Below are 106,105 nucleotides of genomic sequence, written 5' to 3' on the forward strand. Positions count from 1 at the left end.
AGCGGAGGCGATTCGGGCGATGTCGCCGGTGCGCAGGAACACGCCCGTCGCCGAGGTGACCGCGAGGGTCTTACGGGAGCGCGGGCGCAGCGCGGCGGCGATCAGCCACACTCCGATCAGTGCGACGGCCAGACCGGCCGGGATCATCCACCATTCGGCGGTCAGACCGTCGAGGCCGTCGAAGAACGCGGCGAGCCAGGTGCGGCCCGGGCGCGAGTCGACTCGCGCGACAGCGTCGTGCAGCAGGACGACCCCGATGGCGGTGAGCAGGACTGCCATCAGCGGTCCAACGACACCGACGCGGCCCGCACCGGACTTCTGCCGGGCAGCTTGCATCGCCGGTCCGGCATGAACCGGCCGTGATGGCGAGGTGTCGAAAGCACTCGTGGTGGTGGTCATTGCACTCTCCTGCGCGGTGCGGCCTGCACCCGGATGATCTTTGCGATGGTGACGTCGACCGCGTCGACTTTCAACCCGGCCAATTGCCGTAGTTGTTCGGTGACCGCGTCGCGGACCTGACCAGCGAGCAGCGGTGCCGGGGTCGGCCAGACGCCGACGATCTCCACCTCGGCGCGTACGCGGCCGCCGGCGACGTCGCAGTCCACCCGCGGGTACGCGCGTCCCAGCACCGAGTTGAAGGCGTTGGTGGTCTTCTCGGCCGGGGCTACCCCGATCACGCTGAGCGCGGCTGCCTCGGCGATGCGCTGCACCGCGCGATCTTTGATCAACAGGCCGCCCCGCCGGCCGGGCTCGTCGGAATCGGTGCTCAGGTCGTCACCATCAAGGGCGCCGTTGAGCACGGGGGCGGTGTCCAGGACCGCGGGATGGTCAGCCACGGCTGCGGCCCGGGATCAGGCCGGCGAGGTTGACGCGGCCTTCCAGGTGGGCGCCGATGACGTAGCCGACTGCGGCGAACAGGATCGCCAGGACGAACCAGCCGAATCCGGCGGTTGCGGCGATCAGCGCGAGGATCAGTCCGGCGAACAGGCCGGTCGTGGAGGAAGACACAGGGCGACTCCTGACATGGGATCCGGCAGGCGAGGAACTCGGCACCGGCAACACGAAATCTGCGAGGAAATGAGGGGTGGACACGTCGGCGACCCTGCGGTTCACAAGGCCGCCGACACCATGCCGTGACGTCATGCGACGGCGATGTCCTCGACGAACACGTGCACCGGCGTCGCCACCAGAGTCGCGACTGCCTGATGGATCGACTGCGCGGTCTGCCGCACCGGCATCTGTCCGGCGACCACCACATGCACCTCAATAAGGTCGTCGCTGAGCTTGACGCCGGTGACCCGCCGACCCGGGAGATACGTAGCCACCTCACCGAATCTGCCCGCGTGCAACCGAGTCACGTCCGGAACCGCCAACACCAGAGCAGCGATCTCATCCGCGGTCGTCGGGACCGCGTCGATGACGGTGCCGGTCCATGGCTGACCTGCCTCGACCGGAACCGGCACTTCCACCGGTTGCGGAACCTCCGCCGCCACGACCACCACGTCGACGTACTCGTCGTCGTGGCCGGTCGGCGGCGGCGTCGTCAAATCCGGCGCTTGTTCGGCAGCCAGGCCCGTGCCGGGATCCTGGAGGTCGTCGCGCCGGCCGGGAGTCGGTGTAGTCACTGCACCCGTGGCGCGCTGTCGGCGGCGTCGTCGTGCTCGTCTTCCGGCAGGTGGATGTCGGCCACCGCGATGTTGACCTCGGTGACCTGCAGGCCGGTCATCCGCTCGATCGAGTCGATCACGTTGCGCCGCACCGAGGAAGCCAGATCCGCGATCGCGACGCCGTACTCGGCGATCATGTCGATGTCCACCGCAGCCTGTGTCTCGCCGACCTCGACCGACACGCCCTGGGAGTGGTTGACCCGGCCGCCCGGGATCCGCTCACGGACCGCACCCAGCGCTCGCGAGGCTCCGCCGCCGAGTGCGTAGACACCGGAGACGTCCTTCGCAGCGATCCCGGCGATCTTCGACACCACCGTGTCCGCGATCGACGTGGTGCCCTGCGTGCTCTGCAAACCCCGTTCCCGCGTCGGCAGGCCGCCGACACGGTTGCCCGGCTTCGGCGCCGTGGTCGTGGCGATCGAGTCAGTCATGAAATCTCCTCAAGATGGGCCGGCGACGACGACGCGTCACCGGCAGCGACCCCGCCCGGACTACGCAGACCGCAGCGGTGTGTCAGCTGGTTAGTGGGCCGAAATCGAGAAACGTCATGCTCATCAGCTAGTGATCTGGGTCACATGGAGGGCTGAATTTGTGAGCCGTCGAATCAGGCGGGCAGTCACGTCACGGTCAGGGGGTGAACATGCCAAGCCAGTCACAAGGCGGTGTCACGGCACCAGATTCGTCGCCAGAGCTGAGTGACGAAGTACTGGCACGACGCGCCGGACTCGGTGACCGGGATGCATTCGCCCGCATCGTGAATCGGCACGGCCCGGCGCTGTACCGCTACGCCGCACGGCTGCTGGACAACCCGGCCGACGTCCAAGACGCTGTGCAGGACGCGTTCATCGGCGCCTGGAGAGGCCTGGGCGGCTACCGCGGTGACGCCGGCCTGCGGACCTGGCTGTTCACCCTTGTGAGGCGAAAGGCGTACCCCCGCCTCATTCGTTTCCCGGCCTCAGGCAGCCGACCACATGTCTCCACCAATGTCGCAGAAGTCGCCGACCACCACGCTGACCCCGCTGGACTCCACTCGGGCACAGCGCTACTGGCCGCCCTGGATGCCGCCTTGCGTACCTTGCCCGAACGCCAGCGCTCAGCCTGGATCCTCCGACAGGTCGAAGATCTGACCTACGCTCAGATAGCCGGCATCCTCGGCGTCAGCTCCGACGCCGTCCGTGGGCTGCTGGAGCGAGCCCGCACCAATTTGGCGATTACCATGAAGGAGTGGCGGTGACCAACGACCCGCACGGCGACGACGCCGTCCTGACTCAGGCCACCGAACTGCTACGCCAACACACCGACGCGGGGTGGACCGCCATCAGTGCCACCATCCTGCAACGCGCAATCGCCGCGTTCCGAGCCTCCGATCCGGTCCGCGGCCGCCACGATCTCGGAGACTTCTTCATCGCCAGCACCGTCCTCGTGGCCGAGATACGCCAAGCCGTCGACAAGATTCCCCACGCGGCCGCTACCCGGATCACCTGCACCACCGACGACCAGCAGTACCTGGCTGACGTCACCATCGAGATCATCGCCGCCTACGGCACCCACCTGTTGACCCTCGCCGAAAACGTCCATCGCGCTGCCGCTGTCACACTCGGCGAAATCCTCGGTGATCTCGCACCCCCTGGTGGCTCCATCCACGTCCACGTCCACATCGGCGACATCACCGACGACCCTCGCGACGTGCTTTAGCAGTCCTCGCCCGCGCGTCTGCGCCATGCCGACTATTTCCAACACCCGGCGGACAGGTGGTTGAACGTCGACGAGGCGCAGCACGACTCCCGTTCCGCGAACCTGATTGCCGGTCTGATCATCGCCCTGAACGTCTTCCTCATCCTCCGCACCTTGACGGCATGATCGTCCGTGCCGAGTCAGAAGAGCCCGGCGCTGCCGGCCGACGCCGCGGCCTCGGTCCTGCTGGCCACGCGCAGCTTACGCAGCAAGGTCGCCGTGAGCCGTTGACCGTCCGCTCCGAAACGTGCAACTCGACACCGACCGCGATGTTGGTCGCCTCCGCCGCGATGAGCCGCAGCAGCCGCCGCTCGGCGTCGTCGAGGTTCGCCCGCGGTTACCGGGTGCCACGACCGGGCAGGAGCAGCGCACCGAGCAGTCCGCCCGGAAGCACCACCCAGTTTGCATGCGTCGCGAATGCCCCGGTTCGGCGGCATCACGCGCTTCCGCCGGGACGACCGTGCAACAGCGCCATCGTCAAGGTCAGCGCCGCCGGCACCCTGCTCATCGGCGCCACTCGCGCGGGGAAGCTCGCCGGATCCCATCCCGGCCCCGCGGGAATCACCGCGGGACCCGGGCGGGCCGCAAGCACCGACGAGACCTGGCCTGGGCCGGCCGTGTCCTTGGTCTGTGACCAGATGATCACGACGGTCGGGCGCAGGCGTTCGGCCGCCCCAGCCAATGCCTGCGGCGGGACCCGTGCTCCCAGCACACACCCGTTCACCCCGGACTCGATCAACGCGGCGGCCAGGGCGTCCAAGGGCAACGACTGGCCTTCTTCTTCCGCACACGCCAACAGCACCTGCGGTCGGCCGCGTGGACGCCGGCCCATGGCCAGCGTCACAGACATGGAACGGGTGAATAGGCGCTCGGCCAGGACCAGCGTGCCGGTGTCGGCGCCCCGGCAGCACAGGCCGGTCCACACGGGCCGGATGAGCTGCTCCCACGTCCACACCACGCCATGATCGGCGATCGATGCCCGCACCACGGCCGCAGCATCGTCACCATCGAGGCGAATCGCGGCTCCGATCAACCTGCCGACGGCAGGCCCGGACCGGCAGCCAGCGACCTCCGACAAGAGCCGGTCGGTCCGCGACGAGGCAGGTGCGGTCATCAGGCTCCCCGGACGAAGCAACAGAGCACGCGATGGTGCCGCCGGGGACTGGGACGACCACTTACCACCACTCTGCGACTGCAGGTCAGCACCGTCGAGGAACGACCCAGCGACCTTGGGACCACGGTCATTTCGTGGCGGCGGCCTGTCTGACATTCTTCGCCGCCTCCGCGGCAGCGCCCGCATCACGGGCAAGATCAACATCACCTTCAGGCTGGGGTACGCACAGCAGCAGCGCACGGGGCCGCACGGTGACCAGCAACTGCTTGCCGGGCTCGATGAGATCCCCGTCGAGCTGGCGTGGCTGGATCCGGTTGCTCCGGATGTCAACCCGCGACGCGGTGAACGCCTCCATTCTCGGCACCGCCTCCTTGCGCCGCAGCACCGCCCAGCCGAGCGACGCCCAGTGCAGCAACGTTCTCGGACTGAGCACGGCCACATCCAGCAGACCATCGTCGGGCACCGCGTCGTTGAGCAGCCGCATCCCACCCTGCAACCGCCCGACGTTGCCCACGATCACCGTCTTCGGGCGCCGGGTCATGGTTCGCCGGTCATCGAGGGTAAGGCGGATCCGCATCGGACGGTCGCGGAGGTGCTTTGCCGCTCCGACGACGTACGCGAGCCACCCGATGTGCTTCTTCGCCGTGTCGTTGGTCGCGTCAAGCATGTGGCCGTCGAAACCCATCCCGGCCATCACGGCGAAGCTCTGCTCGCCGACGGAGCCGACGTCGATGCGGCGTCGTCCGCCCTGCAGCACCACCTCGACACCGGTGGCGGCGTCTCCGGTGAGACCGAGGTTGGTGGCCAGCAGGTTGCCGGTGCCGGCGGGCAGGATGGCCAAGGCGACGTCGCTACCCGCGAGGGCGGTGACGCAGGCCATCACGGTGCCGTCACCGCCACAGGCGAACACGAGCTCGGCACCGCGTCGTACGGCTTCAGCTGCCTGGCCCGCGCCCGGGTCGCCGACAGTCGTCTCCAGCCACATCGGCTCCGGCCATCCGGCGTCCGCAAGCCCGCCGGCGATGGTCCGGCGCAGCAAATCGAGGTCAGAGACCTTCACGGGGTTCACGACGACAGCCGAGCGCAGGGCGCCGGCCCGGAGTTTGTTCATGGCGGAAATCCTCACCGTCTTGGCCGCCGAATCGAGCGGCGGCACGCGGACACGGAAAGCGCCGCCGGCCCGGGCTTCCCGGGCCGGCGGCGGTCATCTTCAGTCGTCAGTGGTCGACAGCGTCGCGGCTGCCGGACTTCGCCAGCCCGCGGCTGACCAGGTATCCGATGGTCAGCAGGACCACGAAGAACCAGGCCCGGTCGGCGCGGAAGAAGTCACCGGCAGCGCCGTTGTCACCGTTGCCGTTGCCGTCGACCACCACGGACGCGATCAGCACGCCCAGGGTGACCACCACGTACGCGATGAACTCCGTGGTCTTGAACGCGGCCTTGGTCTCGGCGAGCCGGCGGCTGCGAACCCCATCGACCGAAGCGGCGTCATGCCGGGAAATGCCAGCAGTCGAGCTTGTCATGTTGTCTCCTGTACGACTTACTTTCGTGGAACCACACGCCAAATCGACGGTGGTGCAGTTCGATGGATGACGTGACCTGCTACCCGTCGGCTTGGTCGGGAACCCCAAGCGGTGCAACCGGTCCACGTTCGTCCTATGTAGACTGCCCCGGGTAGGGACAGCCAAACGCGATTCGATGACCCGCTGTGGTGCTTGAAGTCTCATTCGCTGAGTGCGGCCATCGTGCTGTGCGCAGCGCCGCCCAGGCTGTGGCCGACGACGGGTGCCCGAGCACGACCAGTAGGTCGCGAAGCGATGCGGCGAATGCCGAGCGAGTAGTCGCCGGCCGGTGCGTCCGAGTCGTAGCGCGGTCCGAAGTGGGTGTTGGTGATGTGGAATCTCCAGAGAAATACGGAAAGGGACGACGTCGGGGCTTCAACGCGGTGCGGATGCCCTCAGCCGCGCGCTGCAAACCGATTGTGACCAGTGCGGCAATGACATACACCACGTCGGCACCTTTGCTCCGGGATCAGGCTTCTCGTGGGGTGGGCGATGAGGGCAGCACGTGAGCCGGTTCAGATGGGTCAACTGCGTCGCCGGATCGTTGATGCCGATGGACAACCAGGCGATCAAGGCGAACCTCAGATGCGCCATCCCGTTTGCCGCGCCGAGCCCGTGTCCGGCAACTTGGATCTTCAGCGGCGCGCTGCCGGAGCCCCACGCGACTTCATGGCCCCAAAGACGTGCGGCGAATTGTTGTGCCACGTAAGCCCTGAACCAGCCTCGACCCACCTGCATGCCCTGCCTAACGTCGTGCGGTCTTACATCGTGCGGTGACCACATTTCCACCGCTGTGCCGAGCGAGCCACGGAATGGTCCGGGCCTGCTCAAGGCTCGACCTGCTTCGTCAGCGTCTCGATTGTCTCTGATGTCAACGAGAAGAACCTGGAATGTCGCGGCAGGAACGCCCCGCCGGTGGACGCACTCGACGCGGTCACCAGTGAGCTCGCCGCGGCCCTGAGCGCCCGTAGCGTTTCCTTTTTGATCGCGGACCTCAGCGGCCGGGCCTTGGTCCGGCTGGCACACGCGCCCTTCGACGGCTCCGACGCGGCACGCCATCGCGGTGATGAGGCGGCCACCGTTCTGCCCTTCGACGGCGGCCCCGCCGAGCAGGCGCTGCGCACCCAGACGGTGCAGACTCTCGCGCTGCCCGACGGGTGGACAGTGCTGGCGCCGGTGACCGATCGCGGCGAGGTGATCGGTCTGCTGGAGATGATCCTGCCGGACGAGCCGGTTCCGCAGGTGCTGCGGGAGATCGCCCGCACGGCGCACGCACTGGCGTTCGTGGTGATCGCCAACCGGCGGCACACCGACCTGTTCGAGTGGGGCCAGCGCACGACCCCGTTCACCCTCTCCGCGGAGATCCAACGCCGCCTGCTTCCCGCCTCCTTCACGTGCGAAGCCAGCGCGTTCACCCTGTCGGCCTGGCTCGAGCCGGCCGCGAGTATCGGCGGGGACACTTTCGACTACAGCCTGGGCCGCGACGTGCTGCACTTCAGCGTCACCGACGCGATGGGTCACGGCGTGGCAAGCGCGCTGACGGCCACCCTCGGCGTGGGCAGTCTGCGCAACAGCCGCCGCCGTGAGGCCGATCTGGTCGAGCAGGCCGTCGCGGCGAATGCCGCCCTGATCGAGAACGCCGTCGTGCCCGGCGGCTACCTGACCGCGGTGCTCGGCCGCCTTGACCTGCGCACCGGTAGCTGCTCGATGCTCAATGCCGGGCACGTGCCACCGCTGCTGGTGCGCGACGGCGACACCCGGGAGCTGCGACCACCCGGCAATGTCGGCCTCGGCATGTTCGCCAGGTCCAGCTTCCACGCCGGCGAGATCCCGCTTCGACCGGGCGACCGCCTGGTAGTGCTCACTGACGGCATGCACGAACGCAAGGCCGCCCACCTCGACCTGCCGGCACGGTTACGCGAACTGGCTCCCCTGCATCCGCGCGAAGCCGTACGGTCGCTCGCCGACGCGAACGGAGCACCAGCGCCGGCGCGGACCCGGCCCGAACCAGCGACGCGCTGCCGGACTGAGTCATCGCCTGTCACCCCGTCGCGCTGGTGGCGAGCGCCACCACGGACATCCGGCCCTGAGCTCGCGCACTCAAGAGGCATCGGCGGGAAGCCGATGCACGCCCCGTGGCGTGGCACTCGACAGCGCCCTGACGCGCTGCTCCAATTCCTCGTCGGCGCCGGTCATCCGGTCGCTGTGCTGGCGCAGATTCTCCGCGACCAGTCTTTGACCGCCAGAATGAGTCGGCCTGAGGCACGGTGCTGGTGTTGCCACCGGTCCGTTCCCTGGACCGCTCGCGGTGACAAAGCGGGTCACGGCAGGAGCGCGAGCAGGGAAGTCGCGACCAGCAGGGCAGCGAGTGCGATGTTCACTGCTCGGGAGAGCCGGGGTCTGCTCATGACCGGCACAATCAGCCGACCAGCGAGCAGCCAGATCACATGAATTCCCACCACCACGGCCGCGAGCAGCGGGATCTTCAATGCGGCGTCAAGGAGTGCAGTGTCTGCCAGCCGGGCGCTGGCCACGACCGCCGTGATCGCGATCCATGCCTTGGGGTTGATGAGGCCGAGGATCAGCCCGTCGAGGAGTCTGGGGTGGTGCTCGGCCTGGGCCCGTTTGTTCAGCGGCGGCGCGGTCGCGATGTGGTAGGCCAGCCACAGAATGTATGCGGTGCCGACGATGAGCAGCGCCCAGCGCAACGCCGGCACGGTCAGCAGAACCGCGGTGATCCCGGTCGTGGCGGCAAGGAGTACGACGATCGTGCCGGCGATCAGGCCGAGACAGTACGCCGCGCTACGCCGGACGCCGTACGCGACAGACGCGCCGACCAGGCTGATGGTCGAGGGGCCGGGACTGCCCATGATCGTCAATGCCGAGAAGATCAGCGTGCCGGCCGCGCCGATCGGCACCTCTGGCAGCGCGGTCGACGAGGGCAGACCGTAGGGTTGGGTCATGGCCGGAAAGTTAACGGCGGCGGACCGGCAGGGTCTTGAACGATCCTGCACGTGGTCCGAGTCGATCCGGTTCGGCGCGGGTGCGCCGGGCCTGGACCGTGCCTCGGTGACGCTGTCGCGCACTGCCTTTGCGCCGCACCGGCACGACGCCTACGCAGTCGGCGTCACCACCGGCGGCGTGCAGATCTTCCGCTACCGCGGTGCCCGTCGGATATGTCTTCCAGGTCAACTACATGTGCTGTACCCGGACGAGCTACATGACGGTGCGCCCGGAACCGCTGACGGGTTCTCGTACCGGATCGTCTATCTGGCTCCGGAACTGATCCGCGAGGCTTCGTCCGGCAATCCGCTGCCGTTCGTCGCCGACCCCGTCCAGCCCGTACGTCGGTCGGTGGCCCCGCTGGCCGACGCACTCACCTCGTTATTGGCCGACCTGGCCGAGCCGATCGGCCGGCTGCGCGCGGTGGAGGCCGCGGTGGCGGTCGCCGACGGCCTCGCTCATCTAGCCGAACGTGTGCCACGCCGACCGGCGATGCTCGACGCGCGGGCGGTCGGGCTGGTGCGCGACTATCTGGTCGCGCACGCGTGCGAGCCGATCAGCGCGGACACGCTCGAACGGGTGGCCGGCACCGATAGATACACGATCGTGCGTCATTTCAAGGCCGCCTATGGCACGACGCCTGACCGGTACCGTGTGCTGCGCCGGCTCGACCTTGCGCGGGCGGCGATCGGTGCCGGACGGTCGTTGGCGAGGGCTGCCGCCGACGCCGGCTTCGCCGATCAGAGCCACCTCACGAGGCAGTTCAAGCGGGCCTACGGCATGACACCGGGCCACTGGCGGCGCCTCACCGGCGCGGCTGCGCCTGATGCGGCCGTGGGAGGAGACGGACATCATCGTTGAGCACGCCAGGATCAGGCTTACGGTCGGGGAGCCACCGCTGCAGCCCGAATGCCGGGCTCGGCTGGTCTACGTGCCCGTCGAACCTGACCTGGTCGCCGAAGGGGAAGCCGATACAGCCCTCGACGGCATTTCGGGAGAGCCCGCCACGTACGGCTCCGCCTCGATCTGCACCCGCACGACGTGATGCTGGTCGCCGACCTCGCATATCAATGACGACGCGCGAGGCCAAGGCCGATCAGCGCTTGAGCGCCAGACCGCCAAAGACCGAAACCTGCTCTGGGGGCGGCGCGTCGTCGCTATCGCGCCGCCATTGGCTGACGACCTCGATACCAGGTGCCTGCAGCTGGAGACCGTCGAAGAAGTGCCGAAACTGCTCGCGGCTACGCGCGGTGAATCCGTGCCCGCCTGGGATATCCCTCGCGGCGAACGCTTCGGCGATTCCGGCGGGCAGAAGGTCGTCTGTCGCGTGCGACGCGGCGAGGTAGCTGCCGGTCGGGAGCGCGTCCATCAACGTCTTGGTGGCGGCGTAAGCCTGTTCCGTGTCGGGCAGGAAGTGCAAGACGGCGACGAGTAGCAGCGCGATGGGCTGGTCCAAGTCGAACGTCGCGGCCAGCGCCGAATCGGTGAGGACCTGCCCGGGCTGGCGAAGGTCCGCATCAACGTACGCGGTCCTGCCTTGTGGACCACTCGTGAGAAGAGCGCGTGCGTGCGCAAGTACCAACGGATCGTTGTCGACGTACACGACGCGGGCGCGTGCGTCGATGGCTTGGGCGACCTCGTGGGTGTTGTCCGCGGTAGGCAGACCGGTGCCGATGTCGAGGAATTGGCGGATTCCGGCTCCAGCGGCCAGGTAGCGCACGACGCGACGCAGGAATCGGCGGTTCTCTAAGGCAGCGGTGCGGATGTGTGGGTAGACCGCTTCGATCGCGTCACCTGACTCCCGGTCGGCTGCGAAGTTGTCTTTGCCGCCGAGCCAGTAGTTGTAGCGCCGTGCAGGGTGGGCGACTGTGGTATCGATCGTCCGCGCTGGCTGGTCGAAGTTCATCGGTGTCTGCCTCGTGGTAGAAGGTCGCGCCGTTGGGATTGACGGCGGCGGGGCGGTAGCCGGCCCGGTGGGGGGCATCCGGGCCGGCCGGCTCAACGGCGTCTTACGGGGCGGTCGCGGACGGGACGGCCGGCAGTCGCCATGCCGGGTACAGCAGCAACCCGTCGCGAGTGATGCGGTAAGCGGGCCGGGGACGGTAGCCGTACCGGGCGTAGAAACGGAGGTTGCGGGAGCCAGTCGCCTCGAGGTAGGCGGATTCGCCAGCGGCATCGAGGCGGGCGTGGTGGTGGTCGAGCAGAGTGCCACCCAGACCGCGGCTTTGGTGGTCTGGGTGTACGGCTAGAAATGCAAGGTAGTGATGGGGCCGGTCGTACGGATGGTGGTTGTGCATCGCCAGATCAAGCGCCTCAAAGCGCGGGTGAAACTGTGCGGTGATCTTCGCGAGACGACTGTCGTAGTGCGGCAGCTCAGGTAGTGGGTGGCCATCAATCGAATACCAGACCGCTACGGCTGTACCGTCCTCTGTCATCTCCACCTGCCCATGGGTGAAGGCATGTTCGACCATCAGGGCGAAGTAGGGCGGATAGAGGCGGGCTCGGGTGTTCAGGTGTGGGATGAGCCAAGAGGCGAGATCACCGTGCAGGAACGCCTCGGCCAACAGCTCGCTGACCGCGTCTGCGTCGCGCACGACGGCAGGCCGGATGTTCCCGGGATGGTGGGTGTCAGTCATCGCATCTCACCGCCCTCGGCCCGCAAGGAGAGGGTCGGCGACAGCGCTCGCCGCGCCGTTGCCGATATTTGCGTACACGCCGGGCCTGCGGGCCTTGAGGAAGAGCGCCCAACCGGTGCCCGCTACGGCGGCGACGGCATAGACGGCCGGGAGTTGCCAACGCAACGGCGAGGCGGGATCGATGCCGAGCAGGACGGCGGACTGCAATAGGGTCACGACGAGAACCGCACCCAGTCCGAGCGTGGCGACGGCTGGAGCGATGATGCCACGACCGGTTCCGACGTGCCGCCGTTGGTAAGAGTCGGAGAAGTATGCAACGACCGCGGCGGAGGTCACGGTCATGAGAATCAGCACGCCGAGCCCGCCAAGGACGGTGAGCCAGAAGAACATCCGAGTGAAGGGATCCCAGGCGGCCAGAACGTATGTGGCGATGACCGCGACCGCGATCGAAGTCTGGGTGAGAGAGCCGGCAATCGGGGCGCGTGTGGACGGGCTGGTCCGACCCAGGAATCGCGGGAGGACGCCTTCGCGGCCAAGCGCGAAGAGGTAGCGCGCCGCGGTGTTGTGGAAGGCGAGCAGGGCGGCGAACAGGCTGGTGACAAACAGGAGCCGGCCGAGGGTGATCACGATCGCAGGCAGGTACGGGCCACTGAGATTAAAGATCAGTTCGGAGCCTTCAGCTGTGGCCCGTTGCACGATGGCCGCTTCGCCGGTGGCGACAGGCATCGCCCAGGCGCAAAAGGCATACAGCAGCCCGATGATCGCCAGAGCGAGGTAAGTGGCTCGGGCGACCGTCTTGTGGGGATCCCGAGACTCCTCACTGAATACGGCCGTGCCTTCAAAGCCCACGTAGCCGGCGATTGCCGTCGCCAGAGCCGCACCCAGCCCTCCAATGAACAGATTGGAGGGTGACAGAGTGGTGAAAGAGACGTGCCCGCCAGCCGGGTGCGCCACCTGAACGATGGCGAGGACGACCGCTACGGCGATCTCTGCGATCAGCAAAATCGCCAGCACGCGGCTGTTCAGGTCGATACGGCGACCGCCGAGCACCGCGATCAGACACCACGCGACCAACGCCCACATCCACCACGGAGCCGACAGCCCGGCCTCGGCCCGCATGAAGCCGCTCATCACAACGCCGAACCCGCCATACAGCCCGGTCTGCATCAAGTTGTAGGCCACCACGGCGACGAACGCCGCGGCGACACCGGCCGGTCTGCCGAGGCCGTGCGTGACATAGGTATAGAACGCACCGGCATTGACCACGCGCCGAGACATCGCGACATATCCGATGGAGAACACGGCCAGGAGCAGCGCAACAACGACGTATCCCAGCGGGATGCCAGTGATTCCGGTGACTGCGAATCCCGCTGTGGCGCCACCGGCGACCACGGTCAGCGGCGCTGCAGCGGCCATCACGGTGAACACCAGCGACCAAACGCCCAGTCGTGATCGGGCGAGTGCGAGTGTCACATTTGTGTCCAGTCGATGGGTTGGAGTGGTCGACGGGGAAGACAAGGTGATCGGCTCCTGAGAAGGGTTGGTGGTCGGTCCTGAGCTAGGCGATCGTGGCGACTGCAGCGCCGACAGCAGCCTCCGTATGAGTCAATAGCGCGTTGACAGCCGGTGGCGCGCCATCGATCTCCCGACGCAGTCCGGCCGTGAGCTCCGCTGCCGTGCCGGTCAGCACAACCCGATGTAGGTCCGTGGCCAAGATGAGTCCGCCGAGGACTACATCGACGGCATCCAGACGCCGACCCGTACGCAGCAGAGTGGACAGCCGCGCCCACGGCCAAGCCGCCTCGTTGATGTCCAGTGGCACGTATCGGGTCGTGCGGCGCAGGAGAACCCGGCGACGCTCTTCCCGAACGTGGCCGGAGCGGACCATCCTTGCCGCAACCCCGCCGTAGGCGCTCCGCGCCAAGAACGCCAGCCACGTGCGCACCGGATGGTTGACCGGCTCCTTGGCGAGTTGGTCCAAGACGGTATGTGCCAGCGCGTCGCGCGGCGCCACGATCCCCCGGACGATCACCATGCCGTCGCAAACATTCAGGTGACCGGCCAGCACGAGTTCTCCCAGCAACGCTGCAGCCAACCCCAGGGCCGCCACGTCCGAGTGAAGAATCAGGGTGCCGTCGGCATCACGATGCACGACGCGAAACATGTCGTCGGCCAGCAATGGCCAGCGCGCGAAGACGGGAGCCGACGAACGAGGGAGTGGGACTGCCGTCATTCCGTCAGCCGCATGGCGGGCGCGAGACGACCTAGGCGGCTGCCAGGATCTGTGACCTTGTTGCGGCTCGCCGTTTACGAACGACATTCGTAGCTCACCTCGTCCGCCTCTACCGGCGCCGCTCCGGCCGGCCATCGCGGACGCCGGTCAAACCGTCCGGGCCGCGAGGCTTGCGGCATCGGATCTGTCCCTGGAGGGTCAGATGTCAACGCAGTCATCAATGGCTGCCCTCCCCATGCGAAGGATGAATGGATGTGTTTCGACTACCCCGCCGCACAACGCGTGGGTCGATGCATAAAGGATCACTTTGGACACTGCCGCCAGGGAATACCGAGATCTGGTCTGACCTGACGCTCCGACGGCCGGACCTATACATCCATCTCACTCAGCGGGCAGCCGCAGATCCGCTACGAGGGCGTTCACGTGGCCGAAGAACTTGACGTCGCGCTGTCCGCGGCCCGCGCTGCAGGCGTTTGACTGGGTCAGGTTCAAGTCGGTACCGAAGGTCGGACGCAAAGTGAGCATTCCTCCGGGACACTCCCAGGCCAATCATGGGTACGCATGCCGCCTTCAATCGGAAGGCACAGATCACCTCGACCAGCCCAATGCGAGTCGATTCAAGCAACCGAGGAACGCGATGATTGCATCCGCCAAGCCCGTCGCATGGGGGCGTGTGGCCGCGGCACCGGACGGCGTGAACCCCGCTCGGGCGCGGCACGCCGTGCGCGAACTGATGTACCGGCCGAGTTTGAACGTGCGAGACCTTATGGCACCGCTACTGGTCCTCCCGGAGGACCTCGACGGCGCCGGTCTTCCCGGAGCGGTGCCACTTTCTGGGGTGGCATCGACCGTGCGCCGATGGGCCCAGCTCGGCATCCGAGGCGTGAAGATCTTCGCCTATGGCGATCGTCGCGACCCAGGCGCATCAGCCGCCCTCGAGCCGGGCAACAGAATGCTGGCCGCGATCGCGGCCGTGAAGGCCGCTGCACCCGAGATCGTCGTCACCACGGAGGTGTGCGGCTGCGCCTGGACCATCCACGGTGAATGCGGATTGCTCACCCGCGCCGGCACGTTCGATCGCGCCGCGACCTATGCGCTGATGGCTTCCATGGCCGTCGCTCACGCCCGCGAAGGCGTCGACGTGGTATCGCCGACCGCCATGATCGACGGCTCGGTGCGTGCCGTCCGGGACGCGCTGACGGGCGAAGGGTGGCCAGAGGTCGGCGTGTGCCCCAGCTTGGCGGTTCACACCACCCTCTACGGACCGTTCAAGGAACTCATGGGCACCAACCCGGCCCGCGGGAACCGACGAGGGCTCCAACTCGAACCCGGAAGGGCAGACCGCGACATCGTCATGCAAGCCGAACGATGGCTCGCCGAAGGCGCCGACTCGCTCACTCTGCAGCCGGTCATGACATGCGTAGATCTTCTCGTACGGCTGCGTGCACAGGTGCGAGTGCCGCTAATCGCCTACTCGACATCAGGGGAACACAACGTCCTGCGCGCACTGGGCGACGACGGTTCGCTCGAGTACCACGCCAGTCTCGCCCGAGCAGGCGCTGATCTGATCCTCACCTACGCCGCCGAACAACTGGCGCGAAGGTTGCAAGGAGACACCCGATGACTCGGGCACCACTGACCGACCGGCCATGGCGACGACCTGGCGAACTGGACGAGATCCTCCGCGACGCCGAGGGCATCAATTTCACGATGTCGTGTGAGGAACGCACCGGTGCCTTCCTCGCTGTCCTCGCCGCCAGCAAAGCCGGCGGCCGGCTTCTCGAACTCGGCACTGGCGTCGGCGCCGGGACTGCGTGGCTGCTCGATGCGATGACTGACGATTCGACCCTGATCTCCGTCGAAAGGGATCCCGTCGCTCAGGCCGTTGCAGTCACTCGTCTGGGTGACGATCCACGCCTGCAACTCGTCGAGCAAGACGCCGCGGAGTGGCTGGACACCTATGGAGGTCCCGACTTCGATCTCGCCTACGTCGACTGCCGACCTGGCAAGTTCACCCACCTCGATCGCTTGATCCAGATTCTCAGGCCTGGGGCGCTGTATCTCGGCGACGATCTGCTTCCCCAACCCACCTGGCCAGAGGACCATCAGGAGCGCGTCACCGCCTTCCTCGACCAGCTCCCTCACCAGCAGATGCTGCGGCCTGTCGTCATGCGCTGGGCGTCAGGTCTCGTCGTCGCCGCCCGCACGTGACGACTACCCTCAGCGACATGTCAGCCCCACGCGCCGTGCGTATTGGCACTCGCTCTTCTCCCATGGCGCTCGCCCAGGTCGAGCGCGTCCGTCAGATGATCGCCGAGCTTCACCCGGACACGATCGTCGACGTCATGTCGATGTCGACCAGCGGGGACCGATGGCAGGGGTCGCTCGCCTCTCTCGGCGGCAAGGGCGCTTTCACCAAGGAGATCGACCAGGTGCTGTGCGACGGGCGCGTCGACCTCGTCGTCCACTGCGTCAAGGACGTGCCAGGTGACCGTCCGGCCCCGGCCGGCACCACCATGGCTGCCTACCTGGCCCGTGACGATGTCCGCGACTGCCTCGTGCACCCAGCCGGCATTCACATGGACGACCTGCCCGCCGGAACGCGCATCGGTACCTCCGCTGTCCGGCGGACTGCGCAGCTCGCCCTGCACTGGCCCCACCTGACACCCGTACCGATCCGCGGCAACGCCAACTCCCGGCTCGCGAAACTCGACAACGGCGATGAGTACGACGCCTTGTTGCTGGCCGTCTCCGGCCTCCATCGGATCGGCTCGGCCGATCGCATCACCCACTCGATCGGCGTCGATACCTTCGTTCCGGCCGTCGGCTCTGGCACCCTTGTCCTGCAGTGCCGCGACGACGACACTTCGACGCGCGAACTCGCCGCCGCTCTCGGCGACGCCGACGCGTACCGAGAAACCATCGCCGAGCGGACGATGCTGCACATCCTCCAAGGCAACTGCCACTCACCTATCGCCGGTCTGGCCCGCACGGAGCCCGACGGCCGGCTGAACCTCCGCGCCCGAGTCATCAGCCTGGATGGCAAACACGTCCTCGACGTCCACGAGTGGGCCGATGACCCGATCACCCTCGGAACGTCAGTCGCCGCAGCTTTGCTGCGACAAGGAGCTCGGGAGATTCTTCAATAGATTGGAACATCGGATAGTGCCTCAATCGCTGCAAGTAATGATTAAACATCGAGACCGCATTAGTCAGCAGTTCGCCGAAAGTATCGACGCTGCGATCTAGCAAAGCCGAGGTGTCAGGGTCATGCTAGGTGTACGAGCAACGACCGACCCTGAGCAAGCGGTTCGACCACTGGGGGACTATTGCCTCGCCACATGGACGCGATAATCACACCCAACACATTGCTGAGCGCGGCCCGCAGGCGGTTAACGTCGCCGACACGGCCCAAGGTGGCCATGTCGCGAGCCGAACTGGCGGACGCGGTCAACGCCGCGTTAGACCGCACCTACCCCGGGCGCAGTCTCGCGTCTGTCTACGTCGACGCGCGGTGGGTCGGCAAGCTCGAACGCGGAGAGCACCGCTGGCCGAGCGTCGAACGGCGTACCGCTTTGCGCGCGGTTTTCCACGCTCCCGCAGACGCGGATCTCGGCCTGTACAACCCGCGCCGGAGTCTGGCAGACCGTGCCTGCGGCGAAGGAGTCACTCCAGCATCGGCGGAACTCGCCTCACTTGCCAGCTCTCCCCCGCCGCATCCCGCCTCGAGTTCGCACCCAACCAACCAATCGGACAACGTCGTCGACGAAGAATTGGTAGGACTCGTCTCGGCTTTAGGTGAGAAGGGTATCGACAGCGCGACGTTGACCGCGGCCGAACTCACCGGCGATTGGCTCGACCAGAACTTCGCCCGGCTCGGACCCGGCGACTCGTTGACACGGGTGCGGAATATGTTGAGGGCAGTAACCGAGCAGCTCCACCAGCCACAGTCCATAGACCGTCAACGCAGGCTCGTGGCATTGGCCGGCAGGCTCGCCGGACTTCGGGCATGGGGATGCTTCGACGTCGACCAGCACAGCTCGGCCGAGCATTGGTATGGCGCAGCGGTGACCGCCGCGGAGAGCGCCGAGGCGTGGAGCCTTGGCGCCTGGCTGCTTGGGGCCCAGAGCCTTGTCCCTTGGCATCGACGCGATCATCGACGAACCGAAGAGCTGATCAGGCGTGGCATCTACTTCGCCGGCAATGGCGCAGACAGCACAACGGTCGCCTGGCTGCACGCCCTCCTCGCTCGAGCTCGCGCGAAGCTCGGAGACGTGACCGGCTTCGAGGCTGCTTACGGCCTAGCAGAGGAGGCGGCCGACTTCTCCAATGAGCGCGACCGCCGACACGGCATGGACTTCAGCGGTGGTCTGCTCGACCTGCGGTACTACGCCGGCACCAGCAGACTCCTGCTCCGCCAGCCCGCAAAGGCGGTGGCCTCGCTGGAAGGATCGTTGGGTTCGCTCCCGGATTCCCATGCGAAAGCTCGTGCCGTTCTCACGCTGACGATCGCCGACGCGGCCGTGCAGACCGACGACGTGGATCAAGCGGTCGAACTCACCCGTTACGCCTTATCATCCGCCGGGCACCAGCCGATCCTGCCGATCCTGCAACAGGCTCGCGGGATTCGCCGCAGGGTGTCGCAGCGCGACCCGCGCCTGGTCAGCGAACTCGATCAGGACCTAGCGTCGTTCGCCCGGTCCTTGGAACAAGCATCCGCCGGGGTCGAATCGTGAACCTGACGGGCCTGGGGATCTGGACCGCGCAGTTCGACTTTCACCCGGCTGCAACGGTCCGAGAAACCGTCGAAGAGCTTGAGGACCTGGGCTACGGGTCGATCTGGGTGGGCGAGAACCGGGGTCGTGAGCCCATCAGCCAGTCCGCGCTGTTGCTCGGCGCGACGAGCCACATGGTGGTCGCGACGGCCGTGGCGAACATCTGGGCCCGCGACCCGCTGTCGCTGCTAGCCGCCCAGCAAACCTTGAGCGAGGCGTACCCGGATCGCTTCGTCCTGGGTATTGGCGTCAGCCACGCCAAGCTCGTCAACGACGTCCGCGGTCTCCAATACAGCCGGCCACTTCAGGCCATGACGGACTATCTCGACGCGATGGCCGACCTCTCCGATCAATACCGCGCAGTGCGAGCGACGAACACCACGCGGATCCTCGGCGCACTCGGACCTCGCATGATGGAGCTCGCGACAACGAAAGCCGACGGCGCCCACACCTACCTCGTCACACCCGAACACACGAGCAATGCCAGGCAGATCCTCGGGCCCACGAAGCTGCTCATCCCTGAGCAAGCCGTCGTGCTCGAACGTGACCCCACCCTCGCCCGCGAAATCGCACGCGGCCACGTCCGACGCTACCTACGCCTTCGCAGCTACACCGAGAACCTCCGGCGAGCCGGATTCGACGCGTCGGATTTCGAGCACGACGGTAGTGACCGCTTGGTCGACGCACTGGTTGCCTGGGGCGACGAGGAAGCAGTTGCGGCAAGGGTCGAACAGCACCGGAAAGCCGGCGCCGACCACGTCTGCCTTCAAGTACTCGACAAAGACCCGCACGCTCTGCCTCGAACGCAGTGGCGGCGCCTCGCCGGGATCGCCCGTCCCTAGACGCAGGAAGCCATTCACGGCGACCCTCATCACTTCCGAAGCCGACAGATCCGTCCCTCGGAGGACAGGGCACCCTGGAGGACCAGGCGCAGGGGCTCTTCGTTGGGATCCATTGAAGTCTTAGTACGCGTGTTTGATGATGGCGGCGTGATCACCGACCCGTCGGCGGCTCAGCCAGAGGCAACGGCTCGCCCTCGCCGAGGTCAGCGGCGCCGGGCAGCGGTGCTGCTTCGGCAATGGCGCAGACCTGTCGCGGGAGGTAGCGCTCGCCGAGCTGCGCGAGTCGACCACCGACCCGGTGGAAGCCAACGGGGCGAGCGCTTACCCTCGTGCCGAGCTGACAGAGGTCGCGGTCTGGAGAGCGGCTCGATTGAGTCCCATGGTCTTCCGAGGTAGCGGCGGTGTGCTCACGACGGGAGCTCGGCCGGTCGGACGAGGTTGCGCTGGTAGGCGATGACGACCAGTTGTGCGCGGTCGCGTGCGTCGAGCTTGGCCATCGTGCGGTTCAGGTGGGACTTCACGGTCAAGGGAGAGAGGTGCAGCCGGGCGGCGATGTCCTGGTTGGACAGGCCGTACGCCACCAGGGTCAGGACCTCGCGCTCGCGGTCGGTGAGGACGTTCAGGTTCGGTGCGGCGGGGAGGGTGCCGGCGACCGGCTGGCTGAGGAAGTGGTCGATGAGGTCTTTGGTCGCCGCGGGAGAGAGCAGTGCTTCGCCGCGGGCGACCACGCGGATCGCGTGCAGCAGGTCGGCCGGTTCGACATGTTTGCCGAGGAATCCGCTGGCTCCGGCGCGCAGGGCGAGGACGACGTTCTCCTCGCCTTCGAAGGTGGTCAGCACCAGCACGCGTACGCCGGAAAGGTCTTCTGCCTCGGCGATGTGCCGGGTCGCGTCGAGGCCGTCCATCCCCGGCATGCGGAGGTCCATGAGGACGACGTCGGCCCGGCAGGAGCGGGCCAGGTCCACGGCCTGAAGCCCGTCGCTGGCCTCGCCGACGACCTCGATGTCGGGCTCGGCCTCGACGAACATGCGGAATCCGGCGCGGATCAGCGGCTGGTCGTCGGCCAGCAGCACCCGGATCGTCATCGTGCGGCCCGGTCCGCGGGGACGGGAAGGTCGACGTGGACGGCGAAGCGGTCGGGGCCGGACCGGCCGGCCGCGAAGCTTCCGCCGTTCGCGGTGGCCCGTTCGCGCATGCCGACGATGCCGTAGCCGGCGCCCTGGTCGCGGTCGCCGATGGTGTTGGTGACGTCGACGGTGACCGTTTCCGGGCCGTAGGTGACGGCGAGCCGGGCGGTGCCGTCGCCGTATTTGTGGGCGTTGGTGAGGGCTTCCCGGGTGATCAGGTACGCGGCCAGGTCGGTGATCAGCGGCAGGTCCCGGGCCGCGCCGACCTGGCGGTGTTCGATGCGCAGGCCGGCCGAGGTGAGGGCGGCGATAAGTTCGGGGAGTCGTGCGAGGCCGCGCGGCGGTTCGATGCTCGCGGTGGCGTCCGGCCGTTGGGGCGAGCCGCGTAGCAGCCCGACGACCGAGGTCATCTCCCGGAGCGCCGAGTCGGAGGCGCGGATGATGTTGTCGAGCGCCGGGGCGACCGCCTCCGGGCGGCGGGCCAGCACGTGTTTCGCCCCGCTCGCCTGGACGCGGACGACTGCGATGTGGTGGGCGACGACGTCGTGCAGGTCGCGGGCGATGCGCATCCGTTCCTGCGCCACCCGGAGCCGGGCCTCGTCGTCGCGGGACTGCTCGGCCCGGCGGGCGCGTTCCTCGACCTCGGCGACATAGGCCCGCTGGATCCGGCGCGCGTCGCCGACCGCGGTTCCCAGGCCGACCCACGCGAGCATCCCTAGGTTGTCCCCGCCGGCGACGCCCGCCAGGCATCCGGCGAGCACCAGCGGGGTGGCGACCGCGCCGGCGGTGAGCCAGGCCGAGCGGCGCTCGGCCCGGGTCGCGTACGTGTAGAGCAGCACTGTCGTCGCGGCGGTCAGCATCGGTTGCTGCTGGTGGGCAACCACAAGGAACGCGACATCCGCCGCCGTGCAAACGACCAGCGCGATCCGGTTGCACTGTCGCCGGAGGGTGGTGGCGAGCAACGACACCGCCAACGCGAGGACGTCGGAGGCGGTCGGTTGCCGCGCGGTGCGATCGATCAGCAGCATCCCGAGCGACACGGTTGCCAGGCCCAGGGCCAGGACGGCATCGCCGAGCATCCGACGCCGCCGCACCGCCTCCGCCACTCCGGTCCGGAGCCGATCCAGGAGCATGGCGCGACTATAGGAACGCACCGGGGGCGGACACATCGTCCAGCCGCAGCAGCGAACGCGGTCCTCCTGCTCCTGCGGGAGGAGCGGAAAGTGCCAACCACGGGAGGTAGCAAAGACGGTTCACGAGTGTCAATGTATACGACCATGGTCGCAACGACCACGGTCGTACTCGTATCCAGCAACTCTTCTCGACAAGGAGGTCGCATGACGACAAGGACAGGACGCCGACGACGCCTCGCCCTGGTGCCGGCCGCGTTGGGGGCGGTGCTCATGGTTGCCGGATGTTCGCCGGGCTCCACCGGATCCACCGGGACGGTCGCCTCACCGGCCACAAGCTCTCACGCAGGCCACAGCAGCGGCCCGGCCGCGCCGGTCGTACCGCTGCGGTCCGGCGAGCGGTTCGTCGATCTGGTGATGCCGCAGCCGTATACGCCGGCCCCGCCGAACGGCGGCACGGACGAGTACCGGTGCATCCTGGTCGACCCGGGCCTGACCGCGCCCGGCTTCCTGACCGGTTCCCAGTTCGCGCCGCAGAACGTGCCGATCGTCCACCACGCCCTGGTGAACCTGGTCAACCCCAAGGATGTCGCGGCCGCCCGGGCCAAGGACGCGGCGACGCCCGGCGAGGGCTGGACCTGCTTCGGCACCGACGACCTCGGGCCCGACCACCAGACCGAGTGGGTCGACACCTGGACCCCGAACGGCGCCGAGACCGTCCTGCGGCAGGACGTCGGCTTCCCTGTGCAGCCGGGCAGCCTGGTGCTGCTCCAGATCCACTACAACCTGCTGGCCGCGTCCGGTGACCGGGCGGACCGGTCCGGCGTACGGCTGCGGCTCACCAGCGGCACCCCGGCCACCAAGCCGCTCAACACGCTGCCGTTGCAGGCCCCGATCGAGTTGCCCTGCGCCCCCGGAGAAGCCGGTCCGTTGTGCGACCGGGCCACCGCGGTCGCCGACGTGACCAAGCGATTCGGCGCGGAGGTCGGCGAGACGGAGGGGCAACTGCTCCAGCAGTGCGGCAACGGCAAGCCGGCGCCCGGGGCCACCCAGCACTGCGACTACCCGGTGCCGCAGCCCATGCGGGTCTACGCCGCACTCGGTCACATGCACCTGCTCGGCCGCGCGATCAAGGTGGAGGTGAACCCGGGCAAGGCGACCGCGCGCACCGTGCTCGACGTGCCGGCATTCAACTTCGACGACCAGAAGTACGAGCAGCTGTCCGCCCCCATCGACCTCGAGCCCGGCGACAACGTGCGGGTCACCTGCACCCACGACGCGACCCTGCGCAAGCTCCTGCCACAGCTCAGCACCCTCCCGCCGCGATACGTGGTCTGGGGCGACGGCACGAGCGACGAGATGTGCATCGGGCTGCTCATCGCCTCACCCAGCACATGAAGCCACAGGTCAGACGCCACGACCATGGTCGCTACGACCATGGTCGTGGTACGGTTCCCCCATGACGTCGCATACTCCGGGACCCGCCGCTCGAAGCCGCCGGGAGCGCCCGGCGAAAGCCGCCCTGACCAGGCAGGGGATCATCGATGCCGCGCTCGGCATCCTCTCCCAGGAAGGCCTGGCCAAGGTCACCATGCGGCGGATCGCCGGGGTGCTCGACACCGGGCATGCATCTCTTTACGTGTACGTGCGGGACACCGAGGACCTGCACGCCCAGATCCTCGACGCGATGCTGGCGACGGTGGATCTCACCGGCGGCGGGACCTGGCGGGACCGGCTCAAGGGCTTGCTGGCCCGCTATGGCGAAGTGCTGCGCCGGCACCCCGAGCTTGCCCGCATGGCGCTGTCCACCCGGCCGAACGGCCCGCATTTCACCGCGATCGTCGAGCAGGTCCTCGCGCTGCTGCACGAGGGCGGCGCCGACGACCGTTCGGCGGCCTGGGGCGTCGATCTGCTCCTGCTGCTGCCCACGGCGCTGGCCGTCGAGCACAGCGCCGAGGTCACGCCGAAGCGCCAGGAGATGCGGATCTCCGACGTGGAGGCCCGCATCAAGGCCGCCGACCCGCAGCAATATCCGAACATCACCCGGCTCGGCGCCGAACTGGTCTCGGGCGACGGCCTGGCCCGCGGCCTCTGGTCCATGGATGTGGTGCTCGATGGCATTCTCGCGCGCACCGCCATTAATCGCACGCAATAGTCCGACCGCGAATCAATAGCTGAAACCCGCGGCGAAATCGCCTTGCCGCGGCGCTTCACCCTGCCCACATTCGGCGTACGAGAATTGTTGTTGGGGGTTTCCATGTCCAAAATTGCCCGTTGGTGTTTCCGGCATCGGCGCTCGGTGCTCGGATTGTGGGTGGCTCTGCTGGTCGCCCTCGGCGCTGGTTACGCGGCCGCCGGCAGCAGCTATTCCGCCGATTTCAGCCTGCCCGGAATGGAATCCACCAAAGCCCTGGAACTGCTCGAGGACGCCCTGCCGGCGTCGTCCGGCGACACCGAACAAATTGTGGTCCACGTCGACAACGGCACCGTTCGTGACCCGGCCGTCCGGGCGAAGATCACCGCAATGCTGGCCGAGGTCGAGAAGATCCCGTCGGTCACCTCGGCCTCCAGCATGTACGCCGAGCAAGGCCCCGACCAGATCAGCGCCGACGGCCGCACCGCGTACGCCGAGGTCCAGATGGACAGGCTTCCCGCCGACCTGCCGCCGGCCGACGTCGACAAGGTCATCAACACCGCGCAGGCCGCCCGCGGCCCCGGACTGCAGGTGGAACTGGCCGGGCCGGCGATCAGCAACGCGACCGAGCCGGCCCAGGGCAGCACCGAACTGATCGGCATCCTCGCCGCCGCGCTGGTCCTGTTCCTGTTCTTCCGCTCGGTGGCCGGAATGGTCCTGCCCCTGATCGTCGCGGTGGCGGGACTCGGCGGCGGCCTGATGACCATCGGGCTGCTCTCCCACCCGATCACGTTGAGCGACATCGCCCCGACCCTGGCCACCCTGATCGGACTGGGCGTCGGCATCGACTACGCCCTGTTCATCGTGACCCGGTACCGCAGCGGCCTGCGCGCCGGCCTGCCGCCCGAGGAAGCCACCGTCCGCGCGATCACCACCTCCGGACGTGCCGTGCTCTTCGCCGGCGGCACCGTGATCATCGCCTTGCTCGGGCTGCTGGTGCTCCGGCTCAACTTCCTGACCGGCATGGGCGTCGGAGCGGCCGTGACCGTCACGTTCACCCTGCTGTCGGCGCTGACCCTGCTGCCCGCCATGCTCGGCTTCGCCGGCCCCCGGGTGCTCAGCCGCAAGGAACGCCGCGCCCCCGCTGTCGACCGTCCCCGTACGGGGAAGTGGGCGGCCTTGATCCAGAAGCGCAGGACCGCGCTGGGCGCGGCCGCGCTGGTCGTCGTCGCGGTGCTGGCGATCCCGACCTTCTCGATCCGGCTCGGCGCCTCCGACGACGGCAACGACCAGGCCGGCACCACCACCCGCAGCGCCTACGACCTGCTCGCGGCCGGATTCGGGCCGGGCTTCAACGGGCCGCTGCAACTGGTCGCCGAGCTCGGCTCACCCGCCGACGGCCAGGCCTTGACGCAACTGCTCGACAAGGTGAAGACCGTCGAGGGTGTCGCCGCCGTCGCCGCCTTTCCCGCCGAGCCCGGCGCGAAGGCCGCCATCGCCATGGTGATCCCGACGACGTCCCCGCAGGACGAGGGCACGACCGACCTGATCGACCGGCTCCGCGACGACGTGATCCCGGCCGCCGAGAAAGACAACACCCTGCACGTGTACGTCGGCGGGGCGACCGCGATCTTCCAGGACTTCGCGAGAGTACTGACCGGCAAGCTGCCGCTCTTCCTCGGCGTCGTCATCGTCCTCGGCTTCCTGTTGCTGATGCTCGCCTTCCGCAGCGTTCTGGTGCCGCTCACGGCGGCCGTGATGAACGTCCTCGCGGCCGCCGCATCGTTCGGGGTGATCGTCGCGATCTTCCAGTGGGGCTGGGGCTCGAGCCTGCTCAACCTCGGCGGCGCCGGACCGGTCGAGTCGTTCGTCCCGGTCATCATGCTGGCGATCCTGTTCGGCCTCTCGATGGACTACCAGGTCTTCCTCGTCAGCCGGATGCACGAGGAATGGACCGGCACCCGCGACAACCGGCGGGCGATCACGACCGGGCAGAGCGAAACCGGCCGGGTCATCGTCGCCGCGGCCCTCATCATGGTCTTCGTGTTCGGCGCCTTCGTCCTCGGCGGCGAACGCGTGATCTCCGAATTCGGCATCGGCCTGGCCGCCGCCGTCGCGATCGACGCGTTCCTGATCCGCAGCGTCCTGGTGCCCGCCCTGATGCACCTGTTCGGCCGGGCGAACTGGTGGCTGCCCACCTGGCTGGACCGCATCCTGCCGCACTTCAGCGTCGAAGGCGAGCCGCACATCCCGGCACACGCCGCCGCAACGGTCGCACCCCAGCAGCCCACCCCGACGGCGGCGAACTGAACGGAAGGAAAGTCACCTGCCTCAGATGGAGACCGGGTACCGCATGAACAGGGCGTTGCGCCTCGGCGCCGTGGAACTGGCGGGTCGCCGGCATCGAACGGAGCCTCGACTACTACACCGAAGCCATCGGAATGCGGGTGCTCGCCCGCGACGGCGGACGCGCTCACCTGGGCCTGCGCGGTCGCGGCCGGCAGCACCGCTCCCGGCACAGTCCCCGGCGACCCGCTGGGCGGGACCGTCATAAGGCCACGACGACCTCGGAGGGGTCTAGCGGCCTTGGAAGGTGTTGTGCTGGACGTTGTGGTCGCCGATCTGCACGCCCTTCACGTCAGACATGGTGACTGAGTACCGGCTCGTCGTCGTCTCCCCGGTGTCCGGCGCCGGTTCCGTGAGCCGGTCCAGCAGGGCGTAGAGAACCTCGGCCGACGCTCGTGCGGCGAACTGCTTGTACCGGTCGTCCTTGTGCGGGTCGGCGTGGTCCATGACGCCCTTGACCACCAGCCACCGGGGCACCTGCTGCTTGTGAGCCACGGTGGCCAGGGTCGCGGCTTCCATGTCCAGGCCGGCGACCGTACGCACGCCCATCGCCTTGAGTCTGTCCCAGGCACCGCCGTCCTTCGCCACGTAATTGCCGCTGGCCATCGGCGCCACGGTCACGGCGAACGGAAGCAGTTTCGGACCGTCGACGTCGCTGTAGCGAGTCAGCTCGACGTGGGATCGCCCGTCGCCGGTCAGGGCCCAGCCCGGGTGGGCCCGTGTGATCAGCCCTCGGGACTCGACCGCGGCCACCCGCGGATTCCACGTTCCCGGGGGGAAGTAGCGGCGGAAGGCGGGGTGCCGAGTCGGCTCCTGCCCGAGATACAGCCGCTCCAGTAGCCAGTTGACCGCCTCCGCCTCGGTCGCAGGCCCGTAGCTGGGCAACGTGGTCGGGTCGAGGTCCTGCGCGGCTCGGACCCACACGTCGTCCAGCGGGTACTGGCGGAGATCGCCGACGAACCCGTCCGCGGTGAGCTTTCCCTCGTCGTACTCGTAAGCCGTCTCGGCTACGACGACATCGCCGAGGGCCACCTCGGCAGGGTTGCCCGCGCACACGCCCGGCATCGCCAGGCAGCCCGGTTTGAGCTGAACCGACAGGGCGGTGGCGGTCGGACCGGTGTGCCGGCCGCTCATCCGACTAGGACGGGCCAGGGCAACGGACAACCGGCGGCCGTCGGCGCAGACGTAGGCGCCGCGCAGATACGGGTGCGGGCCGCCGGTGTCGTGCGAAGTCCATTGTCGGATCCCGGCCTTCGCGGCATCGAACTCCTGCACGAGCGCGGCGACGATCAGAACATGTACCTGGTCCATGCCACCTCCGAGATCACTGGCGAATTCGACCATATCCGCTCACAGCCTCGGGCCCGCGACTTGCCCTAAATGCGCGTTTAGGCTGCTGAATCGCACGGGTCACATGATCATTTGTTCGGCCAAGACTTCTTGATCAATACGTCACTCGTTCGCGATGACGACCGAGAGAAGATGCGCGCAGCTGCGGTATTGCGAATATGCGGAAGCCGTGCATCATTCACCCAAACCCCCGCATCACTTAAAGTGATAGCCCGATACCGCAAAGTGACGGCACGCCGGAGGGCTGACGACCCGTGGTTGATATTGGTCTGCTGGTACAGGACATGGCGCCGTACATATCAGCCGCGGCTGTGGCCCACGGTCGTGAAGTCGTGCAGAAGGTGACCAACGCGGCGGAGGATGCGGGCGCGGATGCGGTGGTGGGTTTGGGTCGGCGGTTGCTGCGCCGGCTGTTCATCTCGAGCCACGGGCAGCGGGTGCGGGCGGCGGTGGCCGCGGTCGGTGAGCAACCGAACAACGAGGCGGCGGTCGCGGCGTTGCGAGGTCAGCTTCTGCAGGCGCTGTCCCAAGAACCACGGTTGGTACAAGTCATTTCACAGATGCTGGCGGACTCGGGGATCGGCGGCGGCCGGTACGCGGTCACAATATCGGGCAGCAGCGGTGTTCTGATCGGTTCCGGTGGCACTCAGAACAACATCGTTGTGGACGCGAGCAGTCTGCAACCTCCGCAGGTGGTCACGCCCGGCGTGGCGATCCACAATCTGCCGCGGGCATCGGCGGTCTTCGTCGGCCGCGACCTGTCGTTGCTGGATGATCAGCTCAACCGTCACGATGCGGGTGTCGTCGTGGGCCAAGCCGCCGTGCACGGGCTTGGTGGGATAGGCAAGAGCGAGCTGGTCAACCACTACGCGCGTCGGTACATGTCGCGGTATTCGCTGGTGTGGTGGATCACCGCTGACACCGCCAAGAAAGTAGAGCTAGGGTTGGCGGCGCTAACCAGCAGACTGCACCCGGCCGCGCCCCTGGCCGACGCCGAGGCGTGGGCGATCGGCTGGTTGCAGGCAAATTCCGGTTGGCTCCTGGTGCTGGACAATGTCGAGGAATTCGAAGACATTGCCCGTTTGCTCGGTGCGGTCGACGGGCGTGGGCAGGTGTTGGTAACCACTCGTCGTGATCTCGGCGCGGCTCGGTGGGCAATGTTGGGGCTGACACCATTCCGGCTCGGCGTGCTCAGCCGTCACGCTGCAGTCGACCTCCTGACCCGGCTCACGGGCCGCAGCGATGACGCCGCAGCAGCGCGCCTGCTCGCGGCGGAGTTGGGTGATCTGCCCCTGGCGTTAGAGCAAGCCGCCGCTTACATCGCTCAACACGATCGGATGAGTTTCAAACACTATCGAGAGCTGCGATCCGACCAGTTCGACCGAATCGCGGGCGACGCCGGGCAAGGCGGGACGGCCGGCCGCAACGTGGCAGCGGTATGGACGGTGACCATGCTGGCGATCGCCGGCACCAATCCCATCGGCGCCCAGGTGATGGACGTGCTGGCCTGGTTAGGCCCCGATGGGCTGCCCGACGACGTCCTCATGCCTCTCGGGGACAACCCCGCCGAGACTGATGACGCGCTCGCAGTGCTGGTCTCGTACAGCATGATCAGCCGGGAGGAAGGAATTGTCGGTGTGCATCGCCTGGTACAAGCGGTGACCCGTAATAACCAAGAAGCCGCCGGCACCGCCGCAATCGTACAGGAACGGGCCGTAGAGTTGCTCGCCAACGCGATTCCCGACGATCCGATGAGGAATGTCGCGGGCTGGCCACGGTGGAGTGTCCTGATACCGCATATCGACGCTCTCCTGGCACTTTTGCCGGATAGTCACGGCCATGCCAAAGCGCCTTGGATTGCGGACAGAGCGGCAACCTATCAACAGTTCAACGGCCATGTCTTCGCCTCCATCCCCCGATTCGAATGGGCGCTCGCTGAGCGGCGACGACTTCTGGGGGAAGAAGATCCCGAAACGCTGGTCTCTCGGAATAATCTCGCCTACGCCCTCCTCGACGTCGACCGGGCGGATGAGGCGATCGAGGAGTTCGAGCAGGTGGTGACCGCCCGCCGGCGGGTGCTTGGTGAAGACCACACGAACACGCTGGCGGCTCGCGACAACCTCGCCAGCGCCTACCTCAGCGGCGGTCGCGCTGACGAGGCGATCGAGGAGTTCGAGCGCGTCTTGGTGGACTACCGTCGCGTACTCGGCGAGCAAGATCCAGACACCTTGAATACTCGAATTCACCTCGCCAACGCCTATCTCAAGGCTCGACGAGTGGAAGAGGCGATCGAGGAGTTCGAGCGGCTGTTGTCCGACTGCCGGCGGGTGCTCGGCGAAGACCACACCCACACCCTGGACTCCCGCCACGACTTGGCAACCGCGTATCGGAAAGCTGGGCGAATGCGTGAGGCAGTCGAGGGATTCGAGAGTGTGTTGGCCGACTACCGGCGGGTGCTCAGCAAGGAACATCCGTACGCGCTGGCCACCCATCACGACCTGGCCACCGCCTATCGGGACACCGAGCGGGTGAACGAGGCAATCCAAGAGTTTCAGCAGCTGCTGATCGACTGCCGATTGGTGCTCGGTGAACGCCATTTGAATACGCTGGCGTCCCAGTACGAACTCGCCGTCGCCTACTCGATGGATGGACAGGAGGAGAAGGCGATCGAAGAGTTCAGGCTCGTGTTGTCCGGCTACCAGAAGGAACTTGGCGACGATAATCGGCGCACCCTCAATGCCCGCGACCGTCTCGCCATCGCCTACTGGGAAGCCGACCGAACGGACAATGCAATCGAAGAGCTCGAAGAGGCGCTCGCCGGCTACCGGCGGACACTCGGCGACGACGATCCGCAGACAATGGCCGTCCGTGACCGTCTCGCCGCCGCCTCCCACAGGGCCGACAGGGTCGACGAGACGTCTGAAGACGATGGCGACGCGCAGAGATGAGAAAGGCCGCTGAACCGGGTAAACACCACACCCGGCCCGACCTGCACTTTTCCAATGGTCGGGCTTTATACCGCGTTGGCCTGGGCGGGTCGGCGAAAACCGCCGGGAACCGACCCGTACTCCCGGTTGAATGCGTGGCGAAAGCGAACTCCGAGGTGTAGCCCACATTCCTGGCCACCGTGGCCAACGTAGCGTCACCGTCGCGTAGCAGCCGGGCCGCGAGGGTCATCCGCCACCAGGTCAGGTACGCCTGTGGCGGCTGGCCGACCAGTGCGGCGAACCGTCGGCGAAGGCCGCGCGGGAGAGTCCGGCCCGGGAGGCCAGCTCCGCGACGGTCCCGCCGCCTGGCCGCGGACGGCGCCGAACCAGGAGTGCTCGCCCCGGCACAGGCATACGACCCGACCAGCTTCCTCACCTTCCTCGCCCCACACGGAATCAGCTGGACCATCACCGTCTCCGACACCCCAACTAATGATCGCCGCGAAGATAACGAGTGATCATGTCCACCAGTTCGTTCTCGAACGTCTCGACCGGGATGGCCCGCGGGTCGGCCATCAGCTTGTGCGTGTTGATCTCCACCGTGAAAATGATCAGCTCGGCCGCGGTGGCGAGGTCGCGCACGCCGACGTCCGGGTGCCTGGCGAGGAGGTCGCGCACCTGGGCGACGCGTGTCCTCCCGTGCCGGTCGATCGTCTCGAGCAGTTCCTTCGACTTCGGCGCCTCCTCGATCATGATCCGTAGTAACTGCGGGTCGTCGCCGTGGTTGTCGATCGCATCGCGGACCATTGCCCGCACCGTGGCCTCCAGGCTGCCGGGGGACAGATCGAGCTGGTCGGCCTCCCGCCACGTACCCCGGTCGATGTGCCGCACCAGCAGCTTGGCGAGGATGGCGTCCTTGTTCGGGAAGTACTGGTACAGCGAGCCGATGGAGACGCGGGCGCGTTCGGCGATGCGGTTGGTGGTGCCGGCGGCGTAGCCGTGCTCGGCGAAAACGTGAGCAGCGGCGGCGAGGATGCGCTCGCGGGTGAGCTCGGCGCGCACCTGGCGAGGCGTGCGACGTGGCTGAAGACGGCGATCGGCCGACGGCATGCGAGGCCCTCCTCGAGCGGCGAAAAGCGAGTAGCCAAAGACCTGAGCTATTACTCACAATAGTGAGATGAACTGCGGAGACACAGCCCGCGGCGGAGAGGAATCCTGGTGCAGCAGGCAAGCCGGTCGAGCATTCCTCGCCGACTGACGACGGTGGACGCGGTCGAGGCGATCATCGGCCGCCCGGCGCCGATGGTCATGCTCAAGCAGATCAGCGCCCTCGACGAGGGCTGCCGGACCGTCCTCGCCCGGTGTCCGATCGCGGCCTTCGGCTACCGCAACGGCGGCGGCACCAGCAGGACGACGTTCATCGGCGGCACGCCGGGTTTCGTACGCGTCCATTCGCCCACGCGGATCTCGTTCTCCCTGCCCGAGCCCGGCGACCCGCACGGTCCGGTCTCGTTCCACTTCCTCCTGCCGGGCGTCGGTGAGATCCTGCGCGTCAACGGTTCGATGGCGGCGCGGAAGGGCCCGGAGACGACCGTCGACATCGAGGAAGCGTACGTGCACTGCGCCCAAGCCGTCCTCCGGTCCGGCCTGTGGCAGCCGCCCTCCCCGCCCGAGCCGACCGACGAGATCACGGGTGACGGGCCGCTGTGCCGGCCCGGCGTTGCCGAGTTCCTCGCCGCGGCGCCGTTCCTCGCACTGTCCACCTGGGACTCGTCCGGCGGCAGCGACACGAGCCCGCGCGGGGACCGGCGGACGGTGGCGCGGATCCTGGACAGCCACACGCTCGTCATCCCGGATCGCAAGGGCAACAAACGCGCCGACACGCTCCACAACCTGCTGCAGGACGACCGGCTCTCGTTCGCCGCGCTCGTGCCGGGGCGCAGCGACGTGCTGCACGTCCGCGGCCGCGGCGCGATCACCGACGATCCGGCGCTGCTGGCGACGATGGCCCTTCGCGGGATGCCCCCGCACGCGGCGCTGCTCGTCGATGTCGAGCACGCCGAGGTGACCGGCAACGATGCCGTGGCCCGCGCACGGCTGTGGACCCCCGGCGCGCACCTCGACCGCGGCGCAAAGCCGGACTTGACGATGCTGGCGGGCGAACACCTCGCCGCCGGCTCGGCGAATGCCGAGGGCGGCCCACCAGCGCTCCTCCTGAAGGTCGTCGGGGCGATCCCGGGGATCACCCGGCTGGTGCGGCTGGTGATGGACCGCGCCTACCGTTCTGGGCTGCGAAAAGAGGGCTACGAGGATCTCGCGCCCGGTGCGGGCCGCCGGCGCGCAAAAAGAAAGCCAGCGCGCGATCACTGACCTCACGCAAGCGGTGGAGTGGCGATTTCCGTACGCCGGAGCGCGCGAGCCCCGTCAATCAGCCCAGAGCGTCAGCTTCTCCGGATTGCGCACGACCCACAGGCGGACGATGCGGTCACCGGCGACCTGGAAGGCGTACACGGCGTTGGTGACGCCGTCGAGCTGGGCGATCAGGCCAGGCTGCCCGTTGACCGTGCTCTCCCGGATGACCATGCCGGCCGGGATGCGGCCGGCCAGCCAGGCCAGGTGGCGGGCGATGTTCTCACCGCCCTCGATCGGCTTCAGGAACGCCAGAGCCTGGCCGCCCCCGTCGGCGACGGCCACCGCCTCGGGATCGAGCAGGCCGATCAGCGACTCGATGTCCTGAGCCAACCACGCCTTCCGGAAGTCGCGCACGACCTCGGCCTGCCGGGCCGGTGTCACCGGCGCCGGCGCCTCGCGCACCCGGCGCCGGGCCGAGGAGGCTAGCTGACGGCAGGCCGCCGGGGTACGGCCGACGATGCCGGCCACCTCCTCGAACGAGTACCGGTAGACGTCGTGCAGGATGAACGCGACCCGCTGCGGCGGGGTCATCGACTCGAGCATGATCAGGAACGCGATGGTGATCGACTCGTCGAGCGTGATCCGGTCGGCGGGGTCGGCCGACTCGGGGCGGTCGGGCACCGGCTCCGGGATCCACTCGCCGACGTAGCGCTCGCGCCGTGCCCGGGCTGAGCCGAGAAGGTCGAGGCAGATGCGGCTGGTCGTCGTGGTCAGCCAGGCGCCGGGCGACCGGATGACCTGACGCCGCCCGGGCGCCAGGGCGTACCAGCGGGCGTACGCCTCCTGCACGGCGTCCTCGGCCTCGGCCAGGGAGCCGAGCATCCGGTAGGCGAGATTGAGCAGTTGCGGCCGCTCCCCCATGATTGCGCTCACCTCCTCATGACGACGTAGACCCGGGAACTGTGAGGATGACATTCCGGGCCGGTACGTCGTCGGATCCCTGAGACCTCACCTCAGGGAGTATCGATGACTGATCTGCAAGCTGTCGCCGACCGCGTCGAGATCGAGGCGCTGCGGGGCGAGTTCACCGACGCCGCGATGATGCGCGACCGGGTCCGCATGGCCGCATTGTTCACCCCGGACGGTGCGCTGCGGATGCCCGACATCCCGGTCGAGCTGGTCGGCCGGGAAGCGATCCGGGTGGGCGGCGAGAAGCTGCAGGCCGAGTGGGACTTCTTCGTGCAGACCACGCATCCGGGCACCATCCAGTTGGACGGTGACGTCGCGACCGGCCGGGCGTACATGCAGGAGCTGGCTCGCATGCTGGACGGGCGCCAGGGCCTGAACTTCGCGGTCTATCACGACCGCTACCAGCGCACCGCGCAAGGGTGGCTGTTCGCCGAGCGGGTGTACGAAGTGCGCTACCTCGACGTCACGCCGCTGGGCGGATCCGCGCCCGGTTCCGTGCTCGAGACGCGGGAGGCCGCGCCGGCCGCCCCCACGCCCGGGCCGCGCGTCGACCGGGCCGCTGCCGCGCTGACCGCCCACGGCTTCACGGTCGAGATCCTCGAGGACGCGGCCGCCGCACGTACCCGGGTCGCGGAATTGATCCCGCCGGGAGCCGAAGTCTTCACCGCGGCCAGCGAGACGCTGCGACTGTCCGGCATCGACGAGGACATCAACGCGAGCGGCCGCTATGAGGCGCTCAGGCCGGCCCTGCTCGCGATGGATCGGGTCGCCCGGGCCGACGAGTACCGTGAGATGCTGGCGCGTCCCAGTTTCGTCGTCGGCAGCGTCAACGCGGTCACCGAGACCGGTTCCCTGGTGGTCGCCTCGGGCTCCGGCAGCCAGCTCCCGGCCTACTCCGGCGGCGCCGCCCAGGCGATCTGGGTCGTCGGCGCGCAGAAGGTGGTGCCCGACCTGGACGCCGCCCTGCGGCGCGTCGAGAAGTACGTGCTGCCGCTGGAATCCGTGCGCACGCAGCAGGCCTACGGCCAGCCCAGCGCCGTCAACCGCCTCCTGGTCCTCAACGCCGAGCCCCGCCCCGGCCGCGCCACCGTCCTCCTTCTGCGCGAGGAGATCGGCTTCTAGACGCGCCCGGACGCCTCGTCGGCACCGCCCGCAACACACGGGCCGGCGTCACTCGACGGCGCGGAGATGATCGACGACGCGGGTCAGGATGACCCGCTGACCGGCCACAGTGGGATGGACGCCGTCGGACTCCAGAAGGTCTTCCGTGCCGCCGGCGTGAACGGCCTCGTGCAGGTCGACGGCGCCGGGCGCCGCCTTGTGGACGACTTCCGCGACTTCGGCCACCGCGGCGGCCTGCCAGCCCACCGGGGAGCCACGGAAGAAGGTATCGATGCGGTCCTGGTCGACGGCGGGTGGCGTGATGACCGTGGTCGAGGCGTTCAGGTCGTGGGTGAGGTCGACCAGCGCTCGCAGGTTGCGTTCGGTCTCCTGCGTGCTGGCCATGCGGTAGCGGCCGATGCGGCCGTGTGCGCGGGCGTCGTTGGTGCCGAGCATCAGCAGCACCCGGGTCGGGTGCGCACCTTCCAGCAGGTCGAAGCGTTCCAGCACGTCTGCCGTGGTGTTACCGCTGATGCCGAGATTGATCAGGGTTGCGTTCGGTGCGCCGGCCAGGTCGATCGAGGCGGCGAGCAGTTCGAACCAGCCGAGGCGATCGGCGGTGATCGAGTCGCCGACGGCGACGATCCGGTCGTCCGGCCGGAACGGCAGGGCGGCGACAGCGTCGCGGTACTGGTCGTCGGTCAGCATCTGCGCGGCCGTGGCGCGCGTCTCGTCGCGCAGCGAACCGAGGAGTGAGCGGATGATCTGCGGCGTGCTGGCCAGCATCTGGGCGAGCAACTCGGCGTGCAGGTCGTCGTCGACCGGGAAACGCTGCAGCATCGGCCACGACTGGGTGCGGGTATAGCGCAGGATGTGGCGGCGTTCGTCGTCGGTGTAGCTGCCCGCGGTGGTCACGCGGGCCACCGCTCGCCGCTGCCCGGCAGCGTCCGGACGTCGACGGTGTGCACCATCCCGTCGATCTCGCTGGTGATCCGGCGGGAGAGGTCCCGGAGGTACGCGATCAGTTGTGGTGCGTTCATGTCTCAGCCCTTGATCGAACCCTGCAGCAGCGCGGCGACGAATCGGCGCTGGAACACGAGGAAGATGGCCAGCGTCGGCACCAGGATCAGCAGCGCCCCGGCGCACAGCAGCGGGATGTCCGTACCCCACTGGCCCTGAAACGCGCCGAGCGCACCGGCCATGGTCCGCTTGGCCGGGTCGTCGACGAGCACGATGGCCAGCAGGAACTGGTTCCACGTCCAGAGGAACAGCAGGATCGCCAGCGACGACAGGGCGGGCATGGCCAGCGGCACGTGTACCCGCCAGAAGAGCTGCCAGGTGCCGGCGCCGTCGATGCGCGCGGCCTCGGAGAGATCGCCGGGCATGGTGACGAAGTGAGCCCGCATCCACAACACCGAGAAGGGCATGAACAAGCCGATCAGCGGCAGGATGATCGCCCAGCGGGTGTTCAGCAGCCCCAGGTCGCGGACCTGGTAGTACAGCGGCGTGATGATCCCCTCGAAGGGCAGGGTGAGGCCGAGCAGGAAGATCAGGAAGCCGATCCGGTGGCCGGGCATCCGCAGGTACCCGAAGGCGAAGCCGGCCATGGTGCCGAACAGCAGCGAGATCGGGACGACGCCGATCACGATGAGGCTGCTGGAAAGCAGCAGCTTGTCCATGTTCGCCGCGCGGAACGCGTCGGCGAAGTTGCCCCACTGCGGGCTGTCCGGCCAGGAGAGACCCGACGGGTAGGTGCCGGCGGGGTGCAGGGCGGTGACGAAGAGACTGATGAATGGGACGACGGTGATCGCCATGAGCAGGACGAGCAGGAGCCGCCCGATCAGAGCCTCGCGACGTTTGACGATCATCGGGATCCGTCCCTGGTGAGGCGCTGGACGGGGAGGACGACGGCAAGGACGAGGACCACCAGGGCGACGGCGAGAGCCGAGGCCATGCCGACTTCACGCTCGGAGAAGGCGAGGTAGTAGATCTCCAGGCCGGGGACCATGGTGGCGTTGCCCGGTCCGCCCTGCGTGGCGATGTAGACGATGTCGAAGCTGGCGAGTGCGGCGATCACGGTCACCGTGACGCACACGCCGATCTCCTGGCGCAGGCTGGGCAGGGTGATCGAGAGGAACTCGCGGACCGGGCCGGCGCCGTCCAGCCGGGCCGCCTCGTACAACACGGGATCGATTTTGCTCATGCCGGCGAGCAGCAGCAGCGTGCAGAGACCGACCAGGACCCATGCGCCGATCACGCCGACCGCGGGCAGCGCCGTGTCGAAGTCGCCGAGCCAGGCGCGGGCGATGTCGCCGAACCCGATGGCCGACAGCAGTTCGTTGACCAGGCCGGTCGAGGACAGCAGCCAGCTCCACATGATGCCGGCCGCGACCAGCGGGATGACCTGGGGCAGGAACAGCACCGTGCGCGCCACCGTGGCCAGGCGGCTCGCCGCGATGCCGCGGATGGTGGCCGCCACGAAAAGGCCGAGCAGCACCGGGATTCCGCTGAAGAACACGATGAGTTCGAACGCGTGCAGGATCGAGGCGAACAACTCGGAATCGGTCAGCAGCCGCCGGTAGTTGTCCAGCCCGACCCACGTCGACGCGCCGATGCCGTTCCAGTCGTACAGCGAATACTGCACGGTCAGCAACAGCGGGCGAAGGACGAATGTCGCGTACATGACGATCGCCGGCGCCGCGAAGAGCCAGCCGAGCCAGACCGTCCGGTGGCGGCGCGCGCGCCGCGCGCGCCGCCCCGTGATCGGTGCCGACATCAATTCTTGACCTGGGTTTCGTAGTCCTTCTGCACCGACTTGAGCAGACCGTCCGGTGTCTGCTGGCCGGCCACCATCTTCTGCAACTGCGGCGTCCATCCCTTGGCATAGATGGCGCCGGTCGCGTTGGCGATGAAGTCCATGAGCCCGTTGTCCTTGCCGACGGTCGCGCCGGCGGCGAGAGTGCTCGCCGTGACGGAGCCCTCCTGGACGGCCGGCATGTAGGCGTCCGCCGGGCCCATCGGGTGCGACCCGCCGACCTTCACCGCGATGTCACGCGCCTGCTGGTTGGTGGCGGTCCAGTTGAGGAAGAACGCGGCACAGTCGGCGTTCTTGGCCTTGCTGCTGATGCCGAATGTCAGCGGCGCCGACATCGCGGCCTGCTTACCGCCCGCCTGTGCGGGCGGCATCAGCAGGAAGCCGGCGTTGCCGGCCATCTGCTTGTCGAGATTGCCCGACTCCCAGTCCCCGTCGAAAATGAACAGGGCCTTGCCGCCGATGAACCGGCTCATCATCGTCGCGTAGTCCTGCGAGTTGACGTCGGCGGCGAAGTACCCGGCCTTGATCCACTTTTCCAGGTGCTGTGCGGCCTGCAGGTTGGTCGGCGTGTCGATCGTCGCTCCGGGTTTCTGAAAGATCCAGTCGTTGATCGGTCCGGCGTCGCCGTATGCGGCCATCAGGTTCTGCAGCGGGAACGCGAGACCGCCGGTGGCGCCGCCGTTGAACTGATTGATCGGCGTGATGCCGGCGTCCTTCGCCTTTTGCAGGACGGCGTCGAGCTCGGCCAGCGTGGCCGGCGGCTCCGTCATGCCGATCTGCGCGGCCAGCTTCTTGTTGTAGAACAGGCCGGTCAGGCTGAAGTTCAGGCCCATGGCGTACAGCGGGCCGTCGCCCCGCTCGCCGCTCGCGCCGACCCGCATCTGCTCCAGTTGCGAGGCCGGCCACTTGTCCCAGCCGGACGCCTTCGCGTATCCGTCGAGGTTCATCAGCAGGCCGTCCTTGACCAGCTCGGACACCTGGGGCAGCCGCATCAGGTCAGGCGGATCGTCGGCCAGGACGCGCGGAGCGTTCTGGGTGATCACCGCGAACTGGTCCTCCCGGATGTCCCACTTGACGTTCGGGAACTGCTTGGTGAACTCGTCGGCCAGGTTCTTCGCCAGCGGGAAACCGGTCTCGAAGTATCCCTTCAGGGTGACCGGCTGGGTGCCGCAGGTCGCGGCCGTGACCGCAGGGGCGCTGGCGGTCGCGCCGGAGGTGTCGGAGTCGCTGCCGGGTGCGCTGCACGCGACGGTGGCGGCTAGTGCGGCGAGACTGAGTGCGGCGAGTAGTGGTGGTCGGCTGTTGGGTCCATGAGCCATGTCAGGCCTCCGGGATCGCAGAATGCCGGTGGTGCGGGAGTAACCACCGGTTGAGGGATGTAGCGGGTATCGGTGTGTTCAGGCGTGCGACGGGAAATGTGCTTCGCGCAGGCATCGCAGGAGGTCGTCCTGCCAGGTTCGGGCGGCGGGCCAGGTGCCGGTGAGGGCGAGCGAGCCGTGTACGGCGCCGCGGTAGCAGCTATAGGAGACTGGAACTCCGGCCGCGAGCAGCCGACCCGCGTACCGTTCGCCGTCGTGTCGCAAGGGGTCGAACTGAGCCGTCATGATCTTCGTAGCCGGCAGCCCCGCGAGGTCTTCCACGTGAAGGGGTGACGCGAGCGGGTTCCGGGTGTCCTCGGGCGACGGCAGATAGAGGTCTCGGCAGAGTGCCATCTCGTCGACCGTGATGCCGAAGTCATCGCCTATGCCGGACGCGCGCATACCGTCGAGGGTCAGGTCCAGCGGCGGGACCTCGAGCAGTTGCAGCCGCAGATGCGCGGCACGGCGGTCGCGGGCCAGCACGGCGACCGCCGCAGCCAGCGTCGCACCGGCGGAAACCCCGCCTATCGATACATTCGCCGGATCCCCGCCGATCTCAGCGGCGTGGTCGACGGCCCACCGGAGACCTGCGTAACAGTCCTCGAGCGGGGTCGGGAAGCGGTGCTCCGGCGCCAGCCGGTAATCGACCGCGACGACCACACAGCCGGCGCCGGCGCACCGGCTGCGGCACGTCGCCTGGTTGACGGTTTCGTCGATGGAACCCAGCCAGAAGCCGCCTCCGTGCAGGAAGACATGGATCGGCAGGCCGGCCTCGGCGCTCGGGCGATATACCCGTAGCCGGATCCGGCCGTCGGACACGGCGACGTCGACGTCCCGCTCGCTGGGTGCCGGATCGACGGCTCGGCCGAACGTCGCGAACAGTGCGTCGGTCCCGGCGTGGATGGCTTTCCGCCGCTGGGCGATCGGCGCGTCCGGGTCGCCGGAGTCCGGCTTGGTGGACAGGAACGTTCGCACCGCCTGGTCCAGCCCCATGTCACCTCCCGCGTTCGTGTTACAAGCACGAAACCCCATCGCGAAAGGTGTGTCAAGTGTTTCCATTAAAGCACTTTTATAGTGCTCAGGAGCAGCTCAAGGCGCGACGACGCGCGGTCGGTGTCAGGTGGTGGAACGCTCGACCAGGCACACGTCGAGCATAGTCGTCGAGCGCAGATCCGAGCCGTCGATGCGGCTGAGCAGCACACCGAGCGCGGCGCTCCCGGACTCCTCGAAAGGCTGGCGAACGGTCGTCAGATCGGCCGCCGTCGCCGCCTCGCCATCGTCGAAGCCCATCACCGCGATGTCGTCCGGCACGCGCAGCGCCCGGTCCCGCGCGGCCAGGAGCACACCGACGGCGAGCCCGTCGTGGTGCGCCATCACCGCACTCGGCCGATCCGCCACGTCGAGAAGGAGCGCCGCCGCCCGCCGGGCGTCGGCCACGGAATTGTCGCTCGTCGCAACGACCACCTCGCCGCCGGCCGCCTCGATGACCTGCCGGAATCCGGACAGCCGCTTGATCGCCTGAGATTCGTAGTCGGAGACCTGCCGCTCGAGCAGGTACCCGATCCGGCGGTGTCCCCGGTCCCGCAGGTGGGTGGCGGCCAACCGTCCGCCGTCGTTGTCATCGATCACGACCCGGCTGAACAGCGTGCTGTCGGCGTCGACCGCCACGGTCGGCAGGTTCCGCTCCCGGAGCCGTTCCGCGATGACGTCCTCGATCCGCAGGCCCATCACGATCAATCCGTCCAGCCGGCCGTGGATGGGCATGCTGGCGAGCACCGGCGAAGACGCCAGGGCGGCCGACTCGTGGTCGAAGACCACGACGTCGAGCTCCAGCTCGGTCGCCGCGGTCAGCAGGCCGGACAGCCGGCGCAGGTACGACCCATAGGAGGTGAACGGGGCCATCACACCGATCCGGCCGGTGCCTCGCCGGGCCAGACTGACCGCTTGCACCTTCGGCACGAACCCGAGCTCGTCGGCGGCTGCCAGCACCCGTTGGCGGGTGGCCGGGCTGACCCGGTCGGGCTTGTTCATGACGTTGGACACGGTCGAGATGCTCACCTGGGCGCGGTCGGCGACCTCGTAGATGGTGACTCGATGATCCGACGCCACGTCCGGCCTCGCTTCAACGCCCGCTCCGCCCGCCTCGACCTCAGGGTCGAAGCGCTTTACGAGAAGCATTCTATCGAGTGTCGGCACCGGTATCGCAGTGCTTAGGTATCCCATTCTGCCTGCCCAGCCCGCCAGTTCCGACGGGTGTGCGCTCGAGCATCCGAAATTCGGTGCCGGCGGCGGGCAGGGAGGTCACTTGCCGGTTTCTCTGCTGCGGGGCTGGCTGATCTGCTGCCGGATGCGGCGATGAAGCTCCTCAAGGGCGTCCAGCCGCTCGCCGGGGCGATCCGGTCGTGCCGACTCGTACACGGCCCGGGCTTCACTCGGTCGCCCGGATGCGGTCAGAATGATCGCCAGCGCGTGGGCCAGCACCCTGGTCTGCGGACCGGTCTGGCCCTGCTTCGCGACGACGTCCGACCACGCTGATCGATAGTGGCGTTCGGCGGCGGCGAGGTCATCCGCGGACAACAGGGCCGGGTCCGCCGCGTCCGGCCGCGGGTTCGCGCGGCGCCATCGGTGCCCCCGCGGGCAGGCGCAGTCGTCCATGCCGGGGCCGACAAGGCAGCCGCCCAGTGCGACCTGGCCGGCGCGGACCCGTTCCATCGCCGCTGCGGTCGGGTAGCCATACAGGATCGGCACGCCCGGCAGCCCGCACGACGGGCAGAGTGGCACCGGAGAGGGGTCCGCTGGCGTCTCCGTCGGTGGCATGAAGTCAAAGGTACGTCAGCCGGTCACCTGGACTGGCGGGCCGGTTGAACCACAATGGAGCCCCGCGCCGGCGCGGGGCTCTGCCCTACCGCTGCTCCCGGCCATGGGCTCTGCCATGGCTAGAGCAGTTCCTCCGCCGTTTCTTTCAACGAGGTCAGGACGCGGCGGGTTTGCGGCGTGTCCGGGAGCAACGCGAGGAGCAGCGGAGCGGTCGAGAAGGTCGACTGGTGGACCATGAGGCGGCGAACCCATTCCATGCCCGCCGCCAACTCGGCGAAGGGATCGGTCGCGCCGCCGCCGCGTACCCAGTTTCCGAGCGCTGATCGGTGGATCGAGTCGATGAGTGCCCCGACGGCCATCGACTGGAACGGCGGGGCGTCGGGTGGGAGTCGATCGCGCAGGAACGAACGTGTCAGAGCCACGTACCGCTCGTGTTCGATGACCTCCCGCTTCCGCAACTCGGGCACGATGCGCGTCAGTTTGTATCGCCGGAGGACGAGCTCGGGCCGGCTGAGGAAATCGCGCAGCGACTCCTCCGTGGCCGCGATGACGGCATCCACCGGATCCGTGTCGGGCGCGGACTCGACGAGACACCGCTCGACCAGCCCGAGGCGTTCGGTGTGGTCCGGGAATACGAGTTCGTCTTTGCTTTCGAAGTGTCGGAAAACGGTGCGGCGGGACACGCTGGATGCCTCCGCGACGGCTTCAACCGTAACGTTTGCGTACCCCTCCTTCAGGAACAAGGCCATCGCCGTCTCCGAGATCCGGTACTTGGTCTCGAGTATTTTCCGCGAAGTCACCGACAGGCGCCTCTCCTGACGTGGTGTCGCGCGAACTTCGGTTCCCGCGCATCGTGCGTTTTGCCGAAAACTGTAACCCTGCGCTGCGCTCGCGGCGGCTCACCGCCTCGGCGGGTCAGCACGGGTCGAAATGCGGCGCGACGACGTCCGGCGCAACTGCCGGGCCAGCCAGTGGTGCCGGACGGTACCCCAGATTCCACGGCGGAACAGCAGCACCACGAGGACGAAGACCGAGCCGGTGACCAGGTCGATGCCGTGGAAGCCGGACGAGGCCAGATAGTCGGCGAGCAAGACGGTCAGTAAGGCACCCAGGATTCCTCCCCACAGCGTGCCGATGCCGCCCAGCACCGTCATCAGCACGACTTCGCCCGAGGTGCTCCAGTGCAGCTCGGTCAGCGCGACGAAACCGTGGTTGATGGCGAAGACGCCGCCGGCCAGGCCGGTCAGCCCCGCGGAGAGCACAAAGGCGATGATCTTGTACTTTTCCACTTCGTACCCGAGCGCCCGGGCCCGCTGGGTGTTGTCGCGGATCGACATCAGGACTCGTCCGAACGGCGAGTGCACGATCCGCCAGGCCGCCCACATGCCGAGCAGGAGGATCGGCAGGGCCGCATAGTAGAAGTAGAACGACTCGGTCTCCACCAGCTCGATGCCGAAGAAGGACCGGGGTACGCCTTGCAGCCCGTTTTCGCCGCCCGTCAGGTCGCTCCACCGATAGCCGATGAAGTAGACCATCTGCGCGAAGGCGAGGGTCACCATCGCGAAGTAGATCCCGGACCGGCGCACCGACAGATACCCGAGGGGGACGGCGAGGATCATCGCGAACACCGCGCCGCCGACGACGGCCACCGGAAACGGCACGCCGTAGTGCGTCGCGATCAGGCCGGTCACATACGCCGAGCTGCCCCAGAACGCCGCGTGTCCGAAGGAGAGCAGGCCCGCGTAGCCGAGCAGGATGTCCAGGGCGATCGCGAACAGCGCCATCGCAACGATGTCCATCGCCACCGGCGGATAGACGAACCAGGGCAGCGCCAGCGCCGCCACCAGGCCGGCGGCCAGCAAGACCCATCGCAGCCTCGGATCGCTCCCCGCGACGGGGGCGTCCGCCCCGGTGACCGGGGCCTCGGTGACCGCGGACTGAGTCATGCCGTCGCCTCCTTGCGTCCGAACAGCCCGGCGGGCCGGATCAGGATGATCAGGGCCATCAGGATGAAAATGACGATCTGCGCGAACGTCGGGGCGTACGCCTGCCCGAACGCCTCCACCAGGCCCACCATGAAACCGCCGACCACCGCGCCGACGATCGAACCGAGCCCGCCGATGACCACGACCGCGAACAGAATGATCGCGAAGTTGTTGCCCATGTCGGCCGTGATCGCCCGAAACGGTGCGGCGAGCACGCCGGCCAGGCCGGCGAGCGCGACGCCGAAGCCGAAGACCGGAGTCACCCAGCGGCCCACGTTGATGCCCAGGGCTCGGGCGAGGTCGGGCTTCTCGGTCGACGCCCGGACGATCATGCCGACCCTGGACCGCGTCATCACCAGCCAGACGAGCACGCAGACCGCCACGGAGAACAAGAAGACGAACAGTTGGTAGCCCGGCAGCACCACGCCGGCCACGTCGACGCGTCCCTGTAGCGCGCCCGGGAGCCGGTACGGCAGCCCGGACACGCCGTACCTCTGCTTGACCAACTCGACGAGCACCAGCGTGAGGCCGAAGGTGAGCAGGAAGTTGTAGAGGGGGTCGAGCCGGAGCAGCCACTGCACGAGCAACCGCTCCACCACCACGCCGAAGACGAACATCAGCACCGGCACCACCAGCAGCGACCACCACAGCGAGAGATCGAGGGTGTCGAGCAGGACGGCCGCGGCGACCGCGCCGAGCATGTAGAACGCGCCGTGGGCGAAGTTCACCACGCCCAGGACCCCGAAGATGATCGCCAGTCCCAGGGCGGCCAGCGCGTAGAAGCCACCGGCCGCCAGGCCCTGTACGACGTACTGCAGCACCGCGTTCATGAATCCCCTCCCCCGTGCCGGCTACCGCTCACATCGAGCAGCCGGACGCCTCGGCGGGAGCGAACGCCTTCGCTGCGGGAATCGTGCTCACGATCTCCTCGTAGTCCCACTCCTCCTTCACCTCCGCCGCCTTCTTGACCCGGACGAGGTACGCGTCGTGCACGACGAGGTGGTCCTTGGCGCGGATTTCGCCGTTGCGCAGGAACGCGTCATTGAGCTTCTTGCCCTCGAGCTTGCCGATGACCGCGTCGGCGTCGTCGGTGCCGGCCGCCTGGACCGCCTCCAGGTACTGCAGCGCCGCGGAATAGTTCCCGGCATGTTCGAAGGACGGGCGGGTCCCGGTCTCGGCGCGGAACCGGTCCGCCCAGGCGCGCGCCTCGGCGTCCATGTTCCAGTACCAGGCGTCGGTGAACATCGTGCCGGCGAACTGGTCCACGCCCAGCGAGTGGATGTCGTTGATGAGCATCAGCCCGACGGCCAGCTCGATGCCCTTCTCCTTCAGCCCCGACGCGTTGAACTGCTTGACCAGATTGATCAGGTCACCGCCGGCCTGCATCGTGCCGATCACGTCGGGATTGGTGCTGCTGGCCTTGGTGAGGAAGGTCGCGAAGTTGTCGTTCGGGAATGGCGTCGCGATGGTGCTCTGCACCGTGCCACCCGCGTTCTTGATCGCGTCGGAGAAGGATGTGGTCATGTTCTGACCGAACTCGTAGTCGGGGTAGATGATGCTCCACTTCTTGCCACCCTTCTGGGTGACCGTCGTGCCGGTGCCGTTGGCGAGCATGTAGGTGTTGTACGCCCACTGGAACGTGTACTTGTTGCACTTGGCCCCGGTCAGCGCGGTGGTCGCCGCGCTCACGTCGAGAAACAGCTTCTTGTGGTTCTTCGCCTGAGTGGACACTGCCAGGGCGGCGGACGAGGTCGGCACGTCGAGGATGACGTCCGCTCCCCCGCGCTCGTACAGCTCCGAAGCCTTGGTGTTCGCGATGTCCGGCTTGTTCTGGTGGTCGGCCGACGTCACCTCGATCTTCTTGACGACCGCCGTGTCGCCGTACTTCTTCTGATAGTCGGCCACGGCAATTTCGACCGCTTTGACGGTGTTGGGTCCCGACGCGTCCTTGTAGATCCCGGACTGATCGTTGATCACCGCCAGCACCAGCTTGTCCCCCGTGAAATCACCACCCGACGCGCCCGGGCCGCCACCACCACAGGCGCCGCTTAGCAGTACCGCCGTCAAGGCCGAGGCGCCGGCCCACATTCGCTTGCTCTGCATGGTGACTCTCCTCAGTCGTACCGGTGTGTCGCGTTGTCTGATCGAGTTCTCAGATGCCGAGGTGTTTGAGGAGTTCGCCCTCGCGCCGCCGGAATTCGGAGTTGTCGAGGGTCTCGACGATGCGGCCCTGGCTGAGCAGGTAGTGCCGGTCGGCCACGGTGGCCGCGAACTTGACGTTCTGCTCGATGAGCAGCACGCCGGCGCCGGTGGCCTTGACCTCGCGGATGATCGCCCCGATCCGGGCCACCACCACCGGGGCCAGGCCCTCGGAGGGCTCGTCCATGAGCAGCAGTCGGGCACCGGTCCGCAGCGACCTGGCGATGGCCAGCATCTGCTGCTCTCCGCCCGACAGCGTGGTGCCCGACGCCTTGCGGCGGTCGGCCAGCAGGGGGAACGCCTCGTAGACCCGCTCCAGCGTCCAGGCCCGGTCGGAGACCTTGGGCGGGAGGAGCAGGTTCTCCTCCACCGTGAGGCTGGCGTAGATGCCGCGGTCGTCCTGGACCCAGCCCATGCCGGCCCGGGCCCTCTGGTGCGCCGGCATCCGGGTGACGTCGTGGCCGAGGAAGCTGACGGTGCCGCCGACCTGCCGGTGCAGGCCGATCAGACACCGCACCAGCGTGGTCTTGCCGGCGCCGTTGCGTCCGGCGAGGGAGACGACCTCGCCCTCACCCACGCGTAGGTCGACCCCGTGCAGCGCCTGTGCCTGCCCGTACCACGCCGTCAGATCGGTGACCTCAAGCATGGTCGGCCTCGCCCAGGTAGGCGGTGATCACCCGTTCGTCGTTGCGGACCTCGTCGTAGTCGCCCTCCGCCAGGATCTTGCCCTGCTGGAGCACCGTCACCCGGTCCGCCAGGCTGCCGACGACGTGCATGTTGTGGTCGACGAGCACCACGGTGCGGCCGGCCGCGATGCGACGGACCAGCTCGATGGTGCGGTCGACATCCTCGATCCCCATCCCAGCCGTCGGCTCGTCGAGGAGCATCACCCGTGGGTCCAGCGCCAGCACGAGTGCCAGCTCCAGCGCGCGCTTCTGCCCGTAGGCGAGCAGTCCGACCGGCTTGTCCGCCAGCGGCATCAACCCCACCTGCGCGAGCAGTTCCTCCACGCGGGCCCGATTCCTTCCCAGCAGCTTCTCCGACCGCCAGAACCGGAACCCCTGGCCGGTGAGTCCCTGAAGGGCGAGCTCCACATGCTCGCGGCTCGTCAGGGTCTCGAAGAGGCTGGTGATCTGGAACGACCTGGCCACGCCCCGGCGCGCGACCTGCTCGGGCGGTCGGCCGGTGACGTCCTCGTCGAACACCGTGATCGCCCCGGAGGTCGGCGACACGAAGCCGGTCAGGAGGTTGAACAAGGTGGTCTTCCCCGCACCGTTGGGACCCACGAGCGCGTGCACGCTGCCTTCGCGAACCTCCAGGTCCACCGAGTCGACCGCGCGGAAGCCCCGGAACACCTTGGTAAGCGCCCGCGTGCGCACCGCCATCGGACCGCCCGCCGTCACGCGGCCCCCTTCCGACCGGTCGTGGGGTGAGGTCAAAGCGAACACACGAAGCTCCGAGCGCTGCCGGGATCACCCGAGCGGTACTTCGGCCAGCGCGGGTACTCGCAGAGCGGGCGCGTCCGGCCGGTCCTGCTGTCTGCGACCACCGGCTTGGCCGGCGGTCGTCCATCCTCGACCCAACGTTCCAGGGCGGAGAGCGAGTCCCAGTTGGCGGCGAACGCCGGTGCACCGAAGTTGGCGTGATTCGCACCCGGCACCAGGTAGTACCGCATGAATTCCGTTGTCTGCCGGGCACCCACAGTGTCGAGCACTCGCCGGTAGTAGTCATTCGTCGAGCGGTGGGAGACCAGCTCGTCCGCGGAGCCGTGCAGAAGAAGCAGTCGCCCGCCGGAGCGCGCGAAGGGACCAAGGTCCACATTGTTGCGATCCTGGACGGTGGAAAGGTAACTGATTCGGGAGAGCCACTTCCCCGGTCGCCGAGGGTCGACATCGAGCGAGTTGTAGCCGGGGTCCCTGGTCAGGAAGTACTTCACCCACTGATCCCAGTACTGGAACCCGTACGCACTCGTCACCGGCATGGGGTTGGCGGGCGCGGTGGTGCCGAATCCGAGATATGGCGTCCTCATGTCGGCGCCCGACAGGAAGGGAAAGCCCGGATAGTAGCGCTCGCCACTGGCGATGCGGTACGGCCAACTGAACGGTGTGGACGCGGCGATCACCGATGCGATCTGCGGGTCGGAGAGACATGCCGGCCCGGCATCGGCACCCTTGGGGCAGCGGAGCACCCGGGGGTCGAAGTGGCAGGCGCCGAGATTCGAGATCACCTTGTCTTCGATACCGTCCCGCCCGTCGCATGCCGCGATGACGCTGTTGTAGAGCAGGGTCTGCTTGGCGGGCCCGGGGAACGCGCCGGGACGGGACATCACCTGCGCGAGGTATCCGAGATACAGGCCTTCGGCCGTGTTGTTCCACGCGGGGAAGGCGGAGACGACGCCGTCGAAGGCGTCCGGCCACCGTTGCGCGACGACAAGAGCCTCGCGACCACCCGTCGAGCCGCCCGCGAAGTACGCTCGGCCGGGCCCCGCACCATAGCCGCGACGGACGAGGTACATGGCGGCATCGTGGGTCTTCCTGAGCGCATCACCGGCGGCAAAATTCCGAAGCGCCTCGTCGTTCACGCCGAAGGACCCGTCCAGGGACCCGGCGGGACCTGCCTGGTGCCCGGAGTCACTTGCGTACGTCACAAATCCACGAGCTATGGGCGTCGGTTGATCGGGACGGCCGAACGGCATGTTCTGGGTGATGTTGGGAATGGTTCCGTTGTATCCGCCGCCGCCGAACATCATCGAGTCGCGGTTCCAGCCGACCGGCATACCGATCTGCAGCTTGATGTCCGGAGCGGACCGGTCGAACGGAAAGAGCGCCGCGCGGACGCTGCAGTACTCGATGGTCTGTCCACTCACGACCTGGGTCACCAAGGATGCCGACTCGACGCGGCCGCCCCTGGTCGGCAAGGTGATCGCCGACGCCGGAATCTCTCTCGCCGCCAGCTCCGCGCATCTCGGGACGGTAGTCACCGCGGCGGCGGGCGCCGGCCCGAGGACCACCGTCGCGCTCGCCATCCCGGTGGCGAGCGTCATCCCGGCAAGGAATCGCCTCGATCCTCCACGAACCTGCAGCATTCGACTCATTGCGAATCTCCTGACTAAGCACGCTGTGCCGCCGATCCGCTCAGGGACGGCACCGAGTGCCACTCACTGTGCCATGCGTCACAGGTGCCCGCAAGGGTCACGCAGAGCAAATGTCGCGGTGCGCGCCCGTCCGTCCAGGATCGACAATCTGGTACTCACCGATGTGGACGCGAACACCGACGCATTGACCCTCCCGACGACGTGCCGGTAACGTTCATCATCGATGTTTTTCGATGCGCACCCGCTGCTACTCCGGCGCCGGAACGGAGGAACCACGTGCGGTCACGTTCGAATCGGCTCGTGCTCGCGGGCACCCGGCGGCTTCCGGCCAGTACAGCGCGGCTGAGTCCATTGTGGACGGAGATGATCCATATCCATGGATGAAGACGGTGAAGCCGGCATCCGCCTGGAGGCGCTCGACGACCCCGGCGACGGCATAGGCGCCGGCGTGCGAATGTGGGTCGACATCGGCTCGGTGCCACCCCGCGCCGCGACCGCGGTCTGGTGGAATGTGCCGGCCCAGGGTGACGAGTTGTTCCCCGGGTCGACGTCCCGGTTCCGGTCCGGGTCGCCGGCCGACAACGGCTTCGTGTACGAGACCAGGCTGATCCTGCCGGGCGTGGGACTGCTGGTGCAGGCTGCGCGGTACACCGTCGCGGCGACCGGCGCGGACCGGTACCGCATCACGGTCGACGCCTTCGAGGAGAACGCCTTGTGGACGCGCGGCCGCGGCGTGTACGAGTTCTATCCGGACGGGGCCGGCACCACGCTGCGCATCGACAGCCGGTACCAGGCGAAGGTGCCGGTCGAGATGCTCAACGGGGCCGCACTCGACGCGGCGCGGGCCCACCGACTCCGCTACCTCGGCGGCCGGCTGCCTACACCGGCCGAGAACCGCGACCTCGACGCCGCGCTGGCCACCGCGCCGGCCGAGTAGCGGGGATGTCCGAGGTCCGGGATCACGCGGGCCGCGGCGGTGATCCGGCCCGATCATGGTGCGCCAGTATGCGTGCTTCGATGTCGTCGGCGCTGAGTGGCCGGGCCAGTAGGTAGCCCTGGATTTCGTTGACGTTCTCGGCGCGGAGGTGGTCGATCTGGGTCATGTTCTCCACGCCCTCGGCCAGAATGTTGAGTCCGAGTTGCTTGCCGAGCTGGACCAGGGTGTGGATGAGAGCGGCGGACCCGGGTGAGCGGGTGACGGCGTCGGTGAAGGTCTGGTCGATCTTGAGGCTGTCGACCGGGAGGCGCTGCAGGCTGGCGAGGCTGGAATAGCCGGTGCCGAAGTCGTCGACGGCGACCTGCACGCCGAGCGACTTCAGTTGGTTCAGCCGGTGGATGGCGGCGTCGATGTCGCGCATCAGCGAGGTCTCGGTAATCTCCAGGGTCAGCGCGGCCGGAGCCAGGCCGCTGACGGTCAGGGCTTCGTGGACGTGTTCGACGAGCCTGTCGCGGTCGAATTGGCGGGTTGAAACGTTGACCGAGATGATCAGGTCGTTGCCGCGGGCACGCCATGCCGCCATCTGGGCGCAGGCCTCGACCAGCACCCAGCGGCCCACCTCGACGATCAGCCCGGTTGATTCGAGCAGGGGGATCACCTCGGCCGGCTCGACGATCCCGAGGGTCGGGTGGTCCCAGCGCAGCAGGGCCTCGAATCCGACGATGCCGAGGTCTTCGAGTCCGTAGATCGGCTGGTAGACCAGCCGGAACTGCTCGGCGTGCAGCGCCGAGCGCAGATCCTGTTCCAGTTGGTGGCGCCGATGGACGACCGTCCGAGTCTCGGGCCGGAACACGGCGTAACAGTTCTTGCCGGCGGCCTTTACCTCATACAGCGCGTTGTCAGCGTCGCGTAGCAGCTCGCCGGGCGTGGCGGCCGGTCCAGCCGCGATGCCGATGCTCGTGGTGACCCGGACTGGCGAGGCGCATCCCCCGATGTCGAACGGTTGCCCGATGACCTCCACGATCCGCGCCGCGACCAGTTCCGGGGCGCCTGGCAGGGACATCTCGTCGAGCAGGACGACGAACTCGTCGCCGCCCAGGCGCCCGATCGTGTCCGCGTCGCGCAGGCAGCCCCGCAGTCGCTCCGCCACTGACTGCAGCAGCTTGTCGCCGACCTCGTGGCCCAGTGTGTCGTTGACGTCTTTGAAGCCGTCCAGATCGATGAACATGGCCGCCACGCCGGACGTCTCCTGCCGACGGCCGCGGGCCAGCAGCTGCTCCAGCCGGTCCATGATCAGGGCGCGGTTCGGCAACCCGGTCAGTACGTCGTGCAACGCTTGATGGCGCAGCTCGGCGCTCTTCTCCTCGACGCTGCGCCGGGCGACATCCAGCCGGCGGTTCAGCCGGGCCATCCGCGCCAACACGGCCACGAACGTCAGCGCCGCCAACGCCGCGATCAACACCACGTCGTCCGGCCCGAATCCGAGCAGGATCGGAAAGACCATCAGCGAGGCGCCGAGAAACACAATCCGCGGCACGCCTAGCTGATGCGTCGCCGAGGCGGGCACCCCTGCGGTGAATGTCCGCGCTGTCGGATGAGATGCCGCCGCGACCATGAAGACACAATTCAACAGAAACAGGCAGTTGGGGACGACGCCGAGTTGTGAACTACCGGACGCCAATTGGAGCGCCATCAGAGTGTCGGCCACCGCCATGAGGCCGGTCGCCGTCGCGAGCAGCCGCATCGCCCCGCTGGGCCGCGACCCGACCAGCAGCCGCACCAGCATCGCGAACAGCATCAGATCGGCGAGCGCGTACGACACCGACACGACATGCGCCGGTAGTGGAAGACCCCGCGTGTGCACCGCTGGACCAAGCGCCGAAACCCACACCAGCGCGCCCACACCGGCCACAATGATGACCACATCGAGCAGGTCACCGCGGTGATCCTCGCCCCGGCACAACCTCGCCAGCGCCCACAACGCCACACCCAGGCACGGGTACATCGCCAGGACCAGCGCGTCCGCCGGCGATGGGTACGGAAGCGGATGGCCCGCCACGATCGGGAACGCGTACAGGAGACCGGTACCCATCGTCAGAAACGTGAGTCCCACGGCGTGCCACAGCCACACCACCCGCACCAGACCTCGCGTGCGCACCGTGGCAACGACCGCCGCCGCCGCGGATGCCGCGCATAGGCCCACCTGAATGGCGGCCTGCGCCATGCCCCCGTCAGGTAGGGCAAAATACACCATTATCACGTTCAGGCCTGCCACCAGCTTACATAAGCCGCTGAGCGGTCCGACCGGGCTCTGACGTCGGCGGGGACCGGTACTTCTCCCAGGACTCGGGCAGGCGCGTGTGCGACAGGTCGAGTTCCTCCAGGGTTCCCCGTTCGCCGAGCGCCGCGAACCGGGCGCGGACCGTGGTGCCGTCTCGATGCGGTCCATGATGGACATCGCCTCGTCGAGTTCGCCGCGTCGGATCAGGTGCCGGGCGAGGGCATCGCATGCGGCGACCAGGCACCTGCGCACCTTGCGGTCGGGCGAGTGAAGCACCGGGCGCATCGACTCCGCCGCCCGCCGCCCCATGGCAACTCACCGAGGACGAACCGGTACCGGTCCTCGCCGGCCCCGCGATACCCGGCCTCGCGCCGCGCACGAGCCGACCGCGATCGAAGGGTTGAGTAAGGAATCCCCTGATCGGCGGGACTTCCGCACCGGGTGACCAGGCTCGCGCCGCCGACCAGGTTCACTAGTTTCGCACTTCGCCCATGTCTACCGACGCTGTCGCCGGACAGTCGGATACTGCGTCGACGCGTTTCAAATAACTTGCTCCGGGGGCGATTCCCGTGCGTTATCTCAGGACATTCCGCTGGCATTCGCTGCTTGTGCTCACCCTCGTCGTCGCGGGTCTGTCCGTGCCCGGGGCCGGACCGGCCGCCGCCGCCGACGCGTGCGCGCCGCTCATCAACCCGATCGCGTGTGAGAACAGCAAGCCCGGAACGCCGAAGAGCACTTGGGACATCTCCGGCTACGGAAGCACGGCCGTGCAGGGCTTCGCCACCCAGATCAGCGTCAACGTGGGCGAGGCGATCAATTTCAAGGTCGACTCCTCGGCCGCGTCGTACCGCGTCGATATCTACCGGATGGGTTACTACGGCGGAAACGGCGCACGGCTCATCACGTCGGTCAATCCGGTCGGCCGGCAGACCCAGCCCGGCTGTCTGAGCCAGGCGAGCACCGGCCTGGTCGACTGCGGCAACTGGGCCGTGTCGGCGTCCTGGCCCGTCCCCTCCACCGCGGTATCCGGCATCTACTTCGCCCGGCTCGTCCGGACCGACGGCACGTCCGGCGCCAGCCACATCCCATTCGTGGTGCGCGACGACTCCAGCCACTCGGGCGTCGTCTTCCAGACGTCCGACTCGACCTGGCAGGCCTACAACCAGTACGGCGGCAACAGCCTGTACGCCGGTTCGCCGGCCGGGCGCGCCTACAAGGTGAGCTACAACCGCCCGATCACCACCCGCGGAACCGGCGCGGAGGACTTCGTCTTCAACGCCGAGTACCCGATGGTGCGGTGGCTCGAGGCCAATGGGTACGACGTCAGCTACATAGCGGGCGTCGACGCCGACCGCAACGGCGCGCTGCTGCGGAACCACAAGGCGTTCCTGTCCGTCGGCCACGACGAGTACTGGTCGGGTGCGCAGCGGGCCAACGTGGAGGCGGCCCGGGACGCCGGCGTCAACCTGGCCTTCCTCAGCGGCAACGAGGTGTTCTGGAAGACCCGCTGGGAGAACGCGACCGACGGTTCGAACACGCCGTACCGCACGATGGTCTGCTACAAGGAGACCCACGCGAACGAGAAGATCGACCCGACCACGGCGTGGACCGGCACCTGGCGTGACCCGCGGTTCAGCCCGCCGGCCGACGGTGGCCGCCCGGAGAACGGGCTGACCGGCACGGTTTTCAAGGTCAACGCCGGCACGGTCAGCCTCAAGGTGCCGGCCGCGGACGGCAAGATGCGGTTCTGGCGCGGCACCACGGTCGCCACGCAGGCCGCCGGCGCGACCGCCACGCTGGGCACCGGGACCGTCGGCTACGAGTGGGACGTGGACGCCGACAACGGCGTCCGGCCACGCGGCCTGATCCGGCTGTCCACGACAACCGCCTCCGGCCTCGACCTGCTGCAGGACTACGGCTCGACGTACGCGAGCGGCAGCGCGACCCACAATCTGACGCTGTACCGGGCGCCGAGCGGCGCCCTGGTGTTCGGCGCCGGCACCGTGCAGTGGTCATGGGGGCTGGACAGTAACCACGACCGCGGCTCCGGCGCGGCCAGCACCCCGATGAAGCAGGCCACCGTCAACCTGTTGGCGGACATGGGCGTGCAGCCCGGCACCCTGCAGTCCGGCTTGACGGCGGCCACCGCCTCGACCGACACCGTCGGCCCGGCCGTGGCCATCACCGCGCCGGCGGCCGGCGCGACGGTGCAGACGAGCTCGCCGACGGTCATCTCCGGCACCGCGACCGACGCGGGCGGCGGCGTGGTCGGCGGCGTCGAGGTCTCCACCGACGGGTCCACCTGGCACCCGGCCAGCGGCCGCGCCGACTGGGCCTACACCTGGACCCCGGGCAGCGCGGGGACGGCCACGATCCGCGTGCGGGCAACGGACGACAGCGGCAACGTCGGCACCGAGGCGTCCCGGGCCGTCACGGTCGGCCAGCGCTCATGTCCGTGCACCATCTGGAGCTCGAGCATCACCCCGGCCACGCCGGCCGACCCCGACAATGTCGGGACCGAGGTCGGCACCAAGTTCCGTACCGACGTCGCGGGTCAGGTCAGTGCGATCCGGTTCTACAAGAGCACCACCAACACCGGCACTCACGTCGGGCGGCTCTGGTCCAGCACCGGCACTCAACTGGCCACGGTGACGTTCACCGGTGAATCGGCGTCCGGCTGGCAGCAGGCCAACCTGTCCGCCCCCGTCGCGCTGGCCCCGAACACGACCTACGTGGTTTCGTATTACGCGCCGAACGGCCACTATGCCGGCGACACGGGCTACTTCGCGAACCAGGGCGCCGACAACGCCCCGCTGCACGCGTTGCGGGACGGCACGGACGGCTTCAACGGCGTCTATCGCTACGGGACGGGCTTCCCGACCCTGGCCTGGCTCAGCGCCAACTACTACGTCGACGTGGTCTTCAACCCGGGCGGCGGCACGCCCGACACCACGGCGCCGACGGTGACCACCCGGACCCCCGCATCCGGCGCGACCGGCGTGGCGACCACGACCACCTCCACCGCCGTCTTCAGCGAGCCGGTGCAGAGCGGCACGGTCGTCATGGGGCTCAGAAACGCCGCGGGCACCACGATCGCGGGCAGCACGGCGTTCGACTCGGCCACGAGCACGGCGACGTTCACTCCCACGGCGCCGCTGGCCGCGAACACGGCGTATACGGTGACGGTCAGCGGCGCCCGGGATCTCGCCGGGAACACGATGACCGCGACGTCCTGGTCGTTCACCACCGCCGCGGTCACCACGCCGCCGCCCGGCACCTCGATCTCGATCTGGCCGGCCACCGCCACCCCGGACACGCCGGCCGACTCGGACACCGCGGCGACCGAGCTCGGCATGCGGTTCCGGTCCGATGTCGCCGGTCAGGTCACCGGCATCCGCTTCTACAAGGGCAGCGGCAACACCGGCACCCACGTAGGCCGTCTGTGGAGTACGACCGGCACGAACCTGGGCACCGTCACGTTCACCGGCGAGACCGCCACCGGCTGGCAAACCGCCACCTTGGCGACGCCGGTGACGATCGCCGCGAACACCAACTACATAGTGTCGTACTACGCGCCGGTCGGCCGGTACGCCGGGGACAACGGCTTCTTCGCGGCCGCCGGCGTCGACAACGGTCCGCTGCACGCCTTGCGCGACGGGGCCGACGGCGCCAACGGGCTCTACCGGTACGGATCCGGCGGGGGCTTCCCCACCAACACCTGGCAGTCGAGCAACTACTGGGTCGACGTCGTCTTCACCCCGGCCTCCTGAGGAGAGTGCGCCCGTGAAAGAACTTTCCCACCGGCCCCGGCGGATGATCTCTTCACTGGTGGCCTGCCTGGTTCTCGTGGCCGGCCTGCTCGTCGCCCCGGCGCCGGCCGCCGCCGCCACCTGTCCCTGCACCATCTGGGCCGGCACGGAGGTGCCGGCCAACCCGGCCGACTCGGACACCTCGGCCGTCGAGGTCGGCGTGAAGTTCCGCTCGGACACCGACGGCTTCGTGAGCGGCGTGCGCTTCTACAAGGGCACCGGCAACAGCGGCACGCACGTCGGCCACCTGTGGAGTACGACCGGCACGAACCTCGGCACCGTCACGTTCGCCGGTGAGACCGCGACCGGCTGGCAGACCGCCACGTTCGCCGCTCCGATCGCGATCAGCGCGAACACCACGTACGTCGCGTCGTACTACGCGCCGAACGGCCGATACGCCGGCGACAACGGTGGGTTCGCGGCGGCCGGCGTCGACAACGCGCCCCTGCACGCGCTGCGCGACGGGGTGGACGGCGCCAACGGCGTATACCGGTACGGCACCGGCGGCGGCTTCCCCACCAACACGTGGCAGTCGAGCAATTACTGGGTCGACGTCGTGTTCAACTCCGGCGCGGCCGACACGACGCCGCCCACCGTCACCGGCACCACGCCGGCCCCGGGTGCGGCCGGCGTGGCCACCACGACGGCGGTGAGCGCCACGCTGAACGAGCCGCTGCAGAACGGGACCGCGGCACTCGCGCTGCGGGCCGGCAGCACAACCGTGACCGGCGCGACCGCGTACGACGCGAGCACCCGGACCGTGACGTTCACACCGTCGGCCGCACTTCAACTGTCCACGGTCTACACCGCCACGGTCAGCGGGGCGAAGGACACGGCCGGCAACACCATGACCGCGTACTCCTGGACATTCACGACGGCGAACTCCTCCGGCCCGGTCTGTCCGTGCACGATCTGGCCGTCCACCGCGACCCCGGCCACCGCCGCGGTCGCCGACAACAGCGCCGTCGAGATCGGCGTCAAGTTCCGGGCCACCGCCGCCGGCTACGTCACCGGACTGAAGTTCTACAAGGGCACCGGGAACACCGGGACGCACACCGGCTCCCTGTGGAACACCGCCGGCACCCGCCTGTCCACGGTCACGTTCACCGGCGAGAGCGCCACCGGCTGGCAGACCGCCACCCTGCCCAACCCGGTCGCGGTCACGGCGAACACCACCTATGTGGCGTCGTACCACACCGGCGCGGGCTTCTACTCGGCCACCGCCAACGGCCTGGCCTCGGCGGTGACCCGCGGCCCGCTGACCGCGCTGGCCAGCGCGGCCAACGGCGGCAACGGCGTCTACCGGTACGGCGCGAGCGCGTATCCCAACAGCACCTTCCAGGCGACCAACTACTGGGTCGACGTCGTGTTCGACACCACCGCCACCGACACCACGGCGCCGACCCTGGCCGGGCGCGCCCCGGCGCCCGGCGCCACCGGAGTTGCGGCCACCACCGCCGTGACCGCGACCTTCAGCGAACCGGTCACCGCCGCCGGCGTGGTCATGTCGCTGGCCGGCCCGTCGGGGGCGATCGCCGGCACGACGACGTACGACGCGGGGAGCAGCACGGCCACGTTCACCCTGTCGGCCGCTCTGGCCTACGCCACCACGTACACGGCATCGGTGAGCGGCGCCCGCGACGCCGCCGGCAACCTCATGACGCCGCAGAGCTGGACCTTCACCACCGGCACCGCGCCACCACCGCCGCCCGACCAGGGCCCCGGCGGGCCGGTGCTCGTCATCAAGTCGGCGGCGACCGGCGCCGGCGGTTTCACCCCGTTCCTCGCCGAGGTGCTGCGCACCGAGGGCCTCAACGAGTTCGCCACCGCCGACCTGACCACGGTCACGGCGTCCACGCTGAGCCAGTACGACGTGGTGCTTCTCGGCCAGACCCCGCTCACCGCCGCGCAGGTCAGCATGTTCACGACCTGGGTGACCGGCGGTGGGAACCTGATCGCCTTCCGCCCGGACAAGCAACTGGCCGGTCTGCTCGCCCTCACCGCCACGACCGGCACGCTCGCCGAGGGATACCTCAGGACCGACACGTCCGCGGCGCCGGGCGCCGGCATCACCGATCAGACGATCCAATACCACGGCACCGCCGACCGGTACACGCTGAACGGCGCCCGGGCGGTCGCCACGCTGTACTCGAACGCGACCACGGCCACCACCAATCCGGCGGTGTCGCTGGTCAGCGTGGGCGGCAACGGCGGTCAGGCCGCGGCCTTCAGCTTCGACCTGGCGCAGTCGCTGGTCTACACGCGTCAGGGCAACCCCGCCTGGGACGGCCAGGAACGCGACGGCACGACGCCGAGACGCTCCGACGACCTCTACTTCGGCGGCAGCGGCGCCACCGACTGGGTCAACCTGTCGAAGGCCGCCATCCCGCAGGCCGACGAGCAGCAGCGGCTGCTGGCCAACCTGGTCGGCAACATGAACCTGGACCGTAAGCCGCTGCCGAGGTTCTGGTACTTCCCGCGCAGCCTCAAGGCGGTCGTGATCGCCACCGGTGACGACCACGCCACCGGCGGCACGGCGGGCCGGTTCGACCAGTACACGGCCAACAGCCCGGCGAACTGCTCGGTCGACGACTGGCAGTGCGCCCGGTACACCTCATACGTCTACCCGAGCACTCCGCTGTCCAACGCCCAGGCGACGACCTACCAGTCGCGCGGCTTCGAGGTCGGCCTGCACCTCACCACCAACTGCGCCGACTACACCCAAAGCACGCTGACCGGGTTCTTCACCGATCAGCTCGGCACCTGGCGTTCGAAGTACAACACCGTGCCGTCGCCGGCCACCAACCGGACCCACTGCATCGCCTGGTCGGACTGGTCGAGCCAGGCCGGCATCGAGGCGGCCAACGGGATCCGGCTCGACACCAACTACTACTACTGGCCCGGCTCCTGGGTCGCCGACCGGCCGGGCTTCATGACCGGCTCCGGCATGCCGATGCGCTTCTCCGCCAAGACCGGCGGGCTCATCGACACCTACCAGGCCGCCACCCAGATGACCGATGAGTCCGATCAGAGCTACCCGTTCACCGTCAACACCCTGCTCGATCGGGCGCTCGGCGCCGAGGGCTACTACGGCGCCTTCACCGCGAACATGCACACCGACGCCGCCACCGAGTATCAGAGCGACCAGATGCTCGCCTCGGCGCAGGCCCGCGGGGTGCCGCTGATCACCGCCAGGCAAATGCTCACCTGGCTCGACGGGCGCAACGCGTCGTCGTACACGGGCATCTCGTGGTCCGGCAACAACCTCGCGTTCACGGTGAACGTGGGCACGGGCGGCAACGGGCTGACCGGCATGGTGCCCACGCTCGGCCCGGGCGGCCGGACGTTGACCACGCTGACCCGCGCGGGATCGCCGGTGTCGTTCACCAGGACGACGATCAAGGGCGTCGAGTACGCGATGTTCCCGGCCGCGACCGGCGCGTACGCAGCCGCGTACGAGTCCAGTGCGGCCGCCCCGGCGGTGACCGCGACCGTTCAGCAGGCCGAACCGACGACCGCGACGGTCATGCTGGCCGGCAGCACCGCCAGCCGGACCACCATCGAGTACGGCACGAACGCGGCCCAGCTCGCCACGACGGTGGTGGACAGCACCCAGGCGGCGAACCGGACCGTACGGCTGAGCGGTCTCCGGCCCGGCACCACCTACTGGTACCGGGTGCGAGTGACCACGCCGGGCGGCAGGACCACCGTCTCGCCGCTGCACCAGCTCAGCACCGCCGCCGCGGACAGCAGGGCGCCGGCCACCTCGAAGGTGTCCGTGGTGCCCCGGCCGGACGGGACGGCGACGGTGTCCTGGGGCACGGACGAGTCGGCCGCCGCCACACTGCTGGTGGGCGACAAGGCGACCGCCCTCGCCGCTTGGCCGGGGGACCTGGCGGGCCGGCAGCACCGCGCGGTGGTGACCGGGCTGGAGCCGCGGACCACGTACCACTACCGGGTGCGCAGCGTCGACCGGTCCGGCAACGTGACGGTGTGGCCGGCGCTCGGCAGGCCGGCGGCGACGTTCGTCTCGGCGGCGGCCGGCGTGGCCGACTACACCGTCGCGGGGCTGCGCACCGGAGAGGCGGACCGCACCACGGTCGCTTCCGACGGCGTACGGCTGGCCGGCGGCGCCCGGACCGGAACCATGGTCTCCCGGCTGCTCGACGCGGGTCAGATGGTCACCTGGGACCGGTTGTCGTATCAGGCGTCGGTACCCGCCGGGGCCGGGGTACGACTGTGGGTGCGCACCGGGAGCACCTCGACGCCCGGCGCCGGCTGGACCGGCTGGACGCAGGTGGGCCAGGGTGACCGGGTCGTGGGCGGCTCGCGCTACGCGCAGTACCGGGTGGAGCTGACCGGCGGCAGCGGCGCATCGCCGGTGCTGCACGGGGTCGGCATCACGAGCGACGCGAAGCCGTTGGACACACCGACCGAGACCGGGCACTAGGCAGCACGATGCCGTTCCCGGGGTGTCGCGACGACGCCCCGGGGAACAGCGCAGCGGCCGAACCTCGGTCAGTGTCGAAGGTCTGCTTCTTGACTCGTCGGTTCGCTCGATCAAGTTGGACGTCCGCGGCCGCGCGAGTCCCGCGCCGTCATGCGAACGTTCCCTTCGTCGTGGCGGTGGGAGCTTCGGTGCCGGTCAGTCGGCGATATGGGCGGTGTTGTCGAGCCAATGCTGGGCGAGGTGGGTGTCGCCGTCGATGCTGATGCCGGTGGCTTCGCGGTTGGTGAGAGGCAGTCGTCGGGTCAAGGTCAGCAGCAGCGATTGTGCCGGGCCGGTCACCGTCACATCGGCCTGTTGGGTTCTGGGCTGCCACGTCGCCCCGTCGGGCCGCCGTTCGACGAACCAGGCGCCCGTGTCGTCCGCGGTGTCGGTGGCCAGCCACTGCATGGTCTGCCCGGTGCCGCGGATGGCCTGGGCGGACTCGGACCGAAGCATCTGCCACGTGGGGGAGGTGAGCATCGCGAGGTGGTGGCTGATGAGCGCGGCCGCGATGTCGGCGTCGATGTCGACCGGTTGGTTCGCCGCGTTGGCTGCGTCGAAGCCGTGGATGACCGTCTCGTTGAGGACGTTGGACAGCCAGAAACGCGTTCCGGACCGCCCGTCTCCCGCAGCGTTGAACACCGGCGCGTCGAGCGCGTCATCGGAGAACGCGTTCGCGACCCGCTGCGCGGACTCCGATAGCCACGCCTGCCACTGGCGGGGGTCGGCGGGGAGTACGGCATATTCGGCAGGCAGCTGTGTGGGGTCGGTGATGCGCCGCTCGATGATCTCCGCGGTCCAGTGCTGGGTCTGGCCCACGTGCTCGACCAGGTCGGTGACGGTCCACTTCGGTGTGGTCGGCACGGCGGCGCCAGGTCCGGCCGCGGCGGCTGATTCCGCCAGGCGTCGGGTGTGTTCGACGATCGCTCGTCGGGCATGTTCCGCGTTCAGCTCGGTCATTGGATTGGCCCTTCGGTAGGTTCGTTGTGTTGTGTATGACTCGGCGTGCCGGCAGAACTCACCGGTGACCCGTGGATCGGCGTGTCAGGCGACATGCTGATCACCTCCTGAATCGTCAGGTCGCTCGACGAGTTGGCCTCGCTCGAACTTCGCGCCGACACAGACTAGTAGGGCTTTGTCACCCTTCGGGTGGGTGATGGTGACGGGTACGGGTTGATGTTGGTGTTGTGGAGTGATGGACACCGTTGGGGTGCAGCGTTTTGGTGATGATCTGGTCGAGTACGTCGGTGATGTGTTCGGGTCGTTGACTTATTCGGGGTGGCAGGAGCGGGCCGGGCATTATCTGCGGGGTTTGATGCTGGATGGGCGGCGTAAGTCGATCCAGCCGATGGCTGCCCGGTTGCATGGCCCGCATGAGCAGGCGTTGAACCATTTCGTCACGAACAGCCCGTGGGACGTGGCTCCGGTGCGCCGGCGGATCGCCGAGCGGATCGGTGAGGTGCTGGACGGCCCGGCGTGGGCGATCGATGACACCGGCCTGCTCAAGTACGGCAACGCATCGCCGTGCGTGGCCCGCCAGTACACAGGCACTGCGGGGAAGGTCACGAACTGTCAGGTCGCGGTGTCGGTGAGCCTGGTGACCGAGACCGCGTCGTGTCCGGTGGACTGGCGGCTGTTCCTGCCTCCGGTGTGGGATCCGGTGTCGCCGAAGGCGGCCGAGGACGTGGACCGGCGACGCAGGCGGGCGCAGATCCCGGACAGCGTCGGGCATACCGAGAAGTGGCGGCTCGCTCTCGCGATGATCGACGAGCTGCTCGGCTGGGGTTTACGTCCGAGCGTGCTGGTCGCCGATGCCGGTTACGGCGACGCCGGCGAGTTCCGGCAAGCCCTGGCCGAGCGCGGTATCGGCTACGCGGTGCAGGTCGCCCATACGATCACCGCTTACCCGCTCGCCGTCGAACGCACGACAGTGCCGTACTGCGGCGACGGCCCGTATCCGAAGAAGATCTACCGGCAGCCCGCCAGCCCCGTGCGTGACCTGCTGCTAGCCGCCGGCGCCGACGCGGCACGGCGGGTGACCTGGCGCGACAGCTCCCGCCGCCGCAACGGCCGGCCGGTGCCCATGTCGTCGACGTTCGTGTTCCAGCGAGTCCGGCCGGCCGGTCCGGCCATCCGCTCAGCACACCTCGGCGAAGACCTGCCCGCGGCCTGGCTGATCGCGCAATGGCCGGCTGGTGAGCCCGAGCCGGTCAAGTACTGGCTATCGAACCTGCCCGCCCGCACACCGAAACGCACCCTGATCCGGCTGGCGAAGCTGCGCTGGCGCATCGAGCACGACTACCGCGAAATCAAGACCGGGCTCGGCCTGGACCACTACGAAGGCCGCACCTGGCAAGGCTGGCACCACCACACCACCCTCGTCTCCGCAGCCCACGCGTTTCTGACCCTGCAACGCCTGGACCCAAAAACCCATGCGCCGGAATGACTCTCTACGCCGTACTTCGACGCCTGCAAGCCCTGCTCGCCCGACTGATCGGCACCTGCCCAACCTGCCAAACCCGCTTCCCGCAACGCATCCAGCGCGCAGGACGAGGACCATGACAAAGCCCTACTAGTTGCTGATGTCGCGGGTCATGAAGTTGGCCCAGGCCGCGCCCAGCAGCACCACCAGGAAGACGATCTGGATGCCGGCGCCGCGTTCGATGTCGCGCCACAGCACCGGGTCGCGGAAGAAGTCGATCCAGGCCAGCCAGTAACGCGTCGGCAGGTAGGGGCGGATGGCGGCGGCCGCGTCCAGCGTGACCAGCACCTGGCTGGTCACCAGGACGGCCAGCGCGCCCATCGCCGCGCCCAGCGCCGAGTCGGTGAACGTGCTGAGGAACAGCGCGATCGCCGCCACGCCGAGCATCGAGACCACGATGTAGACGACCGTGGCCAGCAGGCGCATGGCCAGGCCGACCGGGGTGATCGTGACGCCGGACAGCGAGGTGACGTCGGCGGGGAGGGCGACGCCGGCCGAGGGCTCGCCGCCGAAGAGGGTGATGCCGGTGAGGAAGGACGTGATCAGCACCGCGCCGATCGCGAACAGGACGAAGACGCTCAGGCTGATCAGCTTGGCGACCAGCAGGCGGGTGCGGCCGACCGGGCGGATCAGCAGATATCTCAGCGTGCCGGTCTGCGCCTCGCCGGCCACCGCGTCGCCGGCCAGGACCGCCACCGAGACCGGCAGGAAGATCGGCATCACCAGGGCCATCGCGGCGGCCGGATAGAGCGCGCCGTTGCTCAGCACCGCGGACAGGAACGCGCCGCCCTGGCCGGGTGGCGGCGGGATGCGGGTGGTGGCCAGGAAGATCGCGACGATCAACGGCAGTGCGCAGAGCAGGCCGGCGATCACATAGGTGCGCGGGCGGCGGAAGAGTTTGGCCAGTTCGACCCGGATCACGACGCCTCCACGCGGTCGGAACTGGTGGTGGTCGCGTCCAGCACGACCTGCTCGAGAGTGCGCCGCTCGGCGCCGATCTCGGTGACCCGGATGCCGGCCTCGAGCAGTTCGGCGTTCAGGTCGCCGGCGTCGTCGTGGCGCACCGTCAGGCTCGGGCCGTCGCGCTTCTCCACCCGGCCGTCGAGCAGCGCCACCACCCGCTCCGGCTCGGGGGTGCCGACCAGCACCCGGCCGGTCGGGGCCTGCAGCTTGACCAGGTCGTCCTGCAGCACCAGGCGGCCGCGGTCCATCACGCCGACCCGGTCGCAGAGCGCCTCGATCTCGGCGAGCAGGTGGCTGGAGAGGAAGACCGTGGTGCCGTCGCGGTTGAGTTCGGCGAGCAGGTCGCGGATCTCGCGGATGCCGCGCGGGTCGAGGCCGTTGGTCGGCTCGTCCAGGATCAGCAAGCGTGGCTTGCGCAGCAGCGCCGACGCCAGGCCGAGGCGCTGGCGCATGCCCAGGGAGTAGGCCTTGACCGGGCGCCGGTCGATGCCGGCCAGCCCGACCCGCTCCAGGGCCTCGTCGACCCGGCGCTTGCGATCCGAGCGGCCACCGGAACCGGGTCCGGCCGCGTCCAGCAGCATCAAGTTCGCGCGGCCGGGCAGGTGCGGATACATGCCGGGGCCCTCGACCATCGCGCCGATCGACGGCAGCGCCTCGCGGACCCGGCGCGGCACCGGCACGCCGAGCACCTCGATCTCGCCGCGGGTCGCGAAGACCAGCCCGAGCAGCATCCGGACCAGCGTGGTCTTGCCGGAGCCGTTCGGGCCGAGCAGGCCGTAGCGGTCGCCCTCGCGCACGTCGAGATCGACGCCGTCGACGGCGGTGACCTTCCCGTACCGCTTGACGAGTCCCCTGGTGACGATCAACTGGCGCTCCCGGCGAGGTCGGCGGCGACGCTTTCGAGGACGGCGGGCTGCACGAAGCCGGCCACCAGATAGATCCGCTCGCCGCGGACCGCGAGCAGGGTGAGCAGGCCGGTGCCGAGCAGCGCCGCCTCGCCCTGCGGCACCTCGACGTCGGTGCCGAACGTGTCCAGCCGGTCGAACGCCTCGTTGCCGAAGCGGCCGGGCAGGGCCACCACGACGAACTGGGCGAGCCCGGTGCCGTACGTGCCCGCCGCGGTGACCCCGTCCACCGCCTCGTGCCGGGGCATGCCGCCGATCGACTCGGGCAGCACCGCGCGGCGCCGCCGGTTGATGAAGCTCAGGATGTCCGGGGCCGGCGCCACGGCGAAGCCGACGCCCTCCCGCCCGGCCGGCGGAGTGATCGTCGCGTCGTCCGGCGCGCTCTGGCGCAGCTCGAGGAAGCGGGTGCTGAACACCGGCCGCTCGCCGCCCTTCGCGGTCACCTCGGCCTGCACCGGCAGCCCGGTGGACGGGTCGGCCCACAGGTCCACGTGGTCGATGGTGGTGTCCGGGGACGCCGGCACCAGCCGCAGCCCGGCCGCGCTGATGCCGGCCACCCGCTTGCCGGCCAGCGGCTCGACCCGATCGCCCTCGGCGATGGCGAGCAGCCGGCGGATCAGCTCGGGCGGGGTCAGATCGGACGGGCGGGGCAGGCGCACCGGCTGGTCGCCGACCACCTGGGTGATCTGGTTGTCGCCGAAGTCCCAGATCACCTGGCTGCCGGGGGTCTGGTAGAGGTCACGCTCGGTCGCGCCGTCGATCACGTCCACCCGCCAGCGGTCGCGGGCCGCGTACCAGACCCGCATCTCGGTGCGGCCGCTCAGCGGCTTGGTGACCTCGTCGAGGTTGGGCAACGACGGCAGCGGGAGCAGGCCGCTGCTCTGCGCGTATCCCTGGTAGGCCAGATCGGCGGACGCGAGCATCGCCTGCCGCAGAGCCGCGGGGTCCGCGGAGGCGGTCGGGACCGGCCGGGCCCGGATCACGATGGGCACGCTGACCAGCACCGCGACGACGGCGATCACGACGATCCACCGGCGCCACGCCTGCGCGCTCACCACCGTTCCCAGGCCCATAGGCCAGCAACGGTACCCGCGGGTTCAGGCACTATTGGCTGGTGAGCGATATCCAGGCGGACCTGACGCGGGCCCGCGCGGGCGACGACGCGGCCTTCACCCGGCTGGTCGAACCACTGCGCGGCGAGCTGCACGCGCACTGCTACCGGATGCTCGGCTCGAGCCACGACGCGGACGACGCGCTGCAGGACGCGATGGTGCGGGCCTGGCGCGGCATCGGCCGGTTCGAGGGGCGCAGCACCCTGCGGTCCTGGCTCTACACGGTCGCCACCCGCACCTGTCTGGACCTGGTGGAGGGCCGCGGGCGGCGGGCGCTGCCGATCGATCTGGGTCCGGCCAGCGACCACGTGGTGGCGGGCGACCTGCCGGTGACGGAGGTGGCCTGGCTGGGGCCGTACCCGTCGGTCGAGCGCCGTGAGGACGTCGAGCTCGCCTTCGTGGCCGCGTTGCAGCACCTGCCGGGCAACCAGCGAGCGGCGCTGCTCCTCTTCGAGGTGCTGGACTTCAGCGCCGCCGAGATCGCCGCGATGATGGACACCTCGGCGGCCTCGGTCAACAGCGCCCTGCAGCGCGCGCGGGCGACGGTCCAAGACAAAATTCCGCAGGGTACGCGCGACCGCACGCTCCCCGACCCCCGCCTCCGAGCCACCGTGGCCGAGTTCGCCGGCGCCCTGGAACGCGGCGACGCGGACGGGCTGATCGCGCTGCTCACCAAGGACGTGACGTGGTCGATGCCGCCGATGCGGGCCTGGTACAGCGGCCTGGACAGCGTGACCGCCTTCGCGTGCGCGATCCCGCTCTCGTCCTGCGGGGCCTGGCGGCACGTCCCGGTGGACGCGAACGGCCGGCCCGCGGTGGCGGGTTATCTGCGGACCGTCGACGGCGGTCCGCACGAGTTCTGGTCGATCAACGCGTTCGGGTTCGACGGCGACCGGATCTCATCGGTGACCTCGTTCATCGGCCCGGACCACGCGGCTACGTTCGGGCTGCCACCGCGTCTGTGATCGCCGCGACCACGGTCTCGGTGGCGACCGCCCGGATCAGGTCGAGGTCGCCGCGCTCGGTGGCGGTCTCGCCGGTGGCCAGCGCCACCATCGCGTCGCCGTCATAGCGGGAGTGCGCCGGGTGGATGGCGCGGGCGAGGCCGGTGTGGCCGCTCTGCGCGAGCAGGTAGCAGTCGGTCTTGCTCAGCTTCGCGGTGGTCAGCACCACGCCGATCGTGGTGTTCTGCCGCTCGGCGAACGGCGTCGCGACGGTGGCCGGCGCGGCCTCGGTGCCGAGCACGTCACCCCAGGCGTTGACCACGATCAGCGCGGCCACCTCGGCCGCACCGGCCTTGCGGACCGCCCAGCCGACGCCGCCCGGTTCGACCCGGCCGCGCCACTTCCCGGTGGTGGCGCCGGCGCCCGCGCCCACCCGGCCGGACTCCAGCGGGACGCCGCTGAGCGCCGCGAGCGCCGCGGCCCGTCCGGTGGCCGCGTCCGGCGGGACGTCACCGGCCGAGGCGTCGAAGATGGACATGCCGACCACGATCGGCACCGGGCCGGCCGACGTGGGGAAACCGGCGCCCCGCTCGCGCAGCAACGTCATCACACCGTCGGCCGCGGAAAGTCCGAAAGCCGACCCTCCGGACAACACGACCGCGTCGACACGATCCACTAGACGAGTGGGATCGAGCAGAGCGAATTCACGAGTGGCCGGCGCACCGCCCCGGACCTCCCCGGATGCCACCGCGCCAAGCGGGGGCAGGACCACGGTAACGCCCGTGCCCGCGCCGGTAGCATGACCGGCCCACGCCGACAACAGTTGCGGTCCCATGCTCCGAGCTTAGGGACTGTCGCATCGCCGACGTATCAGTCCGGCCACCGAACGCTCGATTCGGTATGGCACAAGTCCGGCCGGCGGCGAGAGCAATCGGGAAGCACCAACTTCCCCCGACGAATCGCGAGGGCTTGATGGATCTACCGGGGCAGACCGGCACCGCGGAGCTGATGGCCCGGGCGGCGGCCGGCGACCAGTCGGCGTGGAACGCGCTGACCGACCGGTACACGAACCTGTTGTGGTCGGTGGCCCGCGCGATGCGGCTCAACGAGGCGGACGCCGCCGACGCGGTGCAGGCGACGTGGCTGCGGCTGGTGGAGAAGCTGGACACCATCCGCGACCCGGACCGGCTGCCCGGCTGGCTGTCCACCACGGTGCGCCGCGAGTGCCTGGCGGTGCTGCGGCAGCGCACCAAGACGGTGCCCACCGACGACTTCGACGACGTGCCCGACGAGGACACCCCGGCGCCGGACCGCGGCCTGCTGCGCGAGGAGCGCGATGCCGCGTTGTGGCAGGCGTTCGAGCAGATCTCGGCCCAGTGCCGGGCGCTGCTGCGGGTGCTGATGGCCGATCCCCCGCCGAGCTACGCGATGGTGGCGGTGGCGCTGGACATGCCGGTCGGCGGCATCGGCCCGACCCGGCAGCGCTGCCTGGCCACGCTGCGCCGGATCATGGCGGTGGCGTCGTGAGCGCGGCCGACGACGACCTGCTCGCCGACCTGCGCCGGGTGGCCGGGCTGGCCGACCCGGTGCCGGAGCACGTGCGGCTCGCGGCCCGCGCGGCGTTCGAGACGCGTGACCTGGACGCGCGGCTGGCTGAGCTGATCGCGGATTCGGCGGTGGAGTCCGGGTTCGAGGCGGTGCGGCAGGTGACCGACGAGCGCCTGTTGTCCTTCGAGGCGGACACCGCGCAGGTCGAGGTGACGGTGCGGGCCGAGGGCGCCGGCTGGACCATGATGGGCCAGATCTTCGGGGTGGGCGCCCGGGCGGCGTCGGTGGAGATCGGTGGGCCCGGCCGCATCCCGATCGAGCTCGACGACCTGGGCCGCTTCCTGATCGCGGACCTGCCCAGCGGGCCGGTGCGGCTGCGGCTGCGGCTGCCGACCGGCGAGAGCGTGCTGACCTCCTGGGTGACTCTGTGACCCCAGGCTTTCTATCGGCCCAAGGCGACGAAGGACCAGGCGGTGGCAAGGGCGATCACGTCGCCGGACTCCATCGCCTCGGCGCGCATGTCGCGCAGCGCGGCGCCGAAGCCGGAGCCGGAGCGCAGCCGCTCGTGGAAGGTGGCCATCAGAGTGCTGGTCACCGCGTCGTTCACCGGCACCACGCTGGCCAGCAGGCTGCGGGTGCCGAGCGGGATCAGGGCGCTGACCATGCCGAGCAGTTCGTCGGTGCTGACCGGCGCGGCGACGCCGGACTCGCAGCTGGAGAGCACCAGCCGGGCCGGCGCCCGGCGCAGCCGGCCGAGGTCATAGACGGTGAGCGGCCCGTCGTCCAGCGCCAGGCTGGAGAAGAGCGGGTTGTCACCGCGGAAGACGCCGTGCGCGGCGATGTGCGCGGTCCAGGCGCCGTCCAGCGCGGCGAGGGTGCCGTCCACGGTGGCCCGGCCGTCCTCGAGCACGGTCGCGCTCGGATAGGTGCGGGTGATGTGCTTGATCTCCAGCCCGGTGCCGTCCAGCTCGGGGCCGCGGATCAGCACCACCCGGCGGCGGCCGCGGTGCCCGGTGCGCCCGGCCCGCAGCCAGGTGGCGAGCGAGGGCGCGACCACGGCGGCGACGTCGCGCAGGGCGGGCAGCATGGCCCAGGGCACGGAGTGCAGCACGGCCGGCGGCACGATCACGATCGGGCCGCCGCGCAGGGTGGCCGCCGCCGGGCCGAGCAGGGCCCGCTGCAGGGCGTCGCCGGCCGCGATCAGGGCCGGCCGGGCGCCGGTCGGCGGGCGGCCCCGGGCCAGCCGGCGCAGGGCGAAACGGGCCAGCTCGACCTCGCGGACGGCGGCCGCGAGCGGGCCGACCACGTGGGTGCGGCAGCGGCCGCCGAGCGCCGTGGTGGCATAGAGCACGCCGTCCAGAGTGGTCAGCGTGATCAGGTCGTGGTCGCCGAGCGCGGCCAGCGGACTGGGCTGGGGAGCGGCGCGAGCCTCGCGCGCCGGCTCGTTGGCGGCGGCCCGGCGGGTGCGCGCCCGGATCGTCCCCTCCAGGGCACGTCGTTCCGACTCGATCGCCCGGATCGGCGCGCCGGAGGACCGGGCCTCGATCAGCCGGCGCTCGATCGCGCGCAGGGCGGCCATCTCGGCGGCCAGCTCCGGGTCGTCCGGCGGGCGGACCGGCGCCGCGGCCAGGGCGCCGGCGCGCCAGCGCTCGCTCCAGCGCAGCAGCATCCGGGCGTCGCCGCGGGCGACCGCCTCGCGCTGGGCCAGCTCGGCCAGCTCGATGCCGTGCACGGTGGCGTGCGCCTGCAGCTCGGGGGCGGCCAGCGTGCGCCGATGGTTCTCCGCGGCGCGCAGCCCGAACCGGCAGGCCGTGAGCATGGCGGCGGTGTCGCCGCGCTGGACGGCCCGCAGCGCGTGCGCCAGCCAGCCGACCGCGTGCCCGAAGCTCGGCCCGCGGTTGCGGAAGTCGGCGGCGCGGGCCAGGTGCCGGTCGGCCTCGGCGCGCCGGCCCTTCTCGGCGGCCAGGCGACCGGCGAGCAGATGCGCGGCGGGGGTCTCGACCGCGTCCAGCGCGTCCAGCCGGTCGGCCAGCTCGCCGGCCCGGGTGACCAGGCGTCCGTCGCGGTGCCCGGCGGCCCAGCGGGACTGCAGCACCACAAAGGACGCGCGGGCGTGCCAGCGGTCGCGGCCCTGCCTGCGGAAGAGGTCGCGGGCGGCCGCGGCGCGCTCGGCGGCGAGGTCGAGGCGGCCCGCCGCATAGGCCGCCTGGCCGCCGGTGAACAGCAGCTCGGCGGTGTGCGAGGCGTCGCCGCCGCGCTCGGCGTGGTCGCTGATCGCCGCCTCGGCGACGCTCACCGCCTCGGTGAACAGCCCGGCCGCGAGCAGCACCGTGCAGCGATCGACGGCCAGCTCGGGCACATAGACGCCGAGGCTCGCATAACGCTCGGTGGCGGCGTCCTGGAAGCCCAGCGCCGCGGCCAGGTCACCGGCCAGATAGGCCAGGTCGGCGCGGTTCTGCACGGCGTGCGCCGACTCCAGCTCCTGGCCGACGACGTGGTAGAGCCGCTCGGCCTCGACCAGCTCACGGTCCGCGCGGGCGGTCTGCCCGACGGCGCTGAACACCAGGAAGCGATGGGTGTGGGCGCGCGCCTCCCAGAGCTGGTCGCCGCCCCGGCGCAGCAGCGTGATCGCCCGGCGCAGGTCGTCGAGCGCCTCGTCGTAACGGCCCAGCACGCGCAGCAGGATGGCGCGCCGGGTCAGGATGCGGCCGGCCGGGATGCCGCGGCTGCCGGCGATCGCCGCGTCCAGCAGGTCCAGGCCGGGGCGTGTCTGCCCGTTCAGCCCGAGGGACAGGCCGAGGGTGGCCTGCACGTCGGCGATCCGGGCCGGCCGGCCGCACGCCACCGCGTCCCGCAACGCACGTCGCAGCTCGGCGATCGCCGCCGAGGTGTGCCCACCGTCGCGCAGCACGATGGCCCGGGCCTGCCGGGCGATCGACGCCGTGCACGGGTCGGGGCGGCCGGCCAGCACCTGGTCGGCCTCCCGCAAGGCCTCGCCCGGGCGCGACAGCGCCAGCGACAACAGCCGCTCCGGCGGTCCGGCATCTGACACGCGCCAAGTCTAGGAGGATTGATGAGCGACGAACGATCGGGCGGATACGAACCGCCACCCACTGAGACGCCCCAGCAGGCGCAGCTGCGTCTGCTGCAGCGCCGGTTCGCGCACCTGAACATCGTGCCCGGCCCGGAGTCGTGGGAGCGCGACGGTGTCGCCTTCCACTACGAGAAGGGCGCGCTGCTGGTCAAGGACGAATACCTGAACCAGGCGCAGGCCCGGCTGGCCGGCGCCGAGATCGAATCCACGCCGGTCGAGGGGCGTGGCGCGGGCGGCTACACGAAGCTGGCGATCGGCGACGACGTGCCACGGGCACTGGGCCTGCTCGAGCAGTCCTTCGGCTACGACGTCGCCGCGCCCAACCACCTGGTGCACATCGCCCCGCCGAAGGGTGTCGGCGGCAACTGCCCGGCGTCCGAGCCGATCCCGGTGCCGGCCGGCACGGCGCCGTTTCCCGGTGTCGAATGTGATCCCGAGGCCGGGCGTGGCGTACGGGTGGTGGTGGCGGACACCGGGCTGGACCTGGAGGCGCCGAACCGCTCGCCGTGGATGGCCGGGGTCACCGGCGACCAGGACGAGGGCGTCCTCGACGAGCCGCTGACGGAGTACGCGGGCCACGGCACCTTCATCGCGGGGGTGGTCAGGTGCCTGGCCCCGGCGGCCGAGGTGCACGTGCGGGCCACCTTCGAGAAGGGCGGCGCGGTCCTCGAGGACAAGCTGGTCGAGGGTCTGATCGACATCCTGGACAACGACTATCCGGACATCATCAGCCTGTCCGCCGGCACCTGGACGCACACCTCGCAGGACCTGCTCAGCCTGCAGCTGTTCGGCCGCCGCCGGCTGCGCCTGCACAAGGGCGTGCTGCTGGTGGCCGCGGCGGGCAACGACAACCAGCGGTGGCCGTTCTGGCCGGCCGCGGCGCCCTACACGGTGTCCGTCGGCGCGCTCGACCCGAAGATGACCGGCAAGGCGGCGTTCAGCAACTTCGGGCACTGGGTGGACACCTATGCGCCTGGTGACGAGCTGATCAACGCGTTCCCGGTGGGCACGTACATCGGCGAGGAGGGCGCGAACAAGGGCGTCAAGATGGTCTACGAGGGCATGGCGAAGTGGAGTGGCACGTCGTTCGCCACGCCGCTGGTGGCCGGTCTGACCGCGGCCCGGATGTCCCGGACCGGGGAGAACGGCGTGACCGCCGCCAAGCGGCTGATCCGCCGGGGGCAGAAGCAGGCGATCCAGGGCCTCGGCGCAGTGCTGCGCCCCGGAGACGCCTGAGCCTGGGAGACGCCTGAGCCCGGGAGACGCCTAGGCCCGGGACAGCGGCAGGGAGATGTGGGAGACGCCCGGCCGGACGCCGACCTCGGTGCCGGCCGGGTAACGCAGCGTGTGGTCGCGCTCGGTCGAGATCAGCACCACGCCGATCCGGTGGCCGGGCGCGAACACGTGGTCGTCGGTCTGCAGCTCCCAGGTGAACGTGTAGGGCTGCCCGGGCGCGACCGGCTCGGTGCGCGATCGCGAGTGCCGGTTACGCACATCGGTCCAGCCGCGGGTGACGATCTCGAACGGGGTGGTCGCGGTCGCGTACCCGATGCGGTTGAAGCAGCCCGGATCCTCCGGGATGCCGGGGCCGATGCAGTCCTGGCCGCCGATCAGGCGCAGGCCCGCGAAGCGGTCCGCGCTGCCGTAGTCGACCAGCAGCGCGGTCAGATAGGGCGATCTGCCGGTCAGGTCGGCGCGCACGGTGATGGTCGGCGTGCCGGAGAGCCGGGTCTCGGTGGTCAGCGGGGCGGACAGGTAGGCCAGCCGGTTCGGGTCGGCCGCCGCCTCGTTCGCGGCCAGTTCCTCGGCGGTGCGGGCCGGCGCGTCCACGAAGGACTCCCGTGTGCCCGGCCGGGGCGCCGACCGGCTCAGCTTGCCGTCGCCGACGAACCAGTCGTTGGTGCGGGTGCCCGGCGGCGGCCAGTCGCGGCTGGTGCGCCACACGGTCGGCGCCACCTCGACGTCGGCCATCGGCTCGGCCATGATGCCGTTGGGGATCCGGTAGAGCCAGTGGTCCATCCAGCGGTGCAGCGTGTCCAGCCACTCCGCGCGGCGCACCGAGAACGGGTCGGTGTGCCCGGCCTGGTGCAGCCAGATCTTGCGCGGCACACCGCGGGCGGCGAGCGCGTCCCACCACTGCCCGGCGTGCAGCGTGCGCACGTTGTCGTCGTGCAGCCCGTGCACCAGCAGCACGCTGGCCCGCACCTTGCCGACGTCGCGGGTGTAGTCGCGCTCGGCCCAGAACGGGCTGTAGTCGCCGGTCTCGCGGTCCTGCTCGAGCTCGATCTCGTCCATCAGATCCGCGCACACCTCGGGGTTCGCCCGGGTGAGCACCGCCCGCGCCAGCACGTCGGTGTCCTCGCCCTGGAAGCCGCCGGGCGCCACCACGCCGCCGTTCGCGCGGTAGTAGTCGTACCAGCTCGAGATGCCGGCGATCGGGACGATGGTCTCCAGCCCCTCGACGCCGGTGGTGGCGACCGCGTTGGGCAGCGTGCCGTTGTAGGACACCCCGATCATCCCGGTGCGACCGGTGGACCAGCCCGCGGTGACCGGCGCGCCGCTCTCGTCCCAGCCGCGGGCCCGGCCGTTGAGCCAGTCGACGACCGCCTTCATGCCGAGCGTCTCGTTGCGCCCGCCGGAGGTCGGACAGCCGTCCGAGCCGCCGGAGCCGAGGCTGTCCGCGAACGCCACCGCGTAGCCACGCGGGACGAAGTAGTTGTCCAGGTAACCACCGAACGTGATCGTCTCGGCCCGGTCGGAGCTGCCCGGCGCGGACCGGCGGGCGAGGCCGTCGCGGTCCACGTCGTCGTGGTTGGGCACGTCGTTGAGGCCGGCGTAATAGGGGCTCGGCTGGAAGACCACCGGCATCCGGTTGGCCGGTCCGGACTCGCGCGGCCGGATGATCCGCACCGCGACCCGGTCGCGCTCGCCGTCGAAGTCGCTGTCCACCGCGGTCTGCACCCACACCCGCTCGCGGATGGCCTGCGCATAGTCGTAGACGGGCTCGGTGCCCTCGGTCGGCGCCGGCGCGGCGGCGGCCGGTGCGGCCGTCGGCAGCAGGAGAACGGCGGTCAATGCGGCGAGAGCAACCCCAGCGGTACGCACGGCGACACCCTATCGCTTCCGATCGATGCGTATATCGGTTTCAACCCGGTGGTTACCACCCGATAGATTGACCGATGGCAAGACAACGGGGGTGAGCTGCGGTGACGGACGGCGATGGAGCGCGAGCACGATTCCGCATCCTCGGCCCCCTGATGGTCGGCGGCGCCGAGGTGACCGCGGGCCGTGAGCGCACCCTGCTCGCCATGCTGCTGCTGCGCCCCGGCGCCCTGGTGCCGGTGAACGATCTGGTGGACGCGCTCTGGGACGACGACCCGCCGGCCACCGCCAAGGCGCAGGTGCAGACCGCGGTGTCCCGGCTGCGCCGGCGGCTGCCGGGCGACCTGATCCACACCGACCCGGCGGGTTACGCGATCCGGGTCGCCCGGCACGACCTCGACGCGCTCCTCTTCGCCGACCACGCCGCGCAGGCCCGGGAGCTGGCCGGCGCCGACCGCGAGCGGGCCGCCACCCTGATGCGCGCCGCGCTCGACCTGTGGCGCGGGCCGGCCCTCGGCGGCATCGACAGCCGCCTGGTGCGGCAGCGCGCGGCCAGCCTCGACGAGCAGCACGGCGTCGCGGTCGAGGAGTGGGCCGACCTGGAGATGGCGCTGGGCCGCGACCGCGCGGTGCTCGGCGAGCTGACCGGCATGGTCGAGCAGTTCCCGCTCCGCGAGCGGCTGCGCGGCCAGCTGATGACCGCGCTGAACAACGCCGGCCGGCAGGCCGACGCGCTGGCCGAGTTCCGCCGGGTGCGCGCGCTGCTGATCGACGAGCTCGGCATCGAGCCCGGCGAGGAGCTGCGCCGCCTGCACGAGCGCATCCTGGCCGGCGAGTCCACCGCGGCGGTCCCGCCGGCGGTCAAGGCCGCCCGGGTGCCGCGCGAGCTGCCGCCCGAGCCGCGTTCGTTCACCGCCCGGGTGCACGAGGTGGCGGTGCTCGACGGCCTGCTGGACGAGGAGGCGCCCACCACGGTGGTGATCTCCGCTGTGTCCGGCACCGCGGGCATCGGCAAGAGCACGCTCGCGCTGCACTGGGGGCACCGGGTCACCGACCGGTTCCCGGACGGTCAGCTCTACATCAATCTGCGCGGCTACGACGTCGACGACGCGGTGATCCGGCCGGACGAGGCGTTGCGCGAGCTGCTGGTCGCGCTGGACATCCCGGCTCGCAAGATCCCGTCCCGGGTGGAGGCGCAGTCCGCGCTCTACCGCAGCACCCTGGCCGGGCGCCGGATGCTGGTGGTGCTCGACAACGTGCGCGACGCCGACCAGGTGCGCCCGCTGCTGCCCGCCTCCCCCGGCTGCATGGCGGTGATCACCAGCCGGGCCCAGCTGACCGGCTTGATCGCCACCGCCGGCGCGCACCTGATCACGCTCGGCCTGCTCACCCTGGACGAGGCGCGGCAGATGCTGGCCGGGCGGCTGGGCGAGCACCGGCTGATGGCGGAGCCGGCCGCGGTGGACCGGATCATCGGGGCCTGCGGCCACCTGCCGCTGGCCCTCGCGATCGCCGCCGCCCGCGCCCAGGCCCGCCCGGACCGGCCGCTGGAGAAGCTGGCCGCGGAGCTGGACGCCGCGCGGCTCGACACGCTCGCCACCGGCGACCCGTCGGCCGACGCCCGGGTGGTGTTCTCCTGGTCCTACCGGGCGCTCAAGCCGCGGGCCCGGCAGCTGTTCAGCCGACTGGGGCTCAGCCCCGGCCCGGACTTCGGCGCGGCCACCGCGGCCGCGCTGCTCGGCGCCGCGCCCGGTGAGACCCGTGAGCTGCTCGACGAACTGGTCGCCGCGCACATGGTCGAGGTGCAGGGCGACGACCGCTGGGCGTTCCACGACCTGCTGCTGGAATACGCGCGAGAGCTGTCGCACGAGCTGGAGGACCGGCTCGACGCGCTCACCCGGCTCTATTCCACGCTGATCGGGACCGGACATCCCGGGTCGATGATGCGCTTCCCGCACCGGCCCACCTTCACCACCCGGCCGCTGCCCGCGGACCTGCCGGTGGTGACGTTCACCGATCGCCGCGACGTGGACGCCTGGTTCGACCGCGAGCGGTCCACCCTGATCGCCGCCGTCCAGCAGGCCGCCGCCGCGGGGCTGGACGAGTTCACCTGGATGCTGGCCGACACCGTCGCGGGTTACCTGGTGCGGCACGCGTACAAGAAGGACTACATCGCGACCGCGCGCACCGGGCTGGCGGCGGCCGACCGGGTCGGCGATCCGGAGGCGGCCGGGCTGATGTCCGGCAACCTGGGCATCGCGCTGGCCGGCACCGGCGATGTCGCCGGGGCCCGCGAGCACATGACCCGGGCGGCGGAGCACTTCACCGCGGCCGGTGAGCAGCGCGGCCTGGCATATGCGCGCCTCGAGCTGGGCCTCTACGCCTCCCGCGAGGACGACGTGCCGGCCGCCGCCGAGCACGCCACCGCCGCGCTGGCCGCGTTCGTCGCGGCCGGCGACGAGCCCGGGCAGGGCAAGGCGCTGAACAACCTGGGCTGGTACCGCTATCGCGCGGGCGACATCGCCGGCGCGGTGGAGTTCGGGCACCGGTCGGTGGAGATCCACCGGCGGCACCAGGAGCACTACGGCGAGGGCGACGCGCTCGACACCATCGGGGTGGCCCACCGGGCGGCCGGCGACCTGGCCCGGGCGATCGAGTTCCTGGACCGGTCGGTGACCGCCTATCTCACCGGCGACCACCTGTGGAACGCCGCGGACAGCCTGATCACGCTGGGCGACGTCCAGCTGGAGAGCGGTGACGTGCCGGCCGCGCGCGCCTCCTACACCCGGGCCCTCACCCTCCTCGTCGAGCTGGACGAACCGGAGGCCGCGGAGGTCCAGCAGAAGCTGGACGACCTGGGGACAGTCCCGGGTCCGCCTCCGCCACCCCCCGTTTGAGTGACGGCCGCGGCCCGGGATCTCCCCGCCCTCGTCCAACACCCATGAGTCTGCCGATCGCCGCTATCATTCCGCTCTCACCGGATAGGCGGCCGTGATGGTCTGCTCCACGGTGTCGCCCGCGGAGTCGGTCACCGAGGCCCGCAGAGACACGCTCCCACCTGCGGGATTGTCGATCGTCACGGTCCGCTGGGCGCCCTTTCCACCCACTCTCGCCGGGGCCCAGGTCACCCCCGCATCGGTGGAGAACTCGACCGCGAAGGCGGTCACCGACGCGTCCGCCGCGCCGGGCGCCCGCTCGACCCGCGCGCCGAAGGTGACCGCGCCGGGTGCCGCCGCGTTGTCCGCGTCCAGCGCGGGCGTGAACCGGACGGCCTGCAAGGGCAAGACCTGCTTTCCTTCGGTACGCCCGGAGCGCACCGACCACCGGATGTCGACCTTGGTGGACATCCGCGTCCAGTCCTCGAGCCGCCGCAGCGTGCTGCGCACCCGGTAACGCCGCTCCCCCGGCGGCAGTTCCGCGTCCACCGCGAAGTCGTCCGCCTCGGCCAGCACCTCGCCGCCGGCCCGGATCTCGGTGTGCACGGCGTCCGCCCAGCCGCTGTAGGTGACGTGGTCGCGGGCGCTGAGCAGCGGGATCCCGACGTGCACGGTGTCGCCGTCGCGCCAGCCGTCCCAGCCCTGCTCGGGCACGAAGCCGGGCCCGAAGACGCCGCGGTTCCACTGCCGCGACGTCCGCACCCCGGCGGTGAACGTCTGATCCGGCACGTATGACTCATAGTCGCCGCTGTTCTCGCCGAACTGATCGGAACCGGACATGAAGATCGAGGTGAAGTCGGTGCCGGGCGCCGTGGTGAAGTGGTCGGCGCGGGTCCGCAGGTCACCCAGCGGCGCCGGCGCGGCATAGGTGTAGCCGAGCCCGGCCGGCGTGTAACCGGCGTGGCCGAGGCTGCGCACCTCGTCCGGCGACTGGCTGCTGATCTTCTGGGCCACCGTGCCGAGCGTGTTCCGGCGCACCGTGAAGGACAGGTCGGCCGGGATCTTCCCGTCGCCGGGCAGCGCGACGGTGTAGGTCCACGGGGTCGGCGTGGTGTCCTTCTTCCCGAGCGGGGCCAGCACGCCGTACCGGAAGCCGTCGATCTCGGGCCCCTTGCCCGGCACCGCGCGGATCTGGCCGGGGCCGCCGGTGAGGGCCAGGCCGTCGTCGCGGTAGGCGCTCTGGAAGACGATCTCCTCGATCGGCACCGCGTCCGGCACCCCGGCGACGGACACCTCCACCGGTTCGGCCAGGCGGGTGTCGAAGGTCATCCCGGTCGGCTTCCGGAGGTCGATCTCCCGGGTCTCGGCGGCCGCGGCGAACCGTCCGTCGGGCATCGCGCGCGCGTCGAAGGTCTGGGTCAGCACGGTGTAGCGGCCGGCGGGCAGGCGCCGCAGCCAGGTGCGCTCGAAGATCCGGGTGTAGGTGACCTTGCCGGTGGCCTGCTCGATCAGCAGCAGCTCGGTCATCGCCTCGTCGGTCGGGCCGAGGCCGGTGAACGACAGCTCGTAGGACTCCGGCTCGCGGTAGGCGCCGACCGCGGTGCGCACGGTCGCGCCGTCCGCGGCGGTGGCGGTCAGCGCGCCCGAATAGAGCCCGGTGGGTCCCGCCGCCGGATCCACGGTGAGGTCCGTCTCGGCGCTGCCGCCCGCGGGCACCACGACCGTCTCCGCGGCGCGGAACATCCCGGCGGGCGCGGGCTCGCCGGTGGCGTCGTCCACCGTGACGGCCAGCCGCAGCGTGACGTCGGCCGGTCCGTCGTTGGCGTAGCGCACCTTCTTCGTGGCCGGCGGGTTCGCCCGGCCGAACGGGAAGTAGCCGAGGCTCACGCTGCCGGCGGCGGTGAGGGTGCCGGCGGTCGCGCGGGCCACGTCGACCCGGCCGCCGCCCTGCTGATAGACGGTCTGCCCGTCGATCACCTTCGCGGTGGACATCAGGGTGTCCTTCAGCCTGGTCGCGGTCCACTCCGGGTGCTGCCCGGCCAGGATCGCGGCCGCGCCGGCCACATGCGGGGTGGCCATCGACGTGCCGGAGTAGGTCACGTACGCGTCGCCGCCCTCGGCCGTGCCGCCCGGGCTGGGCGCGGTGATCTCCTGGCCGGGGGCGGTGATGTCCGGCTTGACCGCGTAGTCGCCGCGGCGGCTCGGCAACACCCGCGGGCCCTCGCTGGAGAAGTCGCTGAGCGCGTCGGTGCGCTTGGCGACGCTGCCCACCGCGAGGGCGGCGTCCGCGGCGCCGGGCGACTCGATGGTCTCCGGGTCGTGCCCGTTGCCGGCCGCGGTCACGAACAGCACACCGGTCTCGGCGGTGAGCCGGTTCAGGGCGTCGATCACCAGGTCGGAGGACTCGGCGACCGGGCCGCCGATGCTCATGTTGACCACCTTGGCGCCGGAGTGCGCGGCCCACTCCATGCCGGCCAGGATCGCGTCCTCCGGGCAGCCACCCCAGTCGCAGATCTTGCCGATCTTGAGCCGGGCGCCCTTGGCCACGCCGACATAGCGTCCGTCCGAGGCGGCGCCGGTGCCCGCGATCGTGCCGGCCACGTGGGTGCCGTGGCTGACGTTGTCCGCCATGCCCTCGCCGAGGAAGTCCTTCGTCTCGTCGATCACGCCGGCCAGGTCGGGGTGGGCGGCGTCGATGCCGGTGTCGAGAACCGCGACGGTGACCCCGGCGCCGGTGTGCCCGGCCGCCCAGGCCTGCGGGGCGCCGATCTGCGGCACGCTGACGTCCAGGCTCGGCCGCATCTTGCCGACCAGCCAGAGCTTGCTCTTGGTTCCCGACCGGTCCGGCCGGCTCGTCCAGGACTTCCAGAACCCGGCGGTGTCCCGCTTGGCGGTCCGCATGGAGCTCACCCGGGCCGCCGGGGCGCCGCTCACCATCAGCGGGACCTCGCCACTGCGGGCGTCGTCGTAGCCGAGCCGGTGCAGCAGCGACACGTCGAAGAGACGCTGGTCGAGGCGGCCGTCGGCGATCCGGCGGGCGGCGTCGGCGGGCACCACGGACAAACCGGCCTTGGTGGTGACGGTGCTGAACGGGATGCCCGCCCGGCCCGCGGCACGGGCGATCCGGACGACCTGCCGGCCGCCGCCGTCCGGGGTCACGGTCACCTTGTCGCCGGTGACCAGGGTGACCGTCCACCCGGGGGTGCGCGGGGTCGCGGCGGCGGCCTCCTCGGCGCCCGCGTCGAACGGCACCAGCGCGACGATCGCGCCCGCGGTGAGCAGCAACGCGGCTGCCGCCGCGCGCAGAGGCCTGCGGACCATGGCTGACTCCCCCGTGGATCGACGAACGTGCCCGGGAATTGAAGCAGCCCGGCGCCCGAGCGCGCTGCGCAGGGCTTAACTGCGTCAAACCGTTGACGAACCAGTGACATATCTGAAACCTTGGATGCCCCGGCCCGCAAGAAGTTGACAGTAGTCGCGAAATTTTCACGACTCAGGTCGCAACTTCGGGGTTAGCGCAGCCCCGAGCGCTTCCCCACGCGTCCGCCCGTCCAAAACAGAACAGAGGGCTCCATGATTCGGAAGTTGCGCCGCCGGCGACTGGCCGGAGGCATCCTCAGCCTCGTCCTCACCGCGTCCGCCGTCCTGGTCGCGTCGTCGCCGGCCGCGGCCGCCGGCCCCAACCTCGCGCCCGGCAAGACCGTCACCGCCAGCGGCGCCAACGCCGGATACGCGGCCGGCAACGTCAACGACTCCAACGCGAGCTCCTACTGGGAGAGCCCGAACGGCGCCTTCCCGCAGTGGGTGCAGATCGACCTCGGCGCCAACACGTCCGTCGACCAGGTCACCCTCAAGCTGCCGCCGCCGTCCGCGTGGGCCGCCCGCACCCAGACCATCGGCGTGCAGGGCAGCACCAACGGCACCAGCTTCACGACCCTGTCGGCGCCGGCCGGGCGGCTCTTCGACCCGGCCACCGGCAACGCCGTGACCATCACGTTCACCGCGGCGACCGTACGGTTCGTGCGACTGAACGTCACCTCGAACACCGGCTGGCCGGCCGCCCAGCTCAGCGAGTTCGAGATCTACGGGCCGGTGAGCGGGCCGGACCCCGATCCCGACCCACCGGTCGGTGGCACCGAACTGGCCGTGGGCAAGCCGATCGAGGCGTCCTCGTTCACCCAGTCCTACGTGGCCGGCAACGCCAACGACGGGAACGTGGCCAGCTACTGGGAGGCGGCCGGGCAGCAGGCGACGCTGACCGTCAAGCTCGGTGCGGGCGCGGACCTCACCGGCGTGGCGGTGAAGCTGAACCCGGATTCCGCGTGGGGTCCGCGTACCCAAGGGATCGAGGTCTTGGGTCGCGCACCCGGCGCGACCGCGTTCACCTCGCTCAAGCCGCGGGCGGACTACAACTTCAGCCCGTCCGGCAACCAGAACACGGTGACCATCGCGGTCAGCGGGCGCTACGCGGACGTGCGGCTGCAGTTCTTCAGCAACAGCGGCGCGCCCGGCGGGCAGGTCGCCGAGTTCCAGGTGCTGGGCGCCTGGGCGCCGAACCCGGACCTGACCGTCAACGCGGTCACCTGGACCCCGGCCGCGCCCTCCGAGGCGGACGCGATCACGGTCAGCGCGACGGTGCGCAACGCCGGCACCGCCGCCGCACCGGCGACCACGGTCGACGTCAAGCTGGGCGGCGTCGTGGTCGGCAGCGCACCGGTCGGCGCGCTGGCCGCGGGGGCCTCCACCACGGTGAGTGTCGCCGCCGGACGGCGCGGGCAGGGCAGCTACACCGTCGCCGCGACGGTCGACCCGGCCGACACCGTGCCGGAGCAGAACAACGACAACAACACCTTCACCGCGGCGTCCCCGCTGGTCGTCGGGCAGGCGCCGGGGCCGGACCTGGAGGTCGTCTCGGTGGCGCCGAACCCGTCGAACCCGTCGGTCGGCCAGGCGGTCACCTTCACCGTCGTGCTCCGCAACCGCGGCACCAGCTCGGCGGCGGCCTCGGTGGCCCGGGTGACCATCGGCGGCAGCACGCTCAACGGCAACGCCCCGGCGATCGCGGCCGGCGCCACCGCCACCGTCACCATCTCCGGCTCGTGGACCGCCACCACCGGCGGCGGCACGGCGACCGCGACCGCGGACGCGACCGGCGTGGTGGCCGAGACGAACGAGAACAACAACACCGCGACCGTGTCCATCGTGGTCGGCCGGGGCGCCGCGGTGCCCTACACCACCTACGAGGCCGAGGCCGCGAACTACCAGGGCCAGCTGCTGACCCCGGACCCGCTGCGCACCTTCGGGCACACCAACTTCGCCACCGAGTCCTCGGGGCGGCAGTCGGTGCGGCTGAACAGCGGCGGCCAGTTCGTGGAGATCACCTCGACCGGGGCGTCGAACTCCATCGTGGTGCGCAACTCGATCCCGGACGCGCCCTCGGGCGGCGGCCAGGAGAAGACCATCAGCCTCTACGTCAACGGCCAGTTCAACCGCAAGCTCACACTGTCCTCGCGGAACAGCTGGCTCTACGGCACCACGGACGACACCGAGAGCCTGTCCAACTCGCCGTCGGCCAACGCGCGCCGGCTGTTCGACGAGTCGCACGCGCTGCTCGGCACCTCGTATCCGGCCGGCACCCGCTTCAAGCTGCAGCGCGACGCGGGCGACGACGCGGCGTTCTACATCATCGACCTGATCGACCTCGAGCAGGTCGCGCCGGCGGCGTCCCAGCCGACCGGCTGCACCTCGATCACCCAGTACGGCGCGGTGCCCAACGACGGCAACGACGACACCGCGGCGATCCAGCGGGCGGTCACCGACGACGAGAACGGCGTGATCTCCTGCGTCTGGATCCCGGCCGGCCAGTGGCGGCAGGAGCAGAAGATCCTGTCCCCCGACCCGAACCGTAACGGCAACAACCAGAAGGGCCTGCGCAACGTCGTGATCCGCGGGGCCGGCATGTGGCACACCCAGCTCTACACGAACACCGAGCCGCAGAACGTGACGGGCAACATCAACCACCCGCACGAGGGCAACGTCGGCTTCGACATCGACGACAACACCCAGATCTCCGACCTGGCGATCTTCGGGATGACCACGAACCGGGCCAACCGCGGCCACGGGCTCAACGGCCGCTTCGGCCGGAACACGAAGATCTCGAACGTGTGGATCGAGCACACCAACGTCGGCGCCTGGGTGGGCCGGGACTACTCGGACACACCGGCCTACTGGAACCCGGGCGACGGGCTCGAGTTCACCGGCATGCGGATCCGCGACACCTACGCGGACGGCATCAACTTCTCCAACGGCACGCGCAACTCGCGGGTCTTCAACTCGTCGTTCCGCACCACCGGCGACGACGGCCTGGCGGTGTGGGCCAACCCGTACGTGCGGGACCAGTCGGTCGACATCGGCCACGACAACCACTTCGTCAACAACACGGTGCTGTTGCCGTGGCGGGCCAACGGCATCGCGATCTACGGCGGTTACGGCAACTCGATCGAGAACAACCTGGTCGCGGACACCGCCAACTATCCGGGCATCATGCTGGCCACCGACCACAGCCCGCTGCCGTTCTCCGGCCAGACGCTGATCTCCGGCAACGGCCTCTACCGCACCGGCGGCGCGTTCTGGAACGAGGACCAGGAGTTCGGCGGGATCACGCTGTTCCCCTCGACCAGTGACATCGTCGGCGTCACCATCCGGGACACCGAGATCATCGACTCCACCTTCGACGGCATCCAGTTCAAGACCGGCGGCGGCAACATGCCGAACGTCGCGATCACAGGAGTGCGCATCGACAAGTCCAACAACGGCGCGGGCATCCTCGCGATGGGCGGCGCCCGAGGCTCGGCGAACCTGACCAACGTCACGATCACGAACTCGGCGGACGGCAACATCGTCCGCGAGCCGGGTTCCCAGTTCGTGATCAACGGGGGCTGAGGACGAGCGGGAGGCCCGGAGTCCACCACCGGGCCTCCCGCTCCTCGGCGCCTACTTGCCGTTGAGCTTGCTCATGTCGATGACCTCGGTGTCCGCCGGGGCCTTGATGTCGGTGACGGGCTCGCCGAACGAGCTGAACACCAGCTCGCCGCCCTTGCCGGAGAGCTGCAGCGGGTACGGCTCGCCGGTGGTGGCGATCCACAGCGCCGCGCTCGGGTCGTCGGAGTCCTTCAGGGCGATCGCCGGCTTGCCGTCGATCGCCTTCTCCTCGCCCTTGCTCAGCGTGCCGGCCGGCTCGAGCAGCTCGTCGACGTCGGCGATGGTGAACATCTCCTTGAACGACGCATCCTTCTCGGCGCCCGCGACCCACCGGTCACCGACCACCTCGGCGATGGCGGCGCCCTGCTTGGCGTCGGTCGACATCACCAGGAACTGCTCGTTCGGCTTGAAGTACTTCTTGCCGCCGACCGCGAGCAGCTCGACCTTCGCCTCGCCGCAGGCCATCGACACCAGGAAGTCGTCGGCGTTGATCGCCAGGTCGAGGTCGGTCTTCTGGCCCTGCTCGGCCATCGCGCCCTTGGCGCGGAACGACCCCGCCTTGGTGAGCGCGGCCTTCGCCTTCGCCAGGATCTCGGCGGCGCCGAGCGCGGCGACGCCGTTGGTGGCCGGCGCACACCCGTCGCGGGCCCGGCAGAAGGCCGGACCCGCGACGGGTGTGGTGCTGCTACTTGCTGAAGCCGGCGGTCAGGCCGCTGACCAGCTGGCGGCGGCCGATCGCGTACAGGATGAGGATCGGCAGCGTGGTCAGCACCACCGACGCCAGCACGGCGGGCACGTTGATGCCGTACTGGCCCTGGAAGGTCCACAGCGCGAGCGGGAGCAGGCGCTGGTCGGGGCTCTGGGTGAGCACCAGTGGCAGCAGGAAGCCGTTCCACACCTGCAGTCCGTTGTAGATCGCCACGGTCACCAGCGCCGGGCGCACCAGGGGGAACGCCAGATGCCAGAGCGTGCCCCACTCGGTGGCGCCGTCCAGCCGCATCGACTCGAACAGCTCCTTGGGCACGTCCCGGATGAAGTTCGAGAGCACCAGCACGGACAGCGGGATGGCGAACGCCACCGACGGCATGATGATCGCCAGCAGGGTGTCGTACATCTGCAGCCGGATGATGATCAGATAGACCGGGATGATGGTCGCCTGCAACGGGATCGCCAGTCCCATCAGGAACAGGGAGTTGCTCAGCCGCAGAAATCTGCTCTTGCCCGAGCCGCGCACGATGGCGTAGGCCGCCATGAACGAGAACAGCACCGCGGGCACCAGCGTGCCGACCGCGACGATCGAGCTGTTGAAGAAGTAGCGGATGAAATCCGACTCGATCACCAGGCGATAGTTGTCCAGGGTCGGCGCGCTCGGCGGCGCGAACGGGTTCTGCGAGAAGTAGTTCGACTGCGACTTGAAGCTGGTGATGACGATCCAGTAGATCGGCACCATCACCACGATCAGCCAGAGCCAGCCGGCCGAGCCGCCCAGCCAGTTCAGGCCGCGCAGCCCGCGACGGCGGGCCGGCACGTGATCATTGTCGGGGTTCTCCACCTTGAGGCCGGGTGGAGTCGTCACCGCGGTCGCCATGTCAGACCCCTTCCAGCTGGCTGTCGGTCGCGTTCTTGCCCCCGAGGCGCCGCAGCAGCAGCGCCAGGCCGAGGCCGACGAGTACCAGGATGACGGCGATCGCGCTGGCCGGGCCCATCAGGTTGGCCTGGAAGCCGCGCTTGTACATCTCCAGGGCCAGCACCCGGGTGGCGTCGCCCGGACCACCGGCGGTGAGCACGAAGATCAGGTCGAAGAAGGTCAGCGAGCCGACCGCCATCAGCGTCGACGACGTGATGATCGTGTATTTGAGCTGCGGCAGCGTGATGCTCCAGAAGCTGCGCATCCGGCCCGCCCCGTCGATCTCCGCCGCCTCGTAGAGCGTGTGCGGGATCTGCCGCACGCCGCCCTGGTAGATCAGCGAGTGGAACGGGATGAACTGCCAGGAGACCACGAACACCACGACGCCCAGCGCCAGGTTCTCCCGGCCCAGCCAGTCCTGCACCAGGAAGTCCACGCCCAGGCCGGCGCCGAGCCCGAAGTTCGGGTCCAGCAACGCCTTGTACGCGATCGCGATGGCCGCCGAGCTGAGCAGCAGCGGGATGAAGAACAGCACGGCCAGGAACGCGCGGTAGCGCTGGCGGCCGGCCAGGAACACCCCGAGCAGGATGCTCATCGGCGTCTGGAACACCCACGACAATCCCATGATCAGGAAGGTGACGCCGAGGTAGTGCGGCAGCCCGGGATCGGACAGCACCGTGCGCCAGCTGGTCAGCCCGGACGGTGTGATCTGACCGATGCCGTCCCAGGTGGTGAAGCTGAGCGCGAGCACGCCGAGCAGCGGGATGACGCCGAACGCGACGAACACGAGGAGCGCGGGCAGCACCATCCAGGCGACCGCGCCGCCCCGCCCACCGCCGGTGGAGGTGGCTGCCTTCGGCACGCGGGCGGTGGGCGGAGCGAGCGCCGTCATTTGCCGATGACCGCGTTGAGGTTGGTGGCGAACTGCTGCGGAGTGATCGACACCTGGAACAGCTTGGCGATGTTGTCCAGCAGCACCTCGGCGGCCTCCGGGCTGAGCGCCTGGTCCCAGGACTGGGCGAAGACCTTGGCCTTGCTCGAGGTGTCGTAGACGAACTTGAGGAAGTCGGCGTCCGGCGAGCTCGCGATGACGCTCTCGGTGCCCGTCACGATCGGCACCGATCCGGAGTCGATCCACGCCTTCGTCTCGGCCTCGCCGAGCACGCCGGTCTGGAAGAACTTCTTCGCCGTCTCCTTCGCCTCGGGCGTCGCCTTCGACGAGATCGACAGGTACTGACCCGGGTTGCCGACGGTGTCGCTCGGGTCGCCCTTGCCGCCCTCGACCGGCGGGAAGGACATGTAGCCCAGGTTGCCGCCGGAGACGAAGTCGCCGCCGTCGTTCTTCATGCTTCCGTACGTCCACCCGCCGTGCAGCATCATGGCCGCCTTGCCGGTGTAGAGCAGCGCCTGGTCCGCGTTGGAGTCGGCGGTGATCGACGAGAAGCCCTTGATGAAGCCCTTGGCGTTGATCAGCTCCTGCATCTTGGTCAGGGCGTCGATCGCGGCCGGGTTGGACCAGGCGTCCTTCTCGCCGGCGAACACGGCGTCGAAGACCTCGCTGCCGCCGATCCGGTCGAAGAGGAACTCCAGCCACATCATGTTGGTCCAGCGGGACTGGCCACCCAGCGAGAACGGCGCGATGCCCTTGTCGTTGAACTTGGGCACCAGGGCCATCAGCTCGCCCCAGGACTGCGGCGGCGCGGCGCCGACCTGGTCGAACACCTTCTTGTTGTAGTACAGGATGATCGGCTGCACGGTCTCGCACGGCATCGCGTAGATCTTGCCGTCGACCGTGGCCGCGCCGAACGACGACGGGAACAGCTTGGACTTGACCGCCGCGTTCTCACCGAACCACGCGGTCAGGTCCTCGACCTGGCCGGCGTCGACGTAGCTCTTCAGACCGCCGCCACCCCAGCCCCAGATCAGGGTGGGCGCCTGGCCGGCGCCGATCGCGGTCTTGATCTTCGTCTTGTACGCGTCGTTCTGGAACCGCGTCTCAGTGATCTTGTTGTTGGCGTTGGCCTTGTTGAACTCGGCCACCGCGTTGGCGCGGATGCCCTCGCCCGGCTGGCCGGTGAGGAACCAGTAGGAGGCCCCGCCCGCGGCGCTGCCACCACCCGAGGACGTGCCCGGGCCGGAGCTGCCGCAGGCCGCCAGGGCGGCGGCGGCCGAGGTGCCGGCGGCGAGGCTGAGGAAGTTTCGACGAGAGAAGTTGCTGGGGTCCACGTTGATCTCCGTACTCTGCAGCCGCGCACGGAACGCGGCAGGTCGAGTCATCTAGAAAAAGCGATGGCACCCGGCACGAAAGGCTGCAACTTTCGACCGGGGACCGCAAGTTAACGCGAGATTTCGTTAACGTAGGATTTCGGATTGCCTCTGTCAAGGGTCTTGATGTACTGCTTCACCAGGGGTGAGAGTAGACGGCACCGCAGCGTTAACCCGCGCTGATGACAACCGTCTCCCGATTACGATCCGGTTGCGGAAGTCGTCGGCCGGTTGGCCTCCGAAACTTTCGGAGACGTGCCGTGAATGGAGTGTCACCGTGACGAACCTGGACCCGACCCGTCCCTGGCAGGACACCTCGCTGTCCGCCGAGGCCCGAGCGGACGCCCTGCTGGCCGCGATGACCCTCGACGAGAAGGTCGGCCAGCTCGGCAGCCGCTGGCTCGGCAACGACATGCAGGCCGAGGTCGAGCAACCCGAGGCCGAGATCAAGGTCGCGCCGATGCAGGACGTCTTCGCGGCCTCGGGACGGGTCACCCTCGCCGAGGCGAGCCGGCACGGCCTCGGTCACCTCACCCGGGTGTACGGGAGTGTGCCGGTCACGCCCGCCGAGGGCGCGGCGGAGGTGGTCCGGCAGCACCGGATCGTGCTCGAGTCGTCCCGGCTCGGGGTTCCCGCCCTGGTGCACGAGGAGTGTTTGACCGGTTTCACCGCATACGGCGCCACGGTCTATCCGGCCGCGATCGCCTGGGGTGCGACGTTCGACCCCGCTCTGGTCGAGCGGATGGCCGCGGCGATCGGGCGGGACATGGCGGCGCTCGGCGTACACCAGGGGTTGTCTCCGGTCCTGGACGTCGTGCGGGACTATCGCTGGGGGCGGGTCGAGGAGACCATCGGCGAAGATCCCTACCTGGTCGCGATGCTGGGTTCGGCCTACGTGCGGGGCATGCAGGGCGCCGGGGTGATCGCCACGCTGAAGCACTTCGCGGGCTACTCGGCCTCGCGCGGCGCGCGCAACCACGGGCCGGTGCCGATGGGCCGCCGCGAGCTGCTCGACATCATCCTGCCGACCTTCGAGACGGCGATCGTCGAGGCCGGCGCCGGCTCGGTGATGAACTCCTACTCCGACGTGGACGGTGTCCCGGCCGGCGCCGATTCGTGGCTGCTGACCGATCTGCTGCGCGGCGAGTGGGGCTTCACCGGCACCGTGGTCTCGGACTACTGGGCGATCCCGTTCCTGGCCTCCACGCACGGGATCGCCGCGGACGAGGTCGACGCCGGGGCGCAGGCGCTGGCCGCCGGCATCGACGTCGAGCTGCCGGACACCCTGGGCTTCGGCGCCGGGCTGGCCGAGAAAGTCCGCCGCGGCGAGGTGCCCGAGGAACTGGTCGACCGGGCCGCCCGCCGGCTGCTGGTGCAGAAGGCGCAGCTCGGACTGCTCGACCCGGACTGGACGCCGGAGGGTTCGGTGACCGGCGCGGACGCGATCGACCTCGACTCCGCGGGCAACCGCGCGCTGGCCCGGGAGATGGCCGAGCGCTCGATCGTGCTGCTCGACGCGGGCACGGCGCTGCCGCTCGCCGGCAGCACCCGGAAGATCGCGGTGGTCGGGCCGGCCGCGGCCGATCCGCGCACCTTCATGGGCTGCTACGCGTTCCCGAACCACGTCCTCCCCCGGCACCCGCAGTTCGGGATGGGCATCGAGGTGCCGTCGGCGCTGGACGCGCTGCGCGCCGAGCTGCCTTCCGTGGAACTCAGTCACGCGGCCGGTTGCGACGTGCGCGACGCCGACCGCAGCGGGTTCGCGGCGGCGGTCGACGCGGCCCGGGACGCGGACCTGTGCATCGCGTTCGTCGGCGACCTGGCCGGGCTCTTCGGGCACGGCACGTCGGGCGAGGGCTGCGACGCCGAGGACCTGCGGCTGCCGGGCGTGCAACAGGACCTGCTCGACGCGTTACTGGAGACCGGGACGCCGGTCGTGGTCGTGGTGGTGTCCGGCCGGCCCTATGCGCTGGGGCCGGTGCACGGGCGGGCGGCCGGGCTGGTGCAGGCCTTCATGCCGGGCGAGGAGGGCGGGGCGGCCCTCGCCGGGGTGCTCAGCGGGCGGGTGCAGCCGGGCGGCAAGCTGCCGGTGCAGATCCCGCGGCTGGCCGGTGGGCAGCCGGGCACCTATCTGCAGCCGCCGTTGGGCGCGGACAACTCCGGGGTCAGCAACCTGGATCCGACGCCGCTGTTCCCGTTCGGGCACGGCGCCTCGTACACGACGTTCGCGGTGGAGGACCTCCGGATCAGCGACAAGGAGGTGCCCACCGACGGCGAATTCACGGTGACCGTGCGGGTGACCAACACCGGCGACCGGGCCGGCGACGAGGTGGTCCAGCTCTATCTGCACGACGTGGTGGCCCAGGTGACCCGGCCGGTGCGCCAGCTCACCGGCTTCGCCCGGATCGGGCTGGCGCCGGGCGAGGGCCGCGACGTGACGTTCCGGGTGCACGCCGACCGGACCGCGTTCACCGGCCGCGACCTGACCCGGATCGTCGAGCCGGGCGACTTCGACGTGCTGGTCGGCACGTCGGCCGGCGACCTGCCCTGCCAGGGCACGGTCCGGCTGACCGGCCCGGCCCGCACGGTGGGCCCGGACCGGCGGCTGGTCACGCCGGTCGAGACGGGCTGAGCATGCGTACGCGACCGCGCACCACCACGCTGGCTCAGGTCGCCGCGTCGGCCGGGGTGTCGGTGGCGACCGTGTCCCGGGTGCTCAACGGCCGGGCGGACGTCGGTCAGGCCACCCGGGAGCGGGTGGAGTCGCTGCTGCGCGAGCACGAGTACCGCGGCCGCAAACGGTCACCGGTGCGGCGCAGTCCGGCGGCGCCCCGGGTCGAGCTGCTGCTGCCGGACCCGCTGAACACGTACTCCATCGAGGTGATGAGCGGGATCCGGGACGGCGGCGTGCCGGTGGTGGCGGGCGCCTTCCCGGACCGCGAGACGTCGCCCGGGGCGTGGGCCCGGGATCTGGCCGCGGCCGGGCGCGAGGCGGTCATCGCGGTCGTGCACGACGTCACCGAGGAGCAGTTCCAGGCGCTGGTGCGGGCCGGGTTGCCGCTGGTGGTGGTGGATCCGGACACGGTGCCACGGCCGCACGTGCCGAGCGTCGGGTCGACCAACTTCGCCGGTGGCATGGCGGCCGCACATCACCTGCTCGGGCTCGGGCACCGGCGGATCGCGTACGTGGGCGGGCCGTCGAAGGCGGTGCACAACCAGGCCCGCGTGCACGGGTATCGGGCCGCGCTGGAGGCGGCCGGCTGCCCGCCGCCGCCGGACTTCGTGTGCCTGGGCCGCTTCACCCACTCCGACGGGCTGACCGCCGGGACCACGCTGCTCAGCCGGCCCGACCCGCCGACCGCGATCTTCGCCGGCAGCGACGAGAACGCGGCCGGCGTCATCGAGGCGGCCCGCCGGCTCGGCGTGCGGGTGCCCGAGGACCTGAGCCTGGTGGGCTTCGACGACACCCAGCTCGCCCGGTTCAGCGCGCCGCCGCTGACCACCGTGCGCCAGCCGCTGCGCGAGATGGGCCGGGTGGCGGTGCGGACCGCGCTGCGGCTGGCGGCCGGCGAGCCGCTCGACTCGCACCACGTCGAGCTGGCCACCGAGCTGGTGATCCGGCAGTCCACCGCGCCGGTCACCTGACCTTGGTCACCTGATCTTGGTCACCTGATCGACGCGCAGTCCGGCTCGTCCGGCAGCAGTGGGCGGAACAGCAGCTTGATCCGCTGGTCGCCGGCCTGCCAGCGGGTCCGATGGGTGGCGCCGCGCACGGTGTCGAGCAGTTCGTCGACGGCCTTGCCCTCCAGCACCAGGCAGGGCCAGTCCGGTCCGCCCTCCAGCGACTCCAGCGGGATCCGCAGCGGCCAGGGCCGGACGTCCGAGCGGTCGTCGCCCCACTGCTCCACCATCGCGGCGAGCCGGGTCGGCCGGTAGGGGCCGGTCTCGGTGCCGGTCGCGACGGCCGTCTTCGCCAGGTCGATGGCGCGACGCGGATCACCACCGTCGTCATCGGACGGTCCGATCAGGACGGTGCGATAGGAACCGTCGACCGAGGTGGTGCGGATCGCCAGCACGTTGGAGTCGGAGGCGGTGGTGAGCTGGTAGTGATTGCTCTGAAAGAGGTTGGCCCGCTGCGCCAGCCGGAACAGCTCGGCGATCTCGGTGTCGGTCACCGTGCGCTGCACGCCCTGGTACACCGGCCCGTCCTTCCCGACCCGCGCGACGGCCGTCCCGTCGCCGTAGATCGCGATGTCCGGCATCCGGATCCGCTCGGACCACGGCACGTACCCGCCGTCGCTGTCGACCCGAAGGACCGCCTGGTCCGCGCCGGTCGCCGGGTCCGGCGGCGGGCCGATGCCGGGGACCTGGGCACAACCGGCCGGGAACATCAGCGCGGCGATCAACGCGACGGCGCCGCGGCGGCTCATCGGATCGCCGCGCAGTCGGTCTCGTCCGGCAGCAGCGGCCGGAACATCAGCTTGACCCGTTGATCCCCGGCCTGCCAGCGGGTGTCACGGGTGGCCGCCCGCGCGGCGGCGAGCACCGGCGAGCCGGAGTCGAGCGTTTCGCACGGCCGTCTCGAGAAGCCGGACATCCGTTCCAGCGGCATCGGCAGCGGCCACGGCCGGACGTCCCCGGTCTCCTCGCTGTCCGCCACCACCACGACGGCATAGCGGGCCGGGCGGAACTCCCCCGCCTCGGCGCCGGCCCGCATCGCCGACTCGGCGAACCGCACCACCCGGCCTCGGTTACCGCGGTCCTCGACGGACGGCTGGGCGACGGAGGTCTCGAAGGTCCCGCGCGTGGACCGGACGGTGACCCCGAGGAAGTTGCCGTCGAGGACGTCGTCGCGCCGGTAGTCGTGGTTGTCGAACAGGTCCGCGCCGGCCGCCCGGTCGAACAGCTGCCGGAGCTGCTCGGCGGTGAGGGTGCGGCGGACGCCGGCATACATGAGGCCCTGGTCCTCGGCGCTGAGCACGGCCGTGCCGTCGCCGAAGACGCTGACCGTCGGGAGCGAATACCGCTCGGCGGGAGGGCCGAGAGCCGCGCTGTAGTCGACCCGCACGATCGCCGTCGACGGATCGGTGGGCGGCTGGGGCGCGGACGCGCCGCAGGCCGCGATCGCGAGGAGCGGCAGGCAGGCGCCGCCGAGCAGGAATCGCCGAATGGTCACGACACCTCGGACCCGGCTATGGGCGCGCCGGTTCCACCGTCGCCGATCCGTTACCGCTACGGGATCGAGCGCCCGTCACCGCTACGGGATCGAGCGCCCGTCACGGCTATGGGATCGAGCGCAACGTGCGGCGGCCGGCCAGCCAGGCGACCCCGGTCAGCACCAGCCACACCACCGCGGTGGCCGCGGCCACCACCCAGACCCGCGGCCAGGCCGGGAACGGCAGCGACGGCGGATCCAGCCCGGCCAGCGGCAGCGCCCAGCCGGTCAGCCCCCAGGTGAGCAGCGCGATCCCCAGCCCGGCCAGCACCGCGGCCGCGACCAGCGCCGGGTACGTCCACAGTGTCGCGTGCCGCACCGACCGCCGGGACAGCCCCTGCCCCCGCAGCACAGCCAGGTCTTCCACCCGCCGGGCCCGGTCCACGCCGGCGGTCAGCACCAGCGCGCCCGCCGCCAGCGCTGCGGCCAGCACGGCGATGAGCACGGTGAAGTCGAGCGCGAGCGCCGGGCCCTGCTGGTCGAGCGAGTCGCGCACGACGGCCGCACTCGTCTCGCCGGTCGCCTTCAGTCCCTGCGCCTCCAGCCGGGCGAGCACGTCGGCCGGCGCCCGGTCGGAGAGCCACACCTCGGAGCCCGCGGCCGGGCCGCCGTCGGCGGTGAGCCGGTCCGCGTAATCCAGGTCGACCAGGGTCGCCGGGCGGCCGGCGCCGGGCACCGCGGACACCCGGAGGGCGCGGGTGACCGGCATCGTGCGCCCGTCCAGCCCGGCGAGCCGGCTGACCGTGCCGGTGGTGGCCGCGGGCAGCGGGAAGGGCGTCGACACCGGCTGCAGCAGCAGCCGGTCGTCCTGCTGGTTGAGCACGGTCAGTTCGAGCGCGCCGCCGGCGCCCAGCGCGCTCGGCGTGGACGCCCGCCAGCCGCCCGGCGCCGCGGTGTGCACGGTGACCCGCCCGACGACGTCCTGCACGCCGCTGCCCGCCTCGACGAACGCGATCGCGTCGATCCGGCAGCCGGACCTGCAGACGTCGAGCTTGCGCGCATAGGTGTGCCGGCCCGGCCGCAGATCGCCGAGCGGCGCCTGCACCCCGCCCAGCCCCGCGGTGGAGCTCGCCACGACGCCGATGCTGACCGGCTTGTCGGGGTTGAGCCCGGTGGCCGTGACGTCGACCGAGAACTCGGCGCCGGCAATGTCGAACGGCTCGGGCGCGGCCGGGCGCAGTGCCGCGGCGGCCGCGGCCGGATCGTCGTCCGGCCAGTTGGCGACGGCGGTCAGCCGCTCGGTGTCCACGGCCAGCGCGGGCGGCGAGCCGGGATCGGTGGGCAGCCGCACCACCGCCATCGCGAACTCGCGGTCCGGGTCCACCTCGCGGACGGCGTGCAGCAGGTCCTGCCGGCCGATCGGCTCGACCGTCATCACCCGGTCCGCGCCGGTGCCCAGCTCGGCCTGCAGCGCCCGGCCGCGCATGCCGGTGTCCACCGCGCAGGCCGCCTGCACGGCGATCGCGACGGCGGCCGCGAGCAGCGCGAACATCCTGGTCGCGCCGGGCCGGCGGGAGAGCTGGAACCCGGCCAGGGCCCGGCCCGGGCGGCCGCGGCGCAGCGCGCCGCGGGAGATCCGGGTGACCACCGGCAGCACCGCCCGCGCGGCGAGCTGCGCGCACGCCACCGCGATCAGCGCGGTGGCGAAGGTGCCGACGCCGGTCAGCGTGCCGCCGGTGACGAACAGCTGCACGCCGGCGAACACGGCCAGCGCGGCGACCAGCGCCTGCACCGCGATCTGCCCGGCGAGCCGGGACACCGCGGGCGCCCGGCGCAGCAGCTCGGAGACCGGGGTGACCACCTGCCGCCACTCGGCCATCAGCGCGGTGGCCAGGGCGGCGACCGCGGCGACCGGCGCCCAGCGCAGCGAGTCGAAGCCCGGATCCGCGCCCGCGCCCGGGAGGCGCACCGCGGCGACGGCGTTGACCAGCAGCTGACCGGCGACGCAGCCGGCCACCGCGCCGGCCAGGATGGCGACCAGGTTCTCCCCGGTGGCCAGCCACCAGCGCGCGCCCCAGCGGGCACCGCGCAGCGCGACCACGGCGAGCTCCGGCCGGCGACCCTCGGTGCCGTAGCCCACCACCAGGAAGATGGTCAGGCAGCTGAGCAGGATCAGCGCGACGGCCGGCACCGGCACGATCAGGTGCGCGGCCTCCCGGCCGGTCGCGATCCGGTCGAGCAGCGTCGGGATGCCGGTCCGCACGTCGACCGGCGAGGAGAGATCGCCGACCTGGGCGGTCAGCGCGGCCAGCCCGGAACGCACCCCGGGCAGCCGGTCCACGGCCAGCGCGCCCGGACCGGCGATGCCGTTGATGGTCAGCCGGGTATTGCCGTAGTCCATCGCGGCCATCGTGGTGTCCAGCGTGAACACCGGCTCGCCGGGCCGTCCGGCATACGGCGCGAAGTAGCCCGCCGTGCCCCAGTAGACGTCGGCCGGCTCGGCCACCCGGTAGAACCCGGCCACCAGTAGCGGCTCGAAGTCGCCGTCGGGCACCCACTCGGTGACTTCGGGTGTCTTGATCAGGATCGCGTACGCCAGCGGCAGTGGCTGCCCGACCCGCAGGCCGAGCCGTTGCGCGGTGTGCTCGCCGATCACCACGTCGCCCTCGCCGCCCAGGCAGCGCCCGGCGACCATCACCAGGTGGGCGCAGGCGTCCTGGCGGTTCACCAGCAGGGTCCGCAGCGCTCTGTCGGGCTCCAGTCCGACCACCGGGAACTCGACCGCCGAGACGGCCTCGAAGCCGGGCAGCCCGAGCAGCGCCTGCCGGGCCGTCTGCAGATTTTCCTGCGGCGGGGCGCCGCCCAGCCCGCGCTGGTCGACCTGGCTCTGCTCGAGGGTGAAGCTGCGCTCGTCGGCCGGCGCGATGGCGACCTGGGCGGCGGCGATCGCCCGGTCGGTGGCGCGCAGCCAGGCCGGGGCGGCGACCGCGGCGGCGACGCCCAGCATGGTGAGCAGCGCGACCGCGAAGGCCTGGCCGCGGCGGCTCCAGACCATGGCGAGGACGAGGGCGATCATCGGCCCTCCCGGCGGATCCGGGCGACCAGCGGCCGGGCGGCGAGCAGCCCGGTCAGCGCCAGCGTGATCGCGGCGGCGAGCGCGGCCAGGCCGAGGGCGGGCAGACCGAGCGGATCGGGCGCGGCGATCAGCCGCCACCCGTCGCTGAACGGGGGCGCGGTGAGACCGTCGATCGGCACCGCCAGCACCGCGGCCAGCAGCCCGGCCAGCCAGCCGCCGGCGACCAGCGCGGCGATCCCGGCCCGGCCGGTGGCGACCGCGGCGGGCTCGCTGAGACCCTGCCGGCGCAGCGCGGTCAGCTGGGCCGCATAGGGCTCGCGATCGGCGGCCGCGGTGACCGCCACGGTGGTCGCCGCCAGCAACAGTCCGATCACGACGGTGAGCAGCCCGAACCGGGCGCCGGCCACGCTCGCCTGCTGGGCCAGCTGCTCGCCGCGGGCGGTCACGCTGCGCTCGGCGAGCACGTCCACCCCGGCGTTCTGCAGGGCGGCCACCACGGACGGCGGCGCCCCGGGCGCCAGCCACACCTCGAAGGTGCCGGTGAGCCCGGCGTCCGCGGCGGTGCGCCGGGCCACGTCCAGATCCACCATCAGCCCGGACGCGCCGAGCACCGGCAGCAGCCCGGCGTCGGCAACCACGCGGACCGGCGTGGCCGAACCGCCGAACCGGGGGGAGGTGGCGTCGTCGTACCGCCACTCCTTGGGCAGCGGGCCGGCCAGCACCACCGGCATCGGGCGGGGCGCGTCGGCCACGATCACCCGGTCGCCGGCCACCGCGGCGCCGGCCTCGGCCGGGGTGATCTTCAACCCGGCCGTGGTCATGCTGAGGTGCAGCGCGGCGCCGCCGTAGTCCGGGTACCACCGGGCCGCGTCGGCCAGCTCGGCCGGGCCGACGATCTCGGCGTCCGGGCCGCGCTGGCGCAGGTCGCGCAGGGTCACCGAGCCGGGTTCCGGTCTCGCTTCGCGGTCCCGCAGGGTGGCGAGCTGCCAGCGGACCAGCCGGCAGCCGGGCGCGGTGGCGCACGGCGGCGCGGTCGCGGTCACGGTGGACTCGCCGGTCGGAATGTCGCGGAACGTCGCCTCGACGTTCTCGCCGGTGCCCTCGTGCTGCAGCACCGCGACCAGGATGGCCGGGCGCGGCCGGTCGTTGCGCACCCGCAGTTCCAACCGGCTCGCCGTGATCAGCGGTGGCGCGGCGGGCAGCCGGGCCGCGGCGAGCGCCTCGGAGAGGGCGGTGACCGGGCCGTATTCGGGGCGCCAGTGGGCCACCGCGGCGAGCCGGGAGCTGTCCACCGCGAGCACCGGCGGGTTGCTGTTCAGGTCGACCATCACGGCCATCGCGGACCGGCCGCCCGGGTCGGCCGCGCGGACCGCCTCGAGCAGCTGGGTGCTGCTGTCCGCGTTCACCGTCAGCACCCGGTCGGCGCCGACCTCGACGGCGGTGCGGGTGGCCCGGTCGGCGGTGGCCGCGGCCAGGCTGCCGGCCGCCAGCGCGATCATCGCGACCGCGGTGGCGACCAGCGTGAACACCCGGTCGACGCCGATCTGCCGGGAGATCTGGACGGCGGCCAGGCCGGACCGGAGCCGCCCCTGCCGCAGGGCCAGGCCACCGGCCCGGTCGGTGAGCGTGCCGACCACCCGGGCCAGCACCAACGCCACGGCGAGCGCGGTCAGGGCCGGCGCGACCAGGCCCAGCCCGCTGTCCTGTCCCCCGGCCCGGGCCTGATAGACGGCGGCCACGGCGATCGCGATCAGAATTCCGTCGAGCACGTCGGCGCCCCACCCGCGGCGCTTGCCGGCCGCGCGGCTGAGCAGCACGGTGATCGGCAGCCGCAGCATCACCGCGTCCACAATGGTCAGCACGAGCATGCCGATCAGCAGCACGATCAGCACGGCGGCGAGGGAGGCGAGCAGGGCGAGCGGGACCTCCGCGCGGACCGGGCCGGAGCCGGCCAGCAGGCGGCCGCCCAACAATCCGAGCGGTGCGCCGATCAGGGCCCCGGCGAGCAGCGGCGGCAGGTGCTGCCCGGAGGTCATCCGGAGCATCCCGAGGCGGGTGTTGCCGCGCAGCTTGAGCAGGCCCATGTCGCCGCGGCGGTCGCGCAGCGTGGACCGGCCGGCCAGCCCGAGCGCGACGATGCCGAGGACCAGCACCTGGCTGAGCGCGATCAGCACGGCGAAGAGCACGTCGGTGCGGTCCTCGGCGACCTGCCGCAGCAGGTCGCGGGTCGGGTCCTCGAGCTGCACGCCCTCGGCCGCCAGATCGTCGCGCGCGCCCGCGACCACCTGGCGCAGGTTGTAGCGGTTGTCGCCGCGCAGCAGCGGCTCGGGGACGTCCAGGTCGGCGACCACGGTCGGCGAGCGCAGCTCCGGCGCGGTGAAGCCGTCGAGCGTGGTGAACATCGGGTCCAGGCCGCCGGCCGCGCGGAAGATCTCGTTGCTCCAATAGGCGCCGGCCGGATCCGCGCGGTCGTAAAGCGCGGCGACCTTGAACCGGGCCGGCGTGCCGCTGGGCGACTGCCGCACCGCGAAGTCGTCGCCGATCTCGAGCTTGAGCCGCAGCGCGGTGTCGTTGCTGACCGCCGCCTCGTCCTTCGCCGCCGGACAGGTCCCGGAGAGCCGCACGTGCTCGCAGAAGCCCTCGCGGTAGGCCACCGGCACCTCGGACGACGCGGACGCCGCGGAGACCGGGCGGTAGACCATGTCGCGGATCATGCCCAGCGTGGTGGTCGCGCCGTCGATCGGCAGCAGGCCGGGCACCGAGCGGGCGAACTCGTCGAGGGTGGTCCGCGGGTCGCCGGCGAGCTGCACCGGCTTGCTCAGCGACAGCACCTTCTGACCGGCCGGGGCGGCGGCCACATCGGAGGAGGCGACCCGGGCGGCGACCGCCAGGCCGAACCAGGGCGCGGCCACCGCGGCGGTGGTGAGCAGCGCGGCGAGCAGCAGGACCATCAGGGACTGGGCCGCACGGGACCGCACAGCCCCCATGATCACCGTGTCCATGCGTCCCCCGCCGTTCCGATCACGCCCGCCGTGAACCTACCGGTTCGGCGCCCGCGCGGACCCCGGCCGCCCAGGGAAAGCCGACTTCGAGATCTGATCGAGAGGCGTCGGTTGTGGTAGACCCGTGGCATGCGGCACTACTCGGTGGAGCTCTCCACCCCGGCGGGCGTCACCGGCACTCTGATGGCCTACGGCCACTACGGCCGGCCGGTGCTGGTCTTCCCCAGCGAGGGCGGCGGCGCCCACGAGTTCGCGAAGTTCGGCATGGTCGGCGCGGTCGAGGACCTGATCGAGGCCGGCCGGGTCAAGCTCTACTGCGCGGGCTCCTTCGACGCCGGCACCTGGTCGGCCCGGCACCTGCCACTGGAGGATCGCGCCCGCGGCCACACCCACTACGAGTCGTGGGTGCTGGACGCGGTGGTGCCGCACATCCGCGGGGACAGCGGCGACGCGGCCGAGATCGTCACGGCGGGCGTGTCGCTGGGCGCCTATCACGCGCTGAACTTCGCCTTCAAGCGCGCCGACGTCTTCCCGCTGGCGCTCTGCTTCTCCGGCAACTACGACCCGAAGACGTGGGGCGGATGGGGCGAGAGCGGCGACGCGGTCTACTTCAACAGCCCGGTCGACTACGTGGCGAACGCGCACGGCGACCACCTCGACTGGCTGCGCTCGCGGTTGTCGCTGCTGCTGGTCTGCGGCCAGGGCCAGTGGGAGGACACCACCGGCTCGCTGGCGGCCACCCGGCGGATGGCCGGCGTGCTGGCCGAGAAGGGCATCCGGCACGAGCTGGACCTGTGGGGGCACGACGTGCCGCACGACTGGCCGTCCTGGCGGGCGCAGTTCGCGCACCACCTGCCTCGCTTCGTCTGACGGCTCAGCGTCTAGAGCAGGACCTCGGCGTTGTGCAGGTGCCGGCGGGCGTCCGCGGCCGGCATCGGGCGGGCCAGCAGGTAACCCTGGGCCAGGTCGCAGCCGGCCGCGCGCAGGTGCGCCAGCTGCTCGGTGGTCTCCACGCCCTCGGCCACCACGGTGAGGCCGAGCGTGTGGCCCATCTCGGTGACCGCCCGCAGCAGCGTGCCGCGGTTGCGGTGGTCCAGGTCCAGGAACGTCTTGTCGATCTTGAGGACGTGCACCTTGAGGCGCAGCAGGGAGGCCACGGACGAATATCCGGCCCCGAAGTCGTCCATCGCCAGGCGTACCCCGAGGGATCTGATCTTTTCCAGCTCGGCGGTGACGACCTCGCTGTCCTCCAGCGCCATGCTCTCGGTGATCTCCAGCGTCAGGGCGGTGGCGGGGAGCCCGCTCTCGGCGAGGGCGGCGAGCAGGTGGGTGGTGAAGATCCCGGAGAGCAATTGGCGTACGGAGACGTTCACGGTCACCGTCAGGCCCTCGCACCCCGGCACCGACCGCCGCCAGGCCTGCACCGTGCGGCAGGCCTGGTTCAGCACCTCGCGCCCGATCTCGCGGATCAGCCCGGTCTCTTCGGCCGCCGGGATGAACTCGGCCGGCGACACCAGCCCGTCGGTCGGATGCCGCCAGCGGGCCAGCGCCTCGACCGCGACCACCCGGTCGTCGCGAAGGTCGACGATCGGCTGGTAGTACGTCTCGATCTCGCCCTGGTCGACCGCCCGGGCGAGCTGCTGCTCGAGCCGCGCCCGCCGCCGGGCCCGGTCGCGCAGGTCCCGCTGGAACAGCTCGAAGCGGGCCTTGCCGGAGGTCTTCGCGGCATACATCGCGATGTCCGCGTCGGCCAGCAGCTCGCCCGCCGAGGCCTGATCGTCGAGGTGCGCGATGCCGACGCTGGCGCTGATCCCGAGCTCCTGCCCGGCCACCCGCACCGGCTCGCGCAGCGCGTCGATGAGCCGCCGGCTGATCGCCTCGGCCGCGCCGTCGGCGCCCGCGCGCACCACCACGGCGAACTCGTCGCCGCCCAGCCGGGACACCGTGTCGCCGGCCCGCACGCAGGCCAGCAGCCGCTCGCCGGCGCGTTGCAGCAGTTCGTCGCCGGCCTGGTGGCCGAGGGTGTCGTTGACGTTCTTGAAGCCGTCCAGGTCGACCAGCAGCACCGACGGCCGGGCGCCGCCCGCGCTGATCTCCTCCTCGAGCCGGCGCACGAACAGCGCGCGGTTCGGCAGCCCGGTGAGCACGTCGTGGAACGCCCGATGGCTGAGCTGGTCCTGCAGCGCGCGGCGCTCGGACACCTCGGTGAGCAGCGCGGAGTAGGCCGACGCCAGCCGATCGCGGGTGCGCCGGCGCAGCACCACCAGCCAGCAGACGGCGAGCACGACCACCAGGGAGACGAGCACGCCGAGCGCGTTCTGGTTGTCCCGCTTGGCGTCCAGCGACTGGGCGGTGGCCTCGTAGAAGAGCTTCTCCTGCTCGTCGTACATCGCCCGGACCCGGACCTCGACCTGGGAGACCAGGGTCTTGGCGGACGCCTGGAAGGCCGGATCGCCGGTGGTCACCCGGTCCCAGGGGAAGCGGTCGAGGGCGCCGCGGATCCCGGACATCTCCTGTGCCTGCGGCGAGGAGGCCGGGAACAGGTTGACCACGATCACGCACATCCGCACCAGCAGGCCGCGGCGCAGGTCGAGGTCGGTGTCGTCGTCGCTCTCCCCCGGGTCGGTCAGCTCGAGCTTCAGGTGCAGCACGGCGACCTGCAGGTTGTGCAGGTTGGTGGCGCGCTGCTGGGCGATCGAGACGTCGGTGGTCATCCGGCCGAGCAGCACCGAGTTGCGCACCACCATGCCGAGGATCCCGCCGGTGGCGCCGACCATGACGACCACCAGCAGGATCTGCGTGGCGCGCTGCCATCGGCCGGCGGTGGACCCTCCGGTGCCGTCCGGTCGCTCGGGCATCACTGCACGTCGATGGACTTGAGGCTCCAGATCCACTGGTCCGCGTTCTTGCCCGCTTCGACCCCGTCCAGGTAGACGACGCGGGTCGGCCCGCCGCCGTCCGCGGCGAGGCCGGCGCCGTCGCCGCCGCGGGTGGCGAGCATGATGTCGCCGGCCCGCACGTCGGTGAGCGGGATGTCGACGGTGTAGTCGTCGTGCGCGGTGATGTGCAGCTTGGTCGCGCCGTCCGCGACGCCCGCCACGGTCAGCAGGTCGGCCAGCCAGACGCCGCGGAGCTCGAGGTTCTGCTTCACCCACGGCTCGTAGAGGCGGACCTGGCGCATGCCGAGACGCTCGATGGTGGTCAGGTCCAGCACCAGGGTGCCGTCCTTGTTGCCGTGGGTGATCTTGCCGGTCAGGGTCAGCACGGTCTTGCCGGACGGCGTCGGCACCTGCTGGCCGACGGTCAGCGAGGCCGCGGTGAGCTGAGTGCCCGCGTTCGCGTTGGAGGTGGCGGCCGGCGCCGCGGTCTCGGCGGACGTCTCGGCACAGCCGGCCAGGCCCAGGGTCACCATGACTACGGCGCAGAGCGCCAGCTTCGTCGAACGCATGGCCTCCTGATCGGCCGGTCACACTTCGTTCTGAGCCAAATACCCTGAGTCAGCGAGGTACGTCTTTCAGCAGCTCGTCGTAACCGGTCGTCAGCCGCGTCGAGACGTACCACGCCACACCCTCACCGACCGCGTGCCGGGTGATCGCCGGGCCACCGCCGGGATAGCGCGCGACCACCTCGGCGCCGCGCGCGTGCACGGTCTCCGCCCACAGGTCGGCGGTCCAGCCGTTGTCCAGGGTCAGCGGCCCGGCCGGCGGCACGAACTCCTCCACCCGGATGCCGAGCAGGTCGCGCAGCGCCCCCGGATAGCCGCCGGTGCGGATCCGCCCGCATTCGTCGGCCACCCCGCTGAGAAACGTGACCACCAGGCGGCCGCCGGCCGAGACCCAGGCCCGGAGCAGGTCGGCCTGATCGTCCGACATCAGGTGGTGCATCGGCAGAACCACCATCCGGTACGCGGGCAGCAGCCGCAGATCCCCGATCACGTCCACGGTCACGCCGAGCCGGCACAGCTCCCGGTGCGCCCGGAACGCCTCGTCCGCCGCGTCCAGCCCGTCCACCGGAAGCCCTGGCGCCCGCAACGCCCAGTCCGACGGCTCGTCGTGCACGATCGCGACGTCCGCTCGTACCCGGATCTGGGGTTTTGTCCGCAGAAGACCGCCCAGCTCGACCGCCTCGCGGAACACCCGGCTGTCCGGTCCCGCGTGCGGCACCAGCGCCGAGTGGAACAGCTCCGCACCCCCGCGCGGCGCCCGCCACTGGAAGTAGAGGACCCCGACCGCACCCCGGTCCACCGCGTCGAGCGCCTGCCGGGCCATCCGCCCCGGCTCCTTGGCGTGCATCCGTCCCGGCGTGTAGATCAGGTTGGGCGCGGTCTCCATCAGCATCCACTCCCCCGGACCGCCGCGCGCCCACCCGCGAGCCCGGTCGAAGGCGAACGCGGCCTGCTCCTCGGCGGCCCGGCCGGCGTCGTCCGGATAGTGGTCGATCGCCACCACGTCCACCTCGCGCGCCCACCGCGCATGATCGACCGGCACCCAGCCGCCGAGCACGAAGTTGGTGGTCACCGGAATGCCCGGAGAGGCCTCGCGCAGCAGGTCGCGCTGCTCTATATAGGCGCCCAGCAGCTCGTCGGAGGTGAACCGGCGGAAGTCGAGCACCTGGGCGGGGTTCGGCAGATAGCGCGTCGCGCGCGGCGGCAAGATCTCCCCCCACGCGGTGTAGCCCTGACTCCAGAACGTCGTGGTCCACGCGTCGTTGAGCGCGTCCAGGGTCTGGTAGCGCGCTGCGAGCCAGCGCCGGAATGCGGCCGCTGCCAGATCGCAGTGGCAGCCGGTGCCGTATTCGTTGTGCACATGCCACATGATCAGCGCGGGGTGGTCGGCGTAGCGGTCTCCCAGCGCGGCGGCGATCCTCTTGCAGGCGGCGCGGTAGACCGGCGAACTCGCACAGTAGGTGTCCCGGCTGCCGTGGCTGAGCCTTGACCCGGTCGCGTCCACGGTGAGCGTCTCGGGGCTCTGTCGCCCCAGCCAGGGCGGCGGCGATGCGGTCGGGGTGGCCAGCACGACGCCGATGTCCGCCTCCGCCATCCGGTCCATCGTCTCGTCGAGCCAGCCGAAGTCGTATTCGCCTGGTCTTGATTCCATCGTGGACCACGAGAAGACGCCGACGGTGACGGCGTTGATCTTGGCTTGGCGCATCAGCTCGACGTCCTCGCGGCGAACCTCGTCGGGCCATTGCTCGGGGTTGTAGTCGCCGCCGTAGAGGATCACTAGATTTCTCCGTCATGGAGTGGGAACACGCGCTCGTCAGTGGGAACGGGCGGCAGGGTGTGCTCGTGCACGGCGGGCCGTTCGAGGTGCGGCTGACGCTGTCGCACGAGCGGGTGTTCATGCCCGTGCACCCGCCGCTGGCCGCGCCGGACACCGCGGGGATGCTGCCCTCGTTGCGGGGGCTGCTGCGGGCCGGGCGGTATGCGGAGGCGGCTTCGGCGGTTTGCACGGCGGCCCGTGAGCAGGATCCCGCCTATGCCGCGACTGTGCCGATCGATGCGTTCGTGGGGTTGGCGACGTTGGTGGTGCGGCCTGGGGGTCGGTGCACTTCGCGGTCGGTGGACATCGGGACCGGGGTCGTGTCGGTGGGGTGGGATGGTGGTGGGCTTTCGGTGTTCGTGTCGCGGGCTGTGGATGCTGTGGTGGTGCGGCTGACCGGGTTTGATGGGACGGTTTCGCTGGAGGCGATCCCGGACGCTGACGCTGACGTCCGCGGCACCGGCGGCCGCGGGCGGCTGTGGATAGAGCGAGGAAAACGTCATACCTGGCCGGTAATTTTCAGCCCACCCAGTGCCTGGGTGGGGGAGGTGGCGGCGCCCGGGACCGGGTGCGCTGGCGCGCCCGTCGAGGCCGACGCCGCAGCGCCCGTCGAGGCCGACGCCGCAGCCCGCCGGGCGGGAGACGAAACAGCGGCGCGGGTGGTCGTCGACGATCGCAGCGACGGCACCCTCATCGTGCGCACCCTCCTGCCCGGCGAACCCGACCAGGACAGCCCCGGCACCTTCGACGATCTCCTCGCCACCCACGTCGCCATGCACGCCGACCTGATGACGCGAGTCCACCTCCACCTCGGCGACGAGAGCAACGACAGCAACGACAGCAACGACAGCAACGACAGCAACGACAGCAACGACAGCAACGACAGCAACGACAGCAACGACAGCAACGACAGCAACGACAGCAAC

The 106,105-nt window shown here is 70.1% G+C and carries 81 protein-coding genes and 2 pseudogenes (1 of these 83 cut by a window edge); 29 read left to right on the forward strand and 54 right to left on the reverse strand.

The features are described 5' to 3' along the window. From ACZ6TI_RS27265 to ACZ6TI_RS27285, 5 genes are all read right to left on the reverse strand, one after another. A protein-coding gene (locus ACZ6TI_RS27265; RefSeq protein ID WP_465347987.1) for a DUF6286 domain-containing protein crosses the window boundary here: on the reverse strand, positions 1–279 show its 5' portion. It extends 201 nt beyond the left edge of the window; the window shows 279 of its 480 coding nt (coding positions 1–279); the start codon lies at positions 277–279; its stop codon lies off the left edge, out of view. Between the two features lie 116 nt (positions 280–395). Further along, on the reverse strand, positions 396–836 hold the full coding sequence (locus ACZ6TI_RS27270; RefSeq protein WP_465347988.1) for an Asp23/Gls24 family envelope stress response protein: 441 nt from the start codon (positions 834–836) through the stop codon (positions 396–398). Continuing rightward, the gene (locus ACZ6TI_RS27275) at positions 829–1,008 is read right to left on the reverse strand and encodes a DUF2273 domain-containing protein (protein WP_465347989.1); all 180 of its coding nucleotides are present in this window, start codon (positions 1,006–1,008) and stop codon (positions 829–831) included. Before ACZ6TI_RS27275 ends, ACZ6TI_RS27270 begins: the two co-directional genes overlap by 8 nt. A gap of 131 nt (positions 1,009–1,139) precedes the next feature. After that, on the reverse strand, positions 1,140–1,547 hold the full coding sequence (locus ACZ6TI_RS27280) for a hypothetical protein (protein ID WP_465347990.1): 408 nt from the start codon (positions 1,545–1,547) through the stop codon (positions 1,140–1,142). A gap of 74 nt (positions 1,548–1,621) precedes the next feature. Then, positions 1,622–2,098, reverse strand: a complete 477-nt coding sequence (locus ACZ6TI_RS27285) for an Asp23/Gls24 family envelope stress response protein (protein ID WP_465347991.1) — start codon at positions 2,096–2,098, stop codon at positions 1,622–1,624. Positions 2,099–2,307: 209 nt separating this feature from the next. Between ACZ6TI_RS27285 and ACZ6TI_RS27290 the strand changes: the two genes are divergently transcribed. After that, on the forward strand, positions 2,308–2,901 hold the full coding sequence (locus ACZ6TI_RS27290) for an RNA polymerase sigma factor (protein ID WP_465348084.1): 594 nt from the start codon (positions 2,308–2,310) through the stop codon (positions 2,899–2,901). Further along, positions 2,898–3,362, forward strand: coding sequence for a hypothetical protein (locus tag ACZ6TI_RS27295; RefSeq protein WP_465347992.1), 465 nt, complete (start codon positions 2,898–2,900; stop codon positions 3,360–3,362). Before ACZ6TI_RS27290 ends, ACZ6TI_RS27295 begins: the two co-directional genes overlap by 4 nt. 475 nt (positions 3,363–3,837) lie before the next feature. Here ACZ6TI_RS27295 and ACZ6TI_RS27300 read toward each other — a convergent pair whose 3' ends face one another. The 3 genes from ACZ6TI_RS27300 to ACZ6TI_RS27310 form a co-directional block, all read right to left on the reverse strand. Continuing rightward, positions 3,838–4,515, reverse strand: a complete 678-nt coding sequence (locus ACZ6TI_RS27300) for a hypothetical protein (protein WP_465347993.1) — start codon at positions 4,513–4,515, stop codon at positions 3,838–3,840. Positions 4,516–4,642: 127 nt separating this feature from the next. Then, the gene (locus ACZ6TI_RS27305) at positions 4,643–5,626 is read right to left on the reverse strand and encodes a diacylglycerol/lipid kinase family protein (RefSeq protein ID WP_465348085.1); all 984 of its coding nucleotides are present in this window, start codon (positions 5,624–5,626) and stop codon (positions 4,643–4,645) included. Between the two features lie 106 nt (positions 5,627–5,732). After that, on the reverse strand, positions 5,733–6,038 hold the full coding sequence (locus tag ACZ6TI_RS27310) for a hypothetical protein (RefSeq protein WP_465347994.1): 306 nt from the start codon (positions 6,036–6,038) through the stop codon (positions 5,733–5,735). Positions 6,039–7,289: 1,251 nt separating this feature from the next. Here ACZ6TI_RS27310 and ACZ6TI_RS27315 point away from each other — a divergent pair. Beyond that, positions 7,290–8,027 (forward strand): annotated as a pseudogene (locus tag ACZ6TI_RS27315) (PP2C family protein-serine/threonine phosphatase); the annotation flags it as partial. 371 nt (positions 8,028–8,398) lie between these two features. On the opposite strand, the gene ACZ6TI_RS27320 reads toward ACZ6TI_RS27315, so the two are convergent. Next, a complete protein-coding gene (locus tag ACZ6TI_RS27320; protein WP_465347995.1) occupies positions 8,399–9,163 on the reverse strand; it encodes a LysE family translocator in 765 nt (254 codons plus the stop codon). Between ACZ6TI_RS27320 and ACZ6TI_RS27325 the strand changes: the two genes are divergently transcribed. After that, positions 9,147–9,941 carry an AraC family transcriptional regulator gene (locus ACZ6TI_RS27325; protein ID WP_465347996.1) on the forward strand — a complete coding sequence of 265 codons (795 nt, stop codon included), beginning with the start codon at positions 9,147–9,149 and terminating at the stop codon, positions 9,939–9,941. The genes ACZ6TI_RS27320 and ACZ6TI_RS27325 overlap by 17 nt on opposite strands. 235 nt (positions 9,942–10,176) lie before the next feature. On the opposite strand, the gene ACZ6TI_RS27330 is transcribed toward ACZ6TI_RS27325, so the two are convergent. From ACZ6TI_RS27330 to ACZ6TI_RS27345, 4 genes are all read right to left on the reverse strand, one after another. Continuing rightward, a complete protein-coding gene (locus ACZ6TI_RS27330) occupies positions 10,177–10,986 on the reverse strand; it encodes an SAM-dependent methyltransferase (RefSeq protein ID WP_465347997.1) in 810 nt (269 codons plus the stop codon). A gap of 103 nt (positions 10,987–11,089) precedes the next feature. Then, the gene (locus ACZ6TI_RS27335) at positions 11,090–11,716 is read right to left on the reverse strand and encodes a GNAT family N-acetyltransferase (protein WP_465347998.1); all 627 of its coding nucleotides are present in this window, start codon (positions 11,714–11,716) and stop codon (positions 11,090–11,092) included. Between the two features lie 6 nt (positions 11,717–11,722). Further along, the gene (locus ACZ6TI_RS27340; RefSeq protein WP_465348086.1) at positions 11,723–13,201 is read right to left on the reverse strand and encodes an APC family permease; all 1,479 of its coding nucleotides are present in this window, start codon (positions 13,199–13,201) and stop codon (positions 11,723–11,725) included. A 73-nt stretch (positions 13,202–13,274) separates the two neighbouring features. Next, a complete protein-coding gene (locus ACZ6TI_RS27345; RefSeq protein WP_465347999.1) occupies positions 13,275–13,895 on the reverse strand; it encodes a GPP34 family phosphoprotein in 621 nt (206 codons plus the stop codon). A 691-nt stretch (positions 13,896–14,586) separates the two neighbouring features. Between ACZ6TI_RS27345 and ACZ6TI_RS27350 the strand changes: the two genes are divergently transcribed. The 5 genes from ACZ6TI_RS27350 (at position 14,587) to ACZ6TI_RS27370 (ending at position 19,566) form a co-directional block, all read left to right on the forward strand. Continuing rightward, on the forward strand, positions 14,587–15,573 hold the full coding sequence (locus ACZ6TI_RS27350; protein ID WP_465348000.1) for a hypothetical protein: 987 nt from the start codon (positions 14,587–14,589) through the stop codon (positions 15,571–15,573). Next, positions 15,570–16,160, forward strand: a complete 591-nt coding sequence (locus ACZ6TI_RS27355) for an O-methyltransferase (protein WP_465348001.1) — start codon at positions 15,570–15,572, stop codon at positions 16,158–16,160. Before ACZ6TI_RS27350 ends, ACZ6TI_RS27355 begins: the two co-directional genes overlap by 4 nt. A gap of 17 nt (positions 16,161–16,177) precedes the next feature. Beyond that, positions 16,178–17,098 carry a hydroxymethylbilane synthase gene (gene hemC, locus ACZ6TI_RS27360; RefSeq protein WP_465348002.1) on the forward strand — a complete coding sequence of 307 codons (921 nt, stop codon included), beginning with the start codon at positions 16,178–16,180 and terminating at the stop codon, positions 17,096–17,098. A 192-nt stretch (positions 17,099–17,290) separates the two neighbouring features. Next, the gene (locus ACZ6TI_RS27365; protein WP_465348003.1) at positions 17,291–18,685 is read left to right on the forward strand and encodes a hypothetical protein; all 1,395 of its coding nucleotides are present in this window, start codon (positions 17,291–17,293) and stop codon (positions 18,683–18,685) included. Beyond that, a complete protein-coding gene (locus tag ACZ6TI_RS27370) occupies positions 18,682–19,566 on the forward strand; it encodes an LLM class F420-dependent oxidoreductase (protein ID WP_465348004.1) in 885 nt (294 codons plus the stop codon). Before ACZ6TI_RS27365 ends, ACZ6TI_RS27370 begins: the two co-directional genes overlap by 4 nt. Before the next feature lie 407 nt (positions 19,567–19,973). Here the strand turns inward: ACZ6TI_RS27370 and ACZ6TI_RS27375 are convergent, their stop codons facing one another. Together ACZ6TI_RS27375 and ACZ6TI_RS27380 are read right to left on the reverse strand one after the other, a co-directional pair. After that, positions 19,974–20,651: a response regulator gene (locus ACZ6TI_RS27375; protein WP_465348005.1), complete on the reverse strand. Its 678-nt coding sequence runs from the start codon at positions 20,649–20,651 to the stop codon at positions 19,974–19,976. Next, a complete protein-coding gene (locus ACZ6TI_RS27380; RefSeq protein WP_465348006.1) occupies positions 20,648–21,826 on the reverse strand; it encodes a sensor histidine kinase in 1,179 nt (392 codons plus the stop codon). Before ACZ6TI_RS27380 ends, ACZ6TI_RS27375 begins: the two co-directional genes overlap by 4 nt. Positions 21,827–22,030: 204 nt before the next feature. Here ACZ6TI_RS27380 and ACZ6TI_RS27385 point away from each other — a divergent pair, with 204 nt between their 5' ends. From ACZ6TI_RS27385 to ACZ6TI_RS27395, 3 genes are all read left to right on the forward strand, one after another. Further along, complete coding sequence (locus ACZ6TI_RS27385; protein ID WP_465348007.1) at positions 22,031–23,221, forward strand: monooxygenase; 1,191 nt, start codon at positions 22,031–22,033, stop codon at positions 23,219–23,221. 61 nt (positions 23,222–23,282) lie between these two features. Continuing rightward, complete coding sequence (locus ACZ6TI_RS27390) at positions 23,283–23,978, forward strand: TetR/AcrR family transcriptional regulator (RefSeq protein ID WP_465348008.1); 696 nt, start codon at positions 23,283–23,285, stop codon at positions 23,976–23,978. A 159-nt stretch (positions 23,979–24,137) separates the two neighbouring features. Beyond that, a complete protein-coding gene (locus ACZ6TI_RS27395; protein ID WP_465348009.1) occupies positions 24,138–26,267 on the forward strand; it encodes an MMPL family transporter in 2,130 nt (709 codons plus the stop codon). A 267-nt stretch (positions 26,268–26,534) separates the two neighbouring features. Here ACZ6TI_RS27395 and ACZ6TI_RS27400 read toward each other — a convergent pair whose 3' ends face one another. Further along, on the reverse strand, positions 26,535–27,614 hold the full coding sequence (locus ACZ6TI_RS27400) for a phosphorylase family protein (RefSeq protein ID WP_465348010.1): 1,080 nt from the start codon (positions 27,612–27,614) through the stop codon (positions 26,535–26,537). A 293-nt stretch (positions 27,615–27,907) separates the two neighbouring features. Between ACZ6TI_RS27400 and fxsT the strand changes: the two genes are divergently transcribed. Next, positions 27,908–30,601: an FxSxx-COOH system tetratricopeptide repeat protein gene (gene fxsT / locus ACZ6TI_RS27405; RefSeq protein WP_465348011.1), complete on the forward strand. Its 2,694-nt coding sequence runs from the start codon at positions 27,908–27,910 to the stop codon at positions 30,599–30,601. Between the two features lie 65 nt (positions 30,602–30,666). On the opposite strand, the pseudogene ACZ6TI_RS27410 reads toward fxsT, so the two are convergent. Further along, positions 30,667–30,937: pseudogene (locus ACZ6TI_RS27410) on the reverse strand (helix-turn-helix transcriptional regulator); the annotation flags it as partial. A 132-nt stretch (positions 30,938–31,069) separates the two neighbouring features. Next, positions 31,070–31,690: a TetR/AcrR family transcriptional regulator gene (locus tag ACZ6TI_RS27415; protein WP_465348012.1), complete on the reverse strand. Its 621-nt coding sequence runs from the start codon at positions 31,688–31,690 to the stop codon at positions 31,070–31,072. Positions 31,691–31,798: 108 nt separating this feature from the next. On the opposite strand from ACZ6TI_RS27415, the gene ACZ6TI_RS27420 reads away from it, so the two are divergent. Beyond that, positions 31,799–32,950 carry a pyridoxamine 5'-phosphate oxidase family protein gene (locus ACZ6TI_RS27420; RefSeq protein ID WP_465348013.1) on the forward strand — a complete coding sequence of 384 codons (1,152 nt, stop codon included), beginning with the start codon at positions 31,799–31,801 and terminating at the stop codon, positions 32,948–32,950. A gap of 54 nt (positions 32,951–33,004) precedes the next feature. On the opposite strand, the gene sigJ is transcribed toward ACZ6TI_RS27420, so the two are convergent. Continuing rightward, positions 33,005–33,865 (reverse strand): RNA polymerase sigma factor SigJ, encoded by an 861-nt coding sequence (sigJ, locus tag ACZ6TI_RS27425; RefSeq protein WP_465348014.1) that lies wholly within the window; start codon positions 33,863–33,865, stop codon positions 33,005–33,007. Positions 33,866–33,958: 93 nt separating this feature from the next. On the opposite strand from sigJ, the gene ACZ6TI_RS27430 reads away from it, so the two are divergent. Continuing rightward, complete coding sequence (locus tag ACZ6TI_RS27430) at positions 33,959–35,023, forward strand: LUD domain-containing protein (RefSeq protein ID WP_465348015.1); 1,065 nt, start codon at positions 33,959–33,961, stop codon at positions 35,021–35,023. Positions 35,024–35,071: 48 nt separating this feature from the next. On the opposite strand, the gene ACZ6TI_RS27435 is transcribed toward ACZ6TI_RS27430, so the two are convergent. From ACZ6TI_RS27435 to ACZ6TI_RS27505, 15 genes are all read right to left on the reverse strand, one after another. Beyond that, positions 35,072–35,917: an SGNH/GDSL hydrolase family protein gene (locus ACZ6TI_RS27435; RefSeq protein ID WP_465348016.1), complete on the reverse strand. Its 846-nt coding sequence runs from the start codon at positions 35,915–35,917 to the stop codon at positions 35,072–35,074. Beyond that, positions 35,914–36,042 carry a hypothetical protein gene (locus tag ACZ6TI_RS27440; protein ID WP_465348017.1) on the reverse strand — a complete coding sequence of 43 codons (129 nt, stop codon included), beginning with the start codon at positions 36,040–36,042 and terminating at the stop codon, positions 35,914–35,916. The genes ACZ6TI_RS27435 and ACZ6TI_RS27440 overlap by 4 nt, the downstream gene beginning before the upstream one ends. Positions 36,043–36,045: 3 nt before the next feature. Continuing rightward, complete coding sequence (locus ACZ6TI_RS27445; RefSeq protein WP_465348018.1) at positions 36,046–36,870, reverse strand: carbohydrate ABC transporter permease; 825 nt, start codon at positions 36,868–36,870, stop codon at positions 36,046–36,048. Then, entirely contained in the window at positions 36,867–37,778 is a 912-nt protein-coding gene (locus ACZ6TI_RS27450) for a carbohydrate ABC transporter permease (RefSeq protein ID WP_465348019.1), read from the reverse strand. Before ACZ6TI_RS27450 ends, ACZ6TI_RS27445 begins: the two co-directional genes overlap by 4 nt. Further along, entirely contained in the window at positions 37,778–39,136 is a 1,359-nt protein-coding gene (locus ACZ6TI_RS27455) for an ABC transporter substrate-binding protein (protein WP_465348020.1), read from the reverse strand. Before ACZ6TI_RS27455 ends, ACZ6TI_RS27450 begins: the two co-directional genes overlap by 1 nt. Positions 39,137–39,214: 78 nt before the next feature. Next, positions 39,215–40,234 carry an alpha/beta hydrolase gene (locus ACZ6TI_RS27460; protein WP_465348021.1) on the reverse strand — a complete coding sequence of 340 codons (1,020 nt, stop codon included), beginning with the start codon at positions 40,232–40,234 and terminating at the stop codon, positions 39,215–39,217. 57 nt (positions 40,235–40,291) lie between these two features. Next, positions 40,292–41,353 carry a LacI family DNA-binding transcriptional regulator gene (locus tag ACZ6TI_RS27465; RefSeq protein WP_465348022.1) on the reverse strand — a complete coding sequence of 354 codons (1,062 nt, stop codon included), beginning with the start codon at positions 41,351–41,353 and terminating at the stop codon, positions 40,292–40,294. Between the two features lie 123 nt (positions 41,354–41,476). Then, entirely contained in the window at positions 41,477–41,923 is a 447-nt protein-coding gene (locus ACZ6TI_RS27470) for a hypothetical protein (protein WP_465348023.1), read from the reverse strand. Positions 41,924–42,111: 188 nt separating this feature from the next. Continuing rightward, positions 42,112–42,741, reverse strand: coding sequence for a TetR/AcrR family transcriptional regulator (locus ACZ6TI_RS27475; protein WP_465348024.1), 630 nt, complete (start codon positions 42,739–42,741; stop codon positions 42,112–42,114). Between the two features lie 150 nt (positions 42,742–42,891). After that, on the reverse strand, positions 42,892–43,938 hold the full coding sequence (locus ACZ6TI_RS27480) for a branched-chain amino acid ABC transporter permease (protein WP_465348025.1): 1,047 nt from the start codon (positions 43,936–43,938) through the stop codon (positions 42,892–42,894). Continuing rightward, entirely contained in the window at positions 43,935–44,807 is an 873-nt protein-coding gene (locus tag ACZ6TI_RS27485) for a branched-chain amino acid ABC transporter permease (protein WP_465348026.1), read from the reverse strand. Before ACZ6TI_RS27485 ends, ACZ6TI_RS27480 begins: the two co-directional genes overlap by 4 nt. A gap of 28 nt (positions 44,808–44,835) precedes the next feature. Beyond that, the gene (locus ACZ6TI_RS27490) at positions 44,836–46,080 is read right to left on the reverse strand and encodes an ABC transporter substrate-binding protein (protein ID WP_465348027.1); all 1,245 of its coding nucleotides are present in this window, start codon (positions 46,078–46,080) and stop codon (positions 44,836–44,838) included. Between the two features lie 49 nt (positions 46,081–46,129). Beyond that, on the reverse strand, positions 46,130–46,822 hold the full coding sequence (locus tag ACZ6TI_RS27495) for an ABC transporter ATP-binding protein (protein ID WP_465348028.1): 693 nt from the start codon (positions 46,820–46,822) through the stop codon (positions 46,130–46,132). Next, entirely contained in the window at positions 46,815–47,561 is a 747-nt protein-coding gene (locus ACZ6TI_RS27500) for an ABC transporter ATP-binding protein (protein WP_465348087.1), read from the reverse strand. Before ACZ6TI_RS27500 ends, ACZ6TI_RS27495 begins: the two co-directional genes overlap by 8 nt. A gap of 50 nt (positions 47,562–47,611) precedes the next feature. Beyond that, positions 47,612–49,219: a tannase/feruloyl esterase family alpha/beta hydrolase gene (locus ACZ6TI_RS27505; RefSeq protein WP_465348029.1), complete on the reverse strand. Its 1,608-nt coding sequence runs from the start codon at positions 49,217–49,219 to the stop codon at positions 47,612–47,614. Positions 49,220–49,646: 427 nt separating this feature from the next. Here ACZ6TI_RS27505 and ACZ6TI_RS27510 point away from each other — a divergent pair, with 427 nt between their 5' ends. Next, positions 49,647–50,207 (forward strand): hypothetical protein, encoded by a 561-nt coding sequence (locus tag ACZ6TI_RS27510; RefSeq protein WP_465348030.1) that lies wholly within the window; start codon positions 49,647–49,649, stop codon positions 50,205–50,207. Positions 50,208–50,229: 22 nt separating this feature from the next. Here the strand turns inward: ACZ6TI_RS27510 and ACZ6TI_RS27515 are convergent, their stop codons facing one another. After that, positions 50,230–52,431, reverse strand: coding sequence for a putative bifunctional diguanylate cyclase/phosphodiesterase (locus ACZ6TI_RS27515; protein WP_465348031.1), 2,202 nt, complete (start codon positions 52,429–52,431; stop codon positions 50,230–50,232). Between the two features lie 626 nt (positions 52,432–53,057). Between ACZ6TI_RS27515 and ACZ6TI_RS27520 the strand changes: the two genes are divergently transcribed. Both ACZ6TI_RS27520 and ACZ6TI_RS27525 read left to right on the forward strand, forming a co-directional pair. Next, positions 53,058–56,258, forward strand: coding sequence for a N,N-dimethylformamidase beta subunit family domain-containing protein (locus ACZ6TI_RS27520; RefSeq protein WP_465348032.1), 3,201 nt, complete (start codon positions 53,058–53,060; stop codon positions 56,256–56,258). A gap of 13 nt (positions 56,259–56,271) precedes the next feature. After that, positions 56,272–60,747, forward strand: coding sequence for a DUF4082 domain-containing protein (locus tag ACZ6TI_RS27525; protein ID WP_465348033.1), 4,476 nt, complete (start codon positions 56,272–56,274; stop codon positions 60,745–60,747). A 195-nt stretch (positions 60,748–60,942) separates the two neighbouring features. Here the strand turns inward: ACZ6TI_RS27525 and ACZ6TI_RS27530 are convergent, their stop codons facing one another. Next, positions 60,943–61,746 carry a maleylpyruvate isomerase family mycothiol-dependent enzyme gene (locus tag ACZ6TI_RS27530; protein WP_465348034.1) on the reverse strand — a complete coding sequence of 268 codons (804 nt, stop codon included), beginning with the start codon at positions 61,744–61,746 and terminating at the stop codon, positions 60,943–60,945. Between the two features lie 235 nt (positions 61,747–61,981). Here ACZ6TI_RS27530 and ACZ6TI_RS27535 point away from each other — a divergent pair, with 235 nt between their 5' ends. Next, the gene (locus tag ACZ6TI_RS27535; RefSeq protein WP_465348035.1) at positions 61,982–63,232 is read left to right on the forward strand and encodes an IS701 family transposase; all 1,251 of its coding nucleotides are present in this window, start codon (positions 61,982–61,984) and stop codon (positions 63,230–63,232) included. A 126-nt stretch (positions 63,233–63,358) separates the two neighbouring features. Here ACZ6TI_RS27535 and ACZ6TI_RS27540 read toward each other — a convergent pair whose 3' ends face one another. The 3 genes from ACZ6TI_RS27540 to ACZ6TI_RS27550 are packed head-to-tail and all read right to left on the reverse strand — an operon-like array spanning position 63,359 to position 66,209. After that, positions 63,359–64,189 (reverse strand): ABC transporter permease, encoded by an 831-nt coding sequence (locus ACZ6TI_RS27540; RefSeq protein WP_465348036.1) that lies wholly within the window; start codon positions 64,187–64,189, stop codon positions 63,359–63,361. Further along, positions 64,186–65,097 (reverse strand): ABC transporter ATP-binding protein, encoded by a 912-nt coding sequence (locus ACZ6TI_RS27545; RefSeq protein ID WP_465348037.1) that lies wholly within the window; start codon positions 65,095–65,097, stop codon positions 64,186–64,188. The genes ACZ6TI_RS27540 and ACZ6TI_RS27545 overlap by 4 nt, the downstream gene beginning before the upstream one ends. After that, positions 65,094–66,209 carry a LolA family protein gene (locus ACZ6TI_RS27550; protein ID WP_465348038.1) on the reverse strand — a complete coding sequence of 372 codons (1,116 nt, stop codon included), beginning with the start codon at positions 66,207–66,209 and terminating at the stop codon, positions 65,094–65,096. Before ACZ6TI_RS27550 ends, ACZ6TI_RS27545 begins: the two co-directional genes overlap by 4 nt. A gap of 41 nt (positions 66,210–66,250) precedes the next feature. Between ACZ6TI_RS27550 and ACZ6TI_RS27555 the strand changes: the two genes are divergently transcribed. After that, positions 66,251–67,213 carry a sigma-70 family RNA polymerase sigma factor gene (locus tag ACZ6TI_RS27555; protein ID WP_465348039.1) on the forward strand — a complete coding sequence of 321 codons (963 nt, stop codon included), beginning with the start codon at positions 66,251–66,253 and terminating at the stop codon, positions 67,211–67,213. On the opposite strand, the gene ACZ6TI_RS27560 is transcribed toward ACZ6TI_RS27555, so the two are convergent. Further along, positions 67,185–68,027: a P1 family peptidase gene (locus ACZ6TI_RS27560; RefSeq protein WP_465348040.1), complete on the reverse strand. Its 843-nt coding sequence runs from the start codon at positions 68,025–68,027 to the stop codon at positions 67,185–67,187. The genes ACZ6TI_RS27555 and ACZ6TI_RS27560 overlap by 29 nt on opposite strands. A gap of 137 nt (positions 68,028–68,164) precedes the next feature. Here ACZ6TI_RS27560 and ACZ6TI_RS27565 point away from each other — a divergent pair, with 137 nt between their 5' ends. Together ACZ6TI_RS27565 and ACZ6TI_RS27570 are read left to right on the forward strand one after the other, a co-directional pair. After that, positions 68,165–68,719, forward strand: coding sequence for an RNA polymerase sigma factor (locus ACZ6TI_RS27565; protein ID WP_465348041.1), 555 nt, complete (start codon positions 68,165–68,167; stop codon positions 68,717–68,719). Beyond that, on the forward strand, positions 68,716–69,171 hold the full coding sequence (locus ACZ6TI_RS27570; protein WP_465348042.1) for a hypothetical protein: 456 nt from the start codon (positions 68,716–68,718) through the stop codon (positions 69,169–69,171). Before ACZ6TI_RS27565 ends, ACZ6TI_RS27570 begins: the two co-directional genes overlap by 4 nt. 11 nt (positions 69,172–69,182) lie before the next feature. Here the strand turns inward: ACZ6TI_RS27570 and ACZ6TI_RS27575 are convergent, their stop codons facing one another. After that, on the reverse strand, positions 69,183–71,792 hold the full coding sequence (locus ACZ6TI_RS27575) for a CHAT domain-containing protein (protein ID WP_465348043.1): 2,610 nt from the start codon (positions 71,790–71,792) through the stop codon (positions 69,183–69,185). Positions 71,793–71,813: 21 nt separating this feature from the next. Between ACZ6TI_RS27575 and ACZ6TI_RS27580 the strand changes: the two genes are divergently transcribed. Continuing rightward, positions 71,814–73,070 (forward strand): S8/S53 family peptidase, encoded by a 1,257-nt coding sequence (locus tag ACZ6TI_RS27580; protein WP_465348044.1) that lies wholly within the window; start codon positions 71,814–71,816, stop codon positions 73,068–73,070. A gap of 30 nt (positions 73,071–73,100) precedes the next feature. Here ACZ6TI_RS27580 and ACZ6TI_RS27585 read toward each other — a convergent pair whose 3' ends face one another. Further along, complete coding sequence (locus tag ACZ6TI_RS27585) at positions 73,101–74,939, reverse strand: Xaa-Pro dipeptidyl-peptidase (RefSeq protein ID WP_465348045.1); 1,839 nt, start codon at positions 74,937–74,939, stop codon at positions 73,101–73,103. Between the two features lie 101 nt (positions 74,940–75,040). On the opposite strand from ACZ6TI_RS27585, the gene ACZ6TI_RS27590 reads away from it, so the two are divergent. Then, entirely contained in the window at positions 75,041–77,833 is a 2,793-nt protein-coding gene (locus ACZ6TI_RS27590) for an AfsR/SARP family transcriptional regulator (protein WP_465348046.1), read from the forward strand. Between the two features lie 66 nt (positions 77,834–77,899). Here the strand turns inward: ACZ6TI_RS27590 and ACZ6TI_RS27595 are convergent, their stop codons facing one another. Next, entirely contained in the window at positions 77,900–81,133 is a 3,234-nt protein-coding gene (locus ACZ6TI_RS27595) for a S8 family peptidase (RefSeq protein ID WP_465348047.1), read from the reverse strand. A 252-nt stretch (positions 81,134–81,385) separates the two neighbouring features. Here ACZ6TI_RS27595 and ACZ6TI_RS27600 point away from each other — a divergent pair, with 252 nt between their 5' ends. Then, positions 81,386–84,754: a CARDB domain-containing protein gene (locus tag ACZ6TI_RS27600; protein ID WP_465348048.1), complete on the forward strand. Its 3,369-nt coding sequence runs from the start codon at positions 81,386–81,388 to the stop codon at positions 84,752–84,754. 51 nt (positions 84,755–84,805) lie between these two features. Here ACZ6TI_RS27600 and ACZ6TI_RS27605 read toward each other — a convergent pair whose 3' ends face one another. From ACZ6TI_RS27605 to ACZ6TI_RS27620, 4 genes are all read right to left on the reverse strand, one after another. Then, entirely contained in the window at positions 84,806–85,324 is a 519-nt protein-coding gene (locus tag ACZ6TI_RS27605; RefSeq protein WP_465348049.1) for a hypothetical protein, read from the reverse strand. A 154-nt stretch (positions 85,325–85,478) separates the two neighbouring features. Further along, a complete protein-coding gene (locus tag ACZ6TI_RS27610) occupies positions 85,479–86,381 on the reverse strand; it encodes a carbohydrate ABC transporter permease (protein WP_465348050.1) in 903 nt (300 codons plus the stop codon). Position 86,382: 1 nt separating this feature from the next. After that, entirely contained in the window at positions 86,383–87,312 is a 930-nt protein-coding gene (locus ACZ6TI_RS27615) for a carbohydrate ABC transporter permease (RefSeq protein WP_465348051.1), read from the reverse strand. Then, on the reverse strand, positions 87,309–88,697 hold the full coding sequence (locus ACZ6TI_RS27620) for an extracellular solute-binding protein (protein ID WP_465348052.1): 1,389 nt from the start codon (positions 88,695–88,697) through the stop codon (positions 87,309–87,311). Before ACZ6TI_RS27620 ends, ACZ6TI_RS27615 begins: the two co-directional genes overlap by 4 nt. A gap of 265 nt (positions 88,698–88,962) precedes the next feature. Here ACZ6TI_RS27620 and ACZ6TI_RS27625 point away from each other — a divergent pair, with 265 nt between their 5' ends. Together ACZ6TI_RS27625 and ACZ6TI_RS27630 are read left to right on the forward strand one after the other, a co-directional pair. Beyond that, entirely contained in the window at positions 88,963–91,317 is a 2,355-nt protein-coding gene (locus ACZ6TI_RS27625) for a glycoside hydrolase family 3 N-terminal domain-containing protein (RefSeq protein WP_465348053.1), read from the forward strand. 2 nt (positions 91,318–91,319) lie between these two features. Next, the gene (locus tag ACZ6TI_RS27630) at positions 91,320–92,330 is read left to right on the forward strand and encodes a LacI family DNA-binding transcriptional regulator (RefSeq protein WP_465348054.1); all 1,011 of its coding nucleotides are present in this window, start codon (positions 91,320–91,322) and stop codon (positions 92,328–92,330) included. 20 nt (positions 92,331–92,350) lie between these two features. On the opposite strand, the gene ACZ6TI_RS27635 is transcribed toward ACZ6TI_RS27630, so the two are convergent. From ACZ6TI_RS27635 to ACZ6TI_RS27650, 4 genes are all read right to left on the reverse strand, one after another. Beyond that, entirely contained in the window at positions 92,351–93,115 is a 765-nt protein-coding gene (locus ACZ6TI_RS27635) for a hypothetical protein (RefSeq protein WP_465348055.1), read from the reverse strand. Continuing rightward, positions 93,112–93,861 (reverse strand): hypothetical protein, encoded by a 750-nt coding sequence (locus ACZ6TI_RS27640; RefSeq protein WP_465348056.1) that lies wholly within the window; start codon positions 93,859–93,861, stop codon positions 93,112–93,114. The genes ACZ6TI_RS27635 and ACZ6TI_RS27640 overlap by 4 nt, the downstream gene beginning before the upstream one ends. A 106-nt stretch (positions 93,862–93,967) precedes the next feature. Further along, on the reverse strand, positions 93,968–96,916 hold the full coding sequence (locus ACZ6TI_RS27645; RefSeq protein WP_465348057.1) for an FtsX-like permease family protein: 2,949 nt from the start codon (positions 96,914–96,916) through the stop codon (positions 93,968–93,970). Next, the gene (locus ACZ6TI_RS27650; RefSeq protein ID WP_465348058.1) at positions 96,913–99,894 is read right to left on the reverse strand and encodes an FtsX-like permease family protein; all 2,982 of its coding nucleotides are present in this window, start codon (positions 99,892–99,894) and stop codon (positions 96,913–96,915) included. Before ACZ6TI_RS27650 ends, ACZ6TI_RS27645 begins: the two co-directional genes overlap by 4 nt. 153 nt (positions 99,895–100,047) lie before the next feature. Here ACZ6TI_RS27650 and ACZ6TI_RS27655 point away from each other — a divergent pair, with 153 nt between their 5' ends. Beyond that, the gene (locus ACZ6TI_RS27655) at positions 100,048–100,788 is read left to right on the forward strand and encodes an esterase family protein (protein WP_465348059.1); all 741 of its coding nucleotides are present in this window, start codon (positions 100,048–100,050) and stop codon (positions 100,786–100,788) included. 11 nt (positions 100,789–100,799) lie between these two features. Here ACZ6TI_RS27655 and ACZ6TI_RS27660 read toward each other — a convergent pair whose 3' ends face one another. Genes ACZ6TI_RS27660 through ACZ6TI_RS27670 form a run of 3 tightly spaced genes read right to left on the reverse strand, consistent with a single transcriptional unit; the run spans position 100,800 to position 105,140 of the window. Further along, entirely contained in the window at positions 100,800–102,776 is a 1,977-nt protein-coding gene (locus tag ACZ6TI_RS27660) for a putative bifunctional diguanylate cyclase/phosphodiesterase (RefSeq protein ID WP_465348060.1), read from the reverse strand. After that, entirely contained in the window at positions 102,776–103,366 is a 591-nt protein-coding gene (locus tag ACZ6TI_RS27665) for a molybdopterin-dependent oxidoreductase (protein ID WP_465348061.1), read from the reverse strand. Before ACZ6TI_RS27665 ends, ACZ6TI_RS27660 begins: the two co-directional genes overlap by 1 nt. Positions 103,367–103,415: 49 nt before the next feature. Then, on the reverse strand, positions 103,416–105,140 hold the full coding sequence (locus ACZ6TI_RS27670; RefSeq protein WP_465348062.1) for a beta-galactosidase: 1,725 nt from the start codon (positions 105,138–105,140) through the stop codon (positions 103,416–103,418). Between the two features lie 14 nt (positions 105,141–105,154). Between ACZ6TI_RS27670 and ACZ6TI_RS27675 the strand changes: the two genes are divergently transcribed. After that, positions 105,155–106,105, forward strand: a 951-nt coding sequence (locus tag ACZ6TI_RS27675) for a glycoside hydrolase N-terminal domain-containing protein (protein WP_465348063.1), incomplete at its 3' end; no start/stop codon positions are given.

It is taken from the genome of Actinoplanes sp. NPDC051388, from assembly GCF_055586225.1.

Excerpts from the sequence above, each read along its gene's own strand:
- ACZ6TI_RS27285 (WP_465347991.1), bottom strand. The coding sequence starts at position 2,098 with ATGACTGACTCGATCGCCACGACCACGGCGCCGAAGCCGGGCAACCGT.
- ACZ6TI_RS27290 (WP_465348084.1), top strand. The coding sequence starts at position 2,308 with ATGCCAAGCCAGTCACAAGGCGGTGTCACGGCACCAGATTCGTCGCCA.
- ACZ6TI_RS27300 (WP_465347993.1), bottom strand. The coding sequence starts at position 4,515 with ATGACCGCACCTGCCTCGTCGCGGACCGACCGGCTCTTGTCGGAGGTC.
- ACZ6TI_RS27305 (WP_465348085.1), bottom strand. The coding sequence starts at position 5,626 with ATGAACAAACTCCGGGCCGGCGCCCTGCGCTCGGCTGTCGTCGTGAAC.
- ACZ6TI_RS27310 (WP_465347994.1), bottom strand. The coding sequence starts at position 6,038 with ATGACAAGCTCGACTGCTGGCATTTCCCGGCATGACGCCGCTTCGGTC.
- ACZ6TI_RS27330 (WP_465347997.1), bottom strand. The coding sequence starts at position 10,986 with ATGAACTTCGACCAGCCAGCGCGGACGATCGATACCACAGTCGCCCAC.
- ACZ6TI_RS27335 (WP_465347998.1), bottom strand. The coding sequence starts at position 11,716 with ATGACTGACACCCACCATCCCGGGAACATCCGGCCTGCCGTCGTGCGC.
- ACZ6TI_RS27350 (WP_465348000.1), top strand. The coding sequence starts at position 14,587 with ATGATTGCATCCGCCAAGCCCGTCGCATGGGGGCGTGTGGCCGCGGCA.
- ACZ6TI_RS27355 (WP_465348001.1), top strand. The coding sequence starts at position 15,570 with ATGACTCGGGCACCACTGACCGACCGGCCATGGCGACGACCTGGCGAA.
- hemC (WP_465348002.1), top strand. The coding sequence starts at position 16,178 with ATGTCAGCCCCACGCGCCGTGCGTATTGGCACTCGCTCTTCTCCCATG.
- ACZ6TI_RS27365 (WP_465348003.1), top strand. The coding sequence starts at position 17,291 with ATGGACGCGATAATCACACCCAACACATTGCTGAGCGCGGCCCGCAGG.
- ACZ6TI_RS27375 (WP_465348005.1), bottom strand. The coding sequence starts at position 20,651 with ATGACGATCCGGGTGCTGCTGGCCGACGACCAGCCGCTGATCCGCGCC.
- ACZ6TI_RS27380 (WP_465348006.1), bottom strand. The coding sequence starts at position 21,826 with ATGCTCCTGGATCGGCTCCGGACCGGAGTGGCGGAGGCGGTGCGGCGG.
- ACZ6TI_RS27385 (WP_465348007.1), top strand. The coding sequence starts at position 22,031 with ATGACGACAAGGACAGGACGCCGACGACGCCTCGCCCTGGTGCCGGCC.
- ACZ6TI_RS27390 (WP_465348008.1), top strand. The coding sequence starts at position 23,283 with ATGACGTCGCATACTCCGGGACCCGCCGCTCGAAGCCGCCGGGAGCGC.
- ACZ6TI_RS27400 (WP_465348010.1), bottom strand. The coding sequence starts at position 27,614 with ATGGACCAGGTACATGTTCTGATCGTCGCCGCGCTCGTGCAGGAGTTC.
- ACZ6TI_RS27415 (WP_465348012.1), bottom strand. The coding sequence starts at position 31,690 with ATGCCGTCGGCCGATCGCCGTCTTCAGCCACGTCGCACGCCTCGCCAG.
- ACZ6TI_RS27430 (WP_465348015.1), top strand. The coding sequence starts at position 33,959 with ATGACTGATCTGCAAGCTGTCGCCGACCGCGTCGAGATCGAGGCGCTG.
- ACZ6TI_RS27440 (WP_465348017.1), bottom strand. The coding sequence starts at position 36,042 with ATGAACGCACCACAACTGATCGCGTACCTCCGGGACCTCTCCCGCCGG.
- ACZ6TI_RS27445 (WP_465348018.1), bottom strand. The coding sequence starts at position 36,870 with ATGATCGTCAAACGTCGCGAGGCTCTGATCGGGCGGCTCCTGCTCGTC.
- ACZ6TI_RS27450 (WP_465348019.1), bottom strand. The coding sequence starts at position 37,778 with ATGTCGGCACCGATCACGGGGCGGCGCGCGCGGCGCGCGCGCCGCCAC.
- ACZ6TI_RS27455 (WP_465348020.1), bottom strand. The coding sequence starts at position 39,136 with ATGGCTCATGGACCCAACAGCCGACCACCACTACTCGCCGCACTCAGT.
- ACZ6TI_RS27460 (WP_465348021.1), bottom strand. The coding sequence starts at position 40,234 with ATGGAAACACTTGACACACCTTTCGCGATGGGGTTTCGTGCTTGTAAC.
- ACZ6TI_RS27465 (WP_465348022.1), bottom strand. The coding sequence starts at position 41,353 with ATGCTTCTCGTAAAGCGCTTCGACCCTGAGGTCGAGGCGGGCGGAGCG.
- ACZ6TI_RS27475 (WP_465348024.1), bottom strand. The coding sequence starts at position 42,741 with ATGGCCTTGTTCCTGAAGGAGGGGTACGCAAACGTTACGGTTGAAGCC.
- ACZ6TI_RS27480 (WP_465348025.1), bottom strand. The coding sequence starts at position 43,938 with ATGACTCAGTCCGCGGTCACCGAGGCCCCGGTCACCGGGGCGGACGCC.
- ACZ6TI_RS27485 (WP_465348026.1), bottom strand. The coding sequence starts at position 44,807 with ATGAACGCGGTGCTGCAGTACGTCGTACAGGGCCTGGCGGCCGGTGGC.
- ACZ6TI_RS27490 (WP_465348027.1), bottom strand. The coding sequence starts at position 46,080 with ATGCAGAGCAAGCGAATGTGGGCCGGCGCCTCGGCCTTGACGGCGGTA.
- ACZ6TI_RS27495 (WP_465348028.1), bottom strand. The coding sequence starts at position 46,822 with ATGCTTGAGGTCACCGATCTGACGGCGTGGTACGGGCAGGCACAGGCG.
- ACZ6TI_RS27500 (WP_465348087.1), bottom strand. The coding sequence starts at position 47,561 with ATGGCGGTGCGCACGCGGGCGCTTACCAAGGTGTTCCGGGGCTTCCGC.
- ACZ6TI_RS27505 (WP_465348029.1), bottom strand. The coding sequence starts at position 49,219 with ATGACGCTCGCCACCGGGATGGCGAGCGCGACGGTGGTCCTCGGGCCG.
- ACZ6TI_RS27510 (WP_465348030.1), top strand. The coding sequence starts at position 49,647 with ATGGATGAAGACGGTGAAGCCGGCATCCGCCTGGAGGCGCTCGACGAC.
- ACZ6TI_RS27515 (WP_465348031.1), bottom strand. The coding sequence starts at position 52,431 with ATGGCGCAGGCCGCCATTCAGGTGGGCCTATGCGCGGCATCCGCGGCG.
- ACZ6TI_RS27530 (WP_465348034.1), bottom strand. The coding sequence starts at position 61,746 with ATGACCGAGCTGAACGCGGAACATGCCCGACGAGCGATCGTCGAACAC.
- ACZ6TI_RS27535 (WP_465348035.1), top strand. The coding sequence starts at position 61,982 with ATGGACACCGTTGGGGTGCAGCGTTTTGGTGATGATCTGGTCGAGTAC.
- ACZ6TI_RS27550 (WP_465348038.1), bottom strand. The coding sequence starts at position 66,209 with ATGGGCCTGGGAACGGTGGTGAGCGCGCAGGCGTGGCGCCGGTGGATC.
- ACZ6TI_RS27560 (WP_465348040.1), bottom strand. The coding sequence starts at position 68,027 with ATGGGACCGCAACTGTTGTCGGCGTGGGCCGGTCATGCTACCGGCGCG.
- ACZ6TI_RS27565 (WP_465348041.1), top strand. The coding sequence starts at position 68,165 with ATGGATCTACCGGGGCAGACCGGCACCGCGGAGCTGATGGCCCGGGCG.
- ACZ6TI_RS27580 (WP_465348044.1), top strand. The coding sequence starts at position 71,814 with ATGAGCGACGAACGATCGGGCGGATACGAACCGCCACCCACTGAGACG.
- ACZ6TI_RS27595 (WP_465348047.1), bottom strand. The coding sequence starts at position 81,133 with ATGGTCCGCAGGCCTCTGCGCGCGGCGGCAGCCGCGTTGCTGCTCACC.
- ACZ6TI_RS27600 (WP_465348048.1), top strand. The coding sequence starts at position 81,386 with ATGATTCGGAAGTTGCGCCGCCGGCGACTGGCCGGAGGCATCCTCAGC.
- ACZ6TI_RS27605 (WP_465348049.1), bottom strand. The coding sequence starts at position 85,324 with ATGGCCGAGCAGGGCCAGAAGACCGACCTCGACCTGGCGATCAACGCC.
- ACZ6TI_RS27610 (WP_465348050.1), bottom strand. The coding sequence starts at position 86,381 with ATGGCGACCGCGGTGACGACTCCACCCGGCCTCAAGGTGGAGAACCCC.
- ACZ6TI_RS27615 (WP_465348051.1), bottom strand. The coding sequence starts at position 87,312 with ATGACGGCGCTCGCTCCGCCCACCGCCCGCGTGCCGAAGGCAGCCACC.
- ACZ6TI_RS27620 (WP_465348052.1), bottom strand. The coding sequence starts at position 88,697 with ATGACTCGACCTGCCGCGTTCCGTGCGCGGCTGCAGAGTACGGAGATC.
- ACZ6TI_RS27630 (WP_465348054.1), top strand. The coding sequence starts at position 91,320 with ATGCGTACGCGACCGCGCACCACCACGCTGGCTCAGGTCGCCGCGTCG.
- ACZ6TI_RS27635 (WP_465348055.1), bottom strand. The coding sequence starts at position 93,115 with ATGAGCCGCCGCGGCGCCGTCGCGTTGATCGCCGCGCTGATGTTCCCG.
- ACZ6TI_RS27645 (WP_465348057.1), bottom strand. The coding sequence starts at position 96,916 with ATGATCGCCCTCGTCCTCGCCATGGTCTGGAGCCGCCGCGGCCAGGCC.
- ACZ6TI_RS27655 (WP_465348059.1), top strand. The coding sequence starts at position 100,048 with ATGCGGCACTACTCGGTGGAGCTCTCCACCCCGGCGGGCGTCACCGGC.
- ACZ6TI_RS27660 (WP_465348060.1), bottom strand. The coding sequence starts at position 102,776 with ATGCCCGAGCGACCGGACGGCACCGGAGGGTCCACCGCCGGCCGATGG.
- ACZ6TI_RS27665 (WP_465348061.1), bottom strand. The coding sequence starts at position 103,366 with ATGCGTTCGACGAAGCTGGCGCTCTGCGCCGTAGTCATGGTGACCCTG.